Annotated in this window: 107 protein-coding genes and 1 riboswitch (1 of these 108 running past the window's edge); of the genes, 86 read left to right on the top strand and 21 right to left on the bottom strand. The window is 45.5% G+C overall.

Annotation, left to right across the window (positions count from 1 at the left end; genetic code table 11):
• Positions 1–340: 340 nt before the first annotated feature.
• The 4 genes from rsgA to DEF30_RS07450 all read left to right on the top strand — a co-directional run bounded on the left by rsgA (position 341) and on the right by DEF30_RS07450 (position 6,266).
• Positions 341–1,429, top strand: coding sequence for a ribosome small subunit-dependent GTPase A (rsgA, locus tag DEF30_RS07435; protein WP_294097771.1), 1,089 nt, complete (start codon positions 341–343; stop codon positions 1,427–1,429).
• A 171-nt stretch (positions 1,430–1,600) separates the two neighbouring features.
• Positions 1,601–1,702: riboswitch (purine riboswitch) on the top strand.
• A 138-nt stretch (positions 1,703–1,840) separates the two neighbouring features.
• The gene (locus tag DEF30_RS07440) at positions 1,841–2,410 is read left to right on the top strand and encodes a xanthine phosphoribosyltransferase (protein WP_294097773.1); all 570 of its coding nucleotides are present in this window, start codon (positions 1,841–1,843) and stop codon (positions 2,408–2,410) included.
• A gap of 50 nt (positions 2,411–2,460) precedes the next feature.
• Positions 2,461–4,008 (top strand): NCS2 family permease, encoded by a 1,548-nt coding sequence (locus DEF30_RS07445; protein ID WP_294097775.1) that lies wholly within the window; start codon positions 2,461–2,463, stop codon positions 4,006–4,008.
• 107 nt (positions 4,009–4,115) lie between these two features.
• Positions 4,116–6,266 (top strand): DNA topoisomerase III, encoded by a 2,151-nt coding sequence (locus tag DEF30_RS07450; RefSeq protein ID WP_294097777.1) that lies wholly within the window; start codon positions 4,116–4,118, stop codon positions 6,264–6,266.
• A 49-nt stretch (positions 6,267–6,315) separates the two neighbouring features.
• Here the strand turns inward: DEF30_RS07450 and DEF30_RS07455 are convergent, their stop codons facing one another.
• Both DEF30_RS07455 and DEF30_RS07460 read right to left on the bottom strand, forming a co-directional pair.
• Positions 6,316–7,056 (bottom strand): response regulator, encoded by a 741-nt coding sequence (locus DEF30_RS07455; RefSeq protein ID WP_294097779.1) that lies wholly within the window; start codon positions 7,054–7,056, stop codon positions 6,316–6,318.
• A complete protein-coding gene (locus DEF30_RS07460) occupies positions 7,049–8,755 on the bottom strand; it encodes a sensor histidine kinase (RefSeq protein ID WP_294097782.1) in 1,707 nt (568 codons plus the stop codon). The genes DEF30_RS07455 and DEF30_RS07460 overlap by 8 nt, the downstream gene beginning before the upstream one ends.
• A 115-nt stretch (positions 8,756–8,870) precedes the next feature.
• On the opposite strand from DEF30_RS07460, the gene DEF30_RS07465 reads away from it, so the two are divergent.
• Positions 8,871–10,628: a flavocytochrome c gene (locus DEF30_RS07465; protein ID WP_294097784.1), complete on the top strand. Its 1,758-nt coding sequence runs from the start codon at positions 8,871–8,873 to the stop codon at positions 10,626–10,628.
• Between the two features lie 96 nt (positions 10,629–10,724).
• Here DEF30_RS07465 and DEF30_RS07470 read toward each other — a convergent pair whose 3' ends face one another.
• Genes DEF30_RS07470 through DEF30_RS07480 form a run of 3 tightly spaced genes read right to left on the bottom strand, consistent with a single transcriptional unit; the run spans position 10,725 to position 12,797 of the window.
• Positions 10,725–11,240, bottom strand: a complete 516-nt coding sequence (locus DEF30_RS07470; protein WP_294097786.1) for a hypothetical protein — start codon at positions 11,238–11,240, stop codon at positions 10,725–10,727.
• A 10-nt stretch (positions 11,241–11,250) separates the two neighbouring features.
• Entirely contained in the window at positions 11,251–11,604 is a 354-nt protein-coding gene (locus tag DEF30_RS07475; RefSeq protein ID WP_294097788.1) for a DUF952 domain-containing protein, read from the bottom strand.
• Positions 11,601–12,797, bottom strand: coding sequence for an amidohydrolase (locus DEF30_RS07480; protein ID WP_294097790.1), 1,197 nt, complete (start codon positions 12,795–12,797; stop codon positions 11,601–11,603). Before DEF30_RS07480 ends, DEF30_RS07475 begins: the two co-directional genes overlap by 4 nt.
• A 217-nt stretch (positions 12,798–13,014) precedes the next feature.
• Between DEF30_RS07480 and DEF30_RS07485 the strand changes: the two genes are divergently transcribed.
• Entirely contained in the window at positions 13,015–13,401 is a 387-nt protein-coding gene (locus tag DEF30_RS07485) for a DUF302 domain-containing protein (protein ID WP_294097792.1), read from the top strand.
• A gap of 51 nt (positions 13,402–13,452) precedes the next feature.
• Here DEF30_RS07485 and DEF30_RS07490 read toward each other — a convergent pair whose 3' ends face one another.
• The 5 genes from DEF30_RS07490 to DEF30_RS07510 all read right to left on the bottom strand — a co-directional run bounded on the left by DEF30_RS07490 (position 13,453) and on the right by DEF30_RS07510 (position 16,902).
• Positions 13,453–14,091, bottom strand: coding sequence for a 4Fe-4S binding protein (locus tag DEF30_RS07490; protein ID WP_294097794.1), 639 nt, complete (start codon positions 14,089–14,091; stop codon positions 13,453–13,455).
• A 41-nt stretch (positions 14,092–14,132) separates the two neighbouring features.
• Positions 14,133–14,336: a DUF6132 family protein gene (locus DEF30_RS07495; protein ID WP_294097796.1), complete on the bottom strand. Its 204-nt coding sequence runs from the start codon at positions 14,334–14,336 to the stop codon at positions 14,133–14,135.
• 89 nt (positions 14,337–14,425) lie between these two features.
• Positions 14,426–15,070, bottom strand: coding sequence for a thioredoxin family protein (locus tag DEF30_RS07500; RefSeq protein WP_294097798.1), 645 nt, complete (start codon positions 15,068–15,070; stop codon positions 14,426–14,428).
• Positions 15,071–15,118: 48 nt separating this feature from the next.
• Positions 15,119–16,105 (bottom strand): FAD-dependent oxidoreductase, encoded by a 987-nt coding sequence (locus DEF30_RS07505; protein ID WP_294097800.1) that lies wholly within the window; start codon positions 16,103–16,105, stop codon positions 15,119–15,121.
• Between the two features lie 92 nt (positions 16,106–16,197).
• A complete protein-coding gene (locus tag DEF30_RS07510) occupies positions 16,198–16,902 on the bottom strand; it encodes a transposase (protein ID WP_294097802.1) in 705 nt (234 codons plus the stop codon).
• Positions 16,903–17,043: 141 nt separating this feature from the next.
• Here DEF30_RS07510 and DEF30_RS07515 point away from each other — a divergent pair, with 141 nt between their 5' ends.
• From DEF30_RS07515 to DEF30_RS07525, 3 genes are all read left to right on the top strand, one after another.
• A complete protein-coding gene (locus tag DEF30_RS07515; RefSeq protein WP_294097804.1) occupies positions 17,044–17,778 on the top strand; it encodes an N-acetylmuramoyl-L-alanine amidase in 735 nt (244 codons plus the stop codon).
• Positions 17,779–17,970: 192 nt separating this feature from the next.
• Positions 17,971–19,053, top strand: a complete 1,083-nt coding sequence (locus tag DEF30_RS07520) for a GGDEF domain-containing protein (protein WP_294097806.1) — start codon at positions 17,971–17,973, stop codon at positions 19,051–19,053.
• Positions 19,054–19,430: 377 nt separating this feature from the next.
• Positions 19,431–21,473, top strand: coding sequence for a thioredoxin domain-containing protein (locus DEF30_RS07525; protein WP_294097808.1), 2,043 nt, complete (start codon positions 19,431–19,433; stop codon positions 21,471–21,473).
• A gap of 96 nt (positions 21,474–21,569) precedes the next feature.
• On the opposite strand, the gene DEF30_RS07530 is transcribed toward DEF30_RS07525, so the two are convergent.
• From DEF30_RS07530 to DEF30_RS07555, 6 genes are all read right to left on the bottom strand, one after another.
• Complete coding sequence (locus tag DEF30_RS07530; RefSeq protein WP_294097812.1) at positions 21,570–22,919, bottom strand: DUF4179 domain-containing protein; 1,350 nt, start codon at positions 22,917–22,919, stop codon at positions 21,570–21,572.
• Complete coding sequence (locus tag DEF30_RS07535) at positions 22,906–23,421, bottom strand: RNA polymerase sigma factor (protein WP_294097814.1); 516 nt, start codon at positions 23,419–23,421, stop codon at positions 22,906–22,908. The genes DEF30_RS07530 and DEF30_RS07535 overlap by 14 nt, the downstream gene beginning before the upstream one ends.
• Positions 23,422–23,608: 187 nt before the next feature.
• Positions 23,609–24,160 (bottom strand): hypothetical protein, encoded by a 552-nt coding sequence (locus DEF30_RS07540; RefSeq protein ID WP_294097818.1) that lies wholly within the window; start codon positions 24,158–24,160, stop codon positions 23,609–23,611.
• Positions 24,161–24,198: 38 nt separating this feature from the next.
• Positions 24,199–24,441 carry a hypothetical protein gene (locus tag DEF30_RS07545; protein ID WP_294097819.1) on the bottom strand — a complete coding sequence of 81 codons (243 nt, stop codon included), beginning with the start codon at positions 24,439–24,441 and terminating at the stop codon, positions 24,199–24,201.
• Positions 24,442–25,842: a hypothetical protein gene (locus DEF30_RS07550; protein WP_294097821.1), complete on the bottom strand. Its 1,401-nt coding sequence runs from the start codon at positions 25,840–25,842 to the stop codon at positions 24,442–24,444. It abuts the gene before it with no gap.
• Positions 25,829–26,344: a sigma-70 family RNA polymerase sigma factor gene (locus DEF30_RS07555; RefSeq protein WP_294097823.1), complete on the bottom strand. Its 516-nt coding sequence runs from the start codon at positions 26,342–26,344 to the stop codon at positions 25,829–25,831. The genes DEF30_RS07550 and DEF30_RS07555 overlap by 14 nt, the downstream gene beginning before the upstream one ends.
• Positions 26,345–26,884: 540 nt before the next feature.
• Here DEF30_RS07555 and DEF30_RS07560 point away from each other — a divergent pair.
• Positions 26,885–28,696, top strand: a complete 1,812-nt coding sequence (locus DEF30_RS07560) for an LTA synthase family protein (RefSeq protein WP_294097825.1) — start codon at positions 26,885–26,887, stop codon at positions 28,694–28,696.
• Positions 28,697–28,803: 107 nt separating this feature from the next.
• On the opposite strand, the gene DEF30_RS07565 is transcribed toward DEF30_RS07560, so the two are convergent.
• Positions 28,804–29,757, bottom strand: coding sequence for a helix-turn-helix transcriptional regulator (locus DEF30_RS07565; protein WP_294097829.1), 954 nt, complete (start codon positions 29,755–29,757; stop codon positions 28,804–28,806).
• 350 nt (positions 29,758–30,107) lie between these two features.
• Between DEF30_RS07565 and DEF30_RS07570 the strand changes: the two genes are divergently transcribed.
• From DEF30_RS07570 to DEF30_RS07870, 61 genes are all read left to right on the top strand, one after another.
• Positions 30,108–30,239: a hypothetical protein gene (locus DEF30_RS07570; RefSeq protein WP_294097831.1), complete on the top strand. Its 132-nt coding sequence runs from the start codon at positions 30,108–30,110 to the stop codon at positions 30,237–30,239.
• Between the two features lie 69 nt (positions 30,240–30,308).
• Positions 30,309–30,668 carry a hypothetical protein gene (locus DEF30_RS07575; protein ID WP_294097833.1) on the top strand — a complete coding sequence of 120 codons (360 nt, stop codon included), beginning with the start codon at positions 30,309–30,311 and terminating at the stop codon, positions 30,666–30,668.
• Between the two features lie 220 nt (positions 30,669–30,888).
• Positions 30,889–31,644: a 2-dehydro-3-deoxy-D-gluconate 5-dehydrogenase KduD gene (kduD, locus tag DEF30_RS07580; RefSeq protein ID WP_294097835.1), complete on the top strand. Its 756-nt coding sequence runs from the start codon at positions 30,889–30,891 to the stop codon at positions 31,642–31,644.
• A 54-nt stretch (positions 31,645–31,698) separates the two neighbouring features.
• Positions 31,699–32,535, top strand: coding sequence for a 5-dehydro-4-deoxy-D-glucuronate isomerase (kduI, locus tag DEF30_RS07585; RefSeq protein WP_294097836.1), 837 nt, complete (start codon positions 31,699–31,701; stop codon positions 32,533–32,535).
• 27 nt (positions 32,536–32,562) lie between these two features.
• Positions 32,563–33,270, top strand: a complete 708-nt coding sequence (locus DEF30_RS07590) for a GntR family transcriptional regulator (RefSeq protein WP_294097838.1) — start codon at positions 32,563–32,565, stop codon at positions 33,268–33,270.
• 120 nt (positions 33,271–33,390) lie between these two features.
• Positions 33,391–34,581, top strand: coding sequence for an MFS transporter (locus tag DEF30_RS07595; RefSeq protein ID WP_294097840.1), 1,191 nt, complete (start codon positions 33,391–33,393; stop codon positions 34,579–34,581).
• Between the two features lie 405 nt (positions 34,582–34,986).
• Complete coding sequence (locus tag DEF30_RS07600; RefSeq protein ID WP_074912185.1) at positions 34,987–36,969, top strand: methyl-accepting chemotaxis protein; 1,983 nt, start codon at positions 34,987–34,989, stop codon at positions 36,967–36,969.
• 86 nt (positions 36,970–37,055) lie between these two features.
• Positions 37,056–37,448, top strand: a complete 393-nt coding sequence (locus DEF30_RS07605; protein WP_074912184.1) for a hemerythrin family protein — start codon at positions 37,056–37,058, stop codon at positions 37,446–37,448.
• 73 nt (positions 37,449–37,521) lie between these two features.
• Complete coding sequence (locus tag DEF30_RS07610; protein ID WP_294097844.1) at positions 37,522–39,354, top strand: FapA family protein; 1,833 nt, start codon at positions 37,522–37,524, stop codon at positions 39,352–39,354.
• Between the two features lie 15 nt (positions 39,355–39,369).
• Positions 39,370–41,250 carry a phosphate/phosphite/phosphonate ABC transporter substrate-binding protein gene (phnD, locus tag DEF30_RS07615; protein WP_294097845.1) on the top strand — a complete coding sequence of 627 codons (1,881 nt, stop codon included), beginning with the start codon at positions 39,370–39,372 and terminating at the stop codon, positions 41,248–41,250.
• 185 nt (positions 41,251–41,435) lie between these two features.
• Entirely contained in the window at positions 41,436–41,960 is a 525-nt protein-coding gene (locus DEF30_RS07620) for a chemotaxis protein CheW (RefSeq protein ID WP_294097847.1), read from the top strand.
• 47 nt (positions 41,961–42,007) lie between these two features.
• A complete protein-coding gene (locus DEF30_RS07625; RefSeq protein ID WP_074912273.1) occupies positions 42,008–42,481 on the top strand; it encodes a chemotaxis protein CheD in 474 nt (157 codons plus the stop codon).
• 14 nt (positions 42,482–42,495) lie between these two features.
• Positions 42,496–43,533 (top strand): chemotaxis response regulator protein-glutamate methylesterase, encoded by a 1,038-nt coding sequence (locus DEF30_RS07630; RefSeq protein ID WP_294097849.1) that lies wholly within the window; start codon positions 42,496–42,498, stop codon positions 43,531–43,533.
• A 4-nt stretch (positions 43,534–43,537) separates the two neighbouring features.
• On the top strand, positions 43,538–44,314 hold the full coding sequence (locus DEF30_RS07635; RefSeq protein ID WP_366409555.1) for a protein-glutamate O-methyltransferase CheR: 777 nt from the start codon (positions 43,538–43,540) through the stop codon (positions 44,312–44,314).
• A 17-nt stretch (positions 44,315–44,331) separates the two neighbouring features.
• Positions 44,332–46,494, top strand: coding sequence for a chemotaxis protein CheA (locus DEF30_RS07640; RefSeq protein ID WP_294097850.1), 2,163 nt, complete (start codon positions 44,332–44,334; stop codon positions 46,492–46,494).
• Positions 46,487–47,086: a chemotaxis protein CheC gene (locus DEF30_RS07645; RefSeq protein WP_207646188.1), complete on the top strand. Its 600-nt coding sequence runs from the start codon at positions 46,487–46,489 to the stop codon at positions 47,084–47,086. The genes DEF30_RS07640 and DEF30_RS07645 overlap by 8 nt, the downstream gene beginning before the upstream one ends.
• Before the next feature lie 16 nt (positions 47,087–47,102).
• Positions 47,103–47,465 carry a response regulator gene (locus DEF30_RS07650; protein ID WP_031574241.1) on the top strand — a complete coding sequence of 121 codons (363 nt, stop codon included), beginning with the start codon at positions 47,103–47,105 and terminating at the stop codon, positions 47,463–47,465.
• Positions 47,466–47,473: 8 nt separating this feature from the next.
• The gene (locus tag DEF30_RS07655) at positions 47,474–47,872 is read left to right on the top strand and encodes a chemotaxis protein CheW (protein ID WP_031574240.1); all 399 of its coding nucleotides are present in this window, start codon (positions 47,474–47,476) and stop codon (positions 47,870–47,872) included.
• A 13-nt stretch (positions 47,873–47,885) separates the two neighbouring features.
• Positions 47,886–48,884 (top strand): flagellar motor switch protein FliM, encoded by a 999-nt coding sequence (gene fliM, locus DEF30_RS07660; protein WP_074912177.1) that lies wholly within the window; start codon positions 47,886–47,888, stop codon positions 48,882–48,884.
• Positions 48,881–49,996: a flagellar motor switch phosphatase FliY gene (gene fliY / locus DEF30_RS07665; RefSeq protein WP_294097877.1), complete on the top strand. Its 1,116-nt coding sequence runs from the start codon at positions 48,881–48,883 to the stop codon at positions 49,994–49,996. The genes fliM and fliY overlap by 4 nt, the downstream gene beginning before the upstream one ends.
• A 121-nt stretch (positions 49,997–50,117) precedes the next feature.
• Entirely contained in the window at positions 50,118–50,405 is a 288-nt protein-coding gene (gene flgM / locus DEF30_RS07670) for a flagellar biosynthesis anti-sigma factor FlgM (RefSeq protein WP_074912175.1), read from the top strand.
• Positions 50,405–50,776, top strand: a complete 372-nt coding sequence (locus tag DEF30_RS07675; protein WP_294097880.1) for a hypothetical protein — start codon at positions 50,405–50,407, stop codon at positions 50,774–50,776. The genes flgM and DEF30_RS07675 overlap by 1 nt, the downstream gene beginning before the upstream one ends.
• A gap of 10 nt (positions 50,777–50,786) precedes the next feature.
• Positions 50,787–52,355, top strand: a complete 1,569-nt coding sequence (gene flgK, locus DEF30_RS07680) for a flagellar hook-associated protein FlgK (RefSeq protein ID WP_294097882.1) — start codon at positions 50,787–50,789, stop codon at positions 52,353–52,355.
• A 12-nt stretch (positions 52,356–52,367) separates the two neighbouring features.
• Positions 52,368–53,273 (top strand): flagellar hook-associated protein FlgL, encoded by a 906-nt coding sequence (flgL, locus tag DEF30_RS07685; RefSeq protein ID WP_074912172.1) that lies wholly within the window; start codon positions 52,368–52,370, stop codon positions 53,271–53,273.
• Between the two features lie 9 nt (positions 53,274–53,282).
• The gene (fliW, locus tag DEF30_RS07690; RefSeq protein WP_074912171.1) at positions 53,283–53,735 is read left to right on the top strand and encodes a flagellar assembly protein FliW; all 453 of its coding nucleotides are present in this window, start codon (positions 53,283–53,285) and stop codon (positions 53,733–53,735) included.
• Positions 53,722–53,946: a carbon storage regulator CsrA gene (gene csrA, locus DEF30_RS07695; RefSeq protein ID WP_031574225.1), complete on the top strand. Its 225-nt coding sequence runs from the start codon at positions 53,722–53,724 to the stop codon at positions 53,944–53,946. The genes fliW and csrA overlap by 14 nt, the downstream gene beginning before the upstream one ends.
• Before the next feature lie 95 nt (positions 53,947–54,041).
• A complete protein-coding gene (locus DEF30_RS07700) occupies positions 54,042–54,518 on the top strand; it encodes a hypothetical protein (RefSeq protein ID WP_294097888.1) in 477 nt (158 codons plus the stop codon).
• Positions 54,519–54,647: 129 nt separating this feature from the next.
• Positions 54,648–55,022 carry a flagellar protein FlaG gene (locus DEF30_RS07705; RefSeq protein ID WP_294097890.1) on the top strand — a complete coding sequence of 125 codons (375 nt, stop codon included), beginning with the start codon at positions 54,648–54,650 and terminating at the stop codon, positions 55,020–55,022.
• Between the two features lie 2 nt (positions 55,023–55,024).
• The gene (gene fliD / locus DEF30_RS07710; RefSeq protein ID WP_294097892.1) at positions 55,025–56,428 is read left to right on the top strand and encodes a flagellar filament capping protein FliD; all 1,404 of its coding nucleotides are present in this window, start codon (positions 55,025–55,027) and stop codon (positions 56,426–56,428) included.
• 18 nt (positions 56,429–56,446) lie between these two features.
• A complete protein-coding gene (gene fliS, locus DEF30_RS07715; protein ID WP_074912167.1) occupies positions 56,447–56,824 on the top strand; it encodes a flagellar export chaperone FliS in 378 nt (125 codons plus the stop codon).
• Positions 56,821–57,207 carry a hypothetical protein gene (locus DEF30_RS07720; RefSeq protein WP_294097896.1) on the top strand — a complete coding sequence of 129 codons (387 nt, stop codon included), beginning with the start codon at positions 56,821–56,823 and terminating at the stop codon, positions 57,205–57,207. Before fliS ends, DEF30_RS07720 begins: the two co-directional genes overlap by 4 nt.
• A gap of 94 nt (positions 57,208–57,301) precedes the next feature.
• Positions 57,302–59,620 carry a methyl-accepting chemotaxis protein gene (locus DEF30_RS07725; RefSeq protein ID WP_294097898.1) on the top strand — a complete coding sequence of 773 codons (2,319 nt, stop codon included), beginning with the start codon at positions 57,302–57,304 and terminating at the stop codon, positions 59,618–59,620.
• Between the two features lie 539 nt (positions 59,621–60,159).
• On the top strand, positions 60,160–60,543 hold the full coding sequence (gene flgB / locus DEF30_RS07730) for a flagellar basal body rod protein FlgB (protein ID WP_074912164.1): 384 nt from the start codon (positions 60,160–60,162) through the stop codon (positions 60,541–60,543).
• Positions 60,544–60,682: 139 nt separating this feature from the next.
• Positions 60,683–61,117: a flagellar basal body rod protein FlgC gene (gene flgC / locus DEF30_RS07735; protein WP_294097901.1), complete on the top strand. Its 435-nt coding sequence runs from the start codon at positions 60,683–60,685 to the stop codon at positions 61,115–61,117.
• Between the two features lie 7 nt (positions 61,118–61,124).
• Positions 61,125–61,460 carry a flagellar hook-basal body complex protein FliE gene (gene fliE / locus DEF30_RS07740; RefSeq protein WP_074912162.1) on the top strand — a complete coding sequence of 112 codons (336 nt, stop codon included), beginning with the start codon at positions 61,125–61,127 and terminating at the stop codon, positions 61,458–61,460.
• Between the two features lie 251 nt (positions 61,461–61,711).
• Positions 61,712–63,277 carry a flagellar basal-body MS-ring/collar protein FliF gene (fliF, locus tag DEF30_RS07745; RefSeq protein ID WP_294097905.1) on the top strand — a complete coding sequence of 522 codons (1,566 nt, stop codon included), beginning with the start codon at positions 61,712–61,714 and terminating at the stop codon, positions 63,275–63,277.
• Positions 63,278–63,291: 14 nt separating this feature from the next.
• Positions 63,292–64,302 (top strand): flagellar motor switch protein FliG, encoded by a 1,011-nt coding sequence (gene fliG, locus DEF30_RS07750; RefSeq protein WP_074912160.1) that lies wholly within the window; start codon positions 63,292–63,294, stop codon positions 64,300–64,302.
• A gap of 64 nt (positions 64,303–64,366) precedes the next feature.
• Positions 64,367–65,026, top strand: coding sequence for a FliH/SctL family protein (locus tag DEF30_RS07755; RefSeq protein ID WP_294097907.1), 660 nt, complete (start codon positions 64,367–64,369; stop codon positions 65,024–65,026).
• 13 nt (positions 65,027–65,039) lie between these two features.
• A complete protein-coding gene (gene fliI / locus DEF30_RS07760; protein WP_294097909.1) occupies positions 65,040–66,353 on the top strand; it encodes a flagellar protein export ATPase FliI in 1,314 nt (437 codons plus the stop codon).
• Positions 66,354–66,389: 36 nt separating this feature from the next.
• Positions 66,390–66,809, top strand: a complete 420-nt coding sequence (gene fliJ, locus DEF30_RS07765) for a flagellar export protein FliJ (RefSeq protein ID WP_294097911.1) — start codon at positions 66,390–66,392, stop codon at positions 66,807–66,809.
• Positions 66,810–66,897: 88 nt separating this feature from the next.
• Positions 66,898–68,148 (top strand): flagellar hook-length control protein FliK, encoded by a 1,251-nt coding sequence (locus tag DEF30_RS07770; RefSeq protein WP_294097913.1) that lies wholly within the window; start codon positions 66,898–66,900, stop codon positions 68,146–68,148.
• 17 nt (positions 68,149–68,165) lie between these two features.
• Positions 68,166–68,591 carry a flagellar hook capping FlgD N-terminal domain-containing protein gene (locus DEF30_RS07775; RefSeq protein WP_294098013.1) on the top strand — a complete coding sequence of 142 codons (426 nt, stop codon included), beginning with the start codon at positions 68,166–68,168 and terminating at the stop codon, positions 68,589–68,591.
• The gene (locus DEF30_RS07780) at positions 68,581–68,952 is read left to right on the top strand and encodes a TIGR02530 family flagellar biosynthesis protein (RefSeq protein ID WP_294097915.1); all 372 of its coding nucleotides are present in this window, start codon (positions 68,581–68,583) and stop codon (positions 68,950–68,952) included. The genes DEF30_RS07775 and DEF30_RS07780 overlap by 11 nt, the downstream gene beginning before the upstream one ends.
• A 95-nt stretch (positions 68,953–69,047) precedes the next feature.
• Positions 69,048–69,956: a flagellar hook-basal body complex protein gene (locus DEF30_RS07785; RefSeq protein WP_294097917.1), complete on the top strand. Its 909-nt coding sequence runs from the start codon at positions 69,048–69,050 to the stop codon at positions 69,954–69,956.
• A 93-nt stretch (positions 69,957–70,049) separates the two neighbouring features.
• Positions 70,050–70,256 (top strand): flagellar FlbD family protein, encoded by a 207-nt coding sequence (locus DEF30_RS07790; protein ID WP_294097918.1) that lies wholly within the window; start codon positions 70,050–70,052, stop codon positions 70,254–70,256.
• The gene (locus DEF30_RS07795; protein WP_294097920.1) at positions 70,253–71,059 is read left to right on the top strand and encodes a motility protein A; all 807 of its coding nucleotides are present in this window, start codon (positions 70,253–70,255) and stop codon (positions 71,057–71,059) included. The genes DEF30_RS07790 and DEF30_RS07795 overlap by 4 nt, the downstream gene beginning before the upstream one ends.
• Complete coding sequence (locus tag DEF30_RS07800; protein ID WP_294097921.1) at positions 71,052–71,807, top strand: flagellar motor protein MotB; 756 nt, start codon at positions 71,052–71,054, stop codon at positions 71,805–71,807. Before DEF30_RS07795 ends, DEF30_RS07800 begins: the two co-directional genes overlap by 8 nt.
• A 3-nt stretch (positions 71,808–71,810) precedes the next feature.
• Entirely contained in the window at positions 71,811–72,278 is a 468-nt protein-coding gene (locus tag DEF30_RS07805) for a flagellar basal body-associated FliL family protein (RefSeq protein WP_294097922.1), read from the top strand.
• A gap of 14 nt (positions 72,279–72,292) precedes the next feature.
• Complete coding sequence (locus DEF30_RS07810; RefSeq protein WP_294097924.1) at positions 72,293–72,634, top strand: flagellar biosynthetic protein FliO; 342 nt, start codon at positions 72,293–72,295, stop codon at positions 72,632–72,634.
• Positions 72,627–73,388 carry a flagellar type III secretion system pore protein FliP gene (gene fliP, locus DEF30_RS07815; RefSeq protein ID WP_294097926.1) on the top strand — a complete coding sequence of 254 codons (762 nt, stop codon included), beginning with the start codon at positions 72,627–72,629 and terminating at the stop codon, positions 73,386–73,388. Before DEF30_RS07810 ends, fliP begins: the two co-directional genes overlap by 8 nt.
• Positions 73,389–73,400: 12 nt before the next feature.
• A complete protein-coding gene (gene fliQ / locus DEF30_RS07820) occupies positions 73,401–73,664 on the top strand; it encodes a flagellar biosynthesis protein FliQ (RefSeq protein WP_074912147.1) in 264 nt (87 codons plus the stop codon).
• A gap of 8 nt (positions 73,665–73,672) precedes the next feature.
• Complete coding sequence (gene fliR, locus DEF30_RS07825; protein WP_294097929.1) at positions 73,673–74,431, top strand: flagellar biosynthetic protein FliR; 759 nt, start codon at positions 73,673–73,675, stop codon at positions 74,429–74,431.
• Positions 74,432–74,446: 15 nt separating this feature from the next.
• Complete coding sequence (gene flhB / locus DEF30_RS07830) at positions 74,447–75,517, top strand: flagellar biosynthesis protein FlhB (RefSeq protein WP_294097931.1); 1,071 nt, start codon at positions 74,447–74,449, stop codon at positions 75,515–75,517.
• A 13-nt stretch (positions 75,518–75,530) separates the two neighbouring features.
• Complete coding sequence (gene flhA / locus DEF30_RS07835) at positions 75,531–77,603, top strand: flagellar biosynthesis protein FlhA (RefSeq protein WP_294097933.1); 2,073 nt, start codon at positions 75,531–75,533, stop codon at positions 77,601–77,603.
• A complete protein-coding gene (gene flhF, locus DEF30_RS07840) occupies positions 77,600–78,712 on the top strand; it encodes a flagellar biosynthesis protein FlhF (RefSeq protein ID WP_294097935.1) in 1,113 nt (370 codons plus the stop codon). The genes flhA and flhF overlap by 4 nt, the downstream gene beginning before the upstream one ends.
• Positions 78,691–79,602, top strand: a complete 912-nt coding sequence (locus tag DEF30_RS07845) for a MinD/ParA family protein (RefSeq protein WP_294097937.1) — start codon at positions 78,691–78,693, stop codon at positions 79,600–79,602. The genes flhF and DEF30_RS07845 overlap by 22 nt, the downstream gene beginning before the upstream one ends.
• Positions 79,603–79,613: 11 nt before the next feature.
• Positions 79,614–80,285 (top strand): PilZ domain-containing protein, encoded by a 672-nt coding sequence (locus DEF30_RS07850; protein ID WP_294097941.1) that lies wholly within the window; start codon positions 79,614–79,616, stop codon positions 80,283–80,285.
• A gap of 15 nt (positions 80,286–80,300) precedes the next feature.
• Complete coding sequence (locus tag DEF30_RS07855) at positions 80,301–81,008, top strand: FliA/WhiG family RNA polymerase sigma factor (protein WP_074912140.1); 708 nt, start codon at positions 80,301–80,303, stop codon at positions 81,006–81,008.
• A 20-nt stretch (positions 81,009–81,028) separates the two neighbouring features.
• Positions 81,029–81,508, top strand: coding sequence for a hypothetical protein (locus DEF30_RS07860; protein ID WP_294097947.1), 480 nt, complete (start codon positions 81,029–81,031; stop codon positions 81,506–81,508).
• Between the two features lie 166 nt (positions 81,509–81,674).
• Complete coding sequence (locus tag DEF30_RS07865; protein WP_294097949.1) at positions 81,675–82,436, top strand: flagellar hook-basal body complex protein; 762 nt, start codon at positions 81,675–81,677, stop codon at positions 82,434–82,436.
• Between the two features lie 11 nt (positions 82,437–82,447).
• Positions 82,448–83,230, top strand: a complete 783-nt coding sequence (locus tag DEF30_RS07870; protein ID WP_294097950.1) for a flagellar hook-basal body protein — start codon at positions 82,448–82,450, stop codon at positions 83,228–83,230.
• Between the two features lie 55 nt (positions 83,231–83,285).
• On the opposite strand, the gene DEF30_RS07875 is transcribed toward DEF30_RS07870, so the two are convergent.
• On the bottom strand, positions 83,286–84,152 hold the full coding sequence (locus DEF30_RS07875; protein ID WP_294097952.1) for an ROK family protein: 867 nt from the start codon (positions 84,150–84,152) through the stop codon (positions 83,286–83,288).
• 112 nt (positions 84,153–84,264) lie between these two features.
• Between DEF30_RS07875 and DEF30_RS07880 the strand changes: the two genes are divergently transcribed.
• From DEF30_RS07880 to DEF30_RS07895, 4 genes are all read left to right on the top strand, one after another.
• Entirely contained in the window at positions 84,265–85,293 is a 1,029-nt protein-coding gene (locus DEF30_RS07880) for a LacI family DNA-binding transcriptional regulator (RefSeq protein WP_294097954.1), read from the top strand.
• 376 nt (positions 85,294–85,669) lie between these two features.
• Positions 85,670–87,049 carry a PTS transporter subunit EIIC gene (locus DEF30_RS07885; RefSeq protein WP_294097956.1) on the top strand — a complete coding sequence of 460 codons (1,380 nt, stop codon included), beginning with the start codon at positions 85,670–85,672 and terminating at the stop codon, positions 87,047–87,049.
• A 44-nt stretch (positions 87,050–87,093) separates the two neighbouring features.
• Entirely contained in the window at positions 87,094–88,452 is a 1,359-nt protein-coding gene (locus tag DEF30_RS07890) for a glycoside hydrolase family 32 protein (protein WP_294097958.1), read from the top strand.
• A gap of 240 nt (positions 88,453–88,692) precedes the next feature.
• Complete coding sequence (locus DEF30_RS07895; protein ID WP_294097960.1) at positions 88,693–89,022, top strand: hypothetical protein; 330 nt, start codon at positions 88,693–88,695, stop codon at positions 89,020–89,022.
• A gap of 54 nt (positions 89,023–89,076) precedes the next feature.
• Here DEF30_RS07895 and DEF30_RS07900 read toward each other — a convergent pair whose 3' ends face one another.
• Positions 89,077–90,660 carry a helix-turn-helix domain-containing protein gene (locus tag DEF30_RS07900; protein WP_294097962.1) on the bottom strand — a complete coding sequence of 528 codons (1,584 nt, stop codon included), beginning with the start codon at positions 90,658–90,660 and terminating at the stop codon, positions 89,077–89,079.
• Positions 90,661–90,920: 260 nt separating this feature from the next.
• On the opposite strand from DEF30_RS07900, the gene DEF30_RS07905 reads away from it, so the two are divergent.
• Positions 90,921–98,183, top strand: a complete 7,263-nt coding sequence (locus tag DEF30_RS07905; RefSeq protein WP_294097964.1) for a SpaA isopeptide-forming pilin-related protein — start codon at positions 90,921–90,923, stop codon at positions 98,181–98,183.
• 139 nt (positions 98,184–98,322) lie between these two features.
• Here DEF30_RS07905 and DEF30_RS07910 read toward each other — a convergent pair whose 3' ends face one another.
• Together DEF30_RS07910 and DEF30_RS07915 are read right to left on the bottom strand one after the other, a co-directional pair.
• The gene (locus tag DEF30_RS07910; RefSeq protein WP_294097966.1) at positions 98,323–99,975 is read right to left on the bottom strand and encodes a GGDEF domain-containing phosphodiesterase; all 1,653 of its coding nucleotides are present in this window, start codon (positions 99,973–99,975) and stop codon (positions 98,323–98,325) included.
• 246 nt (positions 99,976–100,221) lie between these two features.
• Positions 100,222–101,121, bottom strand: a complete 900-nt coding sequence (locus DEF30_RS07915) for an EamA family transporter (protein ID WP_294097968.1) — start codon at positions 101,119–101,121, stop codon at positions 100,222–100,224.
• Between the two features lie 492 nt (positions 101,122–101,613).
• On the opposite strand from DEF30_RS07915, the gene DEF30_RS07920 reads away from it, so the two are divergent.
• The 10 genes from DEF30_RS07920 to DEF30_RS07965 all read left to right on the top strand — a co-directional run.
• Complete coding sequence (locus tag DEF30_RS07920; protein WP_294097969.1) at positions 101,614–103,923, top strand: PEP/pyruvate-binding domain-containing protein; 2,310 nt, start codon at positions 101,614–101,616, stop codon at positions 103,921–103,923.
• Entirely contained in the window at positions 103,920–104,621 is a 702-nt protein-coding gene (locus tag DEF30_RS07925; protein ID WP_294097971.1) for a glycerol-3-phosphate acyltransferase, read from the top strand. Before DEF30_RS07920 ends, DEF30_RS07925 begins: the two co-directional genes overlap by 4 nt.
• Positions 104,622–104,623: 2 nt before the next feature.
• A complete protein-coding gene (locus DEF30_RS07930; RefSeq protein ID WP_294097973.1) occupies positions 104,624–105,364 on the top strand; it encodes an ABC transporter ATP-binding protein in 741 nt (246 codons plus the stop codon).
• A 2-nt stretch (positions 105,365–105,366) separates the two neighbouring features.
• Positions 105,367–107,955, top strand: a complete 2,589-nt coding sequence (locus DEF30_RS07935) for an ABC transporter permease (RefSeq protein WP_294097975.1) — start codon at positions 105,367–105,369, stop codon at positions 107,953–107,955.
• A 222-nt stretch (positions 107,956–108,177) separates the two neighbouring features.
• Complete coding sequence (locus DEF30_RS07940) at positions 108,178–108,807, top strand: TetR/AcrR family transcriptional regulator (RefSeq protein ID WP_294097977.1); 630 nt, start codon at positions 108,178–108,180, stop codon at positions 108,805–108,807.
• A gap of 1 nt (position 108,808) precedes the next feature.
• Positions 108,809–110,176 (top strand): MFS transporter, encoded by a 1,368-nt coding sequence (locus DEF30_RS07945; RefSeq protein ID WP_294097979.1) that lies wholly within the window; start codon positions 108,809–108,811, stop codon positions 110,174–110,176.
• A gap of 58 nt (positions 110,177–110,234) precedes the next feature.
• Positions 110,235–111,680 (top strand): hypothetical protein, encoded by a 1,446-nt coding sequence (locus tag DEF30_RS07950; RefSeq protein WP_294097981.1) that lies wholly within the window; start codon positions 110,235–110,237, stop codon positions 111,678–111,680.
• A 260-nt stretch (positions 111,681–111,940) separates the two neighbouring features.
• Entirely contained in the window at positions 111,941–113,002 is a 1,062-nt protein-coding gene (locus tag DEF30_RS07955; RefSeq protein WP_294097982.1) for an ABC transporter substrate-binding protein, read from the top strand.
• A gap of 108 nt (positions 113,003–113,110) precedes the next feature.
• Positions 113,111–114,226 carry an ABC transporter ATP-binding protein gene (locus DEF30_RS07960; RefSeq protein ID WP_294097984.1) on the top strand — a complete coding sequence of 372 codons (1,116 nt, stop codon included), beginning with the start codon at positions 113,111–113,113 and terminating at the stop codon, positions 114,224–114,226.
• A protein-coding gene (locus DEF30_RS07965) for an iron ABC transporter permease (RefSeq protein ID WP_294097986.1) crosses the window boundary here: on the top strand, positions 114,219–115,343 show its 5' portion. 528 nt of this gene lie beyond the right edge of the window; 1,125 of the gene's 1,653 nt are visible here — the first part of the coding sequence; its start codon is at positions 114,219–114,221; its stop codon lies off the right edge, out of view. Before DEF30_RS07960 ends, DEF30_RS07965 begins: the two co-directional genes overlap by 8 nt.

Raw genomic sequence — 115,343 nt, forward strand, 5'->3', positions numbered from 1 at the left:
GGAAGTTACTTTTTCAACTGACCCATAGTTTTATCAGTTGTTTTCACCTTAATTGCAAAAGTAACTTCCGGATGGAAGAAAGTAAATGGTTCTAGAGAGGAGAAGATAAGAGCCACAAGAGGAAACCTGCGTTGGGATCGAATAAAATACTTTATTTTTTCATCGGTTTGGTTTATGATGATTTTGAATACGAAAGTGCTATAGTCCGCATCGTATCTTATTTAGGCAAAGGAGGCGTTTTAAGATGATTGTAAGAAGAATGATTGCAAAGAACAGAACTGCTGGAGGATTTGCCGGATAAGAAGCAAAATTCCTCCAAACCAAAGTTGGAGGTAAAAAATTGAATCAAAGAAATGAAAGTTTAGGGTTTACTGAGAAAGTGCTGGCAGAAGCCAGTCCGTTTGAATCCTATTATGTTGGAAGAATCATCAGTCAGAAACAGAAACTCTATGAAATTGCGCTGCTTGAAGGAACCATTCATGGAGAAGTCACAGGAAAAATGCGTTATGAAGCTATGGATCCAGCTGATTTTCCAGTGGTTGGGGATTTTGTCATGGTGGACCGGAAGGATGAAACCCATGGATACGCGGTGATTCATGAGATTCTTACTAGAAAGAGTCTTTTTGTCAGAAAAGTGGCAGGAAAGCGTAGAGATGCCCAGGCGGTGGCAGCCAATGTGGACACAGTGTTTCTCTGCATGGCACTTAATGAGAACTTTAATCTTAGAAGACTGGAGAGGTATTTTGCGGTGGCGCTGGAGAGCGGTGCAGTCCCTGTGATTGTCCTGACCAAAGGAGATTTAGCGGAAAACCTACCCGAGAAATTATCTGAAGTGGAAAAAATCACGCTGGGATATGAGGTCATTGTCACGTCCTCTCTTACAGGAGAAGGTGTGGAGAAGCTTCGTCCCTATGCCGAAAAAGGCAAGACTGTGGCTTTTCTGGGCTCTTCAGGAGTAGGAAAGTCCAGCCTCATCAACAGCCTGCTCGGAAGCTCAGTCATGGAGACCAAGGCTACGGGGTATGAAGATAAAGGAAGGCATACCACAACGCACCGAGAGCTGCTGCTATTAGAAAACGGAGGGGCACTTATCGATACGCCGGGGATGCGTGAACTTGGCATACTGGAAGCAGACTTTTCAAAATCCTTTGAAGACATCTATGCCTTGGCAGAGTCCTGCAGATTCAGAGACTGCTCCCATGTGAGCGAGCCTCATTGCGCTGTGAAAAAGGCTGTGGAGGAAGGAGCACTTCCTGTGGAAAGATATGAGAATTTCCTGAAACTCAGGGAAGAGGTCCCTAATTATGAAGGACTGAACTCCAGAGAGATCGAAAAGAAAAAACTGGACCGAATGTTTGGTGGCAAGAAAGAGATGAAGAAAACAAAGGACCAGGTGAAAAAGAAAAATAAATATCAGTTCCGTGACTGATCATGGGACTGAAGTGAAGAGCCTTTCTTTCGAGAGGCTCTTTCTTATGTTTCGGAAGATACCCTGCGTGTTCTTTGCTTTTTTGCATTGATTCCTGCAAAAAACGGAAATATTTTCTGTGTAAAGGTTTATTAGTCCTTGTGCTTTTCCTTGTCCTAGGTTATTATTAGTTTTAATTAAAAATGAATCCCCTGTATAATCTTGGAGATATGGTCCATAAGTTTCTACCAGACCACCGCAAACGGTCTGACTACGGGAGTGCATCACTGATTCTTCTATGGAGAATGGACGTATTTCCGTCCATTATTTTTAGAAAATCAGGATGTATTCTAGCCGTGGTGAAACCACGGCTTTTTTAGTTTAGGGAAGTTGATCCTGATCTGCAGCGGGCATGAAAAGAGGAGCATCATCATGGAAGCATTGAAAGAAAAAATAAGGCAGGAAGGAAGAGTTCTGGGAGGATCTGTTTTGAAGGTGGACAGTTTTCTCAATCATCAGCTGGATCCAGAATTCTTAAATGAGATCGGAAAAGCCTTCAAAGAGATGTTTAAAGAGCTGAAGGTGACGAAAATACTGACGGCGGAAGTTTCTGGAATTGCCATCGCGGTGATGGCGGGACTACATTTTCAGGTACCTGTGGTTTTTGCCAAGAAAACCCAGTCGCTCAATCTGGATCCTGAGACCTATGAAGGCGAAGTCTATTCTTACACAAAACAGCAGCACTATAAAATCCGAGTTTCTAAAAGGTATCTCAGTAAAGAAGACCAGGTGCTGATTCTGGATGATTTTTTGGCCAATGGGGAAGCGCTCAAGGGGCTCTATCAGATTGTGGAAGCATCAGGAGCTACGCTTTTAGGTACGGGCGTCGTCATTGAAAAGGGATTCCAGGAAGGGGGCAAAAAGCTCCGGGCCGAAGGAAGAGATATCAGAGCCCTTGCCACCATTTTATCCATGGATCATGGAGACATCACTTTTTTATAGAAAAACCGTTGCCCGTCCCTCTGCTGCACTCATAAAGGAGAGATTTATTTTTGGAAAAGAACTTTTATCCGTGGTTCAAACGTGAAGACATCGATGGTTTCTTTGCCCTGTTTCAGAATAACCTGGCGAACTTTGTGCTCATAGCTGTTTCTATGACCGCCATGGGATTTCCAGCCAGCATCGTCTATGGGAAGGTCATTCCTGGCGTAGCCATGTCGGTGCTTTTTGGTAATCTTTATTATGCGAAGCTCGCTGAAAAGCTTGCTTTGAAAGAAAAGAGAAAAGATGTGACGGCTCTTGCCTATGGGGTATCCACACCTGTCATGTTCATCTATCTTTTTGGTGTTCTTCGTCCTGCTCTAGAGCTTACAGGGGACCCAGAACTTGCCTGGAAAATTGGATTAGGCGCCTGCTTTATTGGTGGTGTCATAGAAGTTCTAGGCAGCTTCATCGGAAAGTTCGTTCATAAGCATCTCCCAAGAGCTGCTATGCTTGGTGCCCTTGCTGGGGTGGCGTTTGCCTTCATCGGTGGAGAGATGTTCTTTATGACTTATGAGCTGCCCATCGCTGGCATGGCGGTTCTTGTGATCATGCTCATAGGATTTATCGCGAAGAAGCCTCTTCCCTTTAAGATCCCTGCGGCACTCTTTGCCATCGTCATCGGTACTTTCCTGGCTTATACCGTGGGTGGACAGGACATGAGTCAAGTACGGGAAGGTCTAGGAAGCTTCGGTTTCTATTTGCCTATGCCAACCCTGGGACTGTTTGAAGGCCTTGTGTTCATGGCTCGAGAAATGGCTGGACTTTTTGCCATACTTCTTCCCATCTCCATCTATAATTTTGTGGAAACCATGAACAATGTGGAAGCCATGGCTTCTGCAGGGGACAGATACGATGTGGCTGAGGCTCAGCTGGCAGACGGACTTGGTACCCTCTTTGGCACTTTCTTTGGAGGCGTTTTCCCCACCACCGTGTATATAGCATCCATCGGTTCCAAATGGATGAATGCAGGAAGAGGATATTCCATTCTCAACGGCTTTGTGTTTTTACTAGCTTCCACCTTTGGTGTGGTGGCTGTGATGGCAAAGATCATTCCCATGGCGGTCATCGCTCCAATCCTTGTATTTGTAGGCATCTCCATGGTAACCCAAGCCTTCGGCACAGTGGAGAAAAAACATTTTCCAGCCGTGGTGATTGCCATGTTCCCTTACTTTGCCAATTATCTCATGACCCGGTTTAATGGAGGAGCAGGCGAAGTTGTAGCAAAGCTTTCCAGCGGCATTGTGCCCCTTGGCCAGGGAGCTATGTTTACTGGTATAGTCTGGGGAGCCATCCTGGTATTTCTCATCGATGGGGAATACAGAAAAGCTTCTGTCACCTCCATTTGTGCAGCTCTTCTTACAGCCACCGGATTCATGCATGCACCGAAGCTTGCCTTGTTCTTTGACGCACGCTTTGTCACTGCATATGTGTTGGTAGCGCTTATTTTTGAAGGATACAGACGCTATGATGCCATGATTGTACATCAGAGTGAGCCAATCCGTAAAAAGGCAGATGAGGTCATGCCGGTGGATGTCCTGGCTGCATCAGAGCAGTAAAAACATAAGAAAATATCAGGGTTTTTGGAAGAGCTTTCTTAATAAAGAGAGCTCTTTCTTCCTATGGTATAATGGATGCATGATTAAAAAAGGAAACAGGTGAAGACATGAGTAAAGCACTGATACTTGCGGAAAAGCCATCCGTAGGAAAAGACATCGCCAAAGCGCTGGGACTAAGCAGTTCAAAAGATGGTTATATTGAAGGGAAAGACTATATTGTCACCTGGGCCATGGGCCATCTGGTGACTTTGGCTGCCCCTGAAGAATACAAGCCAGAATACAAAGAGTGGAAGATGGAGCTTCTGCCTATGATTCCGGAGAGGATGAAGCTGTCTGTCATAGGAAAGACCAGAAAACAGTATAATACGGTGAAGTTTCTTCTGGACAGAAAAGATGTGACCAGCATCATCATCGCTACCGATGCAGGCCGTGAAGGAGAGCTGGTTGCCCGGTGGATTCTCCAAAAGGCAGGGGCAAGAAAACCCATGAAAAGGCTCTGGATTTCCTCTGTAACAGAAAAAGCCATCCGGGATGGATTTAAAAATCTTAAAGATGCGAAGCTCTATGAGACTCTCTTTTACTCAGCAGAAGCAAGAAGCCAGGCTGACTGGATCGTGGGGATCAATGCCACCAGAGCGCTCACCGTGAAGCATAATGCACAGCTTTCTTTAGGCCGTGTACAGACACCGACCTTAGCCATGGTGAAGGCCAGAGAAGAGGAAATCAGGGCTTTTGTTCCAGTCCCTTTCCATACCTTGAAACTCAAAGTACAGGGACTGACCTTCCATCATGAGGGTGGCAGAATTTTCAAAGATGAGGAAGCAAAGAAAAAGTATGATCTTCTTCAGAATAAAAGTCTTCTGATTTCTGAGGTGACCACCAAAGAGAAAAGAAAAGATGCGCCGCTGCTTTATGATCTCACGGAGCTGCAAAGAGATGCCAGCAATTTCTACGGATTCAGTCCCAAGGAAACGCTGAACATCATGCAGATGCTCTATGAGCGGCATAAAGTGCTGACCTATCCTAGAACCGACTCCAGATACCTGACGAAGGATCTTCTGGGCACCCTGAAAGACCGGGTGAAGGCATCAGCCGTGGGAGATCTTAGTAAGATTGGTATGGATATCCTTAGAAAAGGCATCCAAGAAAAGAAGAATTTCATCAATGATGCAAAAGTATCTGACCATCATGCCATCATTCCCACAGAAGAATCTGTGGTGCTTTCAACTCTGACAGACAAAGAACGTAAAATCTATCTGCTGGTGGTGAAAAGATTCTTATCGGTTCTGATGGATTCTTATGTTTATGAGGAGATGCAGATTCTTGGAGAGTGTGCGGGAGAAAAGTTCAAAGCATCCACAAAAAGAACCATCCAGGAAGGATACCGGGCTCTCGTGAAGGACGAGGAAGAGGACCTGGAAGAAAGAAGCATTCCATTCAAAAAAGGAGACAAGGTTGCCATTGAAAGGGTGCTCCTTGAAAAAGGGCTCACACAGCCACCGGCCTATTTCACCGATGCCACACTTTTATCCGCCATGGAGAATCCTGGAAAGTATATGGAGACAAAAGACAAGTCTCTTGAAAATATCCTGAAGGAAACCAGCGGGCTGGGCACTGTGGCCACAAGAGCCGATATCATCGAAAAGCTCTTCTCTTCCTTTGTTCTTGAGAAACGGGGGAAAGAGATCCATATCACAGAAAAAGGAAGACAGCTGTTAAAGCTTGCACCGGAAGACCTGACGTCACCGGAGATGACCGCAAGGTGGGAGAAAAAGCTGGAGATGATCCGGGCTGGAAAGCTCAAAGAAGACGCCTTTATCCATGAAATGGAAGAGTACACAAGAAAAGTCATTGGAGAGATCAAAAGCTCCAAGGAAACCTTCAGACATGAGAATCTTTCGAGCCAAAAGTGCCCGGAGTGCGGCAAGAACCTTTTAGAAGTAAAGGGGAAGAAATCCAATATGCTGGTATGCCAGGACCGGGAGTGCGGCTTCAGAAAGACACTTTCTACCCAAAGTAACGCAAGATGTCCAGAATGCAAGAAGAAGATGGAGCTCCATGGAGAAGGCGATGGGAAGCATTTCCGTTGCGTCTGTGGTTACCGGGAAAAGCTCACGGCTTTCCAGGCAAGAAGAGAAAAAGAAGGCACTGCCATGAAAAAGGGCGATGTGAAAAAATATCTCAATCAGCTCAACAAGAGTAACGATGAGCCAGTGAATTCCGCTTTAAGCGATGCGCTGAAAGATCTGTTCAAATAGTACATAAAAGGAGCTGCTGTTCATTTACTTAGTGAACAGCAGCTCCTTTTTACATCATGGTGCTGTGACGATACTCTGATGGTGTTTTTCCAGTATACTGTCGGAAGACCTTACAGAAATAATGCTGATTCTTATACCCTGCTCTTTCCGAAATCTCAAGAACGGACAGCTCTTTCTGGTTTTTCAGAAGACACATGGAAGACTCCATCCGAATCTTTGTGAGATATTCGGAGAAACTTAGACCAGTCTCTTTTTTCAGCATTCTGCTGAGGGAAGAGGTGCTTATGTGGAGAAGATCCGCCAGGCTCTGCAGGGAAAAATCTGAGTTCCCGTAATTGCGGTAGAGAAGCTGAAGGGCTTTTTTCTCCAGGTTTTCATCTGCACTCAACGTCTCCTCCTTTTTTGCATGGTGTTCCTTTATCAGATCATGAAGGGCAGTCTCCAGTGATTGCAGAAGCTTTTCTCGGTCGATGGGCTTCAGAATATAATCCAGTGCCCGAAGCTTCACGGCCTTCTGGGCATACTGAAACTCGTCATATCCGGAGATGATGATGAACTTCGAATGGATTCCTTGAGTTTGAACATTCTCCATGATCTCGAGGCCTGTCATTCCAGGCATATTGATGTCCATGAGCACCAGATCCGGTTCTTCAAACAGGATCATTTCATGAGCTTCAAATCCATTGGAGGCAAGACCGATGATGTCAAAATCAGCGCTCGTTTTCTCAATGATGGATTTCAGTCCATTTCTAATGATGGCTTCATCGTCGCAGATGAGCAGTTTATACATCGTACATCTCCTCCTTTTTTTCCATGGGCAGTCTTATGGTGACGGCGGTCCCATCTTGAAGACAACTCTCCACATGAAGGCCGTAGGGGGTTCCATAGGTCAACCTTATCCTCTGATGGACATTATGAAGTCCATAGCTCACAGGTGCCCGTTTGCCTTCAAAAGCTTCTTCCAGCTGGTTCACCAGTTCTTCTGTCATGCCTACGCCGTTATCCTGGACCGTTAGAAGCAGATCCTCTCCCTCCAGTTGAGCGAGGATGGAGATCTTTCCTTGGGCCAGTTTTGGTTTTATCCCATGATAGATGGCATTTTCCACCAGGGGCTGCAATAGGATTTTAGGAAGGAAAACGTCATCGAGAGACTCTTCCACCTGGATCTCATAGGTGAGAATCTCTTCGTATCTAGCTTTTTGGATATCCAGGTAGCTTCTGACATGTTTAATTTCCTCTCTAAGCGGAATCATCTCTTTTCCTTTGCTGAGGGACACCCGGAAGAAGCTGGACAGGGATAAAATGAGCTCTGAAAGATCCGATGCGCCATATTCGAGTGCCTTCCACTGTAAGGTGTCTAAGGTGTTGTAGATGAAGTGAGGATTGATCTGAGCCTGGAGAATCTCAAGCTCTCTTTTACGCTTCTCTTTCTGGGTTTCCACCACTTCATTCATAAGTCTTCTAAGATCCTTCAACATGCTGTTGAAATGATGAGATAGTTCAGCAATCTCATCATTGCCTTGGACAGAAAGCCGAGTGTTGAAATTGCCTTCCTGGACATGATCCATGGCCACAGACAGATTCGTGATTCTTCTTGTGATCTGGCTGCTGATGAAAAAGGCACCTAAGATGCCAGCGCCAAACATGGTGACAAATACTTTGGAGAGGGAAAGACTCAGCGCCGAAGCTTCTTGGTAGAGCTTCTCATTTTCTACCAGAGTGCACAGATACCAGCCTGGGCTGGAAGGAATTTCAGCATAGAAGACATGATGATTTTCATCGATGGCCTTCTGAATTACAGGGAAAGGAGAATCGGAAGGAATGGATTCTCTGATCTTTAAAAGAATCTCCTTTGGATAGCTTTCAGCCCCCATGGTGTACATCATACCCCGGCGGTCCATGATCATGGTCTTTCCTTCGTAGATAGAAAGATTTCCTGTGATTTCTGTGAGTTTTTTAAGTGAAATAGAGGCCGCTACAAAGCCCTTTTTGCTGCCGTCTTCATCTGAAATGCCGTAGCAGAGTACTGTGATGGGGGTCCCATCTGTCTTGGAGGATACCGGTGCACTAAAAAGATACGGTTTGTCCGTGATAAGCATTTCTTTGAAGTAGCTGCGGTCTCTGACATCGATGGTCTGGTTTTCTGTAATGTATTCCAGTCCGCTGAAGTCATTGATGCCGAAGGTTCCATACTCATTTCCGTAGTAGGCATCCATATCACTGCTGAGTTTTGTAACATACTCCTTTAAAGCAGTCTCCTCCATGGCAGTGACGGTGGGGGTCCTGCTGATGGTATGAAGCTCCCGGATCCTTTGACTGAGCCATCCGGAGACCTCGCTGGCCTTGGAGGCCATGAGCTGGAGACTTAATTCATCGGTGGTTTTCCGGCTGCTCTCATAGCTTCTATAAGAGGTGAAAACCGCAGAAAGGACAAAGGTGCCTGTGAGAATAAGGGTAAAGAGCAGGGTGAATTTCCATTTGAGCTTCATTTTTCTCTCCATTTGCATAAAAGTATAAATTCCTGACGGGGAAGTGCAAAGACTGCACGAAAGAATTGTACTACACTGTTAAGGAAATAACAAATATTGATATTTGGAGGGTATTATGAAAAAAATTATGGCGATGCTCTTACTGCTTTCGTTGTCACTGACTTCTGCAGCCTGTGGGAATGGGTCAAAGAGCAGTATTCCAGATGGTACTTTCGAAGGAACAGGCAATGGAAGAGGGGGAGAAATCAAAGTCTCTCTTACCATGAAAGATCAGAAGGTTTCAGATATAGAGGTCCTGGAAAATCAGGAATCTGAAGGGCTTTCTGAAGCCATGAACATACTGAAAGAGGAAATCATAGCAACAAACAATCTGGATGTGGATATTGTCTCTGGAGCAACACTAACTTCTGTGGGTTTCCGACTGGCAGTTCAGGATGCCTTCAGTAAAACTGGAGCGGAGAAGTCTCTTCTGGTGAAGAAGGAAAAGCCAGCCCCAGAAAAAAGAGAAGAAAAGTATGATGCGGATGTCATCGTCATTGGTGCAGGGGGCGCAGGACTTACTGCTGCCATCACTGCGGCGGAGAATGGTATGAATGTCATCGTTCTGGAAAAAATGCCCATGGCGGGAGGCAATACCCTCATCTCCGGAGGAGAGTATGCAGCGCCAGAGAACTGGGTACAGGAAAAGGAAGCTTTAGAAGACAGTGCGGATCTTTTCTATGGGGATATCATGAAGGGCGGAGATGAGGAAAGCGATCCTGCTCTTGCCCGAATCCTTGCAGATAAAGCTTTGGATGGAGCCAAGTGGCTTCGGGATGAAGTGGGTATGATCTTTGAAGACTATATGCTGTTCTTCGGTGGCCATTCTGTGGAAAGAAGCTTGGTGCCAAAGAATGCCACAGGGTATGAGATGATTCACAAGCTTACAGAAAAGCTGAAAGAGACTGGATCCCCTCTGCATCTTGAAACAAAGGCTACAGAGCTCATCATGGATGAGAATGGCCGTGTGACAGGAGTGAAAGCGGAGTATCATGGACAGGTCATTGAATACACAGCAAAGAAAGGTGTCATCATGGCATCTGGCGGCTTTGGATACAACAAAGAAATGCGTGCCAAGTACAATGAAGAGATGGGAGAAGGATACCTCTCCACAAATTCTGTGGGCAGCATGGGAGATGGCCTGGTCATGGCAGAAAAGATAGGAGCATCCCTGGTGGATATGAGCTTCATCCAGGCCTATCCAACCTGCGATACACAGTCTGGTGCTCTACTATACGTGGGTGATGTGAGAATGGAAGGCCGTTCTATTCTGGTAAACAAGGAAGGAAAGCGTTTTGTGGAGGAGCTGGAAAGAAGAGATGTAATCTCTAAAGCAGTGCTTCAGCAGACCGGCGGTGTTTCCTACATGTTCTGGGATGCTTCTGCCATGGAGGACTCCGGAATGGATGTGAAGCATGCGGCGGAGTACAATGGTCTCATCGCAAGAAAACAGCTGGTGAAAGCAGATACCTTAGAAGAAGCGGCGGCTTTCTTCGAGATTGATGCAGAAGAGCTGAAGAAGACTGTGGAGAACTACAACCAGTATGCAAAGGATGGAAAGGACCTGGAGTTCAACAAAAGAGGGAAACTGGTGCCTTTCGGAGAAGGTCCTTACTACATCATGGTGTCCAAGCCAGCCATCCACCATACCATGGGCGGAATCAAGATCAATACAGAAGCTCAGGTGGTAAGCACGGAAGGGAAAGTGATTGAAGGTCTTTTTGCAGCGGGTGAAGTTGTGGGAGACATTCATGGCACCAACAGACTGGGCAGCAATGCCATTGCAGATATCACCGTATTTGGCAGAATTGCCGGTGAGTCTGTCTCAAAATAAATAAAGCCCCTATCCCTCAAGAAGCAGTGCTTCCTGAGATTTAAAAAGCAGCACGTCCATTATGTTTGGCGTACTGCTTCTTTTTTAAAGAAATCCTCAGGATTCTATTAAGGCGGGGTGGGTATTTTTAACATGAAGACATCTGGGGCCCTGATATCCCTCTGAAAGATCTAGAAATGAGAGGTGGGAAAGGTTCAGGCAATCCAGTGTCACTTCAATGCGCTGGGGCGGATCTACTTCGTCCAGCCAGAGACTGAAGATTTCCAAGTTCTCTGCTGATGTCAGATGCTTTTTGATGTAGCCAAGAAGTGTTTCGGCCCTTTCTTTACTGTAGCGCCACTGTAGCTCCACCACATAGGAGTTCTCAGTAAGTCTGGCAGAGACTTCTGGAAAGCTTATCTCCTCAGGATGCAGTTCCAGGTCTTCCAGATGTTCTTCTGTATCACAAAGAAGAAAGATTTTTTCCTCCGGGTCCATATCCGGGTTTTCCAGCATGAAGGCTGGAATGTCCATGTTTCTTTCCAAAGCCTCCCGGATGGAGAGGCGTTCCAGGAAAGGGTTTTCAAGTTTTTCAAAGGGGTGGTCACTGGCTAAAAACTGGTAACTGCTCATTGTTTATCTCCTACTTATTCTCATAGTCTATCAGTTCGGGATTTTTGATGAAGTTTCCTTTCTCATCCTTCAAAAATGGAAGTACAGCGGTCACAGAGGAGAGGTTCAATGGGCCATAGATGTGGGGATAGGCTCTGCCTAGTTTTTCAGGGTCTTCCCAGCGGACCTCTGCGTCAATCTTCTCCTCCTCCAACAGAAGGAGAAGAAGTTCTTCTTTGATCTCTTTAAAGTTTGGGGCCACCCGGTGGAAGTACTCTATGGGGGAGCAGTGGATGAACCCTTCTGCAGACAAGCTTTCCGAAGAATAGTAAGCGCTGTTTTTCACTCTTTCCCAGGTCTCTTTTTTCAGGCAATGAAGAATCATAAAGAATTTTCCCCCTTCTTTGCTTCCTTCTTCAGGAAGCTTACTGCATATTCCGCATAGAGGGCGCTGCCATGGAGAAGAACGTCTTCGTCCAGATCGAAATGGTCATTATGATGGGCGAAATCTGTTCCTTTTTCATGGTTTCCGGAGCCAATGAAGACAAAACAGCCGGGTTTATGATCCAGATAGAAGGCGAAGTCTTCCCCACCAGTGGTTTTTTCCTGAAGAACAATATTCTCTTCTCCCAGAATCCTTGAAGCGGCTTCATAAGCCAGGGCGGAGGAGGCTTCATCATTCACCACAGGTGGAAGATTATAGGTATATATCATTTCGGCAGTGGCGCCATAGAGCGCTGCGGTGCTTTCCATGACACGTCTCATGCTGGACTCAATGGTCTTTCCGATGTCTTTACTGAAATAACGTATGGTTCCTTCAAGTACAGCTTCGCCAGAGATGATGTTAAAGGCTGTGCCACTGTGGATGGAGCCTACAGAAACCACCAGGGGTTCCATGGGACTGTATTCACGGCTCACGATGGTCTGGAAATTCATCACCATGGCAGAAGCCACCACCACTGCATCTACAGTCTGGTGGGGCATGGAACCATGACCAGAAAGCCCTTTGATTCTAATTAGGAAGCGGTCTGTGGCCGCCATGCGCTGCCCGGGCTCCAGGGAGATCTTTCCTGTGGGGAGGTAGGACCAAAGATGTGCGCCAAAGATGTTGTCTGTTTCCTCATACCAGGTGCCTGTGTTTATGAGGATTTTTGCGCCATGGCCCGTTTCTTCGGCAGGCTGGAACACAAGGTGCACCGTTCCAGGGAGCTCTTCCATCTGATCTTTTAGAATCCTGGCAGCTCCGAGAAGAATAGCCGTATGACCATCATGTCCGCAGGCATGCATTTTTCCATCCACCTGTGATTTATAGGAAACCTCATTTTTTTCCAGGATGTTCAAGGCATCCATATCACTTCGCAAGGCCACTGTTTTTCCGGGTTTCTTTCCTTTGATGGTTGCCACAAGTCCAGTAGGTTCTCCCTTGATATAAGGGATGCCCATGGCATCCAGTTCGCTCATCAGATAAGCAGTGGTTAGAACTTCCTCCAGGGATGTTTCCGGATGGGCATGCAGGTGGCGCCTGGCGCTGATGACATAGTCCCGGTGTTTTTCAATGGATGGGGATAGCTTTCTCATATATTCCTCCTTGGCGTCTGTTTTCTGATAATTCTATCTGAAAGAAGCGGCCTCTGTCAATGAATTGAGGTTCAGATTCTAGTGCGGTGCGTACACATTTGTGAACAAGGAAAGGAAAGGTTGAAATTATGGTGAACAATAAGATAGGAAGGTTGAAATATATACCCCCCAGTGGTATATTGGTCATAATAGAATCGAATCATATGGAGGTAATAAAATGAGCATGACTTTTGAGAAGAGAACAGATAAGACATTTGAATATGCCCATGAGGAGCTGAAGAAGAATCTCATGGAGCGGGGCTTTGGTGTCCTGTGGGAGATGAACTTCAAAGATAAGCTGACAGAAAAAGGATTGGAGTTTCATAAGAATTTCCAGGTGATGGAAGTATGTAACCCTCCCAAAGCTAAAATTGTGCTGGATGCCCATCTGGAAGCAGGCTATATGCTCCCCTGCAAGATGGTGGTATTTGAGAAGGAAGATGGGGTGCACATCGGTATGATGAAACCTACAAAACTTGCAGACATCATGGAGGGTATTGATCTTGGCAATGTGGCTCTGGAAGTGGAGAATATCCTGAAAGATGCCATCGAGAAAACTGTGTAAAAAGAAAGAAGAAGCCGTTTCCTTTCCAGTTGCTGGAGGAAGCGGCTTCTTCTATGATACCAGTTGAGAATCGGGAGTCTCTTTCATGGTTTCTTTAAGCAGTTCTTTTTGCTGGGGAGATTTTTTCCCCTTCTGATCCATGATGTACAAATCCGAGATGGTATGGATGGGACAGATGGTACACCAAGTTCTGGGTTTGTAGGTGTAGGACAGAATCAGTCCGATGACGGTTGTAGTGGTCATCATGGAAAAGATTCTGAAGGAAAAATGGGTAAACCAAACGGGAAATCCACTCAGTGTGAAGAGCTGAGGCAGAGATACCGGGATGGGAATGATCAGAAGGAATCTTGGAATCAGCATGGGAGACATATGCCCTCTGGCCACCTGAATGGTGGACAGGGCAGCGATGCTGAGGCTCACAAAGAAATAAGCAAGGACATAATACTTCAGCTTCCCTTTGATAAAGGAAAGGGGAATGTTCTTGCCCTTCTTTGCCCGCTTTTTTCCAAGGGTCATATAGAGACTGGCTCTGGGGCAGTAGCTCTGGCACCAGGTTTTCTTCTTGTCCTTTAGAAGCAGATAGACGGGGAGAGCCATGCAAATAAGGCCCAGCACCGCCAGATGAATATTCATGAAGGACAGTGCAAAAAAACTTAGGGTTCCAAGATAAAGATATTTGTGATTCTTCAAGATGAGTTCCTCTTTCTTTTCTTCTTTTGTGTATTTTTCTGCTAAAATGCGGATCCTAGGAGGGTACCCACCACGGATCCATAAAGTATGGAACGGATGGGATTTGAGGAGATGGGACAGGTTCCGTCACATCCGATGAAGTAGTAGTAAAGATAGCCTGCAAGGCCTCCTAGAACAATACCTAAGGCAATTTTCATGGCTCTTTTTTTCCTCCGATCCTTTGGGGTCATCTGTTTCTTTTCCATAAGGTTCTCCTTTTTTAGAAAGAAGAAAAGGATGGCGGTACTGTCATCCTTTCATTCTCTATAGGGGAATGTGGGTTACAACAATCAAACTAAGATACTTTCTCCATGGTGTTCAGGAATTCCTGAATAGGCTGGTTTCCGAGAAGATCATACTGGTCATTGATGACGATCTTCGGTACACCGGACACATTGTGCTTCATGGACAGTTCACCAAAGGTTTCTGCTTCGATCATTTCTGCCTGAATCATGGGATTCATAAGAGCCATCTTATGAGCCTTCTGCACTGCACCTGGGCAATGTGGGCAGGAGAGGGTGATGAAGACTTTGATGTTGATGGGCTTGTCAATCTTCATGATTCTCTCTTCCAGTTCTTTTGGTAGCTCACTTTCATTTCCAGAGACTTCCAGGAGTGCTGGAATAAAGGAGTTGATTTCGTGTCCTGCTGGGATTCCGTTGAACTTGATGCCTCTGTAGTTCTTGTTGCTGTCTAATAGGACGATGGATGGGACCATTTCTACACCATATTTCTCTGCAAGTTCTGTGTCTTTGTCCAGATCGTATCGCTCCAGATGGATTTTATCGCTGAGCTCTTCCACTTCCTGCATATAGGATAGGGTCTCTTCACAGGTGGCGCATTCTCCTTCTTTGGTGAAGAGAGCGATGGTCACATCTCCTTTAAGGTCTCCAAAAATTTCTCTCAGCTGGTCCTGGATTTCTTCATTGAACATTTTCATTAGTATTTTCCTCCATTATATCTTACTTATTTGGTTGCTTTCGTATTTTCATCCGTGGCTGTTCAGGTATTCATTGACACCAAGAGCGGCTTTGGCCCCATCACTGGCGGCAATGACAATCTGTTTGTAGGGGACGGTGGTGACATCTCCTGCAGCAAAGACTCCGGGAAGACTGGTTCTGTTTTTCTCATCCACCAGGATTTCACCTCGGTCGTTTAGTTCCAGGAGACTTTTAAAGATGCCTGTATTGGGCAGATGACCGATTTCAATGAAAAGGCCGTCTGCGTAAAGCTCTTCTTTTTTACCGGTATCCTTATGAAGGACTTGGATGCCCTTCATGGCTGTTTCCCCAAAAATCTCTTCAATCTGGGTCTCCAGATGTACTTTGATTTTCGGATCTTCCTTCAGTTTCTCTATTAAGATCGCATCGGCTCTCAACTGACTTCTGTGTACTAAGGTCACGGATGTGGCAACCTTTGCCAGATCCAGCGCCGCTTCAACAGCAGAGTTTCCGCCGCCTGCGATGAAGACCTCTTTGTTTTTGAAAAGGGGTGCGTCACAGATGGCGCAGTAGGCAACGCCTTTCCCTGCGAAGGTGTCTTCTCCGGGAACACCCAGATGCCTTGGATTGGATCCTGTGGCAACGAGGATGGTTTTTGCTTTAAACATCTCTCCGGAGTATAACGTCAGGAGATGTTCTTCTCCGTCTTTTGTATATCCCACCACTTCGCTGTCATCTTTGATGGGCACTTCCAGAGCCTCCACATGGCGAAGGAACTCATCGGCAATGGATTCCCCGCTCATTTCTTTGATGCCCAGGTAGTTATCTACCACTGAGGTATCTAGAAGGAGCCCTCCTTTCCGCTTGGTGATGATACCGACCTCCAGGCCTTTTCTCTTGGCGTAGAGAGCTGCGTTGAGACCCGCAGGACCTCCGCCGATGACGAGAAGGTCATAGAGGATATCTGGATTCAGTTTTTTGGTGTCTTTTGAGACGGTGCCTTTTTTCAGGTCAATCTGAAAAGAAAATGACATGTGCTTGCCTCCTAGTGGTTACTTCCTGTCGCCATAAGGGGACAGAACTTGAATGATAATGGTATAAAATAGGCATGATATCATGCCTGTCTTTACTTTTCGCATGCAGCGCTTAGAATTTTACAGATACTGGATTCTGAAAGACCCCCAAACAGTGCGCCCAGTTCCTTCAGGGACAGGGTGGAGTTTTTACGGAATCTTAATATGAGATCATTTCGGATCTCTTTTTCTTTCAGAAGTTCTTCCAGGGATAGTCCTCTTTCCAAAGAGACTTCCTTGAGCTTCTCTTCTGCTTCCTCCAGGGTTTCCATACAGTTTCTGCAAGGAGCCCCCTCTTTTTGATCCGCTCGTTTTTCTATGGGAGAGATCCAGTCGAGTTTTAAGGGTGCTTCTTTGTCATAGGTGCAGTAGCTGTTCCATAGGGATCCTGTGATGCCATTTTTGTGGAGACGTTTCACCACATCCTCCGCATCTTCCGGATCTTTTAGCAGCTCACTTTTATAACGGTCTTTGAAAAGCGGTTCCTTCTGGTCTTTATACATGGCATAGCCGATGTTGATGCTTTTCATCACTTTGGACATATCCGCACCATTCAGATCCATGACAAGGTGGTACTGGTTGTCTGACAAGAGACAGTAGGCATAAAGCTTGAACTGGAACTGCGTCTGAGCTTTCTTCAGAATCTCCAGAAATTCTGTCCTGTCTTCCTCTTTTTCAAAAAGCAGTTTTTGACCACCGCCGGACTGGGTGATGTGGAATGTGCCGTAAGGGTCCTTGATTCGTGCTTTTCTCGCCACTTCATTCACCTGCCTTCTGGTACTATCCTATCACAGTAAAAAATAAAATTCAAGTACCGTCCCCTTATTTTTTTGCTTTTTTATGATATTGGGCATAGATAGAAGTGTAGTAGTGGATTTATTAGGTGAGGAGGAATGCATATGAGACATCCGAAAGTATATCTTTCACCCAGCAAGCAGCCCCATAACATTTACGCCACGGGAAACACCAACGAGGAAAAGGAAATGGTGGAGGTGTCGAAATTATTGAAGAGAGTCTTAGAAGAGGAGTATGGCATTGAGACGGTGCTTTCAGATCTTTCGCTGGACATTGGCAGAAATGGAAGACCCAAGGAGGCTAGAGACAAGGGCTGCAGTATTTATCTGGCCATCCATTCCAATGCGGGGGGATCTGGGAAAGCAAAAGGGGCCGTCGCGCTTTTTCATCCAGCTTCAAAAGACTCTAAAGCACTGGGGAGAATATTGGTGGAGGAGCTCAATGGCATCTGCCCCTATGGAAGCAACCGGTCTGAGCCTCTTGTGGATGGTATGAGAGCTTTTCAGGGGAAAGGGTTTGGTGAAATTAGAACCCCCTATGAGTATGGGATCACGCCGGTACTCATGGAGACGAACTTTCATGATCATATGGACATTGCCAAGTGGATGACTGGAAACAAAGAAGTCATAGCGAGAAGCTACGGAAGAGCTTTGGCGAAATTTCTTCAGGTGGGGAAAAAGACGAGTCATGATCCTATCAAAGATCCTGTAAGCAAAGCTGCAGATGAGAGCGCACTCTACAGAGTTCAGGTGGGGGCTTTCCGAAAGATTGAGAATGCGGAGGAGCTAAAGGCAAGGCTTTGGAGTTTAGGTTTTGAAGGATTCATCAGCAACAGATAAGAATTTCTGTGCGATTTCAAGACAATAGCGAGGACTTTCTAAAGAAACACCAAAAAGGCTTAACTTTTCATGAAAGTACTTCGATAATTGGATAGGGTGTACTAAGAGCAGAAGTGTGATGCTTTTTCAAAGGTGATAAGAACCCTAAAAATAGCATAAAGTAAATATAATGAATAGAAATCGGAGAGAATAATGGAAGATATAACAAATATTGAGCGGCTGAAAGCAAGACAAAAGAGAGTAAAGCTCCTGGTATTCATGGGAGTGTCACTGATACTTACCATGTTCCTTTTCAGCATGATGATGATCACCATTCATAAAATTCAGGGAACAGGCAGAGTCATCAATTATACCGGACTGGTTCGAGGGGCAAGCCAGAGACTTATCAAGAAAGAGTTCACAGGCATTCGGGGTGATGCCGATATCGCTCGTCTGGATGAGATTATGGGGGGGCTGACCCATGGAGAAAGCACTTATAATATTACGCCCATCACGAATGAATATTATCGGAAAAAACTGGAAGTCTTAGTAACAGGATGGGAGGCATTGAAAAGAAACATCCTCATATACCGGGAGAATCCGATGACGGAGCCTCTTCTATATGAAAAAAGCGAGCTGTTCTTCACCCATGCGGATCAAGCTGTTGATGCAGCCGAAAGCTATTCAGAAAACCTTGCCTCCAGACTTTTGACCTACGAAATTCTTCTAATCCTCATGCTCAGCATAATATTAGCAGTCCTTTGTCTGCAGATCATTGGAGAAATCAAACTGAATAAGAAGCTCAATATCATTGCGTATATAGACCTGAATACCGGGCTGCCAAACAGGAGAAGCTGCGAACATGAGCTTTCCAAAGGGGAGATCCTTGGTGAAAAAGAAGCGGTCTGCTGTTTTATGTTTGATCTCAACAATCTTAAAGAAGTGAATGACACGTTAGGACACAGTTATGGAGATCTTCTCATTTCAAGCTTTGCAACCATCCTTCGGCGTGCTGCGCCAAAGGGGATGTTTGTGGGAAGAATTGCTGGTGATGAGTTTATGGGGATTCTACGCAATACAACGGAGGAAGAAATCAATGCTTTCGCAGAGGCTTTAAAAGCCGAACAGATTGCACTGAAGAATAATCCAACAAATTATGCCATTAGTGTCAGTTATGCCATGGGGTATGCTTATTCCAAGGAATATCAGAACAGCAGTCTAAGAAAACTGCTGGATGTTGCGGATATGGAAATGTACAAGGACAAAAAACGCTGTAAAGAGACAAAAAAAGCTTAGATTCAGTAGAATAACTAAAAAAACGCATAAAAAAAACTCTTCTGGTGTAGGGAAGAGTTTTTTTTCATGTATGCGTTAGGGAGATACATATGAAAATAGGTTTGTTGGCGACCTATTTGTTAATACTTTAACATTATTTTATACAAATGTAAAGAGCTAACCAAGAAAAAAACCTGAAATACTGAGGGTTATTCTGTATCATTGTATTCCATTGAGATCAGAACATAAAATACACTGGATGAAAACGTTATTTTATTAACAAAATATTTTTCGATCTCGGAACAGAACTCGAACTTCACAAAACAGTAATATTTTTTGAGTATGATGTAAAGAAACAGTTCCAGATTGTACTTGAATCAATAAAGGAGAGTTATCAGATGGCTCATATAGATCAAAAAATGAATAGACTGGCTTTGGAGAAATCGCCCTATCTCAGACATCATGCGATGAATCCCGTGGACTGGTATCCCTGGGGAGAAGAAGCTTTTGAGAAAGCAAGGAAAGAAGACAAACCGATTTTTCTTTCCATAGGATATGCTTCCTGTCACTGGTGTCATGTGATGGAAAGGGAGTCCTTTGAAGATCTGGAAGTGGCTGAGGTGCTGAACCGCTATTTTGTCTCTGTGAAGGTAGATAAGGAAGAACGGCCGGATGTGGATCACGTCCATATGAGTTTCTGCCAGGCCATGACGGGGGATGGGGGCTGGCCCATGACACTTATTCTGACACCGGAGAGAAAGCCCTTCTTTGCAGCCACCTATCTGCCGAAAGAAACCAAAGGTCAGCATATGGGTCTTCTGGAAGTCCTTGCGAGGATTTCAGCCCTGTGGCTGCAAGAAAAAGAAAGAGTGCTTTCTTCCGCAGACTTTGCTGTGGAAGCAGTGCTTTCAGTGCAGAAAGAGAGGAAAGAAGGAGATCTGGATGATGAAATCCAGAAGAAGGCCTTTGCCTCTCTGGTTTCTATTTATGATGAGCATCAGGGTGGATTTTTTCAAGCTCCAAAGTTCCCGCTGACCCATCACCTTTATTATCTGCTGTGGTTCTACAAAACAACAGGTGAGGAGAAGGCTCTGGAGATGCTGGAAAGAAGTCTCATCAGTATGTATAAGGGCGGACTTTTTGATCATGTGGGCGGCGGGTTTTACCGGTATGCAGTGGATGCAAGATGGCTCATCCCGCATTTTGAAAAGATGCTCTATGACAATGCTCTTCTTTCGAGGGTATATCTTTCTGCTTATGTGATTACAGGAAGAGAGCTGTATAAGAAGGTTTCTGTTAGAACACTGGATTTTCTTCTGGAGCATATGAAAGATAGAGAAGGAGGCTTTTACTCCTCCATGGATGCGGACAGTGAAGGAGAAGAAGGCAAGTTCTATCTGTTTGAAAAGGAGGAACTGCTGTCTCTCCTTGGAGAAGAAAAAGGAAAGGAGTTTGCAAGGTTCTATGGTGTGGAGGAGAAAGGCATGTTCGAAGGAAAGAATATCTTAAACCTCTATGAGAAACCACTGGGTGATCTTCTGGAGGAGGAGCCAGAGACCATCATGGAGTCCAGAAAGAAGGTCTTGATGTACAGAGAAAAACGGGTGCATCCTGCAATGGATGATAAGATCCTCTCGTCCTGGAATGGAATGGTACTGGAGACATTGTCTATGGCAGGAAGGCTTTTGGAGGAGAAGCGCTATACAAATGCTGCTAGAGATCTTTTTGGTTTCATCGAAGAGAAAATGACCGATGAGAAAGGAATCCTTCACGGTGTATATCGGGAAGGCTTAGGGGAGACAGAAGCATTTCTTGATGGCTATGTCCACGTTCTTCATGGTCTTCTGGCGCTTTATGAGAATACTCTGGAGAACCGGTATCTTTCCGTGGGAAAAGATCTGGGAGATCAGATTATTGATAGGTTTTTCAATGGAAAGGTGTTTCAGCTGAGCGGTAAATATCATGAAACCCTGAGTATCCCAGCAGAAGAGATTTTTGACTCCGCTACACCGTCAGGAAATTCGGAGGCAGTCCGTACCATGGCAAGGCTATACAGCTTCACTGGAGAAGAGCGTTATCTTCAAGTGATGGAGAAAATATTTATGGAGCTTTCTGGTGAAATCACAGAAAACCCCAAAGGGTTTTCAGGAATACTTCCCTCCTATGATGTATGGATACATGGACCCAGGGAGATTGTCCTCTCCGGGAAGAGAGAGGACCCGGTTTTTCAGGAGATGCTGAGAATCCTTCAGAAGAGAGAGCTCACTGGCATCACGTTGGCGGTTCATGATCCTCGGGAGAAAGAGGAATCAGAAAAGATCTTCTCCTTTATTCGAGAAACAGAAAATGGAACTGCATCCGTGTTCTTTTGCAAGGATCACAGCTGCAGTCTTCCCGTGGAGACGGTGGAGGAGCTTCTAGAATCGCTCATGAAGTTCTAATCCTCTTTTCCTATAGCAGAATCAATACCAAGGCGATATAGAAGGCTCTGTTTTCTCCCGCTACAAATGGGAAAACAGAGCCTTTCATTTTATTATTCAGCGGTTTTCTTTCATGGGGATTGGAACCAGTATAGGTTCACGAAGTGTTTTTAAGGGACCATCTGCCACGTCAAAATACAGAGCATCCCCAATCACGTCCTGGAAAGAGTAGCTGTATGTCTTGATGTTCAGATCCTCCGTATAACTGGTATAGAGTGCTTGCTTAATACTGTCTTTTTCATCCCTTGCTGATCTGAATGGCAGGGAGTGATAGTTTTCAGAGGTATGGAAAGAAATGGTGGTTGTCCTGTCTTCTATGGTAATGTCTTTCAGTAAAATTCCATATGAGTTTTCTTCCAATGTCTTCTCTTCCAGATTCACTTTCAGTGGTGCCCTGTCTTTTGGCACCATGGTATAGGAATGGATCTTTAAAAGTCTCTCTTCTGGCACTTTAAAGTAATTGTCCTGAATCCGCATGGTGATGGTTGTTTTTCCATCTGGACTGTCCTCATGCTGTGTCAGATAGCCTGTGGTATTAAGTGGAGTCAGTACACCATCATTGTAGAAATCCATCGACATTGAGATATCCATGGTGTTGCTGTTTTTGATGCTGTAAGTGAAAAGAGACATGGTGGGGTATTGGGTAAGCTCTTCCAGAAGGATCTCCTGATCTTCAATCCATACAGATTGATTCAGTTCATAAATCTTGGGATCCTTAGGAGGTTCCAGAGACAGATCGTAAGAAAAATGATACTCAGCCAGTGTTTTGCTGCTGCTGCCCTCATGAGAGGATTTTGTCAGAGTCACTTCCACTGTCAGGTTTCTTGGCATGGCCACTTCTGCAAAATCAATATTCAGCTGACTCAGATGACTGCTTTCCTCAGATTCCCCAAGATATCCAAGGGACCTGGAATATGAGAGGTATCCTTTGTCAATGACGTTTCCAGTGTCCCGATCGGTGATTTTTTCTCTGGTAATCATCACATCTTCATGGTCATTCTTTAAAAAATCTGATGGCACGTCAAAGAATAGAATGAGATTTCTCTCGTCCGAAATGACATAGGGAAGGGATAAAGTCAGGTCCTCGTCGGTGTCTTTCAGGTTCACATACTGGATGTGATCATTTTCCACTGCGCTTTTCAGCGAAGCGTTGTACATGACATATTCGGTGAGTTTATTGAGGATTGGAATATCTTTTAGAGACCTGGCAAAAGCGATGTTGTTATTGACCAAAATAACAAACAGCATGGCTGCAGTGAAGCTGGGCAATGTGGTGAAAAGAATTCGCTTTTGTCTTCTCTCTTTTTTTAGTCTTTTATCCAAACGGTTTGTGCTTTGATAGAGTGCATCCGGATACTCTTTGGATGAGGCTATGGCTTTTTCCAGCTGTTCTTTATTTTTTCTCATAGGATAAATCTCCTTTCTCATCGGAAAGTTCAATTCTAAGAAGTTCCAGAGCTTTTCGTGTGTGAGAGGACACGGTGCCTTCTGGGAGGCTCAGGATCTCACCGGTTTCTTTGATGGTAAAACCTGCAAAATAACGAAGAATGATGACTTGCTGCTGCACTTCCTGAAGGGAAGAGATGGCAGCCTTTGTAGGCAGTGAGATGACATTGTCTTCCATACCCCGTTCCGGAAGGGTATCGGTATAGTAGACCTTCTTGTCTTTTTTTAAGATCCTCAGACATTCATGGATGAGAATCCGGGTAAGGTAAGTTTTTGTGAAGTCCGGTTCAATGATGGATTCTCTGTTTTTATACCCTAGATAGATGGCTTCATCCACTGCATCCAAGGCCATGGACTCACTGCCAAGGTATCCGTAGGCCATACGATAGAGGACTTCCCGGTATTCTTCTGTGAGTTTTACATAGGTATCCGGATCCAGTTTCTTTTTTGTAAATATACCCATACTTCGCCTCCTTTACCCATTAGAGTGTTTAGCACTGGTTTTCCATGAGAAAAAATAAAAAATAGTGATCTTCAAACTATTTCAATCTAATTTTACTATACCGAAGATCAAGAAAAATCACAAAACGTGTTATAAAATAACAAAAGATGCTGCCAAAAGGAAAGCAGCATCATAATTTCATTGTAGTCTAGGGCTCCAGGGGCATATAGACCGTGATTTTATTCTGAATGAGGTAGACATTGATGGCCCCATAATCCTCATCCCGGTAGGCCTGTTTATTGTCCTCCAGTATCTTCCGAAGGCTGTTTCCAGGGAAAAGTCTTCTCTTTCCCTGGTAAAGAGCTTTCATTTCTTTTTCCAAGGTTGTTACTCGGTAATTATTTCTATCTACAATCTGATAGGCATTTTCTTTGATCTTCATGACCAGTGCCTGCATTTCAGAAAAGTTCTCAGGCTCATCCATTGTCAGTTCTTCTGTAAGATCTTTTCCGTTATGGTCAACAATGATATAGTCCTTATCAAAGTTAAAGGTGGCATTCTCCTTGTTGAAAATGGCAAAAAGCTTTGCTCTCAACTCTTCCGGAGGCTCTGAATTATACGTAAAGCTGCTTTCATAAACAGGAAGAGAATGGCTTCCTTCCAGCACAATATTTCTTGTGTAGGGGGTATCTTCTTTCTTGCATCCTGAGATCAGAAGCATAAGAAAAAGCAGTAAGGTCAGTATCTGTATTCTCTTCATAATAAGGCCTCCTTTACAGTGATTCCATGGTATCTCCATTATAAAGCATTTATGAGAAACCAGTACACAAAATAAAGTACGAAGAGGATGGCTGCAATCCCTATGAGTTTATCTGTCCTTCTTTTTCTTTTTTGAGCAGCATAGGAGAAGTCTTCATGGTCTCTTTTGGATTCATCAGGAAGATCCATCCGATTTTTTTCTCTTCGGCTGAAGTCTTGAATTTCTGCTTGAGCTTTCGCTCTGTCGTTGAGGTTCCGGTTGAAGTCATGATTAAAGCTCATTTAGGGATTCTCCTTTCTCATTTCAGGAAGCGATGGTTTCTCGGGTAGATCCACATAGAAAACAAGTGGTTTTTCAAGATAGGTTTCGTACCCTTGCAGCCCCAATTGTTTGATGGTGATTTGGCCGGAGAGTTTTTTATCTGCGATAAGCCCCTCGATGAAAAATAAATCAGCGTTGCCACTATAAGACGTACGGTCAAACCTATGCAGATCACCTGATTCATCGATATATTCGTTCCAGAACACGCCGAAGGAAACTCCATTGGGTTTGATCTTTGGTGTGAACTTGAAGAGAAGCTCTGTGCGGTTTTCTCTTCGGTTGACCCGTAACAGTTCGACTTCTTTCACTTCATTTACGAGGGTCTGGTTTTCCAAATCTATGGTGATGTTCTCGGACGCTCTTGGCATGAGGTTTGCACCAAGAACAGTAATTTTGAGCCTTTTTGTTCCTTCTTTGTCCACATTGCCATAGCCGGTAGTAAATTGCCCGGTCTTCTCGTTATAAAAACCAGTCATCAAAGATTCTGAAAGAAGAACCCCAGTATCTGCATCTTCAACTTTGCCTAAGAGCTGCTTGATTCTATATTGAGACAGGTCCTTCTGTTTCCAGAGAAGGGACTGGCCCAAGAGGCTGTTTTCAATGGACTCCAGTTCCATAGGGACATCAAAAAGGGAGAAAGACTCTTTCACAGGCAGTTTATTTACACTTCTGGTCTTTGTCAGCGGGATTTCAAAGTGAAACTCACCCAGATCAAGGACCTCTGTAATTTCCATTTTCTGATCAAATGTCCTTCTCTGTACTTCAATGTGAATCCTCATACCAAGATTTTCGGGTAACGTTTCTTCAGAATTTGGAGGAAGAGCACCATTCAGCCATAGATATCTGTTGTCTTCCTCAAAACTGCCCGCAAACTGATAACTGGAAGGATGGAAAAACTCACTGATGTTTTCGTTGGTATCAGCGTCATAAGCCTGCAGTACTTTTAGTTCAATCAGGTCTTGATCATTGAGAGTGATTCCTTCCGGAAACTGAAAATATAGAATGAGGCGTTTCGTGTCGGAAAGAACATACTGAAGATGCACCTCGGATTTTTCATTGGAGAGAATCATACCAATTTCCTGCACAGCATCCTTACTTTCATCTTCAAATCTGAATACTTCCAGAAGCTCTGATAATAAAGGGACGGACTTCAGGTTTTGAGCAAAAGAAAGTGTGCTGTTGGCACTGTAGCAGAGAAAGAGCAGTATCCCTATGAAGGATAAGGAGAAACTCTTTGCTCTTTTGATTCTAAGATAAGTCTTGTATCTTTCTAGTGTTTTTTCTTCAATCTGGCTTAGAGATAGTGGAATTTCAATGCTGTGCTCTGCGGAACTTTTCAGCATATGCTCAACAGTTCTCATGAAGTTTTCCTCCTTCCTCTTTTGTGAGATCTTCTTTAAGGAGTGATAGTGCTTTTTTGGTCCTGGTAGCCACGGTGCCTTGGGGGATGGATAAGAGTTCAGCTGTATCTTTCACGGTTAAGTCTCCGTAGTAGCGTAGAAGAATGATTTCTTTCAGCTCCTCTGGTAAAGCTTCCACACTCATCTGCAGTGCTATGTCTGACTCTTGATAGGGAGATGCAGTATCAGGAATCCCTTCGCTGACCACAAGTCTCTTCCGATCTCTCAGAATTCTTTTGCATTCATTGATGAGGATTCTTATGAGCCAAGTTTTCATATACTCTTCTTTTTTCAGCTTTCTAAGATGTATAAGCCCAAGGAAAATGGCTTCATCCAAAGCGTCCAGAGCATCATCCTCATGTCTGAGATATGCAAAGGCGATTCTGTACAGTTGAGTTTTTTCACTGGTTACCAATGCGAGGAAGAGGTCTTTTTTTCTGTTCTTATTCTGGAAAATCCCCAAATGATCATCCCCCTTTGTCTATTAGAGTCGTAACTGTATGTTTTTTATTTCGAATCAGAATATTTTCTTGAATCATCATAAATCTTTTCACAGAGATCATAAAGAAAAGATGAAAAGTGTATAGATGTAAGATGTAAGTAACAAACATCGGAGCTCTATTTGTCGATGGATGTATTCGGATATTATGTACTATTATGTATCAAAATAACAAATATATGCAGTTGTGTTCAAAACATCAAGAAAAATTCAGAAAAAATGAATTGTATTTCCATGTTGAAGTTGTATAATTAGTAATCGCTGAAAAGAAATGTAAAACATTGAAATATTCTAATTGAGCAATAGAACAAAGGTTTCTAGCGATGATATTCATTCAGGATCAAGGTTTTTCTGGATATTTTACTAATTCCATGAACATTGTTTCTGAATACTTAAAGAACCTTGAATCTATTCTTAAACTGCCTTTGAAAACGACCACAGGCAGATGTATTTTGGTATAGTAAAGTTGAGAATGTAAGGAATGACTTACGTGGGGTGAAAAGTATGGACAATATGATTAAAAAACTTACACAGAACAAATGGACACTGCCGCTTCTTCTTGGAGCGATTCTATATGGAAAGTCGCTGTTTCTGCTGGTGACCCTTTATGATGCCAGTGCAAGGGTATTCATGATGAGTCTTCTTAGTATTGCACCGATTTTAGTGATTGTGTCTTTTTCTTTCCTCTTCGAGGGCAGGAAAAAATTATGGTACTTCTTCTTTGTTAATGTAGGGTATTCCATTCTATTCTACGCAGATATGACTTATTTTGATGGACTGAACAGGCTGTTCAGTTTTTATGTGCTATATCTGAAGAACATCAGCCCCGAGTTTGCAGCAAGCACCAGTGAGTACTTCATGAACCTGAATTTCCTGGTTTTTGTGGATCTGCCCTTTGTGCTCTATATGCTGCTGAAATCAAAAAAGGTCATTGGAAAGTCTGTTCGTCAGAAAAACAGAGAACTCCGGATGAAGAGATGGGGACTCTTTGGCACTGCCTTCGCCTTGAGCTTTATGCTCATGGTGACACAGTTCATGACCGTTAGAAAGACAGCTGGAATTGAAAACTACGAAAATCATGCGCTTCTGCTATCTCCGGTGGGAAACCATATGGTCAACTTGGCTACTTTTATCAGAGACAGTGTGAAAAAGCTCAACGAAGAGGAAATTGCTTCCATTGAAGACTGGTATGAGGAAAATGCATCCCACTTCAATGTAGCGGATGAGTATAAGGATCTGAAAGGTCTTCTTGCTGGAAAGAATCTCATTGTAGTTCATTTTGAATCCCTGGAGAGCTTTGCGCTGGATTACACCTGGCAGGGTCAGGAGATTACACCAAACCTTAATAAACTGATAAAAAACAGCATCAATTTCACCAATGTGAGAGAACAGATTCAGGAAGGTGTCAGTTCCGATGCGGAGCTGATGTTCAACACAGGTCTGTATCCTACCCAGAAGGGCAGCGCATTTATGAGCTATGGAGAAAATGAGTATTTCGGTCTTCCCAAGCTTTTAAAGAATGAAGGATATGAAACATCAGCCATTCATGGTGATATGGCGGCCTTCTGGAACAGAGATATTGTTTATCCGAATATCGGCATTGAGCGGTATGTGGACGAGGAGCTTTTTGAAGACAAACGATACAGTGGACTTGGTATTTTGGATGAGTCTCTCTTTAAACAGTCTGTAAAGGAAATAGAGAGATCGACTAAGCCATACTACTCCTATGTTATGACAGTAACCTCCCATACTCCTTTTACCATAGAGGAAGAACATAGATATCTAGGTATCCCATGGGACAACCATGACGCAGGATACCTAGAAAGCATCCACTATACCGACCACTACCTGGGTGAGTTCTACAAAGAGCTGGAAGCAAAGGGAGAATTGGAGAATACAGCCCTCATCGTTTTTGGAGACCATGAAGGCGTGCACAAATATCATGACTCCAACTTACCTGACAATGAGAAGAAGCTGCCATTCTTTATCCATATTCCTGGTATGGAAGAAATGGAAATCGATACATTAGGTGGACAAGTGGACATGCTGCCAACCATTCTGTATCTTCTGGGTGTCGATGAAGATCTGTACACCGATAAAGTGATGGGCAGCAACCTCTTCAGAGAGGGAGAGGGATCTGTGGTCATGGCCACTGGAGAAGTCCTTGGTGATCCGAAAGATTACGACCATCTTTTCAATGCTCCATATGTATCGAACCTTATCATCACGGGAGATTACTTCAGAGCAGCTGAAAAAGATGTGGACATTACCCCGAACACACAAATGGTGGAAGAAGAGAAAAACAAATCCCATTAACCGCAACGTCCTTACGGACCTTGACCTGATGGAAGACAATGTAATAAAGAGAGCGTATGCCGGCAGACTTTTTGGTGCCGCAGCATACGCTCTTTTTCAGTCATATATTAATACTCCATGGGAATCTCAATGCCATACTGCTCTTTGGTCACTTTCTGATAGATAGCCAGAAGATCCTCTTTTCCAGTGAGCTTTAGAATAAAGAAGGAACGGAAGAGAGAAGACATATAGTTTTTGTTTTTCAGATGGTACTCGGCAATGCCTTTTCTGTAATAGAGCGAATTGAGTCCATGGGTGGTTTCCTTTTCCAGGCAAAAAGCCAGCGCTTCATCTGCCACAAGAAGCACTTTTTTATGGGCATCCTCCAGGTGATAGTTGTAGCAGATGTTGGTGTAGATTTTCACAAGCAGAAACATCTGATAGGGCGTTGGTGCACCTTTTTTCAGTCTCTCCAGGATGAAATAAAGAATTTTGGTGCTGAGAGATAGTTCTTTCTCTTCCGCCAGTAAAATGGCATATAGAAGAAGTATACGCAGCTCAATAAAGCTGTATTTGTAGGTCATAAACTGTGTAATATTGAAGGAAGGTTGCGTAAGACGCAGAGCATCTAGAAGAATGTTCTTGGCATCGGTCTTATCGCTCTCGAAGCGGGAATGATAAAGCGCTGCGCCTCTAATGAGAAGCAGAAGCTGGATGACTTCATTGGGATTGATGAAAACAAGATCTTTATTCTCTTTAAAGCTGTCACGTATTTCTTTCTCCAAAGCCCTCATTTTTTCATCATTATAGGTGGTGATGATATCATCCAGCGCATCATAGTATTCCGTGAGCATTTTATGAGAACGGCTTTCTTTCAAAAGTTCGAGAAGATCTTCTTTGTAAAGACTGGAGAGAAGTTCTAGGGTTTCATACCTTGGGATGACCTCCCCTTTTTCAATTCTACGCAAGGTATCAGAACTGATGCCGCTTTGTTTTTCCAGTTCCCGCTGACTGTATCCCAAATCTCTCCGGAGTTCTTTCAGTTTTTCACCAAAAGCTTCCAGGTTGTAGCTGATAAACATAATGCACCTCCAAATCCGTATCACTACTTTTATTTTAATGATGTGCATTGTCTTTGTATATCTTGTAGAGTGAATTTCTGTGTTTTTTCAGAAATTCTTTTCTGAGTCCTGGGAAAAAATTGAACAGTGCTGTTCAATTTAATTTGCAGTCAAATTTCGGAATTGCTTACTTAAAGAACACAATAAGAACGGTATCAGACTATGTTTAATAAGCATTAAACATGAGGGGTCTTTATTCTTGGAAAACACTGCCAAAACCCTTGAAATCCAGAAGAAGTGCGTGTTTTTCCCTTCCGTTTTTCTCCTATAGTGTAGGTAACAAAGAATACCAATTAAAGGAGTGTTACGGAATGAAAAAGACAATCGCTAAAATCCTCATGGGAGTAATGCTGGCATCGCTGCTCTTTTCGGTGAATACTTACGCTGGCGAAAATGACATTCCTAGAATGTTCAACATTATGCGAGTTGAGGCAAGAAAGTAGGTATGGCTCAGTTCTTGAGCTTTCAACCTATGAGGCAGCAGGAACTTTAGTGTAAGAAGCTGCTGACTTATGGAAGAAGCTGCAGCAAAAAACTGGGTGCGTACGTGTATCAATGTCAGAAAGGAGTCGTATTTTTTGGATGGTGTGTATCTAGAACGAATTCTCATGAATCAGGAACTGAATCAAGCACTTTATAGAAAGGGATCTTTGCTTCTATGCTATTTTCTGGAAGGTGAAATGATTCTTGAGGAAGTAATTCTATCCAGTCGTGAAATGATGATTGTAAGGCGCAGGGAGAGTTCATCCCAACGTCTGATGAGACAGTATGAGCATTTATTTTATGTGTCCAGGACCACCATCAGAGAAGAGAATTTTATGGAATTTCTGGAACGCAGCCACACCCCTTATGAAAATTCCCTCGTCATCTAAGTCATAGAAGATCCTCTCTTCTTTTGATTGTTGCCCATAGGAAAGTCACTGGCAAGCAGGTCTCTGCCAGTGATTTTCTTTTTTTGTGGGATCATGCATGGTGAGCTTTCATTGTGACGATTTTGAAAATTCTGCAGTGAGGGATTTGACCTGCTCCATGATTTCGGTTATACTGATTGTATACATTGTATACCATGAATACAATTTGAGGGGGTTTATCATGAATTTATTTTCTTTAGAAGGAAAAGTTGCCATTGTGACTGGAGCACGAACAGGTCTTGGGCAAGGAATTGCAGTGGCCCTGGCTAAGGCTGGAGCAGATATTGTAGGCGTTGGTTCTACTTCCTTAACGGAAACAGAGGAACTCGTAAAGATGGAAGGCAGAAAGTTTTTAGGGATCCAGGCTGATCTTACAAAGACAGAGCCGATTCCGGACATTCTCCTCAGAGCAGTGGAAGAGTTTGGTAAGGTGGATATTCTGGTGAACAATGCAGGTATTATCCGAAGAGAAGATGCCATCAGTTTCACAGAGAAAGATTGGGATGATGTGATGAACATCAACCTGAAGACTGTATTCTTCCTTTCCCAAGCCTGTGCAAAAGAGTTCATAAAACAAGGGACAGGTGGTAAGATCATCAATATTGCCTCTATGCTTTCTTTCCAGGGAGGAATCCGTGTGCCGTCCTACACTTCCAGTAAATCTGGTATCAAGGGACTGACCATGGCCATGGCCAATGAGTGGGCAAAATATGGCATCCATGTCAACGCCATAGCACCGGGTTACATGGCAACAGACAACACCGACGCCCTCAGGAAAGATGAGAAGAGAAACGAAGAGATTCTGGGAAGAATCCCACAAGGCCGTTGGGGAACACCTGAAGATATGGCAGGTCCATGCATCTTCCTGGCTTCAGAAGCTTCCTCCTACATGAATGGATTTACCATGGCAGTGGACGGCGGCTGGCTGGCCAGATAGAAAGAAAACGATAAGAAATCAGAATGAAAATAAAGATTTTGGAGGAACAAGATTATGAAACTTGAAACAAGATACGCAACACATCCAATGGACTCCATGCTGTACACCACAGAGGAGCTGAGAAGCCATTACCTCATCGAAGAAGTGTTTGTAAAAGACGAGGCAAATTTTGTGTATTCTCATAATGACCGCATCATCGCCGGGGGTATTTTGCCTGTGGAGAATAAAGTGGAGCTTGGAAGCACTAAGGAGCTGGGGACGAAGTTTTTCTTCGAAAGAAGAGAAGCTGGAGTTATCAATGTAGGGGGGCCTGGAAAGGTTCTTCTTGACGGAAAAGTCTTCACCATGGAGAATAGTGATGGACTCTACATTGGCATGGGTACGGAAGAAGTGGTCTTTGAAAGTCTGGATAGAAATAATCCTGCAAAGTTTTATTTCAACAGCGCTCCAGCCCATCATGCTTACAGCACAAGACTCATTACCCTGGCGGATGCGAAGAAAGTGCATCTTGGCAGCGATGAGAACCTCAATAAGAGAACCATCAATCAGTACGTACATCCAGATGTCTGTGAAAGCTGTCAGCTGGTCATGGGTATGACCAGTTTTGAAGCGGGCAGTGTATGGAACACTATGCCATGTCACACCCATGAAAGAAGAATGGAAGTGTACTTCTACTTTAACCTGAAGGAAGAAGACAGAGTGTTCCATATGATGGGTGAACCACAGGAAACGAGACACATCATCATGAAAAATGAGCAGGCTGTGATTTCTCCCAGCTGGTCCATCCACAGTGGTGTGGCCACTGGAAAGTACACCTTCATCTGGGGCATGTGTGGAGAAAATATTGAGTTTACCGATATGGACCATGTGGCCATGGCGGATCTAAGATAAGGGAATTTGCTTCCCTTTTCAGAAGGGATGAGTTATATGAAAGACAAAAACAGTATGTTCAAACTGAATACCATGGGGGACGATGTCTACGAGGAAATGAAAAAAGACATCCTGAACCTCCATATGAAGCCTGGCACACCAGTGACGGAGCAGGGAATCTGCGAAAAATACGGGATTTCTAGAACGCCCAGCAGGCATGTGCTTCAAAGACTGAGAGATGATGGACTCATCCACTCCATACCCTACAAAGCAAGTTTTGTATCTCTTCTTGATTTTAAGAAAATCGAGCAGATTATTTTCATGCGCTGCGCCATTGAGGAAAAAGTGATGAAAGAAGCTTTGAACAAGAAGAATGAAAGGTTTCTCAAAGAGCTGAAAAGAAGTCTGAGAGACCAGGAGGATCTTCTTTCAGAGGAGTTCACACCGGAAGAGTTCTATGCCATGGATGCAGAGTTTCATGCCATCTGGTTCCGCTTCACGGGAAAAGAGTTTGTCTGGGAAGAAATTGAGAGAATGCTCGTACACTATAAAAGGTTCCGTATGCTGGATATCGTGGTAGTAAAGGATTTTCAAACCATCTACGAGGAACATGTGGAACTTGTTCAGATTATAGAAGAGGGAAAAGAAGAACTGGTAGAGAAAAAGATAGCAAAGCATCTTTATGGCGGAATCAACCGGCTGGGAGATAAAATTCATGGAGAGTACAAAGAGTACTTCATAGAAGACAATGCATAGTATCAAAATATTAAATGAGATGATGCCGAAGGTGGACCTTTCAGACGAAGGTCTGCCTTTGTCACAGAGAGAGAAATCTCTCGGATAGAAAGAAAAGAAAGAACGGGGATAATAGAGTTCATGGAAAAACAGAATTTTTATACGAGACTGGATAAGAAAGACCGCTCTGTATTGAATGCGGTGTTTTATGTGTTTTTTGTCAATGGCATCTTTGCCATGATCATGGGGTCGCTTTTGCCCATGATCAGTTTAGAGTACAATCTTTCAGATACACTAAGTGGATCTCTCATTTCAGCTCATTCAGTGGGCAATCTCATCTCAGGCTTTGTTGCAGGTGTGCTGCCCTTGTATCTTGGCCGAAAAAGATCCATTGTGTTTTTATCTTCCTTTGTGACCTTAGGGTTCACCCTGATGATTTTCACAGGAAGTCCGCTGCTGCTTCTTTTGGCTTTTCTTTTCACAGGAATCAGCCGTGGAAGTGTCAGCAACTTCAACAACACCATGGTCAATGAGGTGTCCAACAGCAGTCCGGCTGCGCTGAGCTTTCTTCACAGCGTATTTGCTGTGGGAGCGATTCTTGCGCCAATCCTTGCCATGGTTTCCACAAGGATTCTGGGCAAGGACGGCTGGAGAATGAGTGCCGTCATCATTATTCTTCTTACAAGCCTGTCTCTCTTCTTTTTCTCCAGAATGGAGATGCAGGAAAAAGTCCAGGTGAAGGGAAAAGGAGGAGGGTATGATTTTCTGAAGTCCCGAGTATTTTGGGTCCATGCAGGGATCCTGTTTTTCTATCTTGCTGGAGAAGCCACCATCAACGGATGGATTGTGAAGTACTTTGTGGATTCGAAAATCATGACCATCGGCTATGCCCAGTTTCTTGCATCCATGCTGTGGCTGGCAGTTCTCATCGGAAGAATCACTGTCAGTTATTTCGGTGACCGGATCAGGAAGGAAACCATCCTTCTTGTGACCACCACAAGCACAGTGCTGTTTTATTTTCTCCTTCTTGCCACCAGAAATGTCACGGTGATTACCATAGCCATCTTTGGCATTGGACTTTCCATGGCGGGCATCTATCCCACTACGGTTTCGAAGGTGGGCAAAACCATTAAAGAATATCCCATGGCCATGGGGGTTCTCCTGGTGCTGGGAGGCATTGGGGCCATTGTGATGCCAATCCTTACTGGAGCGCTTTCGGATGCCTTTGGTATTTTTGCGGGGATGAGTGCCATTGTGGTGGTGCTGATTCTCATGATGGTCCTGGTGATGTTCTCTCTAACGGAAGGGAAAAAAAGAGCAAAAGCAGCATAATATTTATAAGTTCATTGCAATAGAAATGGAAGAACCAGAATGAAGCATAAGATATGCATCATCTGGTTCTTTTTTATGGAATTTTTCAATCTGCTTAACTTTTCTCGATAATTTTACTGTGCATCTCTATCCTATATGCTTCTCACGAAAAAGAAGTTCACATTTTGCACTGTTTTATGCTGTTTAGATATTAACATTCATAAGAAGTCTCCGATATGTTGAGTGTATGAGTGTTTTTACATCCAGATGAAGCAAGATATGACAGGAGGGAAGGAGAGAGCAGATCTTTTGTTTTCTAAGAATCGGGGGTTTTTAGAAAACAAAAGACAGTAGATCTGAAGTGAGATTTTTTACATTCAGAGTTCAAGAAGAACTGGCAAATTATTAACTGTAAAGAGGGATAGTATGAAAATTAGAGGAAAACTGATCATTAGTTTTACGGCTTTGGTGGCAATTTTAGCCATCAGTTTAGGGCTGGTTTCCATCATGTCAGCAACTCGTGTTCTCAATAGACAAGCTGAACTGAACTTATCTTATCAAGCTATTGAAGGATCCAATCTTGTTGTGAGTGAAATGCAATCACAAGGTTTAGCGCTTCAAATTCTTGCAGAAATGGATGAAATGAAGAATATGGGTCTATCTGAGATGTTTACGCTGATCAGCCGCCAGATTGTGAAAATGGAGTTTGCTGACATTTGTGTAATTATGCCAGATGGCACACTGAACTATAAAGATAAAAAAGTAATCAAACTGGAGAAGGATGATCCTGCGCTAAAGGTCTTTGATGGAGAAGTCGTCTCTTATTTCGGCATGAGCCCAGCAACTGGAGAGCCAGTTCTTATTTATGCAGTGCCAATCTATCAGAACAGCCGAGTGGTCGGGGGGCTTCTTGGAAGATACCCTGGCGTAGCTCTCAGTGAGCTGAGCGACCAGATTACATACGGAAAAGATGGATATGCATACATTATTAATGAAGAAGGCACCGTCATCGCACATAGAGATAGGGATAAAGTCAGAGAACAATCTAATCCCATCAAGGATGGAGAGACAGATCCTTCATTGGCGTCTACGAAGGTTTTGTTTGAAAAGATTTTGAAAAATAAAGCTGGTTTAGAGCATTATGAGATTAATGGTATCAAAAGATACGCAGCATTTTCACCAATAGAAAATACAACCTGGACACTTGTTGTTACGGCTACGGAAGAATATGTGCTCTCAGGAAGAGACGAAATCCGTGATAATATTTTCTATGTAGCAATCGTTGCACTGCTAATAGGTGCAATCTGCACCTATTTTATCGGTTCCAACATTGTAAAACCTATTAAACCTGTAGTAGAGAAAGCAAAGCTGCTTGCTGCCCTTGATTTGCGTGAAAACCTGTCTGAGAAGTCTCTCAAAGCGAAGGATGAAATGGGGGATATCAGTAGAGCCTTGCAGCAAATCATTGACAGTTTCCGGGATGTGTTACGTAAAGTAGACCACTCTTCCCAGGATGTGGCGGCTTCTTCCAAGCAGCTGCAGGCCAGCGCGGATCAGTCTGCGGTAACTGCAGAAGAAGTATCTAAAACTGTAGAGGAAATCGCAAGAGGAGCTCAGGAACAGGCAGCCAATACAGAAGATGGCTCTCAGAAAGCACTGTCTCTTGGTGAAAGTATTGAAGTCAACAACAAGTTCCTCATTCAGCTCAGTGAATCCAATGAGCAGGTGGCGGAGATTGTAAATATTGGTATGAATGAAATGGAGAAGCTATCAGGGATTACCAAGGAAAGCACGGAGTCAGTAAAAGAAATCGCATCCATCATCGATCTGACCCATAAGAGTGCAGCAAATATCGGACAAGCCAGCTCCATGATCTCAAGCATCGCAGACCAGACAAATCTTCTGGCTCTCAATGCCGCCATTGAAGCAGCAAGAGCAGGAGATGCAGGCAGAGGGTTTGCTGTGGTTGCTGAAGAGATCAGAAAACTTGCGGAGCAATCTGCCCGATCCACAAAGGCTATTGACATGACGGTTTCAGAACTTCAGAAAAATGCGGAGAATGCGGTGAGAACCATGGAAAGAGTGGTAAGCATCACCAGTGAGCAGTCCGGGTCTGTATCCTCCAGTATGGATATGTTTGGAGCTATTGAATCTGCTACCAAATTCTCCATGGAATATACAGAGCATCTTAATGAGTCCGGCAGAGTCATGATGGAAATGAAAGAAGCCATCATGGATGCCCTACAGAATCTTACAGCGATTTCGGAGGAGAACTCTGCGGCCACTGAGGAAGCTTCCGCTTCCATGGAGGAGCAGTCCGCTTCCATCCAGGAGATAGCCAGCGCTTCTGAGAACCTGGCAAAGCTTTCTGAAGAACTGAGAAGAATCATCAGCCAGTTCCAGATGTAGAACGGATCCACCCAAAGCGAAGTGAACTGACTTCTTCTCTTTGGGTGTTTTTCATACAATAAAACAGACAGAAAGGGGATTAAAATATGATTGCGTGGAAAGAGGACTATGAAGTTGGGATTGATGTGGTAGACAGTCAGCATAAGGAGCTTTTTGTCATTGCAGGAAAAGCCTTTGACCTTCTCAAAAATGAGTTTGTCACAGATAAATATGATGCCATGGTGGAGATTCTGGAAGAGCTCAAGGATTATGCAGCGTTTCACTTTGAAACCGAAGAAAAATACCTGGAAGAGACAGGTTTCAAGAAACTTTTCTCCCACAAGATGGAACATGCGGCATTTCTTCAAGAAATTGAGGCCATAGACCTGGAAGAACTTGATGAGAATCAGGAAGAGCATATGATGAGAATTCTGCAGTTCATCGTGAACTGGATCGATCGTCACATTCTGGAGAAAGATCAGCAGTTTGCAGTGAAATAGACCAGTAAAACCCATAAGAGAAAAGGAAAGGATGAGATAGGTCTTCTTTAGAAGAGAAAGAGGGGGGAAACAGATGAGATTTGAAGCCATATCAAGGGAGGAAGCGATTGAAAAAGCAGTGGAGGAACTGAAACTTTCGAAGGATGGCCTTACTGTTAAAGAGATTTCCAAACCTGAGAAGAGAATCATGGGATTGAAGAAGATCCCTGGCATATATGAGATCCTTCCAAAGGAGAAGGAAGAACGCAAAAAAACAGATGATGTGAATGGAACCGTTGAAGTGAGAAATGGCCAGGTGCTGGTGACAGGTCCCAAAGGAAAAGGAGTGGAAGCCACACTGTTTATTCATGAGGATCAGCTGATTTTCAATGTCAATGGAGAGCCTGTCACAGGAAACCGCACCTTGAGCGCTCAGGATGTCATTGAAGTGAGTTTTGAGCATCTGCCTCCAGAAGTGCATTTTCAAGTGGAGCTCAGTGAATCTATGTTGGAAGCCTATGTGGAGATCCGAAGAAAGAGCGGGAAAAAATATAGACTGAAAGATTTGGAGAAAACCTCAAGAGGAGCCCTTCAGATAGAGTTTGATCCACTTCCACCCGAAGCGATTCATCCGGAAGAAGTGTTTACAGCACTAGCGAACTGTGGTGTCCTGCCGGAGTTTATTCTGGAGGATGCAGTAAAGAAAGCCTGCGAAAGCAAGGAAAGCGGGAAAATCCTGGTGGCCAGAGGGAAGGCCCCGGTGGAAAGCAGGAGAACGGACATCGACTACTGCAGCGAGATCTTTGTCAAAGAGATTACGAGAGGTTTAGAGCCTGTGGTGATGAAAGGGACAAAACTGGCCGAAAAAAATGGAGAGGCAGTGGAAGGGATTCCAGGAGTGGATGTCAAAGGAGCAGAAATCAAAGTTCAAAAGGTAAAGGATGAGGAACTGAAAGCAGCCGAAGGAGCGTTCCTTGATGGAAATGCTGTTTATGCTGAAAGAGATGGCAGACCATATCTCAAGAAAGGCGAGATTGGGGTGGTGCCACTGCTCACTGTAGTGGGAGATCTTGATAAAGATACAGAGGACATTGATTTTGATGGAGATGTGGTGGTGAAGGGGAATGTTCAGGACCACATGGTGATCCGTGCCACAGGGAATATTTCCATCATCGGCTCTGTGTACCATTCTGAACTTTATGCGGAGCAGAACATAGAAGTCCAGGGAAAGGTCATTGGGGGGATTTTAAGAGCTGGGGATGAGAATGCAGTGTTCCAGACACTTCTGCCCATCGTGGAGAAAGTGATTCTTGTCATCGAAGCCATGTTCACTGGTCTGCAGCTGACAGAAGGAAGAACGGTTCAGGACATCATGGACAGTATCAGCAAAGGTAAGGAAGAGACTGAAGCTCTTTTCCAGGAGATCGAGCAGATAGAAGAGATTTTCACACCACATCAGCTGCAGGTGGTGGAAGAGATTGAGAAAAAATTCGCCTATGTCTTCAAGGAAATCAGACTTCTTCACAAAGAAGGATTCATCGAGCTCAATACGGTTTATGAAAGGCTTCTTTCTATGGTGGAGATGATGAAAGAAGAACTTCTCGATGCAAGACTGATTAAGCTGTACTACGCTCAGAATGCAACACTGAAATCCAGTGGAGATGTAGAGATTACAGGAGATGGGAGTTATCAGTCCAGTATTGTGGCAGGGAACGAAATCAGATTCACAAAGTTTGCCAGTGTGGTCAAGGGCGGAACTTTACTTGCAGGAAGATTCATCAAGGCTGGGATCGTTGGCACGCCCAGTGAAATTCAGACGTTTCTCAAGGTTTTGGATCGAGAGGGAGATATTACAGGCAGATTCTATAAGGGGACGACGCTGATGAGAAAAGATGAACTGAAGGACTATGCGGCGATTTTAAAGTAACTAGGGGGAATTAAGGTGAAACAAGGCAGTTGGATCAAGGGGCTACTGATATTTGTCATCGTGCTGGGTGCACAAGTGGGGGCTTATTATATAGAGCAGGGTCTTTTGGGGGCACTGGTTTTGGGGGCTCTATCGGGCATTTTTCTTCTTCTTCTCTTTTTCTATGGAAACAGAAGGGAGAATAAAGAAGAAAACAAAGAGAAATCCTTGGAGGGAAGTCAGCTCAGCGAGAAGCTTTTTCTCCTTTCAGAGGATTTGGGCTTTGATTCTCAGGAGCTCTTGTGGCTGACGAAAGAAAATATGAAGACCTTTCGGTCTTTGGCGGAGATTTCCTATGAGATTGACCGCTACAGTGAGCAGAATGCTGCAAGCAGCGAGGAGATCAATGCCAGTGTCAATGAACTGGTGGCAACATCTACAGAGCTCAATGAAAAGGTCCTTCTCATCGACAGAGACAGTGAGAGATCCATGGATCTTCTTACAAAGAACCAGAAGACCATGGAAGAAATCCGGGTGTTCATTGAGCATCTGGGCACTTTAGTTGCAGCCGCAGAAGGGAACAATGGGGAGCTTCAAAGGTCCTCAGAGAAAATACATGAGATTGTGGATTATATCCGTAAGATTTCCAGCCAGACCAATCTTCTTGCGCTGAACGCCGCCATTGAAGCTGCCAGGGCAGGAGAAGCGGGAAGAGGCTTTGCCGTGGTAGCCAGTGAAATCAGAAAACTTGCGGAGCAGACCGATGAAGCCATCACGGTGATTGAAGAGGTCATTAGGACAATACTTCTGAAGATTGAAGCTACAAGAAGCGCTATGGATGAAATCGGGGGAAAAATGGCAGATGCGGACAAGGTGGTACTGGAGTCGGGAAAAGCCATCACAGAGATCGGTAGTGCTTTGAAGGAAGTCCGAAGCAATATGGAGGTACTGACCAAGGTATCTGATGGGCAGAAGAACACTACCATGGAAATTGAGAAGGCTGTGGAGGATGTGACCAAGGCTGTGGAAGAAACCCATATGATTACCACGAAATCCATAGCTCTTGTGGAGACTCAAACAAAGAAGAATGAGGAGATGCTGTCCTACAGCCAGCAAATCAGTGAAGTGGCAGGTACACTCCAGGAGGAAGCCGCTTCACTGAAGGGAGAAAAGGAGATCATCTTCGGAGTGAATCCTTTTATTTCACCAAAGGAAATCAGGAAAATGTATGTGCCGATTCTGGAAAGGGTTGCCGCTTCCATGGGGTATAAAGCAAGAACCATCATTGTGAAGAATTATGATGCTCTAGCCGAAGCAGCGCAGAAAGGCATCATGGACATCGGCTGGTTTTCTCCTTTTGCCTATGTGGCAGCCAGGGAGAAAGCGGGAGTTTTACCAGTGGTGACACCGAAAGTCAGTGGAAAAGCTTCCTACAATGGATATGTCATTGCAAGAAAAGATGGGGAAGTGAAGTCCATGAAGGACCTCAAAGGCAGGACCTTCGGCTATGTGGATGAGAAGAGCGCTTCAGGATATCTGTACGCAAGAGACAGCATCCGGAAAGAAAAGATGGATCCGGACAGAATATTTGCCAAAGTGCTGTTTCTTGGAAATCATGACAATGTCATCGATGCGGTGCTGCGTGGAGAGATTGATGCTGGAGCCACCTATAATGAGGCCTTTGACGCAGCTGTGAAAAAAGGGCTTGATGTGAGTAAGCTATCCATCATCAGTAAGACGGAGGATATTCCAAAGGATGTGTTGGCAGCAAGAAAGGATTTTCCGCTAGATCTTCTAGAGGAACTGAAAAGATACTTTGTGGCCTTTTCAAATTATGAAGGCATTGAAACGAAGGTTCAGGGATTCATTGAATCTTCCGATACGATGTATGATGTCATAAGAAATCTGGATCAGTGAAAAAATGATAAAGGTGCCCTGAAACATGGCTTTCAGGGCTGTCTTTTTTCATCAGAGGGTGCCACTTCCTAAAAGTGATATCCCTTTCAACACATTTATGAGAAGAAAATTCCACCTATGCATTAAATGAAAAACAAAAATGTCGATATAGACAATATCAAATATTTTATGGGAGAACGGATTCTATGAAACAAGTGATCATATTCAACAACTGTGAACAGAATTTTGCGCTGGAACTGGAGAGAATTGAGCGCATCATCGAGTACTCAAAACCTAAAAAACTTCCGGAGACAGCAGAGTATATTCTGGGAGTGATACAGTACAATGAGAAGGTTCTGCCCATCATTGACCTGAACAGAAGACTATACAGCGTTCCTGGAGAAACCGGAAATCACAGCAAAATCATTGTGATTTTATGGAAGGGGGCACACCTTGGACTTGTGGTGGATGAAATCCTTGGCATCAAGACCGTGGAAGACAGTGCTTATGAAGAAGCAGCCATGGGCGAGGAGAGCATATCCTCAGAATACATCAAGGGTTTCCTGAAGATCGGGGAAGACATCATCATTGTCATGGATACAGACAAACTCTTCAGTTTTGTGCAGTCCAGAGAGCTTCTGGAGCTGGAGGAAGACGAGGATGATGAGGAGTACGAGGAAGAGGACAGCGAGGATGAAGAGCTGGAGGAAGACGAAGACGAAGACGAATAGCTGAAAACGAAGGGTTTGGTAAGGTGAACAGTATTTTGGAAGAGCAAATGAAGGTTGGCATTGCTGACTATAAAATCGGGACATCCCCCCAAAAACTCATCACACTGGGGTTGGGATCCTGCGTGGGCATTGCCCTCTATGATAAAGTGAAAAAAGTCGGCGGACTCAGCCATATCATGCTTCCAGACAGCACAGCCTTTCATCGGGATGTGAAGGAAGAGAAGTTTGCAGATACGGCTATTCCGAAGATGATCCGGGAACTTTGCGGCGGCAGCCTGAATACTAGAAATCTTGTGGCAAAGATTGCAGGCGGTGCCAGTATGTTCAAGTTCCCTGATAAGAAGATGACCAGTGACATTGGCAGAAGAAATGTGGAGGCTGTGGAAAAGGTGCTGAATGAACTTGGCATTCCCATCCTTGGCAGCCATACGGGAGGGTCTGTGGGAAGAACCATGGTGGTGGACCTGGAGACGTTCGTAGTGGATATCAGAACTGCCAGCAAAAGCATTACGGTGCTGTAAACGGAGGAAGAAAGATGCAAGTGAGACTCATGGTGGTAGACGATTCGGCTTTCATGAGAAAGATCGTTTCAGATGCTGCATCCAAGGTAACAGGGGTCACTGTTGTGGGGACCGCAAGAAATGGCGTAGATGCCATTGAGAATATCGAAAGGTACCGCCCGAACATCATCACCATGGATGTGGAAATGCCAAAGATGAATGGCATTGAGGCGCTGAAAATCATAAAAAGAGATCATCCCGAGATTGAGGTGATCATGCTTTCCTCCCATTCCAAAGAAGGAAGTCTTGTGACCATGGAGGCTCTGGAACTGGGAGCTCTTGATTTTATTGAAAAATCATCCGATCGGGGAGACCTGAGTTTTCTGACCAGTCAGCTGGAGTCGAAGCTACTTATGGCGGAGGTTCTCACAAAACCAAAGGAACTCAGGGAAAAGGTCAAGGAAGCAGTCCCTCAGAGGAGAGAGTCTTTATCTGCAGGCGGTTTTGACTATAGAAAAGTGAAAGCGGTGGTTCTTGGAGCGTCTACGGGCGGTCCAAAGGTCCTCTTTCAGATTGTGAGACAGATTCCAAAAGAACTGAATCTTCCAGTGTTTATCGTCCAGCATATGCCAAAGGGATTCACCAAGTCTTTTGCAGAGCGTATGGATGGAGATTCTGCCTTGAAAGTGGTGGAAGCAGAGGACGGGATGTCTGTGGAGAATAATACGGTCTATGTGGCTCCTGGAGATTTTCACATGGTGGTGGAGTCCGGAAAAATCAGGCTCAATCAGAAACCGAAGCTTCATGGCGTAAGACCTGCGGCAGATTTTCTGATGGAGTCTGTGGCCAGAAGTTATGGAGGCCATGTTCTCGCAGTGATTCTGACCGGTATGGGTAAAGATGGTGCTGCAGGGCTGATGTCCATCAAAGAAGCGGGGGGGCATGTCCTTGCCCAGAACAGGGAGACCTGCGTGGTTTATGGTATGCCTGGATATGCCGTCTCTTCAGGAGTGGTGGATGAGATCCTCTCTCCAGAGGACATTTCAGAAAGAATTTTAAGGATTGTGAGGTGAAATCATGGAGATGGAACTGGACTATGATTTTTTTAAAGAATGGGTGAAGAAGAAGCTGAAGATTGATCTTCATGCGTATAAGGAAAAGCAGCTCCACAGGCGTATTGCCACGGTGATGACCAGTGCAGGTGTTTCTGATCTTCGGAGCTACGCTGCACTCATTGAGAAAGACCAGCAGGTCCGGCAGGTGTTTCTCGACTACATCACGATTAATGTGACGGAGTTCTACAGAAACAAAGAGATTTTTGAAGAGTTCGAAACGGCATTAAGAGAGATCCTGGTGCCCCGTTTCAAAAATCTCAAAATCTGGAGCGCTGCTTGCTCCATCGGGGCAGAGCCCTATAGCGTCTCCATGATTATGGAACGGAACCAGATCAGAAACAGCAGCATCCTTGCGACAGACATTGATGACACCATTTTGAGAAAAGCAAAGGAAGCAAAGTACCGGGAAACAGAACTGAAGAATGTGGCTCCATCAGAACTCATGGATTTTTTCGAGAAGAAAGGAAATGAATTTGTGCTTTCTGATACCATCAAAAAAAGAGTGCAGTTCAAAAAACATGATCTTCTTCTGGATCCATACGAGAAGAATTTTCATGCAGTCATCTGCAGAAATGTCACCATCTATTTTAAAAATGAAGCCAAAAATGAAGTCTACAAAAAGATCAATGAATCTCTTGAAAAAGGCGGCATCTTTTTTACAGGGGCCACTGAAGCCATCTACAATCCGGCCAGTTTTGGATTTAGAAAGCTCTCCACCTTTTTGTATGAGAAAGTATAAGGGGGAACGACAAGTTCATGGATGATACACAAAAGTACAGGGATCTGTTTTTTGAGGAAACAGATGAGTACCTTCAAAGTCTTAATGAAAATCTTCTGATATTGGAAAAGGATACGGAAAGCCCGGGCATCATCGATGAGATCTTCCGTTCTGCCCATACATTGAAGGGCATGGCGGCGACCATGGGGTATACCACCATGACGGAGCTCACCCACAACATGGAGAATGTGCTGGATCTTTTCAAAACAGGAAAACTGAAGGTGTCCAGTGAAGCGGTCAGCGTGATTTTCGCTTGCCTTGATAAGCTTCAGGAAATCGTAGAGGACCTTCGGGCAGATCATTATCCAGATTATGATATATCAGAACTGCTGTATGATCTTTCAAGCCTTGCAAATCCGGATACACCAGAAAACACCGAGGTGGAGGAAATGCCAGAAGCTGTGATGGAACCAAAAGAAGGCATGGCCCACGATGCTGTGTCTGAAGTGGATGCCTCTGTTCTTCGACAGGCATATGAAAAAGGCTTCAGGGGCTACAGCATCCTGGTGAAGGTTATGGAGAGCTGTATGCTGAAAGGTGCCAGAGCATATCTTGTGGTGAACAAATTGGAGCAGAGGGGAGAAATCATTGCGACGAACCCTGGCGTAGAGGAAATGGAAGAAGGAAACTTCGACCGGATCTTTAAACTTCTTTATGTCTCCATGAGCGAAAGGGAAGAAGTGCTGGAAGCGGTAGAGAATGTGGCAGAAATCGAAGAAGTGCTGGTGAAGGAACTAAGAGAAGAGGATCTTCCGGATGTGTTTTCTGTACCACAACTAGTTGCGGAAGAAAAGTCCCAGGAGGAGACCGAAGAGTCTCAAAAACCTGTGAAGAAAACAAGAGTGACAAAGAAGGCCAAGGAACCCAAGGCAATCAAAGAACCCAAGGCAATCAAAGAACCCAAGGAAGCAAAACCCAAAAAGGTGAAGGAGCCTGTGAAGGCCAAAGAACCTGTGAAGGCAAAGGCGGAAGAGAAGCATACAGCACCTCATGCCAACCAGTCTATTCGAGTGGATCTTTCAAGGCTTGATAATTTCATGAACCTGGTGTCTGAGCTTGTCATCTACAGAACTAGACTGGAAGAGCTCAGCACACAGTATAAAGCCACAGAAATCAATGAGCCTTTGGAGCAGGTGGCAAGGATCACCTCGGATCTTCAGGATCTGGTGCTGAAAATCCGAATGCAGCCTGTGAATGTGGTCTTCAACCGCTTCCCAAGAATGATCCGGGATCTCACCAAAGAGCTGGACAAAGAAATGGATCTCATCATTGAAGGGGAAGAAACTGAGCTTGACAGAACAGTAGTGTCCGAACTGGGAGAGCCTCTGGTGCATCTCATCAGAAACGCAGCGGATCATGGCATCGAGTCTGCAGAGGAAAGAATTGAAAAAGGAAAGGATCCAAAGGGAACCATTCATCTGTCCGCTTATCAGGAAGGCAATAAGGTGGTCATCAAAGTCAGTGATGACGGTAAAGGCATTGATCCGGAGAAGATCAGAGAGAGTGCTATGAGAAAGGGCATTCCAACAGACGGGCTCTCCAAGGCAGAGCTCATCAACCTCATTTTCAATCCGGGCTTTTCCACCAACACGGAGGTGACGAGCATTTCCGGACGAGGCGTGGGCATGGATGTGGTGCGTTCCAAGATCACCTCTTTGGGAGGCAGCATCGATGTATTGTCTGAAGTGGATCAGGGAACGAATTTTGTCATAAAGCTTCCTCTGACTCTTTCCATCATACAAGCGCTTATGGTCCATGTGGGCAGCGAAACTTTTGCCCTTCCACTGGGGCTCATTGAGAAAGTTGTGAAGGTCCTGGAAGGAGATATCAAGGACTCCCATAATGGAGAAGTGTATATCTATCGAGAAAAAGTCATTCCGGTTCTTCGGGTGAATGAAGCCCTTTCACTCAGCTCTGAAGCAACAAACCAGCATATCATCCTGGTGAACATCGGTGGCAGACAGTATGGACTGGTGGTGGATGAACTCATTGGCCAGCAGGAGATCGTCATAAAGAAGCTTAGTGGCTCTTTAAGCAAAATGAAGGAGTATCTAGGCGCGGCCATCTTAGGAAATGGAGACATCACCCTTATTCTGGATGTGGGAAACCTGGTTTCCGGAAAGGAGGAGACTTTTGAATAAAAGCTTGTACTCCTCTCTTCAGCTGGATGTGCTGAAGGAATTGGCCAATATCGGTGGGGGAAATGCGGCCACAGCCATCTCCCAGCTGGTGGGAAAATTTGTCAATATGAATGTTCCAACCATAGATATTTTAGATTATAATGAAATTTATGAGAAGATCATGGCAGAAGATACAGAAGTGGTCGCCGTGTCCATGAGAGTTATGGGCATGGAAAGCGGGAATTTCCTCTTTGTGACTACCCCGAAGAATGCCGAAATTCTGGTAAGGATGATGATGCCGGAAGGAGTTCAGCTCAGCGATGAACTGGAATACTCGGCCATCAGCGAGCTGGTGAATATTGTTGTCACCTCTTATTTAAATGCCTTGTCGAGAATGCTCGACCTGTCCTTAATCTCATCGGTGCCCGCCCTTACGGTGGACATGTTCGGAGCCATTTTAAGCTATGCTTATATGGAAAGTGAACAGTACGATGACCAGGTGATGATCATTAAAAATGAGTTTACCTATGATGGAGCCAAGGTGGAATCCTCCTTGTACTTCATCCCGAAGCCAGGGGTTCTGGATTCTTTATTCAAACAAATTGGAGTGTAACGAAGGGAGATATACCATGTCAAAGAGAATTATGATTGTAGACGATGCCATTTTTATGAGGATGAAACTGAAAGATATCCTGGAGAAGAATGGATATGAAGTGGTTGCAGAAGCACAGAATGGTGCGGATGCCATTGAAAAATACAGAGCTGAACGGCCGGATATCGTGACCATGGACATCACAATGCCGGAGATGGATGGTATTGAGGCACTAAAAGGCATCAAGAGAATAGATCCATCAGCAAAAGTCATCATGTGCAGCGCCATGGGGCAGCAGGCCATGGTGATGGAAGCGATTCAGTCAGGAGCACTGGACTTCATTGTGAAGCCTTTTGAGACGGACCGAGTCATCGATTCCATCCAGAAAGCCAGCAAGTAGGGCGCATTATGGAGAAGCAGATTATTGTATTTACATTAGGTGAAAAGCATTATGCCGTTAATTCAGACCAGGTGGAGGAGATCAGCAAAATGATGGATTCCACTGTGGTACCCAATGCGCCGAAGCACATCCGGGGTCTGATCAATCTACGGGGAAATGTGGTGGCACTTGTGAATCTTTCAGAGCTGCTGCGTCTGAAAGAAAAAGAATGCTATAATAATATCGTGATTATGAACAAGGAAGATGAAAAAATAGGGATTCTGGTTACAGAAGTGAAGGAAGTCCTGAAAATACAAGACGAAGATATTGAGAAGGTATCCGGAGATGGCAAGAATGGTGTTGTAGGCATCATTCAGCTGGGTGGAAATCTTGTGAATTACATCGATCTGGAACGCATTATTTCGTAAATGAGGGATGAACTTGAAACAGGTACTATCACAACAGGAAATAGATTCTTTGCTGAATGCGCTCAATACGGGAGAAATCAATCCGGAGGAGATGAAGCAGGAGGAGGAGAAAAATAAAGTCAGAGCCTATGACTTCAGAAGGCCCATTAAGCTTTCCAAAGAGTATGTCAATACGCTCTACATGATTTTTGAAACCTTCGCCAAAAGCGCATCAAACGTGCTGTCCACCATGGTGAGAACCAACATCAATATGACTCTTGGTGCGGTGGAACAGGTAAGTTTTGATGAGTTTGTACACTCCATTCCAAACCCCACCATCATGGGGGTATTCCATACTCTCCCTTTGAATGGAAACCAGATTATGGAAATCAATCCGCAGTTTGGCATCCAGATCATTGAGCTTCTTTGTGGTGGCGCCAAAACCAAGGAAAAGAAGGGACAGAAAAAAGAGAAGTTCACAGACATTGAGCTGGGGATTGTGGAGGATATGATCCAGAATCTCTTAAAAGTGTTTAAAAGCTCCTGGGCTGAAATTCTCGATCTAGAACCGGAACTTGACAATCTGGAAACCAATGCACAGCTGGTTCAGACCATGTCGCCCAATGAGCCTGTGGTCCTTATCAGCTTTGTGGTGGAGATTTTCGATACGAAGAGTTTCATCAACATCTGTATTCCTTATGTTTCCTTTGAGAACATTACAGACAAGCTGAGTATCAGAAGCTGGTTTGATATGGGGAAAACCTATGATGATAACCGCTTCAGAGACCAGATTGCCGAGAGGCTTGTACAGACCGATGTGAATATCACTGTGGAGATGGGAAGAACAGTGCTTACTGTGGATGATTTCCTCCACCTGGAAGCAGGAGATATTGTACAGCTGGACATGAAGACAAACCAGCCCATGAAACTATATGTGGAAGATAAGGTGCACTACCTGGTGCAGCCGGGGCTTTATAAAGAAAAGATGGCCGTACAGGTACTACAATATGTGGAAGAGGATGTTGAATTATGAAAGATAACTTTTTATCCCAAGCAGAAGTGGATGCACTCTTAAGCAAAAAAGCCGCCGCGGAAGAGACAGGTCTCAAGGAGACGGACAAGGATGTCATAGGTGAGGTGGGAAACATCACCATGTCTACGGCTGCGACGACCCTTTCTTCCATCATCAGCAAAAGAGTATCCATCACGACACCTAGAGTCAGCTATATTCCGTTCCAGTCCATCATCGATGAATGTGACATTCCGAAGATTGTTTCAAGAATCGGCTTTAAAGAAGGACTTTCCGGAAACAATCTCCTCATGATGAACATTGAGGATTCTGCAATTATTGCAGATCTTATGATGGGTGGGGACGGCACCAATGCGAATCAGCAGCTGACAGAACTTGAACTTAGTGCGGTATCAGAGGCGATGAATCAGATGATTGGCTCCGCCTCCACTTCCATGGCACAAATGCTTGGAAAAGCCATTGATATCAATCCCCCTGTGGTGGAAGTCTGGGACAAGAAAGAAGACATTGACTACAAGAAGTTCATCAAAGAAGATTATATCTGCAAGATTTCGTTCCATCTTTCGGTAGAAGGGCTCATTGAGAGTGATATTATGCAGCTGTATACGCTGGACACCGTGAAGGAGATTGTTGCGGTGATGATGGGAGAAGCGGTGCCTGCAAAGAAGGAAGCGCCTAAAGCTCCAGCAAGAGAGCTTGAGAGAAGAGAACCCGAGAGACGTGAACCAGAAAGAGCCCAAAGAGAAGAGTATTATGAGGAAGCGCCTAGAAGGCGTGAACCACAGTATGCGGAACGGGTGGATGTTCAGAAACCTGTTTTTGCTAACCTGGAAGACCGCTCTGAGCATGCGCCATCAAGAAACCTGGACCTCATCATGGATGTGCCGCTGGAATTTTCTGTGGTGCTTGGGAAGACCAAAAAGACCATCGAAGAAGTGTTGGCTCTTGGTGCGGGAAGCGTTGTGGAGCTGAATAAGCTGGCAGATGAGCCTCTTGAAGTATATGTCAATGGCAAGCTCATTGCCCATGGTGAAGTGGTGGTCATCAACGAGAACTTTGGTATCCGTATTACTCAGATTCTTAGCAAAGAACAGAGAGTAAAGGGGCTTAAATAGTATTATTAAGAGTAAGGATGAAAAAAGAGGAAAAGTCATTCCTCTTTTTTTCTCTTTCCTCTTAACAATTGTCGTTTTTCTACGATAAGATAGAATAAGAGTAATAAGGCAGGTGAATTCCATGAAAATAGAACAGTTTCACAGTAATTTCGTGCAGAATGTCTATAAAAACAGTGAAGAGAGAAAGCATGGTTATGTGGAAGGGAAGACCGTAGGCAAGAGCAGTGTGGAAATCTCCACGGAAGCCAAAGCGCTGGTGAAAAGAATCCGTGAATCGGAGGACAGCCATTTCTCCGAGAAAGTGGAGAATATCCGCCGTTCTATACAGGAAGGCAGCTACAGCGTGGATCCCGAAAAGATTGCAGAGAAGATTCTAGAAAAGATTGATGAGGAAAAGGGCAGAGGCTGATGAGTGATACAAAAAGACTTCAGGGGGCGTTGAAAGACCTTCTGAAGATCCTGAAAGAAGAAAAAGAAGTGCTTGTGAAAAATGATGCGCTTTCACTGGAAAAGATTGTCGCAAGAAAAAATGAGATTGTGACCATCATCCGGGAAGAGCAGGAAAAGGGTGTTTTGCCCGATGAGGCAGTGCGCTCTTATGCGATGGAGATCGAAAAGCTCCAGGAAGTGAACCAGTTTCTTACAAGGCAGGCATTAAGCTTCCAGGAGGAAATCTTTAAAGCGCTTTCAAAAAATACTGCGGTGAAGCACAATACCTATTCCAAAGAGGGCAGCATGAACCGCACAAAAGAAGTCAGTATCATCGACCAGTCCGTATAGAGGGGTAATTATGTCAGGATTATTTGGTAGTTTCAATGTGGCAGTGAAGGGCTTAAATGCCAATCAGACCGCACTTCATACAACAGGACACAATATTTCTAATGCTAATACTGAAGGCTTCAACCGCCAGAGGGTGGAAATGAAGGCAGATACGCCATACACCTTTGCAGGTGTGGGACAGCTGGGCACTGGTGTCAGAATCCAGTCTGTGGTGCGTATGGTGGATGAGTTTGTGGATCTTCAGATCCGCAATGAAAACAGCATCCTGGCCCAGTATGAAGCTCAGTATGACACCATAGGCCAGATTGAGATGGTCTTTAATGAGCCTTCCAATACCGGACTTAATTTTGCCATGGGTGAAATGTTCAATGCCTGGCAGGAGCTTTCTAAGAATCCAGAGAGCTTGAATGCCAAAAGTATTGTAGTGGAAAAATCCAAAGCTTTCGCAGACAGCCTGAACCATATGGCATCCCGTGCCAATCAGCTGAAGGGGGACGTGGTAGGAAGCATCGGAAAGAACGTGTTTGATGTGAATTCTCTGGTTACCCAGCTGAATACAGTAAATGAGCAGATTGCAAACATCCAGATCAAAGGACAGAGTCCCAATGATCTTATGGACACCAGAGACCAGATTTTAAAAGGACTGTCCAATCTGACAGAAATCAGCACCACTTTTGATAAATGGGGGAGAGCCTCCGTATCCATTGGGGATCAGCAGATTTCCAAAATATTTGGAAGCAATCTTGAAAGCACAGAAAACACGACCATACTGAGCAATGTATCCTCAGTGAAGCAAGTAGGAGACGACTTTGAAGTTCAGATTCAGATTGGCGGGGATACTTCCAATGTGAAGACAGTCACCATGAGCAGTGAGGAAGTGAAGAAGTTCCAGGAAGGAACACCGGTCTTCGTAAAGATGCCTGAGAATGGATCTGATCCAGTGGTTTCAGATCTCACTCCTGCAGAAATAAAATCTGGAGCCATTGGTGGACACAGGAATGCCATTAAGGAAATTGATGCCAGAGTTGAGGATCTTACGAAGTTTTCGGAAGGTGTGAAATTCCTCTTCAATTCAGTACATAATCCGGATGGAACGGGAACTGATTTCTTCACAAGCAGCAACGCTCTCGACTTTTCTGTGAATCAGGATATTATAAGCAATGAAAACCTGGTTGTCACAGGAAAAGACAGCGGTTCACCAGCAGGTGATGGAAGCCGTGCCCTTGCGATTGCAAATTTACGAAATGCGAAGATTGACTTTACTGATTTAACGAAGAATACCTTTAATACTGTCACCAATACCTTTACAACCACAGGAGCCCCAACCACCATGGAAGGTGCCTATGGAGACATTGTCATTAAAGTAGGGGTAAAGACAGAACAGGCTTCCAATATGGTGGACAACCAGACTGCGGTACTTTCTCAGCTATACAACAGGCGGGAATCTGTATCGGGCGTTTCCATCGATGAGGAAGTGACAAATCTTCTGAAGTTCCAGAGAAGCTATGAAGCAAATTCCAGGGTGATCAGCACCATCAATGAGATGCTGGATACCCTCATCAACAGAACCGGGGTATAGGAGGAGTAGTAAATGAGAATCACCAATAATACCCTGACAGGGAACTATTTGAGAAATCTAAACAGAAATCTCAAAGCCATGCAGAAATATCAGAACCAGCTGTCTTCCGGAAAGGAAGTCTCAAGACCATCGGACAATCCGATGCTGGTGGCAAGAATCATGCAGCTGGACAGCAACGTCCGGATGAATGAGCAGTATGAGAAAAATATCAGTGATGCCCTTGGGTGGACGGACACTGCCGATGGCGCTCTCAATGTTGTGACCAGTACACTGCAAAGAGCAAGAGAGCTCATCATCTATGGAGCCAACGGCACCTTGTCTGATACAGACAGATCGGCGCTGAAGGATGAAGTGGATACACTTCAGGGGCAGCTCATGCAGGTGCTGAACACCAATTATGATGGACGTTATATTTTTGGTGGGCAAAAAACTACAGAACCACCATTTAGTATTGTGGATGGAAAACTTTCGTACAGTGGAGACAGCAGCAACATTGAAAGAGAAATCTCCAAAGGGGTAAACATCGCAATTCCCACCAATGGAAGCGGGATTACCTTCACGGAAGGAGCATCATTGGGCAATGAGGAGATCGGATCTCTGTTCAAGAACATCTCAGAGGCGCTGGATTCTGGAAATACAGAAGATCTATCCGGTAAACTTCTGGGGGACATTGACAAGCATCTGGACAACACCATCCGGTTCCGATCCAAAATGGGAGCAGTGTATAACAGACTGGAGTCCGCCAAAGAAAGAAATGCAGCGGAGAATCTCAGTATGACAGAACTTTTAAGCAAAAGTGAAGACATTGATCTTGCGGAAAAAATGATGGAGTTCTCCACCATGAGAACGGTGTATCAGGCTTCTCTTCAGACCGGTGCTCAAATTCTTCAGCCTAGTCTTCTGGACTATATAAGGTAGGGATAAAAGATGCTGATAAAAACAAAATTCCTTGGTGAAGTAGAGATGGATGAGAAGAACATTCTGGTGTTTCCGGAAGGTATCTTAGGTTTTGAGGACAGCAGGAAGTTTATCCTTCTGCCTATACCGGGCAATGATATTTTTCAGGTGCTGCAGGATGTGGAACATGACTATGTGTCCTTCATCGTAACGGATCCATGGAAGTTTAAAGAAGACTATGATGTGGAGGTTCCGGATGAGGAACTTCTGAAAATTAATATCGTTAAAAAAGAACAGATTGGTGTCATGGGCATTGTGACTCTTTCGGATGTATTTGAAAAGAGCACACTGAATCTTCTGGCCCCGGTGATACTGAACACAGAACATCTCATGGGCAGACAGTATGTGCTGAATCAGGCAGGATACAGCACAAAGTATCCTCTCTTTGAGAAAAAGGAGGAGACGAGCCATGCTGATTCTTAACAGAAAACAGGGGGAGAGCCTGATCATTGATGACAAGATTGAGATCAAGATCCTGGAAGTATCCGAAGGGAAAATCAAGATTGGGATTGAAGCACCAAAGAGCGTGAAGGTTTTCCGCAAGGAAGTCTATGAGGAAATCAGGGAAGAGAACAAAAAGGCATCCACCATATCGCTGGATAGCTTCAGTAAACTTCAGGGACCGCTAAAATAGCGGTTCTTTTTTTCTTCAGGACGTTCAGTGTGAACGCACCTTTAACTTCTATTTTTTCATCCGATAAAGAAAGAAGAAGCTGGAGGTGAACGGAAATGAGGATTGAAGGTCATGACCCGCTAGTGAGGCTATTGGAGCAGTTAAACAGCAATAGCGTGGGCAACAATGAAAACGGGGAGCATCTGAAGCCTGAAGAGATACTGAAAGAAGTGGAGAGGGTTCTCACTGAAAGAGATCAGGTGCTACTAACAGGAGAAAAAAGCTCCCAGGAAGTAGCGTACTCAAGGAAACAAGGAGAGGCACCTGAAACATATCTGCGGAGAATCTCATGGGAAATCTCCAGACAAAAAGAGAGTGAAAAAGGATCTGGAGGATCAGATCAGGTGCAAAAGAGGATAGAAGACGCCATGGAGCAGGCGGCTCTTTACCATGAACTGGCGAAGAATACCATGAACAGTAATAAATCTCGCTCTCCATCTTCCGGTGATTCTTTGGATATAGAGAAGATTCTCTATATCTTTACAATGGTCATGGTGATTTCCATAATTCTATATATATTATTCAACGTGTGATAAAAAGTGACAGAGATAGGCTTAACTATCTCTTTTTTTGTCCGATAAAATAAGAAACAGCACTGCTATGCAGAAATGATATTGAGATAGAAAAAGTAGATAGAAAACATTTTGAAGGATGTGAACAGCTTGATTCAAGTTTCTGGAATTTCCAATGAACATGTAGGCGCAGTGACAAAAGTGGAACCACCAAAACTGGCGAGGATTGAATCTTTGATTCGTGATGAAAAAGTCATGGAATTCAAAAGATATCCGGATCCGGAAGAGAAGGCGTTCACCAAAGATGAAGTTGAGAAGGCGGTGGATTCCACCAATAAGATTCTCAAAGAGGAACATAATGCGAAATATCAGTTTGAAATCCATGAAGGCACTGGACGGGTGATGGTGAATCTTGTGGATATGCAGACAAAAGAAGTTCTGAAAGAAATCCCACCAGAGAAGATTCTGGATTTGGTTGCGAATATCTGGGAAAGATTAGGGCTTCTTGTGGATGAAAGGGGATAAAGATGTCAATTAATTTTATGGGTTCCTATTCAGGAATCGACCAGACCATGATCGATCAGCTTATGGCTATTGAAAAGAGACCTCTGGTTCAGATGTCCGAAAGAAAGACCACCATGGAATCGCAAAAAAATGCGTGGAATGATGTAAGAACCAGGCTGAACAATCTTTTTGAGAAAATCAAGGTGCTTCAGAACAGTGATACGTTCAGTTCCATGAAAGCCACTGGCGGCGAGTCTGCAACCATTACTACGAGTAAGAATTCACCTGAAGGTGTGTATGAGATCTCTGTGCAGCAGCTTGCTACAAAAACCTCTGTCATCGGGGGGAAGATTGTTGAAGCATCCGGTGACAGCACCAAGGCCCTCGGGCTCACGGGAAAATTTTCCGTTAATGGCACAACAGAGAAGCCCAATGAGATTGAAATCACAGAAGCTGATACTGTAAGGACTGTGGCGGATAAGATCAACAGTATTTCCAAAGAGTCTGGTGTCCGGGCTTCCATCATCGACAACAGGCTGGTTTTGAACAATGTGGACACAGGAAATAAGGCCATCACACTGAAAAATGAGGTGGGTACTGTTCTTGACAATCTGGGACTTGGCACAGATGCAGGGCTTTCCAATAAAGCGGAGGTCATTCTAGGACAGAATGCCAAGTTTAAAGTCAATGGTGTGGAAGTGGAGCGTCAAAGCAACACAGTGAAGGATGTGGTGGAGTTCACCACCATCAACCTGAACAAAGCTCATGCAGCGGGCGGGTTTGACACCATCACCATCTCTAAGGATACCTCAAAGGTGGAGGAGGCGGTGAAAGGTTTTGTGGATCAGTATAACTCCACCATGACCTTCATCTCCGACCAGCTGAAGGCAGGAAGCCCCGATGATGGAGGAGAAAAAAGAGGGACCCTAGCCAGTGACGGATCTCTTATGAGGCTTCAGTCCTCGTTGAGAACCATGGTGACCTCATCCCTTTCCAATGAGAATACAGCAATTAAAGACTTATCCCAGCTTGGGGTCTCGACAGTGGACCGGTTTGGCCAGCTGACCTTTGATGCCAGCAAGCTGAAAGAAAAGCTGGAGGAAAATCCAGTAGAGGTACAGAACTTTTTCTTGAGCAAGAACAGTGAAGGGAAGGATATCGGTTTTGTGCCGAAGATCAACAGCTATATCGACACCTTCTCTTCCTCTACAGGAATCATCAAAGGAAAAACAGACAGTTTTGAGAGAAGCATCAAGGAAGTCAACAAGCAGGTGGACGCTTTTACACTTCGAATGGAGCGTAAAGAGCAGTATTATATCTCCATGTTTTCGAAGCTTGATACCGCTATGATGGAAGCCGAGTCCCAGATGGGATGGCTCACCAGTCAGATCAGTGCCCTTTCCGCTTCTTCAGGAAGCAAGAAATAGTTTAGGAGGATCGTTTAGATGTACGCAGGAACCAATGCCTATGCCAGTGCAGGAAATGCCTACAAAAGTAATGAAGTGCTGACAGCACCGAAGAAGAAGCTTGTGGTGATGCTCTATGATGGAGCCATCAAAAATCTGAAGCTTGCAAAGCTTGCCATAGCAGACAAGAACATCGAAAAGACAAACAATGCCATCATCAAAGCCCAGAATATCCTAGCGGAGTTCATGAGCACGTTGAATTTTGAGGATGGAGGAGAAATTGCAAAGGGTCTTATGAATCTCTATCAGTACATGTATGACCGCACCATCCGGGCCAATATCGACAAAGATCCTGAAATTCTTGACGAAGTTATTGGAATGCTGGAAGAACTTCGAGACACCTGGAGCAGAATATGAAAAGCAGAATAGAGCTTCTGAAGGAGAAGAGGAATCTTCTCCTTGAAGCCTTTGAAGAGACTCAAGTGGATTTTAAAAATCCGGAGGAATGCATTCTGGCCATCGCTAAAAACTCTGGGAAAATTGAAGAGATGAAAAGTCTTGATGAGATGCTGCGTGAAATGACTTCACTTTCTGAAGAAGGAGAAAGAAGTCTGGAGGAAGAGATCCATAAGCTTCTTCTTGGGACAAAAGGCAATCTTGAAGTCATCATCAAAGGGCTCCAGAAAGAGAAGAGAGTGACAACGGAGTCCATGACTGATTTTGCACGGATCAGAAGCATTGCAAACAGCTATGTGAAGACCGCTCAAGGTCCTGTCTTTGTGGATCGGGACTTCGAATAATGAGGAAAACTGCGCGTTATTTGAACCGTAATATCAAAAGAACGCCTGATAGAGAAGCTTCAGAATGAAACATTGTGAAAAGGGGAGTACTGCGTTGAAAGAACAGTTGGGGAAAGTGAAAGTAAAATTGCCGAAGATACCAAAGGTGAAGCTGCCAAAGGTGAAACTGCCGAAGAGGGATGCGAAAGAACCTGTGGATGTCTCAGAACCGTTAAAAGTGAAGGCAGACAAGAAGAAGAGCAAAAAGAAGAGCGTGAAACTCTCCGGAATCAAGTGGCCTAAAAAAGGGAAAAAACAGGACCAGGAAATGAGTGCCTTAAAAAGCAAGAAAAAGATTGGAACAAAACTTGTGGTCATGACGCTGCTTATGGTGATCACTCCGCTTCTTGTTTCCAATGCCGCAAGTCTTCTCTATATGAACAAGAACTATACGGAAGAGATGGAAGCGAACAATGCCATGCTGGCGGATGCCATATCCAACCAGGTTGGCGCTTTCGTAGAAAGAGCTTTTATGATTACAGAGCAGCTTTCTGTGAATAATGATGTGAGAGATTATAACGGTATGGCACAGTCAGCTGTACTGGCGAACACCCAAAGAAGCTATGATTTTTTTGATCTCATTTACGTTACTGACACCTCAGGAATGCAGACCGCCCGAAGTTCAGGTAAACTTGCCAACCGCTCTGACCGCTGGTGGTTCAAACAGGTGACAGAAGACAAGAAGCCTTTTGTCAGCCATTCCTATTTCTCTCTTACAGGAAATACAGCGGTAACGACCATTGCCATGCCGGTGTACAACCATAATATGTTTTTTCTAGGGGTGCTGGGAGCGGACATCAAGCTTTCATCCTTCCAGAAGGTCATCGAAGAATACAGTGAAGGAAGCAGATATGCGTTTATTGTAGATGGGGATGGTAAAGTTCTGGCGCACCAGAACTACAATATGGTATCCGAGATGTTCAACTATGTGACGTTAACAAAGACGGTCACAAGAAGAGATGCGTCCGGGAAAGTACTCACAGATCCTAAGGGGAATCAGATGATTGATGAGGTGCCTGTGAGAGCTCCTCAGGCTCTGTCGGATATCGTGAAAAAAGCTGTCGCAGGGGAAGAGGGTGTGGAAGAGTACCTGGATCTGGATGGAACAGAACTCATCAGCGCTTTCCATCCGATTACGCTGCCTGGAGAGTCGAAATCCTGGGCGGTGATCACCGTAGAAAACAAATCAGATGCCATGGCTTTTATCACCGACACCATCTACTTCAGTTTAGGTATTGCGGTGGTTTCCTTGATTCTTGCAGCGGTGCTTGTATCGGTTTTCTCTAAGAGCATTTCAGGGCCAATCAAGGCGTCGTCTCAGTATCTGGCAAAGATTGCCAAGGGAGACTTCACCCTGCAGGTGGATGAAAAGCTTCTGAAAAGAGAAGATGAGATCGGCATCATCTCCCATGGCATCAATGAGATGAAAGATTCTTTGCGCGCTCTGGTTCTTCGAATCACAGCATCATCAGAGGACATCAACCATCAGGTGGAAAACTCTGTGCGGTCCATCGAAGCGCTGAACAGCAATCTGGAAAGTGTATCAGCCACCACAGAGGAACTGGCAGCGAGTATGGAAGAGACTGCAGCATCCACGGAGGAAATGGCAGCGGCGTCCAATGAGATTGAACGTGCGGCTCATTCCATAGCGGAGAAATCCCAGCAGGGTGCACTGGCGGCAAGAGAAACAGCCGAAAGAGCCGATGCAACTCAAGACAAGGTTCGGGAAGCTCAGAAAAAATCCAAAGAAATTTTCGCTTCTGCTAAAGAAGATCTGGAAAAAGCCATTGAGGATTCTAAAGTAGTGGAGCAGATTCGTGTGCTCTCTGACGCGATTTTGCAGATTACAGCCCAAACCAACCTTCTGGCACTGAATGCTGCCATTGAAGCTGCGCGTGCTGGAGAGGCAGGAAGAGGCTTCTCTGTGGTTGCAGATGAAATCAGGAAGCTTGCTGAGCAGAGTAAGAATGCTGCAACCCAGATTCAGTCTGTAACCGGTAAAGTGACAGACAGTGTGGAGAATCTCTCCAAGAGCTCCAATACACTTCTGACCTTTGTGGAGACTGATGTCCAGAATGACTACGAAAGTATGCTGGATGTGGCCGATAAGTACAACAAGGATGCAAGATATTTTGATGATCTTGTCACAGAGTTCAGTGCAACATCGGAAGAGCTTCTGGCGTCCATTGAAAATGTGGTCCATGCCATTGAAGCAGTGTCTACTGCTGCGGGAGAAAGTGCGGAAGGCACCACGGACATTGCCGAAAAGGTTTCTGAGTCCACCATGAAGTCCAGTGCAGTGATGGAGGAAATGGAGAAAACCAAGCTTCAAGCAGTGAACCTCCAGAAAGAAACCGAGAAGTTCAAACTGTAAGAAAAAACAGAAGAAAAATTATGAAATAAATATGAAAAATGTATGAAAGTCATAAAACCAATTCATAATAAGGATGGTTTTATGGCTTTTTATGCATTCGTGCATATGGTTTGATAAGTATATATCATATTTGAACATAGTGATTCCATTAGTACACAAAAGTAGTGTTGGTATAAATCATTATCTCATTATTTTCCGACAATTTTATACAAAAATTTTAAAGATTACCGAAAAATCGTTAAAAATACTATGGAACATACTGTTTGATTCTGAGTTCATACGCGGATGCTTGATAAAAAAGTGAACATCTCATGATTGGTACCTGCGTTTATTTCAATTAAAATTGAATCAGATGCTAAAACCCTTGCAAATGGTGCTTTAGCGTGCGGTTAGTTTTTTGCAAAACCATACAGATTTCATTGCAATTTAGAATATGAACGGATAAAATTGGTAGTGATTGAAAAATAAGAAAGTATGAACACAATTATATTTATTCATATCAAGGAGTTTTTACTGAATATACCTGGGAGGGGTGTTTAATGAAAGATCTGACCTATCAGATTGTGAAAAATGGACTGGATGCATCTGCAAAAAGGCAGAGAGTCATTTCATCGAATATTGCCAACGTGAATACACCAGGTTATAAAGCATCAACGGTGAAATTTGAAACAGAGCTCCAAAAAGCCATTGAGAAGAAGGGGACCCTTGTCACCACACATGAAAAGCACCTGGGTGCTGCTGAAGCGTTTAAAGTTACAGGACAGGTGGAAAAAGTCGAAGGTAGTTCCATGAATGAGAATGGCAATAATGTAGATATTGACAGAGAAATGGTGGATTTAGCGGCCAATGAGATCTACTACAACGCTCTCATCGAACAGGTGAACCGTAAACTGAGCGGGATGAGCTATGTCATCAACCGCTAGCGGATGGGTTTTCATACTGAAAACGGAAGTATGCATAGAAAAAAGAAAGTTCATCTAGCTCATCTGTAGCATGCTACAGATATTTCGTGAATACTAAGTATAGCAATACATATTATGAATCATCAATCAGGAGGGAACTATGTCTGTATTTAATTCTATGAGAATCAATGCCTCAGGACTTACACTCGAGCGGATGAAGCTGGATGTCATCTCCTCGAACATTGCCAATGTAAACACCACAAGAACAGAAGAAGGCGGTCCCTACCGAAGAAAAGAAGTGGTTTTCCAGGAAATGGTGGAGAAAGCCCAGAATACAGTCAGCGGGCTGGGACAAAGAATCACTTCTGGTGTGAAAGTCACCGGAATCAGGGAAGACCAGGAAGGTCTGCGCAGTGTCTATGATCCTACCCACGTGGACGCGGACGAAAATGGATATGTGCTTATGCCCAATGTGAATCTTCTGGATGAGATGGTAAAGCTCATTGAAGCCCAGAGAACTTATGAAGCCAACGCTACAGCGCTGAAGGCCAGCAAATCCATGCTGAACAAAGCCATAGAAATCACAAAGGGGTAAGAGCTAAATGACAAACATCAGCGGCAATTATAAAAATATTTTGGACAGATACAGTCTGCTTTTGAATCAGACAGGAAAGGCGGAGAGAAAAGAGGAGGCGGATTTTTCCAGCTTAGGGCTTGGAGAAAGTTTTGGGGATCTTCTCACCTCTCAAGTGGAAAAGCTGAATATGACACAGCTCAGCGCAGACCAGATGGTCAGCGACTTTGCTGCAGGAAAAACCGATGATCTCCATAATGTGATGATTGGCGTGGAAGAGGCTAGACTCAGTATGGAGCTGGCGGTTCAAGTCAGGAATAAGATTATTGAGGCATATAAAGAGCTCACACAGATGCAGCTTTAGAGATGGAAGACAATGATGTTTTAACATAGGTGCGGATGGTTTTTTCGTGGCAGCTGACAGAATAGAAGGACAACAATAAGAATGAAAAAATATCAAACTGCTTTGTGAAAGCATACTGACGAAAGAAAAAGAATTCTGCAGAACTACTGAGCTGATTTTCTTCCCTTAGGAGTGCAATTTAGAGCAGTTTTAGTTTTCGCAAAAAGTCTGATGAATGGAAGTAACCTTACTAGGCAAGGAGCAACTGATTAATGGATAGCATCAAGAATACCTCAGAGAAAATAAAAGGCGGATGGAGCAAAATGGATCCGGGCAAAAGAAAGGCGCTGATACTCATCGTTTCAGCGGTGCTTCTTTTCGTCGTTCTATTTTCCGTCTATTCCAGACAGGTGACCTATGCCACCCTGTTCCAGGGACTGGAACTGGAGGATGCTGCAGCCATAACGGCAGATCTTGATACACGTGGAAATATCAGATACAAGATTGAAAACGGTGGACGGGATATTCTCATTGATGAGAAGCATGTGGACAAGTACAGGCTGGAGCTTGCCATGAACGGTATGATGCCGGACAAGTCCACAGGATTTGAGATTTTTGACAATATGGGCATGATGGTCACAGATGAGGACCGGAAAATCATGTATCAAAGAGGCCTTGAAGGAGAACTTCAGAGGTCTATTATGTCATTGACAGAGATTGAAAGTGCCCGTGTGCATCTGGTGCTCAGCGAAGAGAGTATTTTCGACACCGAGAGAAGAGAAGCTTCTGCGTCGGTGATCCTCAGTTTGAAAACCGGAGCGAAGATCTCTGCTGATTCCGTTCGGGGCATCATCGCCCTTGTCACAGGAGCGGTGAACAACCTTCCAGAAGAAAAGGTGCAGGTCATTGATACCAGAGGCAACCTTTTAAGTCTTGGCCTTACGGGGGAGACCTCTTCGGGAGTGGGTCTTCTGGATAAGCAGTCAGAGGTGAAGAGAAGCTTTGAGAAAGAGATAGAAAATAACATCCTGAACCTTTTGGGACCAGCATTTGGACCGGATAAACTGAAAGTGGCGGTTTATGCGGATCTTGATTTTGATGCGGAAGAGCAGACAGTCATTGCCTATCGTGATCCTGTCATAAGAAGCGAGCAGAACAGCGCTGAGGGGCCGAATCTCAATGTGGGGGAAATCACAGACAATCCCATTGACGACAACACCCAGAATGTTCTGGACGGGGAAGAGGACGGTATGGGTTCCTATGAAGGAACAAAGAACTATGAACTGACGGAAACAACCACACGTACCGTAAGAGCACCTGGAAAGGTCCAGAAAATTTCCACCTCGGTTCTCTTTGATGGGAATCTTACGGAAGCGCAGCTCCTTGCCATCCGGAATCTTGTTTCTACGGCCACAGGCTATGATCTCAACCGAGGGGATCTCATCAGCGTGGAAAGCATGGAGTTTGACAAGAGTTACCAGGAAGCCCTGGAGGAAGAACTGGAAGAGCAGAAACGTCTGGAGGAGGCCAACAGGACCTTTATGGAACGATATGGTGATTATATCTATCTAGGTGTGTTCAGTGTTTTGGGACTGGTCATTGTTCTTTCTGTGATAAAACTTATTTTTGGAAAGAAGAAGAGAAGAAAAGAAGAAGACCTTCCAGTGATGCTTCCACAGGCTCAGGCTGAACCACTGGGACAGACCGTGGACATCATTGAGGAAGTGTATCAGAAATTTGAGGTGAAAGAGAATCAGAAGGAAAAGCAGTTGAAGGAATATGCCGAAGAGCATCCTGAGATTGCTGCAGATCTCATCAAAGCCTGGATGAAAGAATGAGGGTGATATGACCTATGCAAAATAAAGATAACAGCGGTATAAAGAAAGCGGCCATCCTGCTGATTTCCTTGGGACCGGACATTTCAGCACAGATCCTTCGGATGCTGCCAGATACCATGATTCAGAAGGTCACCTATGAGATTGCCAATACAGAGTATGTGGAGCCTAAGGAACGGGAGCGGGTCATTGAGGATTTCATGGATATGGCCTCAGCACGGGAATACATCATCGATGGCGGTATAGACTATGCAAGAAATCTTCTTACCAAGGCTCTTGGGACTGTCCGGGCAAAAGAGGTTATGGATGTGCTGACCCAGATTCAGCAAAGAGAGATGCCCTTTGCCATTCTAAGGAAAGCGGATACCCATCAGCTGGCCAATATGCTGTCCAATGAGCATCCCCAGACCATAGCGCTCATCATGTGCTATATCCAGCCGGACAAGGCTGCGGATGTGCTTTCGCTATTCCCGCATGAGCTTCAGACAGAAGTGGCGGAAAGAATTGGTGTCATCAACAGAACTTCTCCAGCGGTGATCAAAAAAATTGAGTCTATTCTGCAGAACAAGTTCTCCAACATCATTGAAAGCGATGCGGAGAACATCGGCGGCGTGAAGACCCTTGTGGAAATTCTGAACTCTGTGGACAGAACCACCGAGAAGAACATCCTGAACGATCTGGAGAAGACTCAGCCGGAGCTGGCAGAAGTCATCAAAGCGAATCTTTTTGTGTTCGAAGATATTGTCACCCTGGACAAGAGCTCCATTCAAAGAGTTCTTCGGGAAGTGGACAACGAGCAGCTGGTTCTGGCCCTCAAAGGCGCATCAGAAGAGGTGGCCACGGTGGTTTATGCAAATCTCTCCAAGAGAGCGGCGGACACTGTGCGGGAAGACATCGAGTTCATGGGACCAGTACGTCTTTCCACCGTGGAGGAAGCGCAGCATAAGATTGTGGGCATCATAAGAAGGCTTGAGGAAGCTGGTGAAATCGTCATTGGAAGAGGTGATTCCGATAGCATTATCGTATAGAATAATCAAAAATACAGAGCCTCTAGAAGAAAGGAAACTCACTTCTCTTGATCTTTCCCAGTACATGGAAAAGTCAGAAGCCCTGAAACAGGATGAGATCCGGAAGATCATCAAAAGAGAAGATCCCATGGATGTGGTGAAACGGGAGATCCGTAAGAATCTGGAGGAAGAGATTGAAATCAAAAAAACGGCCATGCTGGAAAAAGCCCGTCAAGATCTTCAGAAGGAACGGGAAAGAGTGTTGGAAGAAGCAAGATCAGAAGGGTTCCAGGAAGGTGTGAGACTCGGCAGAGAGTCGGCGTACCAGGAGGCGGAAGCCATAAGACAGAAGGCGCTTTCCTACCTGGAAGAAGCAGAAAAAGCCGCGAAAGAGTACCTTTTTGAAAATGAGGAAAGGATTCTGAAGCTTTCTACAAAAATTGCGGAAAAAATCCTCGAGAAAGTCATCAAAGAGAGTGAAGAGGATGTGATGCTTCTGGCAAGGCCTATTCTTCAGGAGTACGGTAAGGTCCAGAATGTCATCATCAGCTGCAACCCTTGTAAGGTGGAGCATATGAAGCGATATGTGCCGGAAATAGAAAAAACATGCCCCAATGCGCATATTCTGATTCTTCCGGACAAGACCCTCGGTGATCAGGACATCCGGGTGGAGAACGAGTATCAGATCACAGACCTGTCTATCAGAAAACAGCTGGACAGGTTCATAGAACTGGCCCTTAGCTAGGAGGAGGAGAAAGATGACAGAGGTTCGCTTTGACAGACTGGAAGAGCTTTTGGATGAAAGCACCTTATCCCTGAAAATGGGGAAAGTGAAGAAAGTCATCGGTCTCATCATCCATGCCGTTGGACTCAAGGTGTTTGTGGGAGAAGTGTGTGAAATTCTTCTGGATGACCACAACAAGATCTTTGCTGAAGTGGTGGGGTTTGAGGATGACGGAGTTCTTCTTATGCCCCTGGGAGATGTGCAGGGAATAGGTCCAGGCTGCCTGGTGCTGCCCACAGGCAGCGCACTGAAGGTGAGAGTCGGAGATGAGCTTCTTGGCACCACAGTGGACGGGCTAGGAAATCCCATGGATGAGATCAAGAGAAAACTGACGGGATTTGGCGACATCAACAATATGCCTCCCAATCCTTTCCAAAGAAGGAAGATTGAGGAGGTCATGAGTACAGGGGTCAAAGCCATAGACGGTATTCTTACCTGTGGGGAAGGTCAGCGTATCGGTATTTTTGCCGGAAGCGGAGTAGGGAAAAGTACCCTTCTTGGAATGATTGCCAGATATTCCGATGCGGATGTCAATGTCATAGGGCTCATCGGAGAGCGAGGCCGTGAAGTGCTAGAGTTTATTGAAAGAGATCTGGGGCCCGATGGCTATAAAAAATCTGTTGTGATCTGCGCCACCTCGGACCAGCCTCCTCTTGTTAGACTCAAGGGGGCTTATGTGGCCACAGCCATTGCGGAGTATTTCAGAGACCAGGGCAAAAAAGTCATGTTCATGATGGATTCTGTCACAAGATTTGCCATGGCGCAAAGAGAGATTGGCCTAGCCATTGGAGAGCCTCCTACCACCAGAGGATATACCCCATCGGTGTTTGCGGCTTTACCAAAGCTTCTGGAGAGAAGCGGTATGTCCAAAGATGGTTCCATCACTGCCTTCTATACGGTGCTGGTGGAAGGGGATGATATGAATGAACCGATAGCAGATGCGGTCCGGGGTATCCTCGACGGGCATATCGTACTCACAAGAAAGCTCGCTGGAAAGAACCATTTTCCATCCATTGATGTGCAGCAGAGTGTGTCAAGAGTCATGAAGGAGATCGTCTCCAAGGAGCATTATGACTTTGCTGGAAGGCTCAAAGAGAATATGGCCAGGTATCAGGAGTCAGAAGATCTCATCAATGTGGGAGCCTATGCAAAGGGAAGAAATCCGGATCTTGATAAAGCAGTGGAACTGAAGCCTCTCATAGACCGATTCCTGAAACAGGATGTGGAGGATGCGAGAAGCTTTGAGGAAACGGTGGAGGAGCTCCATAGGATCTTTGGCAGAAGGTAAGACCCATAAGGAATCATTTCAGGAAGGAGTAAAGACATGAAGAGCTATAAGTTCAAAATGGATAAAGTTCTGGAATACCGGGAGAATGTGGAAAAAGTCAAAGTGGAAGACTTTGCCAAAATCACCCATAAGCTTCGTACAGAAGAGGAGCACCTGAAGGATCTGCAGGAAACCCTGGAAGAAAAGAAAAAAGTGAAGCAAGAGGATCTTTATGGCATGAAAATGGGCTTTTTATACAGGGAAAAACTGAAAGCGGAAGTGGACAGGCAAGTGAGCAAAGTAAAGGAAATCTCTGTGAAAGCGGAGGCTGCGCAGCATGTGCTTATTGAAGCCAGGAAAGACCGGAAAATCATGGAGATGCTGAAAGAAAAGGACCGGGAGAAATATCGCCTGGACCTTCTAAATACGGAACAGAAGGAACTGGATGATCTCAGTGTCATGAGATTCATCAAGTGACTTTTATTCATAGAGGCATACGGAAGGTGAAGGGTTTCCCTTTGAGAGCCTTCAAAAAGCTGAATACTGAAAGGAGGTGAGAAATGAGATGAAAACAAACATCATGAATCTCATGATGGGCACAACAGGAACGCAAAATACGGCAGGGACCGCAGTGGAAGTGGATGGAGCGCTTTTTTCCTCTTTGCTTCAGAAGGTGACAGGACAGAGCGGTATAGAAGCCGGAGCTGTTAGTAGTCAAGGTGGTACAGAATCTGTCGGGAAAGAGGAGGATCTCTCTCTAGAAGAAGCTGCAGCAGCGCTTGTGGGGATGATATTCTCGAAACTGCCAGAAGAGAACATTCAGGCAGTGACTCCGGAGAACCTTCTGGATGAAGGCATCGATCTTCTGAAGGAAGCTCAGAAAAACCCAAAGAATGCTCTGGAACTACAGAGTGTCAAAGGTCTTCTTGGATCCTTGGAAAATGGAGACAAAAAGATCTATACTGCAGTGCTGGACATGCTGAAAATGAAGCAGGAGGAACGGATCTCTTCGTTGGAAGGGAACGCGGTATCTGGAATGAAAAATCAGGATGTGGCGCAGCAGGGACAAAAGAATGGGCAGGATACAATCCATGAGGTGGCTTTTCGGAGCATCTTAGGAAATGAGACCCATAAGACTGTGAGTGCAGCTGTGGAGGAAAGCTCAGATGCTGTGGAAAGAACGGAGAATAAAGCATCCCTTCAGATGGATGGTGACGCTGACAAGGCATCAGGGAAATCTGCTGCTTCTTTACGGAAAGAGCAAGAAAAGCCGGGGGATTCTGTAAAGACAGATCTTCTGCAAGTCGGAGCTGAGTCTATTCCTGCAAGGGAAGTGAGGCTTTCTGATGGAAAAGCTGTCAAAGTGACAGAACAGGAGATGAGCCAAAACCTCAAAATCACAGAAGATGCCATGGTAAAATCCATGGAGACGCTGAAAAATGGGGATACAACCACCATGAAACTGAGACTTCATCCGGAAGAGCTGGGGGAGATGGAACTGACTCTTTCCATGGAGCATGGAAAGATCACTGGAAAACTAATGACAGAAAGTCAGGAGATCCGCCAGATTTTCCAGGGAAAACTTCTGGAACTGCAGGAGAACCTGAAAGCCCAGAACATTCAGGTGGTGAAGCTGGAAGTATCCACAAATCTCTCTGACCATAATCAGAGCTTCCAAGGACAGAACCCTCAGGATGAGATGAAAAAGAGATCTCAGGAGATGACGTTAAGAGGGTATGGAAAAATAACTGAAAAAAAGAGCTCGTACAGTCCTGTGGCCCTGAAGAGCCAGGAGGGCATCAGTATTCTTGCATAGGAAAGCAGGTGAAGAAAATGAGAATCAACGGAATCGGTGTACAAAGCACCAATGTGTATGGTCAGGAAGAGGTGAAATCCAATGATACATTGGACGTCAACGACTTTCTGAAAATCCTGACAGCACAGCTGCAGCATATGGACCCTTTGGGCGGAAACAGTTCAGACCCTACAGAGTACATCAATCAGATGACCCAGTTCACCATGCTGGAGCAGATGAACAATCTGGTTTCAAGCATCGGCACCATGACCATGCTGTCTCAGCAGCAGATGTCTTTTTCTCTGGTGGGCAAGGAAGTCAGCATTTTTGACGGAGAGGAAAGATTCACGGGTATCGTGGAAAAGGTCAGATACCGGGAAGGGGTTGCCTATCCTGTGGTGAACGGTAAGGAGTATCCCATGGGCTTCATAGAAGAGATCGGAGGGAAGGAAGATGTCCTTTAAAATTCAAAATGGTCAGATCATCCCATCCACTCATCCGGGACAGGTCCAGGGGAAAAAGCCCTCAGGTGATTTTGAGCGTCTTTATCTGGAATCCATTCAAAAAACCAAAGAGACCGTAAAACTGTCCGCCCATGCCAAAGACCGCATGGATAAGAGGGACATTTCGCTCTCAGAGGAAGATATGAGAAAGATCAATGATGCTGTGGATACCTTAGATCAGAAAGGTGCCAGAGAAGGGCTTCTTCTATACAAAGATGCCGCATTCATCGCCAGCATCAGAAACCGTACCATCATCACTGCCATGAAGGATGCGGAGATTGAGACCATCACCAATATCGACAGTTTTGTAAAAATCAGGTAATGGCTGGACCTCTTGAGGAAGCCATATAGACTTTGCTGAATGACGGATGCAAAGTACAGAAAAAGGAAAAATAAACATCCTAGGAGGAATTTATTATGTTAAGATCCCTTTATTCCGGAGTTAGCGGAATGAGAACCAATCAGGTAAAAATGGACGTAATCGGTAATAATATCGCCAATGTGAATACCACCGGATTCAAATCCGGCAGAGCAAGATTCCAGGATATGCTGAGTCAGACCCTTGCCTATGCACAGGCCAGCACAGAAGAGGCCATCGGAGGCGTAAACGCACAGCAGGTGGGCCTTGGAGTAAAGGTTGGTGCCATCGACACCATCATGACCAACGGAGGTCTGCAGCCAACCAATAGAGATCTGGATTTTGCGGTGGAAGGTACTGGATTTTTCATCGTGACCCAGGAAAATGTGCCGGAAGGCCAGCCCATCAATCAGAGGCTTTACACAAGAGATGGCGCGTTCTACAGAGACAGCCTTGGAAACCTTGTGAATGCTTCGGGTTACCGAGTGGTGGGACAGATGTATGATTTTGAAAATGAAACCTGGCCTGCTGACTTTGCACCTTCCAATCTCCAGACGCTGAAGATCACCAATGAGCTTTCGTACACAGACGCCGATGGCAATGCTGTGAATGTGAATCTGGAAACCTTCTCCATCGACTCCAGCGGTACCATTATCGGTGTTTACGATGATGGTGTGGCCAGAGAGATTGGCAGAATGGTTCTGGCAAAGTTTGAAAACCCTGAAGGTCTTGAGAAAATGGGAAACAACAACTACAGAGCTTCCAGAAACTCCGGAGACGATGTGAAGAGCACAGCAAACTCCGAAGGATATGGCCTTGTGCGCTCTGGTGTGCTGGAAATGTCCAATGTGGATCTGGCCAATGAGTTCACAGACCTCATCATCACCTCCAGATCCTACCAGGCAAACTCAAGAACCATCACCACTTCAGACGAAATGCTTCAGGAGCTTTTGAGCCTGAAGAGATAGGGAAAATTTCACGCAATTTGGAGGATCGGCTAAAGATTCTCCTTAAATAGCCGATTGGTTAAGTAGAACAGTGATATGGAGGAGGCGAAACCTATGATCAAACTCACTGCGTTAAATGGCAGCGATTTCTATCTGAATATCGATTTAATCTATAAAGTGGAGCCTCTTGCAGATTCACTGATCACTTTGACCGACGGCAAAACCCTTCGTGTCAAAGAAACAGCGGACGAAATTGTTCAAAAAATAGTGGCCTACAAAAGACAGATTTTTGCAGGCATTCTGGAGGGTGACGCGAAATGAAAAAAAGTTACAGTGCACTGATTGGATTGGCATCGGGACTTGTCCTTGTTGTCTGGTCCATCACATCCAGTGGGGATATATCAAGCTTTCTGCATGTACCTTCACTGGTCATCACATTGGGAGGCTCTTTAGCCGCTCTTGTGATCAGTTTTCCCATGAAAGACATTATGAAGCTTCCCAAAATCATGAAGCTTCTCATCAATAAGCCGGAACAGGACCGGGTGAAACTCATCGGTATGTTCTCTGAAATGGCAAGAAAAGCAAGAAGAGATGGTCTTCTGGCCCTGGAGGACGATCTTCAGACCATGGAGGATGAATTTTTAACCTCAGGGCTCCAAATGGTGGTGGATGGCATTGACCCGGATGTGATCCGGGAGATCATGACCCTTAAAATGGAGACCACAGAAAGAAGACACCGCATGGGGCAAAGCATCTTCAGTAAATGGGGAGAACTGGCTCCAGCCTTTGGTATGATTGGTACCCTCATCGGGCTCATCATCATGCTGGCGGATCTTCAAGATTCCTCCTCCATCGGATCAGGTATGGCTGTAGCCCTCATCACAACCTTTTATGGATCCTTCTTCTCCAATCTGGTGTTTATTCCCATCGCTTCCAACCTTTCTGCCCAGACCAATGAAGAGATGGTCTCCAAGGAAATGGCCATCGAAGGGATTCTGGAAATCCAGGCGGGTACAAACCCCAGGATCCTGGAAGAGAAGCTCATGACCTATCTGTCTCCTGAAGAAGTGAAAATCCTTCAGTCAGAGAGAACCGTAACCCAAGAGGCGCTTTCTTATGAGTAAGGAAAGAAGACCCAGAAAATCATCAGAGTCCTCCAGTCCGGGTGCACCAGCCTGGATGGCGACTTTTTCGGATATGATGACGCTGCTCCTTACGTTTTTCATTCTTCTGTACTCCATGTCCAGCATTGATGCCCAGAAATTCAAGGAAATCACCCAGAGTCTCCAGTCGGTTCTTTCCGGCGAAGCTTCCAGTTCCATCATAGAGATGGAAGGACCCAACGAGGAGCTTCCTCTGGACAATCCCACCTATGAAGAGGAGGAGGATGAACTGGATCCTCAGATTTCTGAAAGCACCCTGGAAATGTACAGCCAAGTGAAGGACTATGTGGAAACAGAAGGTCTCCAGGCAGAGGTGACGGTAAGCCTCAATAAAAGCGGAGTCTTTGTGAATATCCGTGAAGCCATTTTATTTGAATCCGGGGAAGCGGTGATCAAGGACTCAGGAAGAAGCCTCCTCTCGGATCTCGAAGGACTCTTTCTCTCTTTTGAAAATGAGATCGTTGTGGAGGGACATACAGACAATGTGCCTCATAACTCCAATGAGTATGACACCAACTGGGAACTTTCCGCAGGTAGAGCTCTGGCGGTGGTGAGATATCTTTCCGAAGAGAAGAGCATTCCAGGGGGAAGGCTTTCCGCCATAGGATATGGCGAATACAGACCCATTGTGTCCAATGACACTGAAGCAAACCGGGCACTGAACCGCCGGGTGAATTTACTGATTATCATGGATGAAGGCGAGGAATAGGAAATGGCTCAGGAAGAAAAGCAGAAAAAAGAAAAAAAGAAACCCAACGTGCTGGTGATCATCATCGTGATCATGAGTTTCATCATCATGGTGGGATCTGTAGCTATGGTGTTCATCGCAACAGACATCAAGATCTCGGATATCATGGCTAAATTCCAGAAGCATGAGGAATTTGTGATGCCCATGGACTCTTATGTGGTGAATCTGAGAACGGAAGGGAAGAAAACCACCTATCTGAAAGCGAATGTCTCTCTTCTTTATACCAATGAGGACCACGCGGCAGTATTGACCAATAAGACCAGTCAGCTGAGAGATGTTATTATTCATGATCTCATGGAATATACCCCAGAAGATCTTCTGAAAGAAGGAGGCCTTGCGGGAGCCAAAGTTAAAATCAAAGCCAGCATCAATGCCGCCCTCGGAGAAGATGTGGTGGCAGAAGTCTACTTCACTGAGTTTCTGGTGCAGTAGGAAAAGGAGCGTCCATGGAAACTGTTGAACTGATCCTGTCCTTTCTGAAAATGATCTTTGGCCTTGCGGCAGTGCTGGCCCTTTTATATGTGGTGCTTCGCTTTGGGAAGAAGATGAACTATGGAGGAAACCAGTACATCCAGATGGTGGAGAAGGTGCCTCTGACCAACCAGGCGTTCCTTGCGGTGGTACGGGTGGGGAAAAGTTATCATCTGGCCAGTGTCAGTTCAGGAAAAGTGGATCTTCTGAAAGAGCTTCCACCGGAAGAGGTGGAGGAAATGATGGAAAGGCGCAGAAGACAGCTGGAAGAGAATCCGGTGATGCATATGTGGAGAAAGAGGAATGACCGTGAATAGGAAAAAAATGGTGCTGTTTCTGGCACTCTTTGTGGGACTGGGTCTCGCGTTCAATGTAAAAGAGACCTTTGCCCTGGATCTCAGTCAGTGGGGCATCAATTTCAACAATCCGGACCGGGGACCCCAGGCGACGGTAGATACCGTAAGGGTCTTCGTGCTTCTGACCATCCTGACTTTAGTACCGGCTTTTGTGATTCTCACTACAGCCTTCACTAGAGTAGTGGTGGTACTGTCTTTTCTACGAAATGCCATGGGTTCCCAGCAGACACCGCCCAATCAGGTGCTCATGGGCCTTGCACTTTTCATTACCATGTTTGTGATGACGCCGGTCTATAACGAGATCATGGACACAGCCGTGACGCCTTTTGTGGCAGAAGAGATCACCCAGGCAGAGGCGCTGGAGATTGGAGCTTTGCCTCTCAAAGAGTTCATGCTGAAGCAGACCAGAGAGAAAGATCTGGCTCTTTTTATGAGGTCGGGGAACTTAGAGAATGTGGAAGATCCCATGGAGCTTCCGCTGACAGTCGTCATTCCCGCGTTCACCATCAGTGAGCTTCGGACTGCTTTTTCCATTGGATTTATACTCTTTCTTCCGTTCCTTGTGCTGGACATCGTGGTATCAAGCATCCTCATGTCCATGGGTATGTTCATGCTGCCTCCGGCCATGATCGCTTTGCCCTTTAAGCTTCTTCTCTTCATACTTGTGGATGGCTGGTATCTTGTGGTGGAATCTCTTCTCAAGGGATTCAGTTAGGAGGTTTTTAAGATGAATCAGGTAATGGCACTGGATCTTATGAGAAGTGCTTTCATGACAACAATCAAGGCCTCTGCGCCCATTCTTATCATAGCCATGGTGGTGGGGCTCATCATTTCCATCCTGCAGGCCACAACTCAGGTTCAGGAACAGACGTTGACCTTTGTGCCAAAGATGATTGCGGTGCTGCTCAGCCTCATTCTGCTTGGGGCTTTTATGATGAATACACTGATTGCATTTATGAACCAGTCCTTTGATGTCATCAACAGGCTCTAGGGGGACACATGATGCAGCTTGAAATTCAAGGATTCCTGTATATTCTTGCAAGAATCACCGCATTTATTACCGTGGTCCCGGGATTTTCCCATAAAGCGCTGCCAAATACTTCAAAGGTGTTCTTTTCCCTCATCTTAAGTCTTCTTGTGTATTTCAGAGCACCCGAGGTCCTTGTGTATGAGGAAACGGTCCTATTTGTTCTGGCGGTTTCGCGGGAAGTGGTCATCGGTCTCACCATGGGGTACATGGCAAAGCTTATTTTCACTGCTGTGGAGATGGCGGGACAGCTCATCGATTTTCAGGTGGGGTATTCCATGGGGGCTGTGTATGATCCTATGTCAGGTTCCACTTCCTCCTATTACGGCAGCCTCTTTTACTGGATGAGCATCATGGTTTTCTTTATGATGAACCTTCACCACACGCTGCTGACGGCGGTGATGGATTCTTTCCAGGTGGCTCTTCCGGGACAGCTGGGGCTTTCAGGAATCAACCTTGAAGGGATCCTCTTTCTCTTCTCCCACAGCTTCAAGATTGCCTTCAGCATAGCAGCACCCATGCTCATTGTGCTTCTTGTGGTAGATATCGTCATGGGGCTGATTTCCAGGTCTGTGCCTCAGATCAATGTCTTCATGCTGGGGATGCCGCTGAAGTCTCTCTTAGGTATGGTGCTGTTTCTGTTTCTGGCCTCTTCTTTTATGAACCATGGAGGAAAGACGCTCGCTCTTCTGACGGAGTATATGGGGAAAGCAGTGGAGATGTTCAGATAGAAGGATGTGAGGTAAATGGCAGAAGACAAACACTCAAAAACCGAACAGGCGACCCCCAAAAGGCTCCGGGACAGCCGGAAAAAGGGACAGGTATCCAAAAGTGGAGATCTAAATTCTGCTCTTTCCTTTCTTCTTTTTGCCCTGATTCTTGGAGCGCTGGGAGACTATCTCTATAAAAATGCCCGAACTTTCATGCAGTTCACCTTATCTTCCACCCTAGGACAGGAACTGGGTCCGGCCAATGCCGGCACATATCTGTCAGAACTTCTCTTACAGGTGCTCGTTATTTTTCTTCCTTTTGGCCTGGTGGCTGTGTTTATTGGGATTCTCAGCAATGTGATGCAAGTGGGATTCCTCTTCACCGTGGAACCTCTGAAGCCTGATTTTAAGCGCCTGAATCCACTGCAGGGTGCAAAGAACATCTTTTCAAAAAAAGCCCTGTTTACGCTGTTCAAGAGTCTCATGAAGCTCTTTATTGTGGTGTATCTCACCTACACGGGACTGCAGGAGTTCATGAAGCCGCTGCTGAATCTCGGTGGTGTGGGACTGGAGAAAATGTTCAGTTTCTTTATCGAGGTAACCAGGACCCTCAGCATCAATATTGCAGCCTTTATGCTTGTGCTGGCTCTCATTGACTTTGTCTTTGAGAGAAAAGAGTATAAGAAGAATCTCATGATGACAAAACATGAGATCAAAGAAGAATACAAACAGATGGAGGGAGATCCCAAAATCAAGCAGAAAAGGCAGCAGATCCAGCGTCAGATGTCCATGGCAAGAACCATGCAGAGCGTGGAGGCTTCTACGGTGCTCATCACGAATCCAACCCATATTGCCATTGCGCTGCGCTATGAGCAAGGGAAAGATGATGCGCCTGTGGTCATGGCCAAGGGACTGGATTATAAAGCCATGAAGATGAAAGAGCTGGCCAAAGAGAAAAAGATTCCCATCATTGAGAACAAGCCGCTGGCCAGAAGTATGTATTATAAGGTGGAACCTGGCTCCTCTGTGCCTGTGGAGATGTATCAGGCCGTGGCAGAGATCCTGGCCCTGGTTTTCACCATGAACAACAAGAAAAAAGCAAGATAGATAGGAGTATGTTATGCCGCAGAGTCTAAGAGCAAGTCTTTACAATTTAAGAAAATATGCTGAAGTTCTCATAGCCTTTGCTGTGGTGGGTGTCATTGCCATCATCATTCTTCCTATGCCCTCTTTTCTTCTGGATCTTCTGCTTACGGTGAATTTGGCCATCTCCATGATGATCCTTATTCTGACGCTTTTCACAAAAAGTGTTCTGGAATTCTCCATTTTCCCCAGTCTTCTCCTTGTGATGACCATGTTCCGTCTTGGCCTCAACATCTCCTCCACAAGGCTCATTTTGAGTAAAGGAGATGCGGGAGAAGTCATCAATGCCTTTGCCACCTTTGTCACTGGGAACAACTATGTGGTGGGGGCTGTAATTTTCATCATCATCACCATCGTGCAGATGGTGGTCGTAACCAATGGTGCAGGCAGAGTATCTGAAGTTGGAGCGAGATTTACCTTGGATGCCATGCCTGGAAAACAGATGGCCATTGATGCGGATCTTAATTCAGGTCTCATCAATGAGGAAGCGGCCAAGAAAAGAAGACTGGATCTTCAGCGGGAAGCGGACTTTTATGGCTCCATGGATGGTGCCTCCAAGTTTGTCAAAGGAGATGCCGTTGCGGGCATCATCATTACGCTCATCAATCTTGCCGGTGGCATCATCATTTTCTCCGTGCAAGGGGATATGACCATCATGGAGTCCATCGGTCATTTCGGAAAACTCACCATCGGTGATGGCCTTGTGAGCCAGATTCCATCGCTTCTCATTTCTGTAGCTTCCGGTCTTATTGTGACTCGGTCCGGCGGGGATGAGAGTTTTGGAAAAACCTTCACCAAGGAGCTGTTCAGCACCTGGAAGGTCATGATGATTGGTGCGGTGGTGATCTCAGCCATCGGATTCATTCCTGCCTTTCCCACGATTCCTTTTGTGGCCATTGGCGCTTTCATCGGTCTTGGCGGATATCTCATCTATGAGAATGACAAAGATGAGATCGTGAGAAAGGTGGAAGAGAGAGAAAAGGAAAAGATCAGCAAGATCAAAGATGTGGATGAGACGGTGCGCTCTTACCATGTGGAGCCCATCTCCATTGAGATCGGATATGGCCTCATTCCTCTGGTGGATGAAGGATCGGACTCCAGCCTGGTTTCCCATATCACTTCGATCAGAAAGCAGTGTGCTACAGAAATGGGTATTCTCATAAATCCCATCAGGATCCGGGACAATCTCCAGCTGGAGCCCAACAGCTATGTGATGAAGATCAAAGGAAATGAGATCGCCCGAGGGGAGATCTATGTCCATAAATTCCTGGTCATCGATCCTGGAACCCAGGATTTTGATCTTCAGGGCATACCCACCAAAGAACCCGCCTTCGGGCTGGCAGCTTTGTGGATTGAGGAGAAGGACAAGGAGAGAGCAGATCTTTCAGGCTATACCATTGTGGAGCCTGTGACTGTTCTTGTGACTCATCTGAAGGAGCTCATCAGAAAACATGCCTTTGAGCTTTTAGGCAGACAGGAGACCAAAGCCCTCATTGACGAGCTGTCAGAGAAATACAGCGTCATTGTGGAGGAGCTGATCCCTGGCATCATGACCCTGGGAGAGGTGCAGAAAGTACTTCAGAACCTTCTCAAAGAGAATGTACCCATTACGGATCTTGTGACCATCCTGGAAACATTGGCAGACAATGCCGTTTCCATCAAAGACACTGAAATTCTCACAGAGCATGTACGTCATGCGCTGCAAAGAACCATAGTGAAGGACTACCTGGATCAGACCGGGGAGCTGAAGGTGCTTACCATAGATGGTCAGCTGGAGGATCTCATCGGAGGGAACATCCATAAATCCATGGGGGGCTCCATTCCAGTCCTTGAGCCGGAAATGATCACAAGAATCTTCAGCAGTATCCAGAGCGCCTTTGATGAAGCCATGATGAAGGGATATCAGACCGTAATTCTGGCTTCTCCAAAGATCAGAACGGCCTTGAAGAATCTCATCTCCATGACCTTTCCTCAGATGGTGGTGTTGTCCCTGAACGAAGTGCCTAACGATGTACCCATTGAAGTAGTAGGGATGGTGGAATTCCGTTGATTATAAAAAAGTATGTAGTACATGATATGAAAGAAGCGCTGATCCGCGCAAAATACGAGCTGGGCAAGGAAGCCATCATCGTGAGCCAGAAACCGGTACGTCCGGGCAGATGGTATCAGCTGTTCCGAAAGAAAATGCTGGAAGTCACCGTGGCGGTGGAAGAAAAGGTCCATGAGAAAAACCGGAAGGAAAAGGAGGAGTTTCAAAAAATCCTCTTTTCCAAAGAACCTCAGATGAAAAGCGAGGATTCCTCGGATATGATCCAGATGGCCAAAGAAACCCTCAAAAGCACGCTGGAGAGAAGCATCCGGAATGAACTTCAGAAAGCGCAGGAAATGGAGATGATGGAAGAGGAGCTGCACCGGAAGGTCTTTTCAGAAAGTCCCCTGGCCAAAGAGAAGTTTGATGCTTACAAACTGAAGAATGGCCTGGAAGAGAAGATCACAAAGGAAAATCTTCTTCAGTTTGTTCAGGAGGTGTATCAGGAGAATCCGTTTCTCAAGGAGAAACCCTTTGGCAGACTCAATGTGCTGGTGGGACCTACGGGAGTAGGAAAGACCACCACCATTGCGAAAATCGCGTCCACAGCTCTCCTTGAAGAAAACAAGACCGTGGGTCTTCTCACCATCGACACCTACCGTATTGCTGCTGTGGAGCAGCTGAAAAAATATGCAGAGATCCTCGGTATTCCCTTTGTCACGGTGGAGGATCCTAAAGACATCGGGAAAAAACTGGAAGAACTCAGTGGTGTGGATATCATCCTTGTGGACACCATCGGGGCCAGTCCAAAGGACGAAGAGCGTCTGGAAGACATCAAAGGCTATCTTTCGGAGCTTCCGGAGGAAAGGAACACTTACCTTTCCATTTCCATGTCTCAGGATACAGACACGGTAAAACGGATTCTGAAAACCTATAAAGAACTTCGTTATGACGCACTGATTCTCACCAAACTGGATGAAGTGGAGAATTTTAGAAACTTCTGGAGCATTATGGAAAACACAGTGCTTCCGGTGCAGTATTTCTGCCATGGGCAGGAAGTGCCGGAAGATCTGGAGGAAGCAGAGCTTTCCCGAGTGCTCACCTATTTGTGGGAGGAGCTGAAATCATGATGGACCAGGCGGAATCTTTACGGCGGAAAATCTTTGAGAAGTTCGGCAAAGAGCCCGAGAAAGAAATGGAGCCCGTGAAAAGCGGACTTGTGAAAATCTATGCAGTGGTCAGTGGTAAGGGAGGTGTTGGGAAAACAAACATCTCTGTGAATCTTTCCATTGCCATGGCAAAAAAAGGAAAGAAAGTCCTGCTTCTGGATGCGGACATCGGTATGACCAATGCAGACATCATCATGGGGCTTCATTATGAGTATGATCTGTTTGATTACCTGGAAGGAAGAGCAGAGCTCAAGGACATCATCTATGAAGGACCCATGGGCATCAAGGCCATTTCGGGAGGCTCTGGTCTTCTGGAGATGGAGTCCCTATCAGAGGAGAACCAGGAGAAGCTCATTGAAGAGCTCATTAATCTTGGGGGCTTTGACGTGATGATCATTGACAATGGCGCGGGCATCAGTAAGGAAACTTTGAGTTTCATGACCTTTGCCCATGAAGTGATTCTTGTGACAACACCAGAACCCACCGCCCTCACCGATGCCTATCGGGTGCTGAAAACTCTCAGTCATTATGGACTGAAGTCTTCCGTGAAGCTCATCGTAAACAAGGTATCGTCCAAAGAGGCAGGGGATGAGGCCTATGAGAAGCTTTTTGCCACCTGCAGCAATTTTCTTCATATAGAACTGGAGAACTGTGGATATATTTTTGATGACATCAGGCTTGAAAAAGCCATCATGAATCAGGAACCAGTACTGATGTCCTATCCACAAGCGCTATCTAGTAGAAATATAGAGCAAATAGCTGGTATAATATTGGAGGAGACTGTGTTTACCAAGAATATATCGACGCTGAAGCAGCTGGGGAACAGATTCCGAAAAATATTTGGCACATAGCAGGTGATGAGATGGATTTTATAACAATTGGGGGAAAAATACAGCTGACTGCAGAGGATGGAAGTATTCTGGAGGCGATGGTTTCAGATAAGACTGAGTATAGTGTGGATTTTTCCATCCCGGCAGATGACAAGAAGTTCCGGTTTTTTCATGAGGGAGAGAAGGTGGAGGCTGTGGTCTATCACAGCGCCAAGGGAATGTACTTCACTGGAGTCATTGCCAGGAGGGTGAAAGCAGAAGCGCCTACGTATACCATTGCAAGACTTGAGAATTTCAAGACCATACAAAGAAGGAATTTTGTGAGGGTGTCCTGTACAGAAGAAATTCTTTATACGGCCAATGAGTACATCACAAACAGTGTTTCCTTCTCCAAGGACCTGAAAGCTGTGGGAGATGAGATCGCAAAGTACATGAAGCCTGGATTTATGGTAGATCTCAGTGCCGGGGGAATGAAAATCACCTGTGACGAAGACATCAAGGAAGGGAAGAGAATCATTCTTGAATTTGTCATGAATCAGCGGAGAATACAGCTCTGGGGCACTGTGATGCACCGGGAGCTCATGGTGAAGCCTTCAGGAATCAAATACGATTATGGGGTAAGGTTTGACCATATCACAGAAAAAATGCAGGAACTCATTGTGAATCATGTATTTCTGCTCATGAGAAAATCCACAAAAAGGTAGTAAAGGAGGTCATCCATGGGGTACGAGAAAAAAGAAGCGGACAGCGAACTCATACTGAAGTACATTCCTCTTGTGAAGAGGATTGTGGGCCGTATGGATGCTGGGGATGGAGATCTTGATAAAGACGATCTCTTTTCCATCGGTGTCATAGGGCTCATGGATGCCCTGAAGAAATTTGACCCAAAGAAGGGCGTGCCCTTTGAGGCCTATGCCACAGTCCGTATCAAAGGGAACATCATCGATGAGATGAGAAAAAGCGGCAGGGTTTCCAGAGACCGTATTGCCAAGCTTCATGAGTATTATGAGGCCAAGGAGCGTCTGGAGCAGGAGCATCACAGAACGCCGGATGAACAGGAAATCTGTGACATACTAGGGATTGGAGAGAAGGAGCTCTCCAAGCTCCATGAGACAGTCCACTATTTATCCAAGGTTTCCTTTGAAACCACCCTGTTCCATAAAGACGGCAACGAGGTCCAGCTTTCAGATATGATTCCGGATGATGAAACAGATACACCGGAGGAAGAGCTCCTGAAGAAAGAAAGAAAATATCTTCTGAAGGAAGCGGTAACGAAGCTCTCAGAGAGAGAGCAGATCATTCTGGATCTTTATTATGTCCAGGAACTGACCTTGAAGGAAATCGCCTATGCCATGGATATTTCAATTCCAAGAGTGTCCCAGCTTCACGGTAAAATTCTCATGAAGCTTCGGCAGCTCATGGCATAAATAAAAAGGATGGAATCATTATGTTTATTTTTCTTCTGATCCTGGGGGCATCCCTCATGGTCTATGGTTTTAAGAAACGAGCGGATGAGACAAAAGAGCAGCTGCTTTTTTCCGATAATAAGGAATGGATACGAGAGTTTCCTTTAGAAGATTCAAAGGTGTCTTTGTCATTGGAGGCAGAGGAGGAAGTGAAGGATCTTCGTCATCGAATGGAGATACTGGAGAAGACCCTCTTTGAGGAGCTTCTTAAATGGCAGATGGAGCGTGAAAGTCTGAAATCAGATCTCCTTCCTGAGGAGGAGGCGGAACTGTCTTTAAGAGGCAGTGAAGTTTTTGAGGAAGAAGAGGTTTCGGAAAAGAAGCCCATGCCCGAGCATGTGAAGAAGGTCTGGGACCTTTTAAAAGAGGGACGGAGCACGGCAGAGGCTGCCAGGGAACTGGGCATCAGCAAAGGGGAGGTTTTACTATTAAAAAACTTATCGAAACACTACAAAGAGTAAAGTCTGATATTTATATCGCCCTGGGTGCTGGGATCCTTGTGGGTGCCATCCTCATGAATCTTTCCCTGTCCTTTTCTATGAACCTTTCTGTGGAGGAGAAGGCCAGAGACTTAGGTATGGTCTATCCGGAAGAAGTCCGAGTCAATCTGGGAGGAGAAAACGAAGAATGATCATTAGAAGCTTATACAATGTCACAAGACAGATGAATGTCCTGCAGAAAAAGCAGGAGAACAACTCCGCCAATGCAGCCAATGTGAACACTCCTGGATTCAAGTATCAGGACCTCATTCAAAGAGCCATGGAGGAGTTTGATGTCTACAACCGTGCAGGGGGAAGAAACAACAACAGAGTGCAGGAACTGGGCACCATTAATTTTGGTACAGAGATTGACGGAGCGGTAACGAATTTTACGCCAGGTGTGCTGAAAGAAACGGGGATTGCTACGGATTTTGCGCTGGATGGCAACGGATTCTTTACGCTATCCTTGGAAAATGGAGAAACAGGTTACACCAGAAATGGTAATTTTAAAATCAGCGGAGATGGTCGTCTTGTGACTCAAGAGGGATATCCCGTCCTTGGAGTCAATGGCCAGGGTGGCGTAGAAGAGATTTTTGTGTCCGGAGAATATTTTGAAGTAAGGGAAGATGGAACCATATCTGGTTCAGATCAGCGTCTTCTTATCTCCAATTTCAATGATACACAGAATTTTGAGCTCCGGGGAGAAACCGTCTATGTGACGGGGGAAGCCAGCATTGGTATGGGCGATGCATCTGTGAGACAAGGATACATTGAAAGCGCCAATGTGGATATGGGTGCTGAGATTGTGAAGATGATGGAGATTTCAAGAGAGTTCCAGGCAAATCAGAGAGCGCTGACGGTGCTTAATGACACACTTCAGAAGACGGTCAATGAGATTGGCCGTAATTAAGGGAGAACGCGATGTTTAACGGATTGAGAATTGGAGTTACCGGGATGCAGACATCCCAGAAAGTCATGGATAACGTGGCAGACCAGATTGCCAACAGCACCACAGGTGGGTACAAGAAGAAAGAGGTCCGCTTTGGAGACCTTTTGAGAAATGAGATCTCAAGAAGTCATGCAGCGGTTTCAGAGAACGCAGAGGGTGCTTCTATCGGCATAGGGTCCAGAGCCCTGGTCTCGAAAACAAACTTCACCCAGGGGGTTCTGAAGCCTTCAGAGAGCCCTTTCCACATGGCGATAGAAGGAAATGGATTCTTCGGGGTCATGACCGCGGCTGGTGATCTTCTTCTTACAAGAAATGGAGCTTTCTCTATGAGTGCAGATGGTGCTTTGACAGATGGAGAAGGAAATGGTCTTGTTTATGAATCCTATGTTCCTGCGGGAAGCATCGGAAGCTACGATGGGGTGAGCATTTCGGAAAATGGTGTCATCTCCGGGCGGAATGATAGAGGAGAAGTTATTGAGCTGGGCCGAGTCGCTTTATTTCAGCCAGGTGCTGAAGATGGCCTCATATCTTTAGGTGAAAACAAGTATTTTCTCCCAGAAGGCATGGAAATGGCAAACAGCATTGATGATGCCCAAGGATTTGGGGTCATCCGTCACAAACATCTGGAAGAGTCCAATGTGGATATTGCGGAAAGCATGACGGAGATGATTCTTACTCAAAGAGCGTATCAGCTCAATGCCAAGAGCATCACCACTGCAGATGAGATGCTGGAAGTGATCAACACCATTATTTAAATAAATAGATGAAAGAAGGAGAAGCAGTGATGCTTCTCCTTTAAGCTGCTTTCATTTACTTTGCCATGAGCGCCAGTGCCAAGGCTCCTTTTATACCGGATTCCACGCCAAGAGAAGGGGTAACGATATACTTATCCAGGTTCTCCATCTGGTCTGTCTTCACATAGCCATTGAGTTTTTCCTTGAGGACTTCTCTGATTTTAGGGATCATATAGGTTCTACCCATGACGCCACCACCCAGAACAATCTTAGTGGGAGAAAGAATCAGGATATAGGACATGAGCGCTTCCGCCATATATTCTGCGATGAAATCAAAGGACTCATGGTCCTCTGGGATGTCAATCCCTTTCATACCGGTTCTTCCTTCATTGGCAGGGCCTGCAGCAAGGCCTTCCAAACAGGTTTTGTGGTAAGGACAGAATCCTTCATAGGTGTCCTTGGGGTTTTTATGAATCATGATATGACCCATCTCCGGATGAAGCATCCCGTTATGGATTTTACCATCAATGACATAGCCTCCACCGATGCCTGTGCCTACGGTGATGTAGAGAAGCGTATGCTCCTTTTCGTAATCGCCGAAGGTGATTTCCCCAAGTGCAGCTCCGCTGACATCTGTGGCAATCTCCACGGGGATATTCAGACCTTTTTTCAGACTGCCCAGAATATCAAAATCTCCCCAGTGAGGTTTTGGGGTGGATGTGATATATCCGTATTTTTCCTTGTCTTTGTTCAGCTCCAGTGGACCAAAGCATCCGATGCCAAGGGCATCAAGGTTTTTATCTTTGAAAAAATTCAAAGCGTCCTTCATGGTTTCCTCTGGAGTTCTGGTAGGGATGGAAATCTTCTCAAAGATTTCTCCTTTCTCATTTCCGACGGCCAGAACAAATTTTGTGCCTCCTGCTTCAATTGCGCCAAGTCTCATGAATATACCTCCTAAATGTTTTATTCTTTCGCTTTCTTTTAGTTTGGGTGAAGTTTACTACTCTGTCAATGTTTTCAGTGATTTTCCAAAGCTCATTTTGTGACCGGTTCCTTTGTGGTATGATGAAGATAAGAAAAGGGTAAAGGGCAGGGAAGAAGACATGGTGACCATCAATGATATAGCAAAACTTGCAGGTGTAGCAAAGAGCACCGTCTCCAGATATCTCAATGGAGGATCCGTCAGCAAAAAGACAAAAGAGACGCTGGACCGAATCATCAAAGAAACGGAATATGTGCCAAACACCTTCGCCCAGAGCCTGAAAGTGAAGCAGTCCAATCTCATCGGCATCATCATTCCCAGGCTGAACTCTTACGCGACAAATGAAATCCTTCAGAGTGTGGACCGATGTCTAAGAGAAAAGAGTTATCAGCTTCTCATCGTTAATACAGATCAGGATGTAGAGAGGGAAGTGGAGAACCTCTATGCGCTCTCCAGGCAAAAGGTGGCGGGGATCATTCTTCTTGCCACAGACGTGACGAGAGCCCATAAAGAAGCCATGGAAAAAATCGGGATCCCGGTGCTTCTTCTAGGACAGAGAAGTGATGCCACCTATGCCATTGTCCATGAGGAGGAAGAAGCGGGAGCTGCCATGGGAAGACATGCCTTGAGGCTCGGCCATAAGAAGATCCTCTATCTTGGGGTCACAGAGAAAGACGAGTCTGTAGGAATTCTCCGAAAAAAGGGCGTCATGGATGTCCTTAAAAACGAAGAAGGCATCGATGTGCAGGAAGAAGAGGTTGATTTTAATTTTGACATCACCTTCCAGTTTCTCAAAGAATACCTGAAAGGAAGAGAAGAAACCTATATCCTCTGTGCCACAGACAACATTGCTCTGGCCGCTTATAAAGCCAGCATCACCCTGGGGAGAAAAGTACCGGAGGATGTCTCAATTTCCGGCTTTGGCGGGTACTCCATCACGGATCTTGTGACACCGTCCATTACGACAGTGCGCTATGCCTACAAAGAAATGGGCAGAATCGCAGCTGAAAATCTTCTGAGGCTCCTGCAGGGAGAGGAAATTCCAAAGAAGATTGCTCTGAGTGGAGAGTTTCTCCCAAAGGAATCCACGAAAGCGCTCTAATTAGAGGAGTACAGCATTTCACCTAAAACTCAAAGGTTTTAGGTGATTTTTATTTTTGAAAGTTTTTTGTTAAATTTGCCTGATACCCTTTACAAATGAAAAAAGATGCACTACAATAAAACTAAATTAGAACCGGTTCCAATTATCAGATAAAATTATATCACGAACTTATTTTAAATAAAATAGCACAAAAGAAGAATAAAGCCCTTGATTATGAAGGATATTTTTGTGATGAACACAGAAGTAAAATGAGAAACAGATTCAGGATTACTCTAAAAATCGAAACAATCATCAGAGATTGGTGGAATTTTTAGAACCGGTTCAATATTTATGCTGCACGTACTTTATGCTACCCTAAGATGGAGGAGGAAATCTTATGAAACATGAAAAATCGATTCAAGACATCCTGCAGGCCGTAGGCGGAAAAGAAAACATCAAAAACTTTGAACATTGTGCCACAAGACTCAGAATCATCCTGCACGACAACAGTAAAGTGGACAAAGCTCTCGCTGAAAATGTGGAAGGCAGCAAGGGATATTTCTTCAACACCGGACAGCACCAGTTCATCTTTGGAACAGGTAAGGTCAATGAAGTATATCAGGAGTTCCAATCCACCCAGGGCAGTGGAGAAGCAGCAAGCTTCAAGGAAGATGTTTACTCCAATATGAACACTGGACAGAAGATTGTGAGAACCCTTGCGGATATTCTGATTCCTCTTATTCCGGCACTTGTGACCACAGGTCTTCTCATGGGACTGAGAGGCCTACTTCTGGAACTTGGCGTAGAAATGAGTGATACCGTGCTCATGCTGTTCCAGATGCTGACAGATACAGCGTTTGCGTTCCTTCCTGTACTCATTGCCTATAGCGCCACCAAGAAGTTTGGCGGAAATCCTATCATCGGTATCGTTGTAGGTCTTATGATGGTAGCACCTCAGCTGCCCAATGCTTGGGCTGTGGCAGGTGGAGATGCAACGCCTCTTTATGTGAGCCTTCTTGGCATCAGCATTCCTCTTGTGGGATATCAGGGTTCCATCATTCCTGCGATCGTTGCAGGACTTCTGGTGGCAAAGATTGAGAAGAATCTCAGAAAAGTGGTTCCACAGCTCATTGACCTGGTGGTTACACCGTTTCTGACACTCACTGTCACCATCTTCCTGATGCTGTTCATCTTAGGACCCATTACCCATCAGATGGAAGTGTATGTGACTGATTTTATTCTGATGCTTATTGAAGCGCCTCTTGGCATCGGCTATATGATTTATGCAGGTCTTCAGCAGGTGCTGGTCATCACAGGTCTTCATCATTCTCTCTCCATCCTGGAGCTGCAGCTTCTGGCGGACACAGGCACCAACGTGCTGAACCCTCTTGGCACTGCCAGTATGGCGGGGCAGTTTGGAGCAGCCATTAGTGCAGCGCTTCTTATGAAGAACAAGCTGAAGAAGACCAATGCCATCTCTTCCACCACCTCCACGCTCTTTGGCATCACAGAGCCGCTTCTCTTTGGAGTGAACCTGAGAAGCATGAAGATATTCATCTCTGGTATTCTGGGTGGAGCCATCGGCGGACTTGTCACCTATATCTTTGGACTGACTGCTACAGGTATGGGAATCACCTTTATTCCGGGTCTTCTTCTGTACACCAGCTCTGTGGGTGCTTTAGTGCAGTACCTTATTGTCATCGCTGCAGCTTTTGCCAGTGCGTTCTTCTTTGTAAGACTGCAGGCGAAGAAGATTTCTGAAGAAATCAATGCCTGATAAGAACTGATGCATAGAGGATCATGGATGTAAGGAGGATAAGGATGAAAAACAAAATACAGAAAAATGGAGCCATGGATTTCCATGTGCTCCCTCCCCATGGTCTTCTCAATGACCCCAATGGTCTGGTGCATTTTAATGGGCTGACCCATGTGTTTTTCCAGTGGAATACAGAAGGGACAGACCACAGCTACAAAGCCTGGGGACATGCGGTGACAGAAGACTTTGTCCATTATACTTATTATGAGCCTGCACTTCTTCCAGATGAATCCTACGACAAGAATGGCTGCTACTCTGGAAGCGCTTTGGTTCATGAAGGAAAACTGTATCTCTTCTATACAGGAAATGTGAAGAATGAAGAAGGAGAGCGGGAAAGCTATCAGTGTGCCGCTGTTTCAGAGGACGGGTTCAGCTTCAGAAAACTTGGACCGGTAATTGGAGAAGTTCCAGGTTATACAGCCCATGTGCGGGATCCTAAGGTCTTTAGAGGGGAGCAGGGAGAGTTTTATATGGTCCTTGGGGCTCAGAGGGAGGATCTCACGGGTGATACCATCCTGTACCGGTCCATGGATCTTAAGAACTGGGAGTTTCTGGGTTCTCTTCTCACGAAGAGAGAGGACCTAGGGTATATGTGGGAATGTCCGGATCTTGTGAGGCTGGGAGAAAAAGATGTGTTTCTTTTTTCTCCTCAAGGTCTTTCGGAGGATGGACACCGCTTTAAAAATATTTTTCAGACGGGCTACTATACCGGAAAATTTGACTCTGGAAGGTTTCATAAGGAGGAAGCTCCTTTTGATGAACTGGACCGGGGGTTCGAGTTTTATGCACCCCAGACCTTTGACATGCCCGATGGAAGAGTTCTACTTCTAGGATGGATGGGCACCATGGAGAAAGAGAAGGAAGAAGCTTTACCTACACTCAAAGAAGGCTGGGTACACCACTTGAGTATACCAAGAGAGCTTCGGATAAGTGCAGAGGGGAAAGTCATGCAGTCCCCCGTTAAAGAGCTTCTGCGTTTCTTCAAAGAAGAAAATGCAGTAAGCGGAAAGGATCTGAAGATTGGAAGAGAAGGATCGTTTCTTCTGGAGGTTCTCAATGAGCATGAGGCTCAGAGAATCCATCTCCGGGTATCATCTGATGTGGAACTGAAACTGGAGGATCACTGGTTTACAGTGGAAAGAGTCTCCTGGCTGGATGGAATGAAGGAGATCAGGCAAGTGCCACTGCGGCTGGGGCTGAAGGATCTGAAAATCATAGGAGATCATACCTCCTTGGAGATTTTTATCAACGGGGGAGAAGAAGTGTTCTCCTTGCGGTGTTTTGAAGATTCCTCAGATAGTATGGTTTCTCTAATCAGCTCAGAAGCAGTGACCATGAAGATGTCAGGATTTCAGAAGGGCTAAGAATAAAGGATATAGTAAAAGGGAGCAGATGCGTGGCATCTGCTTCTTGTTATTTTAGGATGTTATGTGCTTGTTAGAACCTATTTCAGAAAGGAATAATATTCAAGGATAAGTGATAACAGCTTATAATAATGTATACTGTAAACAGATAGAGGTTGATAAGTTCTAAATCTCCTGATATAATTTCGATAAATTTAGCATAAACGTATTTTTTCAGTAGAATTGGAGAAGTGAGTAAACATGGACTATAATACCGCAACAATGATCTACGGATTTTCTGGATTTCACCGACGAGAGAGTGGACTTACGCCGAACCTGAAACTGATGCATCTCATGATGGAGTCCTATGAGATGGAAGAGCGGGATTTCCGGCTTACGCTGGATGATTTCTATGTCTATGTGGATGTTGTTACGAAGAAGATTCATTATAGCAGCGATCAAAGCTTCCGGGAGGACCTCAATTATACCTTTGAAGATCCAAAAGCGAAGTTCGTACTGTCTGAAATCAGAAAGCAGGTGACAGAACGTTCTTTCATCCGTTTTTTTCTCCCGCTCATCGATAGAATCTAATTGATATGAATATATAAAAGGCAGGCGTTATTTTGACGCCTGCCTTTTTCTATTCTATTTCCAATACTGGGTAGTAAATGTGGCTTCGGTCAGAGGATGTTCTTTCAAGGTCTCTTTTTTGTCCATATAGTTTTTGATCCGTTTCATCTGATCCGCTTTCTTCTTGTCCACCACAGTGCTGATGGCTTTGTAGATGGAACTGATCTGATAGCCTTTTTCGTGGAAATGGAGATAGAGAACGTCGCTTTTGGTGTCCATCTCCACGGATGAGGTGGAAACCAGAAGATCATACTGATAGCGTTCCAGTTCTTCCGTTGTCAGCACTGATTCATTATAAATCTCCACATCAATCATACTGTTGAAGTTTGCGATGAGAACATCCCGGACCGCTTGTGCGTGGTTCTGACTGAGATGGCTGTATAGAAGGACGCTGCAGGATTTGAAATTTCTGAAAAGATGACTGGTCAGGTCTTCGCTGTAGCATAAAAGAGTATAGTAGAACTCCTCCAGAAGCCCTTCGGAAACGGTCACGCCACGGCTGATTAGGATTTCTTTGAAATAGCTGGTTACATAAGTGTAGAAGAAGGGGTACTCCAACTGATGATGCGTGACGATGATGAAGTCACGGCTTCTGAAAAGCAGATAGTCCGGAAGAATAGTATGCCCTTTCCCTTTCACGTGGAGCTGCAGAAGTTTATACAGTTCGATGAGAAAAGGCCAGTACTTCGAGGGCGGCAGCTGGAAAAGGTCAGTGGTTTCTTCAATCAGCCTAAAGAGCTCCCGGGTGCTTTCCTGAAAGCCCGGGTCTTTTTCAAGTCGCTCTTTATAGTACTCTGTAGTGTATTGAAGCTTCATGAAAGAGAGTTCATCCAAGACGGTGTCCAAAGAAAGTGCTCCGAGTGGGAAGCCGGTAAGACTTTGACGAAGCTCTTGGCGGATCTCAGGAAGCTTCTTCTCGGTGAAGAAGGACACAGGATACACGGGATGAAAGTGTCCTTTCTGGGCTCTCGTAAGTGAAACTGCAAACTGAAAAAGGATCTCCTGGGATTTGATGAATTTACTGTACTCATGGCAGTAAGGGGGATGAGTTTTTAGGAGACGATGAACATTCTCTTTGTCCAAATTTCTGAAGGGCCATTCGTCCTGACTGTAGGCTTCAAAAAAGTACCGTGTATAGAACCGTCGGATGAAAAACTCTTGGCCCCTTACCGCTAGAGGGCTTCCAGATACTTTGAGGTGATAGGGTTCCAGGGATTTTCTGATTTTCTTCAGAATCCTTTCTAAAGAGGAGGAGCTGAGAAAGAAATGTTCCTGAAGCTCACTGCAGGATGCTTCACCCTGGAAGAAAAGGTATTCAAGCAGCTGGAATCCGATGCTCTCCCGAAGAAGCTTTCTCTGGAAGTAATCCATACCGATGGAATCAGGCAGCAGCAGCTTCATTCCCTCGTTGGAGGAATAGATCTCTCCAGAAAGAGGGAAAAGATCCACTTTCAGCTCATCCAAATAATTCAGAACGCTGCGCTGAGACAGGTGAGAAACCTCTGAGAGGCTCTGGATTGTGATCGGATCGTATTTTCTGTACAGTGCATTCAGAAGGGCATATTTCTTTTTATCTTTTTCTGACAGGATTTGCCACATGATGATCTCCTTCAAAATTCCATAATTATCCCAGTTTAACATAGCTGCAGTATAGCAAAGAAATCGGGGTTATATTCGTCAAATTTTGCATATGGATACGCAAAAACTGAAGAACCCCAAGTGAATAAGTTTGATAAAATATAAATAGCTATGGATAGTTATTATTATAAAATACAAAATATAAATAAAGCAAATGGGATTCGACATTCACTTGTTTTATTTTGTTTGTATAGAAATGAGAGAGTATAGGAGGATGAACCATGCGAATGACCCTGCGTAGAGGAAGCGCGCTGCTTCTTGCTATGATTCTACTTCTGCAGAGCGTGTTTGCCATTCCGGTGGAAGTACACGGAGATGCTGTAGGAGAAGAGTTCTTAATGAAAGCAGCCCATGTGACGGACAGTGAAAAGAATCTTACAAAGTCCATGAAAGCTGGTGGAGAATATCTTCTGGCATTGGACATGACAATGACCCTTCAGGAGGGAGAAGAAAAGAGAAATCTTATTTTAGCCTTACCTGATTTTTTTGCGCCAGAGAACCTTACGGATCTGGAAGAGGCGCTTCAGATAGCATTTGAAAATGGAAAGCTCAGCCTGTCCTTATCAGGAGATGAAAGCTTTGATGGAACCCTTTACATTCCGTTTAAGATGACGGGAGAAGACAAGGAAGGATCCACAGTGCTCCATGAGACAGACGAAGGATATATCCTTACCTTTGTTCCTGAAGCGATGGAGGAAGAGAAGGACAGTCAGGAAGCTTTGTCACTTCTTGAAGAAAGTACATCCATGAGTACGGTGGAAGAAGATTTCCGGTTTATTGAGATTCAATTTACAGATGAAGCTGGAAATATCTTCAGTGCGGATAATCCCTACAGCATCGACGGGAAAGAAACAGGGAAGATCCATTTCTCTTTCCACCTGATAGAAGGACATCAGGTGAAAGCAGGAGATACGTTAAGTTTTCCGCTGCCAAAAGAGCTGAAACCTGTTACTGCTACCAGTGGACTTCTTGGGGATATCGGAACTTGGACCGTTTCTATAGATGGCCTGGTGAACTTCCTCTTCAACGAGAATGTGGATGGAGATGATGTTCTTGGAAGCTTTTTCTTCCGGGTATTTCTGGATGAAGAAGAGATGGATGAGACCGTGGAGCAGGTCATCGAGTTTGAAGGATATCCTGATTTTACACTGACCTTCCCTGTAAGCCCCAAGGGAGGCACTGCCATTGACAAAAAAGGGACCATCAACCGGGAAGGGTGGAACGCAACGGAAGCTTACTGGAGTGTGGACATCAACACGGCTCTTTTGAAGATGGTGGACCCGGTGATCACCGATGTGATGCCAAGCCATATGATATTCAAGGAAGACAGCCTTGTGGTAAGAGCGCTGGAAATGAATGCCAAAGGGGAAAGAACCCCTGGGGAAATATTGGCTCCAGCCTTATACACCCTGGAGATGGTTTCGGGTAATCCTAAGATCACGCTTCATGGAGTAGTAGAAGAAGACCTTCAGAGGGCATACCGTCTGGAGTACACCACAACCATCCTGGAGCCTGCAGAGGGCTTTTCAGGAGTTCAAGTTTTTAAGAATAAAGCTAATCTCACAAGCGATGGCAAGATGAATGCAGCAGAGGCCACCGTTTCCAGTGGCTATGGAGATGCGCTGAAAAAGAAAGCACCTGTCTATGACAGTGTAAAGCAGCAGCTGAGCTGGGAGATTGAATACAACTACAATGAAAAAATCATTCCGATGGATGTGGCATATCTGACGGATACCTGGACTCCGGCGGGGGTTATGAATCTTGTAAATGACAGTCTTCATGTTTATCCAGTGGTCATTGATGAAGAGGGAAATGCTTCTCCTTCAGAGATACCCCTCAGTACTGAGCTCTATGAACTGACCTATACCCCGGGGGCAGGATTCAGACTTCACTTCCTGCAGGATGTTGAGGGACAGGCCTATGTCATCCGCTACAAAACTCAGATGGTGAATACATCAGGAGATCCAATCATCACAGGTTCAGGCACAGTAAACAATAAAGTGGAAACGGGACAGGGCAAAACATCCTCTGGAAGTGGCGGGTATGGCCAGCAGGGACTTACCAAGAGAAGAGTGGGCACCGATGTCGGAAAGAAAGAAATTCGATTTGAAGTGGTCATCAACAGAAATGGCTATGTCATGGAGAATCTGGTGCTTACGGATCAGTTCACAGGAGACGGTCTATCACTTCTAAAAGATACAGTGCTGATCAAGGACAGCAGCAATGTGGCATTGGTGGAGGGGACAGACTACCTGCTGAGCTATACAGCGCCGTCTGGAACCACACCTGGAAGTTTTGAGATAAAGTTTCTGAAAACCGTGGATGAACGGCTGACACTCACCTATACCACGCATTTTGAAAGAAACAGTGACGGCACTGCGGCATATAGAAACACTGCAGGCATCAGCTGGAAGTATGATGGAAAAGACTATACCATCGGCGGAGTTTTTGTGGACACTGTTCCAGGTGGGTATACAGCGAAAAATGGTGTCAAGAACGGAAGTTATAACGCGGTGGAGAAAAAAATCACCTGGTCCATCTATACAAACTACGCAAGGCTTCCCATTGGTAGTCCTTATGCCATTTCGGATGTGCTGGACGCCAGTCAGGAATATGTGACGGATTCTCTTACTGTGTTCACCTATGAAGTGAACGGAGCAGGGGGTATCATCAATGAGAAAATAATGGCACCTGAACTGTATCAGGTGGTATATCCTACTGAAGGAAATGGAAACAGGATCACCGTGTCCCTTGTGGGACAGGAAGGCGAGAGAACCGCTGTGGGGATCCGCTTTAAGACGCAGTTCAAAAATGAACTGATCAGTGAACCTTCTGTCCGAAACAATGCAACCTTCCAAAGCGGAGAGACCAGCTTTGGGTTAAATGCCACAGTGAACATTCCTTACGGAGGAAAACTGGCAGATAAAAAGGGGGTACAGGCAGGTGCGTTCAATGAGCGTGCCGACTGGACAGTCTATCTGAACCCTAATCGGTCCAAATTGTCTCAATTTGTTCTTACGGACAGTCCGGATCTTAATTCGGTTTTACTGAAAGAAACCTTTGAAGTTGTCCTGGGAGTTGTAGATATAAATGGGAATATCACCAAATCAACCACAGTGCTGGAAAAAGACAAGGATTACACCCTGGAGTTCTACTCCGATCCTGTCACGGGCAATGAGCGGTTTGAGCTGAACTTCCCGAATGAAATCACTGAAGCTTATGTGCTGAGCTACAGCTCCTATATTGATCCACTTGCGCCTCAGGGCGAAGCGATAAAGAATGCTTATACTGCCACAGGAAAGAATGTGCAGGAAAGTGTTACCGGTGGAGCCACCTCAGAAATTGTGAAGAAAAATGATGGTGGTGGAACCGGAGAAAGTGTCCGTGGTGGACTTGCTCTTACAAAGGTGAATGAGAAAAGTGAACTTCTTTCCGGAGCGCATTTCGGCCTCTTCACTTCTGATGGGAAGCAGCTCTTAAGAGAAGCTGTGACCAATGAGGAAGGCGTACTGACCTTTGGCGGCCTGAGAAGAGGAAAGTACCTTCTGAAAGAACTGGCAGCACCTGAAGGTTATGTCATCCGCGATGAACTGGCGAATGGAATGGAAATTATATTGGATCACACCGTGGATGGGGAGATGAAGATTTTAAGCTTCATCAACGAAAAGACCAAAGCAACCATCCGTAAGATTACTTCGGCAGGAGTACTCATTACTTCGGCAGCGGTATTTGATCTCTACAAAGCAGATGGCACTCTGTATGCACAGAACCTGAAAACGGTGGACGGTGTCATTCATCTGGAGGACCTTCCTGAAGGAAGATACTATGTGGTGGAAACCCAAGCACCAGAAGGATACATCAAAAATACAGCGAAGCATTATTTCGACATCCGTATCGAAGAAAACGGCACCCAGATGAAACCTGTGGTGAATGTCAGAAACTATAAAGCGTCTGTAGAACTGAAGAAAACAGATAAGAATGGTAACGGGCTCTCAGGAGCTGTATTTAGCCTGCTGAACAGTGAGGGCAGTGTCCTTCGCGCAAATCTTTCGGTGAATGCACAAGGAGTCCTGAAGGTGAGCAATCTTTCCCCAGGAACGTATGAGCTCCTGGAGACCAAAGCGCCAACGGGATATCTTCTCAATAGGGTGGGACTGGTTTTCACCATTCCAGAGATGGTGGAAGGTGCACCAAAAGACTTTAATCTGGGCAATTACATGAACTACAAAGGAGCGGCAAGACTTTATAAAACAGATGCTGCCAAGAATCCGCTGCAGGGAGCTGTCTTTAAGGTGGTGGATGAGAACGGAACTACGGTTCAGGAAAGCCTTGTATCCGGAGCGGATGGAAGAGTTCATGCACTGAATCTTTCACCGGGAAGGTACAGCTTTGTGGAAACGAAAGCGCCGGCTGGGTATGTTCTGGACAGAACACCAAAGACCTTTGTGATTCCTGACAGTGAAATCGGAGAACCTGCCATGGTTATTGCGGGAGACCGCATCAACTATAAAGGTTCTGTGCGTATGATGAAAGTGACGGAAAATGGAAATCCGTTAAGCGGCGCAGTGTTTGCGCTCTATGAAATACTGGGTGATGTGAGCGTGAAGGTGGGTGAATACACCAGCACCTCCATGGGGCTTGTCACTGCTGGAAATCTGGCGCCTGGTTCTTATGAGTTCATCGAAGTGAAAGCGCCGGAAGGCTATATGATCAATGAAGAACCTGTGGCTTTTGCAATTTCAGACGAAGCCGAAGGAGAACCGCTTCAGGTGAATGCGGGAGAGGCTGTAAACTACAAGGGTTCTGTCCTTCTCACAAAACTCGGGGAAGAAGAAGCGCGTCTTGAAGGGGCTGAATTCAGTCTCTATCAGGAAGGTGTGGAAGAGGCTCTTATGGAGGGTCTTGTGACAGATGAAGAAGGGGAGCTGATCCTCTTGGATCTATCTCCTGGAAACTATTACTTCATGGAAACCAAGGCGCCAGCTGGATATATCAGGAACCTTGAACCGCTGGCTTTCAGTATTCAAGAGACTGATGCTGGAGCTCCTGAAAGAGTTTTGGTATCTATGGAAAACCATAAGGGATCGGTCCTTCTTCAAAAGGAAAATAATGAAGGAGAGCCACTTAGAGGGGCGGTCTTTGCCTTATACAAAGAGTCCGGTGACGTGGTCCAGGAAAATATCACATCTGATGAAGATGGCGTGGTAAGGATAGGATCACTTGAACCAGGGAAGTATATTCTGAAAGAAACCAGAGCACCGGAAGGATACCTTCTCAATACCAAGACAGTAGCCTTCTCCATTGCTGAAAGTGCGGAAGGGGTACCTGAAGTGCTTCATCTAGGAAGCTTTATCAACTACTTAGGCAGTGCAGAACTTGTAAAAACAAATGAGGATGGAGAGCCTTTAGCTGGTGCTGTCTTTGAGCTTCGAGACGAAGAGGGACAGGAAGTGCTGCGGGAAGGTCTCACCACAGATGAAGAAGGAAAAGTGAAACTTACGGCTCTAACACCGGGTACCTATGGGTTGTACGAAGTGGAAGCACCAAAGGGATACCTGAGAAACCTTGAACCTGTGATGTTCACCATACCCGAGAAGGCGGAAGGCGAACCTGAAACCGCTCTGGTGGGGCCTTTTGTGAACCACAAGGGCACTGCAGTGCTCAAAAAGGTGGATGAAGAAGGAAATGGACTGTCGGGGGCAGAGTTTGCTCTTTACGATGAGGAAGGACTTCTTCTTCAGGAAGGTCTTGTATCGGATGAAGAAGGGAAGGTGCTCATGGAGGAGCTGTCTCCAGGAGGCTATGTGCTGAAAGAAGTGCAGTCTCCAGAAGGCTACCTACTAAATCTGACAGAAGTTGCATTCACCATAGAAGACACTTATGAAGGAACTGTGGACGTGCTTTACCTGAACGACTATACCAATTACCTTGGCAGCGCCTATCTGATCAAGACAGATCATGAAGGAAATGCTTTAGCAGGGGCTACTTTTGATGTGGTATCAGAAGACGGAGAGCGGGTCATAGAAGACCTGAGAAGTGATGAAAATGGAATGGTTCTGGCAACGGGCCTGGCACCTGGGAAGTACTATTTTGAAGAGACCGCGGCACCGGAAGGATATCTCCTAAATACAGAGAAGGTCTTCTTTACCATAGCTTCTTCGGAAGAAGGAGCTCCAGAAGCGGTAGATGCTGGCTTACTGCAAAATTACAAAGGTTCAGCTGTCCTTAGAAAAACAGCAGAGGATGGAACAGGACTGAAGGATGCAGAATTTGCGCTTTACAGCGAAGAAGGACTTAAGCTTCGGGAAAATCTGATGACAGACGAGGAAGGTTTCCTACGTCTAAAAGATCTCTCCCCAGGAAGCTACTGGCTGGAAGAGACAAAAGCGCAGGAAGGCTACATCAGAAATACCGACAGAGTATCCTTTGAGATCCCGATGGAAGCAGAAGGAGAACCGATGGTACTTGCCTTGGATGACTTTATCAACTGGCAGGGCAGTGTTCTGCTTCAAAAGTCCGATGAGCGTGGAAATCCACTGGAAGGCGCTGTCTTTGCCCTTAGAAAAGACAATGAGACGATAAAAGAACTTACAACCGACGCGCTGGGGCAGATCCTTGTGGAAGGTCTAACTCCAGGTGGATATGAATTTATAGAAATCAGCGCTCCGACAGGTTTTATTCTGGATCCGACCCTTCATGAATTCAGAATTTCTGAGGATGCAGCTGGAGAACCAGAGAGAATTCTTGTGGGTACTTTGAAGAATCATCAAGGAAAGATGGAATTCGAAAAGACCGATGAGAAGGGAGCACCTTTAGCGGGGGCTGTCTTTGAACTGAGGGACCAGGAAGGAAATCTCATCCGGAAAGAATTGGTTTCAGATGAGGATGGAAAAGTGAAAGCGGAAGGCCTCTTCCCAGGCAGCTATGTGCTGAAGGAAACCCATGCGCCAGCGGGCTATATCCGAAATGAACAGACACTGGAGTTCACTGTGACAGAAGAGCATTATGGTGCTCCAGATGTCCTGGATCTTGGACAGTTTGTGAACTATCGGGGAAGTCTTCTCCTGAAAAAGGTGGACGAAGAAGGTCAGCCTTTACAGGGTGCCCAGTTTGAACTGAAACATCTTCATGATGAAGGCGAAAGCATCATTCTTGTGAGTGACGAGAATGGATTCATCAAGGTGGAGGATCTCGCGCCTGGTAGATATACCATAGAAGAAATCAAAGCACCGGAAGGGTATACCAGAAATGAGGAGGTCTTTGCCTTTACGATTCTGGAGAGCAGCCCTGTAAAACCGGATACTGTGGAAATGACAGTGGTGAACACCTTGGAGTTTGACGATACAGAAGGTCAGTCTCCTGGGGAGGAGCTGCCCGCCACAGGGGAATCTGAAAATGAGATATTTATTCCTCTTTTAGGAACAATGCTTGTTCTGGCTGGAGTTTTCCATCTCTTAAGACGTAAAAAAGAAAAAATAAGCTAAAGTAAAAGACATTCCTTTCAGGACTGAAAAACCTGATGGGAATGTCTATTTTTTGTGCTCTGATTCGTGCCGAAGCACTGCGATCTTTATACGGCGGCTTCTCCGGAGGAGGGGTTTTTCAGTAAATCTACGGCATCATTTAGGGAAAGCCCTTTGTGGAAAAAGTATCCCTGCAGATAGTCGCAGCCTTCAGCCTGGAGAAGCTCCTCTGAGATTCATTCTCCACACCTTCTGCAAGAACCTTGGCGCCTAGATTTCTGGACAGCTGGATGATGGAACGTATGATGGCCAGATCTTTCTGGTTTCCTTCATCAATACGCCGGATGAAATCCATGTCGATCTTCAGGATATCCACGGGCAGGTAGGTGATGCGGCCAAGGGAGGAGTAGTCTTTTCCAAAATCATCCAAGGCCACGAGAAATCCCAGTCGTTTTAGAAGCATCAGATTGTCAATGACGCGGCTGTCTTGATGGAAGGCGACGCTTTCGGTGACCTCCAGTACAATACGGCTGGCATCGGCGGATTCTTCGAAGAGGATGCTTTTGACTTTTTCACAAAAAGTTGGATCCAGAAGCTGCTGCAAAGACAGATTAATGGAAAGAAAAAGAGGATAGGGATGATGCTTCTGCATCGTTCTCAGATCTTTGCAGGCCTTTCGGAAGACCCACAGGCCAAGCTCGTGGATAAGACCTGACTTTTCAGCAAGGGGAATGAATTCCCCAGGTGATACGGGTCCGGTTTCGCTGCTGGTCCACCGAAGCAGCGCTTCAAAGGCGATGATGTGGTGATTTCTCCCAGAGAGCTGGGGCTGATAGACCAGGTGAAACTCTTCACGCTCCAATGCACCCTGAAGATGAAAGAGAAGTGTTGTGCTTCTCTTCACTTTTTCTTTGATGGAGGCATCGCAGAGGGTGACGGTGTTTTTCCCCAGGTATTTGGATTCATACATGGCCATATCTGCATTTTTCAGAAGTTCGAGTCCGGTGATGCCATCCACCGGGTACACGGCCACACCGATGCTGGCGGCAATCTGAAAGCTTCTTCCTTCGACGGTCATGGGTTTTTGGAAAACCCCTTGGATCTCTTTCAGGTACTCTTTCATTTCCTGTTCTGTGTTGGTGTCGGACACCATGAAGAGAAATTCATCTCCCCCTGCCCGGGCGATGATGGTCTGTTCCCTGCGGATCGAGGAAAGACGTCTGCCGGTTTCTTTCAGAATCTTATCCCCAGCCTCGTGTCCCAGACTGTCGTTGACATTCTTAAAGGTGTCCAGATCCAGGATGGCCACCCAGAAGGAAGACAGGATCTCTGAGGAACTGGCCAGTTTTTTCTCCAGCTTCTCCTGGAAATAATCACGGTTCGGAAGTGATGTCAGGGAATCTGTATAGGCCAGTCTCAGAAGGTGTTCCTCTTTCTTTTCCAGAAGTTTTCGATGTTCTTCAATTTCTCTCAGATAGGTGCGAACCTGACATTGATACCGGTCAATGAGCAGCAGGATGGAACCCAGTGAAGTATAGATGAACAGTCCTGGAAGAGCTTCGATGGTTCTGGTGGTGATGGTAAAAAATGCTGCGCTGAGGATGCTTAAGAAGTTCAGAAACAGAGCGGTTTTTAGACCGATCTTTTTCAGCTGCAGCACAAGATATACGGAGATCAGCATCTGAAGGGCTGTGATGACCCCGGGAAGATTGAAAAGCTCCAGATGATCCAGTGGATGCCGGGTGGAAATGATTAAGAGGATACCTAGAAATGAATATAAAAAGATGGAGGTGATGAGAACAATGTGACTCATCTTTGTTGTGATTTCTTCTCGTACAGATTGACGTAGCATAGCCATCTCCTTCTCTGATGCGTATGGAGATTCTTATTTTGCTGCTCTATACCCAGTTGATTTTCTCATAGAATCTTTACTCTCTTTATCGGAGAATCTGGCCTGAAGTTAATTGCATAAAAAAGATTGAGAGATTTTTTATGATAAAAACCGCCGCAGCTCTGACACTTTATGAAACAGTTGAGCTGCGGCGTTGTGTGATTCATTTCAGAGCACTTCAGAAAGGGCTAAAACGAGAATTCCTGAAAGCACCGTGATGATGCTGGCATACTGAGGCTTACTTAGTCTCTCTTTCAGAAAGATTCTGGAAAGAAGCACAGAAAACACACTGTATGAGGCGATGAGAGGGGCGGTGATGATGGCGTTTCTCGCCATGGCAAAGACGTAGAAAAACTGTCCCAGGGTTTCAAAGGCTGCGGCCAGTCCTCTGTCCTTTTGTTCCAGAAGAGAGAAGGGTTCTTTCTTTATTCTGAGATAGAGAAGAAGCAGGAGTGCGCAGAGGAAAAAGGTGAACTCATAAGCGAGAAGCGCCTGATCCTCTCCGATGAGCTGAAGCTCATCCAGATAAATAGCATCAAAAAATGTCCCAAGTCCATCAATGATGCTGTACAGGATGGGGAACAGGATGGCGAAGAGCCCTGTGCGGTACTTCTTTTTTTCCTGGGGGGAGAGAGGGAGAAGATCCGCTTCTTTTTTCTCTTCCAAAGCCAGGGCAAGAATCCCCAGGGTGATGGTTGCGATGGCTAAGATTTCCATCCAGCTTAAGGTGTGGTCAAAGAAAAAGAAAATGAGAAGCGCAGTGACCACACCGGAGGAGTTTTGTATCGGAGAAGAGATGGAAAGCTCAATATAGCGCAGTCCCAGATATCCGATGGTCATGGACAGGATGTACATGAAGGACACAGGGAAATAGGTGACAAGATAGAGGGGGGAGAACTCCACGTCCTTTATCACCATATAGAAGAACCCATGGAGACCCATGACAAGACCCACCATGATGGCGGTCTTCAAGTGACTGGTTTTATCAGAAGGGGCAGCGCCCTTTTTGTAGAACAGATCAGAGAATGCCCAGGATAGGGTGGTGATGATGGCAAACAGTAACCACATAATGAATTGTCGCTCCTTTGTTGTGTATTTTTGGTAATGATAAATTATATTAAGTTTACTTTGGAATACTCAGTACCCTTTCGGATGTGGAGAAACCTATATCATCATACCTTACAGCAAGGTTTTTTGCATAGCGCTTTTTTGAAGAAAGTACTGAAGTTTTTGCAAAGGAGCAGGAAGGAAACTCTTTCTAAGTAAGGTGTTTTCAATGGTTTTTAAGAAGTGTAAAAATAATATTGATCTGAGAGAAGCAGTTCACAGCTGAACTGGAATAATCCTATGTTTGTGGCGTGTTTTATTTTGGCAATCCATGGACAATATGGAAAGGCTATGAATATTTTGTCAAAAATTCAAGGGTGTATGGCATACGTTTCTAGTGAAGATTATAATAATATTATACTTATTTGTTTTAGAATTAACGAAAAACTGAATGATCAGCATAAATGCTCCAAAGAGGATTCTGAGAAAAGTACGAGTAAATGAGGGGTTTCTATGAAATCAAGGTATCTTTATCCGCTGAGTGATTCTTCCGTTGAAGAAAGGGGAGGGAACAAGGCGAAAAATCTGAGGTATCTGATGAAGCGCAAGTATCCGGTGCCTAAAGGATTTGTGCTTGCTTATGATGCACTGGAGGAGTATGAGCATGGCGGAACTGCAGTTCTTAGTCACATACGGAAAGAACTGCTTGAACATCTCCATCCGGAGATTTCCTATGCGGTCCGTTCTTCCGCTTCTCTGGAGGATCAGGGTGATTTTTCCTGTGCTGGAGCCTTTGAAAGTTATCTTCATGTACGGGGAGCGGATGAGGTTCTACGGAAGATCCTTGAGGTCTGGGCTTCTCTTCAGTCCGAAAAGCTCATGGCTTATCTGGCGCAAAGCGGACTGACAAGAAGCAGCATCCGTATGGCAGTGATTATTCAGGAGATGGTCCATGCGGAAGTCTCTGGCGTAGCGTTTTCTAAAAATCCAATGACCGGTTTTTCAGAGATCATTCTGGAAGCCGCAGTGGGAGATGGGGAATCTCAGATCCTGGAGAAAAAAGCACCGGAGAGATGGGTGGAGAAGTGGGGAGTCTGGAAAGAAAAACCTTCGGCTGCACTTTTACCGGAAGAAGTGTCAAGAAAGCTCTGTGATGAGGTGGACTCCATTGCAAAAGGGTATGGACGTCCAGTGGACGTGGAGTGGGCATACGATGGAAAGAACATCTACTATCTTCAAGTGAGACCCATCACAAAACTGGACATACCGGTGTATTCCAACAAAATCACAAAAGAGATGCTGCCTGGTGTCATCAAGCCTTTGGTGTGGTCGGTGAACACTTCCTTCATCAATAAGATCTGGCGGGAGATTCTGGTGAGTCTTACGGGGGATCAAAGCATCGATCAAGATCACCTCACGGGCTATTTTTACGGAAGAGCCTATTTCAATATGGCCCTATTTGGCCAGGTGTTTGAAAGCATGGGCATTCCCTATGAAGGCCTTGAACTGCTTCTTGGGCTGGAGGAGGATGGACCAAGAAAGCCCCATCTGAAACCTGGAATGAGAGCCCTGAAGCGGGCGCCCAGTCTTCTTAAACTGACCGCTTCCTTTCTGACCGCCGAGAAAAAATATTGGAAGATGGAAGAGAGGAAACGCTCCCGCTACGAGGAGCTTGCTGTAGCCATTGAGGATGCCAATAGTCCGGATGAGTGTCTTGTTCTTGCAAAAGAAGTGCTGAAAGAAACAGAACCTGTGACCTACTATAATATCATGCTGCCTATGCTTCTTATGATGATGCATAGGATCCTCAAAAGCACCCTGGAAAAAGAAGGGGTGGATGTAAGGCATCTTACATTGTCCGGTGTGGAGGAAGCGGCAAGAAAGTACAGTCCCCATGTGCATCTGGCGGAGATCCGAAAAAAATACCATTTGCCGAAAGAGATGCTGACAGTGGACGAGAAGAGGGCTTTGGAAAAAGAAATCGAGGAGTTTTTAAAGAAGTTTGGCCACTTTTCAGACAGTGGCAATGACTGCTCCAAAAAACCATGGCGGGAGACCCCTTTACTGATTTATGAGATGCTTCAGGCGGGTGGAATGGATGTGAAGGAAGAGAAGATCACCTTTTCGGATCTGCCCCGTCCTGTGAAAAGAAAGCTGAAAAATCGGGTGCTGTACAGAAGAACCAGCAGTCTGGCGGTGACAAGAGAATCGGTGAGCTCTCTTTATACCTTCGGATATGGCCAGTTCCGACGCATCTTCATAAAGCTGGGCAACCTCATGAAAGAAGAGGGGCTCCTCGAAAATGAGGAGGATGTGTACTACCTCTATTTCAGAGAGCTGGAAGACCTGGTTCTGGAGCATAAGAAAGAGGATCTCAGAGCTTTGGTGGTGAAGAGAAGGAAGGATCTTCTCCGATATCAGGATGTGGCGGTGCCGGAACTCATCATTGGACAAGATGAGCCGCCTCTTCAGGAGGAGAAGGCAGGAGATTATGAAGGAATCCCCACTTCTCTGGGGGTTTATACAGGACCTGCCCGGGTGCTGCGTGGACTATCTGACTATCATCTCATGACCCAGGGGGATGTGCTGATCATCCCTTACTCCGATGTGGGATGGGCACCGCTTTTTGCCAGAGCCGGCGCTGTGATTTCAGAATCCGGTGGGATTCTTTCCCACAGCTCCATTGTGGCAAGAGAATACAGGATTCCCGCTGTGGTGTCGGTGAGAGGCGCCCTTAGGATCAAGGATGGCACCATGGTCACCGTGGATGGATACAGTGGTAAGATCAGTCTCATGAACCCCTGGGAGGAGGAAAACAGATGAAGGAATGGCAATTATTCATACTGCTTGCGCTGCTGGGATATCTCATTGGCTCCATTTCTTTTGCCCGTATTCTGTTTCATATCAAAAGACCGGGAGTAGAACCGGTGAAAATCCGGACCGTCTCCACAGACGGTTCCATTGTTATGGAAACCCATGCGGTGGGTGCCACCAGTGCCCTTCTTGCCTTTGGGAAAAAATGGGGACTTCTCATTATGGTGCTGGATCTTCTGAAAGCTTTTGTGCCCATGGCTCTATACATGGTACTGGGAGAAGAGCCCCATGGGCATCTGGTTCTTGGAAACTTTATTCTCATCGGCCATCTGTGGCCGGTGTATCACCTGCGAAAAGGAGGTGGAGGGAACTCTACAGCCATGGGCATGATGCTGGCCGCAAGTCCTCTGGGATTTCTTGTGACCCAGATTCTTGGCATGGCCATTGGCATGAAAGTGAAAGGCGTGATGTTCATGGCAGGCATCCTTCTTGCCATCCCCTGGTTCATGATCACAAAAGGAATCTTCAGTGCGGAAACACTGTTTGCCCTCGTCATGTCCGTCACCTATCTGGCGGCACAAATGCCTGAAACACTGAGATTTCTCCAGTGGAAAAAGAAGGGCTATACTTTTGAGTCAGATCAGGTGCTTCATATGATGCGCCATGGCAAGGGAAAGACGGATAGAGATGAACAGAGGGAGGGGTAGATATGCTGAATGCAGTAAAACTGAGTAAAATTTATGATGGAGGGAAGCACCCGGTACATGCCTTGGTGGAGGTGGACCTTACTGTGGAGGAAGGGGAGTTTGTGGCCGTGATGGGACCTTCCGGAAGCGGAAAATCCACCCTGCTCCATCTGCTTGGAGGTCTCGATTCTCCAACTTCCGGTGCGATTCTTCTGGATGGGAAAGTGGTGTCCAGCCTGTCTGATAAGGAAGCCACGCTTCTACGAAGAAGAAACATCGGATTTGTGTTCCAGTTTTATAACCTACTGCCTACCCTCAGTGCAGAGGAGAACATTCTTCTGCCTCTTCTCATCGACGGGAAGAGGCCGAAGGGCCATGAGAAAGAGATGGAAGCCCTCATGGAGAAGGTGGGGATTCTTGAAAGAAGATCCCATAGACCCAGTGAACTCTCTGGAGGAGAGCAGCAGAGAGTATCCCTTGCAAGAGCGCTGATCACAAAGCCCAAGATTCTCCTAGCGGATGAGCCCACGGGAAATTTGGATTCCAAGACGGGAAGTCAGGTCATGGAGCTTCTTGCTCTTTTGTCAGAAGAAATGAAGCAGACCATCATCATGGTGACCCATGATCCGAAAGCTGCTTCCTATGCGGACCGGCTGGTGTATCTGGTGGATGGGAAAATCAGGACGGAGCTCCACTTTGAGAAGGATCTCCCGGTTCCGGAAAAAATGAAGAGAATTCTGCGTAACCTTGAAGGGGAGGAGTGATCATGAGACTTGCAAGGCTTCTGACCATCCGGTCCATGAAAAAGAGAACCTCCAGGACGATTCTGACGCTTTTTGGGATTCTCCTGGGGGTCAGCGCTCTTTTTGCCATCAATCATGTGAATGAAAAAGCGTTTTCCTCTCTGACTTCTTTTTTTGAAGGCACCTCTGGAAAAGTACATCTGGAAATAAAAAATGAGGCTTTAGGAGAAACTGTCCCTGTGGAGGTCCTTGAAAAAGCAAAGGAGGTGGAAGGTGTTGAAACTTTGGTGCCTGTGGTGGAAGCTGCTGCTCTTCTAAAAGAGGAGAAAGAGGAAGAAGAGAATCCTCTTTCCATGGGGGTTCTTGGACAAGGGCAAAACGGAATCACGCTCTATGGTGTAGACCTTCAGCTGGAGAAAACTGTCAGAGACTACACTCTGGCGGAAGGGTCTTATTTCAGGGAAGACAGTGATCTTTCAGAGATTCTTCTGGTTCAGGACTATGCCAAAGAGAAAGGGCTGAACCTGGGAGAAAAGATCAAGGTGCAGACATCTTCTGGTGTGCTGGAAGTGAAGATTGTTGGCCTTCTCAAGAAGGAAGGGGCAGGTTTTCTTCAGCTTGGCAAGGCGGGATTTTTGCCTCTGGAGGGTTTGCAGAAGCATCTCGAAATGGAGGAAAGCGTCACAAGGCTTGATGTGAGGGTAAAAGGAGAGTCTGAGGATCCAAAGCGGGTAGAGGATGTGGAGTATGCACTTCAAGAGGTTCTGGGGGAAGGCTATCAGGTGAGTCCGCCCTCTGCACAGTCCGGGGATACCAGCGGAATGCTTTCTGGATATCAGATCAGCCTCAACTTCATGGCGGGCATTGCACTTTTTGTGGGCGCATTTCTCATCTATAATGCCTTTTCCATGACCGTGACGGAGAGAAAACGGGAGCTTGGGATTCTTCGCTGTGTGGGCCTCACCCGCGGACAGACGGCCCTTCGGATCCTGGAGGAAGGAATCCTTTTAGGATTCTTTGGTGCTTTTCTGGGGATTCTTCTGGGCATTCTTCTTTCCGATGGTCTTTCCTATTTCATGGAGCGTTTCTTAGGTCAGCCTGTGGAGCGTGGCGGATATTCTATAGCACTCATCCTAAGAAGTATGGGCATCGGTGTTTTTGTGACCCTTCTTTCAGCGGTCCTTCCGGCGCTTCAGGCTGGGAAAGTTTCGCCTTTGGAGGCGCTTCGGGTCCATACCCAAAGAAAGGAAGGGCGTCTTGAACGGTATCTGTGGGTTCCGGGGCTTCTTCTGCTTTTGGTGTCGGCAGGGATTCTACTGGCCAATCCTTTTTCCTATGATGTGCAGTTCAGACTGGGCAGCCTCACGGTTTTTTCCCTCTTTGTGGGGGCAACCCTTCTCATCCCAGGCACCATAAAGTTCTGGCAGCGTCTTCTAAAAGGGTTCTTTCGCATGCTTTTTGGGGATATGGGAGAGCTTGGCAGCCGGAACATCATGCGGGCAAAAAACAGAACCATGCTTACGGTGGCGGCTCTGATGGTGGGGGTCTCCATGATTGTATCCACGGAAGGCATCACGGGTTCCTTCAGAAAGGATCTCAGTGTATGGATGGATTCCTATCTGGGTGGGGATGTGTTCATCAGTGCAGCCCTTCCAGTGGAACTGAGTCTTCGGGAAGAGATTGAGGATCAGGAAGAGACCCTTTATGTATCACCCAGTGTGATGGAGACAGCTTACTGGGAAAAGGGAGAAGAGACAGACGAGTCTGTGACGCTTCTTGGCATTGATCCCAAAACCTATGGAGAAGTCACAAGCTATGTCTTCAGTGAGGAAAATGTGGAGGAAGAGGCGGTCCTACAGCGGTTTGCCATGGGCAGGAAGATCTTCATTTCGGAAGCTTCAGCGGCAAAACTGAATCTTACGGTGGGGGATGAAATGGTATTGAAGACGCTGGAGGGGCCTGTTTCCTTCGAGATCATCGGGGTGCTTCTTGATTATTCCAGCCAAGGAACCTTACTGACAGCCACCCTGGACGATCTTCAGCAGTACTTCGGCGCAGACAAGGCCAGCGGATTCTCCATCCGGCTGAAGGAGGGAGAAGATGCGACGGCCTATGTGGAGAAGCTTAGAGATCTTTTTGAGGAAGACTATGAACTTCTCATCGAATCCAACAAAGAGCTTCGGATACAGGCGGAAAATCTCATGGCTCAAGCGTTCAGCATGTTTGATGTGCTGGGGCTTCTGTCCGTTGTGGTGGCAGCTTTAGGCGTTCTAAACACACTCACTATGAGTGTTCTGGAAAGAACCAGAGAGATTGGCATGCTGAGAAGCATGGGGATGACTCGGGCTCAGGTGGTGAAGATGGTCCTTTCAGAAGCAGGGCTTCTTGGGATCATCGGAGGAATCCTTGGTCTTTTCCTGGGACTTCTTCTCAGTTATATCCTCATTTCCGCCATGGGCATCATGTCCGGGTATCAGCTGGAGTTTTTGCTGCCAAGAAGTGCCATCTACACCAGCATTCTGGTGGCTTTTGTCACCTCTCTTCTGGCGGCGGTGTTTCCTGCGAGAAAAGCAGCGAGGATTCCGGTGCTTTCTGCCATACAATATGAATGAGAAAAGACGCTGTTTGCGGCTTTTTGCAGGAGTTATATGAAATAAGAAAGGGTGGATTGAGGTTTGAAACCATGATCTATCGCAGTTCTTCTGACAGGTCAGATCCCCTGGGGTTTGACCTTTTTTCTTTTTCAGATTATCCTTGACAACGTTTTCTTCCGGTGTAAAATGATAGATAACCTATCATTTTAATAGAATGACTATCAATGTCGGAGGTGCGCTATGTCCCTATTAAAAAATGCAAAACGAAAAGCCGTGGTGGAAGAGGCGAAAAAGCTCTTTCTATCAGAGGGCATCCAGCAGGTGACCATACAAGATCTGGCGAAGCATCTTTCCATGGGAGAGGCAACGCTTTACCGGTACTTCGGAAAAAAGCAGACTCTGGTCATGGAAGCAGGGATTTTCATATGGGAAGACATTCTGGAGCAGATGGAAGGCATCGGGAAGAAGGCCACAGGCTATGAGAATATCGAAGCATTCTACAGTTTTTTTCTCACAACCTTTCAGGAGCATAAGGAGTTTTTCCTTTTTGCAGAGGAGTTTGACCAGCTGCTCTTTCAGGAATCCATGGAAGAAGAGCTTCTTCTCGCCTATGAATCCGTGATCCTCAAGCTGAAAGGTCTTTTTGATGGGCACTTTCAAATGGGGCTTCAGGATGGAAGCATCAGAAGAGGGGTGGACCAGGATCTTTTCTATTTCAGCACCAATCATGCAGTGCTTGGGCTCTGCCGAAAACTCGCCAGAGAAAAGAGTCTTATGAAGTATGAGGACCGCATCGGAAAAATCAGTCAGATCCAGTGTCTTCTGGACATCTGCCTGAATTATATCAAAGTGGAGAGAGGGGAAAACTAAGATGAAAAAAGTGACAAATCGGGTCATGTGGATTTTTGCCATGGGTCAGCTGGGCTGGTCCATTCTTTCTGGCATCGTTGTGAACTGGCTGGTGTATTTTTATCAGCCTGTGGAGGAGCTTATAGAGTCCGGCCATCGGGTGTATATCTCACAAGGCGTTGCTGTGTTAGGCGTTTTCACGCTCATTGGGGCCATCTCTGCCCTGGGAAGAATCATCGATGCGGTGACGGATCCTATCATTGCGTCCTTATCAGACCGGAGTGCCCATAAACTGGGGCGGAGGATTCCTTTTCTAAGGGGATCTGCACTTCCATTTGCCTTGGTGACAGTTCTGATCTTCATGCCGCCCGTGGCAAAAACAGGGGGCCTTAATAATCTCTGGCTCATGACCATGATTTTTCTTTTCTATGTGTTCATGACCCTCTACTGCACACCTTATACTGCACTGATTCCAGAACTTGGAAGAAGTCAGAAGGACAAGATCAATATCTCCACGTACATCTCCATCACCTTTATCCTGGGTACTGCTCTTTCCTACGGAGCTCCGTTCATCTGGGACATGTTCATTGCAGGGGGAATGGAAAGAACAGCGGCCATGCAAAGGACCTTTATGATCCTGGCTGTCATCGCTCTGATTTTCATGTGGATACCTGCGCTTCTCATTGACGAGCGTTCATATGTCCATTCCGTGCCTTCAAAGAGCAAGGCCTTTGAGTCGCTGCTGAAGACCTTTCATAACAAGTATTTCAGGATTTTTGTCCTTTCTGATGCCTTGTACTGGATCGCTCTGACCATCTTCCAGACGGGACTGCCCTTCTTTGTGGTACGGCTTCTAGGGCTAGAGGAAGGGATGATCACAGTGCTGTTTTTGCTCATGACCTTCACCTCTTTCCTTTTTTATATGCCCGTGAATCTTCTGGCAAAGCGCCTGGGGAAAAAGAAGCTGGTCATCACTGCATTTTTTCTCTTTGCTCTGGCCTTTCTCTTCACAGGGCTGGGTGGTCTTCTGCCCCTGTCTGGAAAAGTCCATGGATACCTTATAGCCATCCTGGCTGCGGTGCCCATGGCCATCCTGGGGATTCTCCCCCAGGCCATGGTGGCGGACATTGCCCAATATGACAGGGAAAAGACCAGCGAAAGCCGTGAAGGGATGTTTTTTGCGGCAAGGACCTTTGTGTTCAAACTGGGTCAGTCCGTAGCCATGGTGCTGTTCACCTCTCTTGCAACCATTGGACAGGACACAGGTCTTGGCTATCGTCTAGGACTTCTGGGGGCTTTGGTTTTATCACTTCTTGGCGCTGTGGTCCTCTTCTTCTATAAAGAAGAAGACATCCTTTTAGGGATCCAGGCTCTGGAGAAAGAAGCATGAAGAGCGAAAAAGCATCTCTTTTAAATTTAGTCAAACAGCATTCTGGAGGGAGTAAGTTATGGAAAGAGAAAAGATCATCTTTGGCCATGTCATGGATGAAAAGACCATAAAAAAGGCAGAAGCCAGCAAAAGAAAGTTCATGAAAGAGTTTGGAGACGAGGAAGGAAAGACATACTATCTGAAGGCAGAAGAGAACGCTGTTCTCGGAAAAAGAATGCAGGTGGAGAATCTTCTCCTGTCTGAGGAGCCCATGGTTTTTCCGGAAAATGCCTTTATTGTAGGCAATATCCGTATGGGTTTTGGCCATTACCGCATCGCCATGGCCATAGCCAGCTGTGCCCATGCGCTGGGATACAAACCCTATTGGTTTGATCTCAGCAGTTTTCATGGCACCACGGGCAGTGAAATGATCAAAAAACAAAATGCGCTTTACTCTTTTGGATCAAAGCTTTCCCAAAGAAGCAGACTTTTCAACCGATTGTACTGGGAGCCTCTCAACAGTGAAGGTTTCCGGAAGCTTTCTTATAATGCGGTGGATCAGAAAAACGCGGAGCTTCTGGTGCCCCTTTACGCCAATTTTCCGAAGGACATCCCCTTTGCAGGAACCCATGTGTGGCCTGCCCAAGGTGCAGTCCATGGGGGACTGAAGAATGTGGCCAATGTGATTCCGGACAACTGGCCCATGGGGCTTCATCTGTCTGAAGGAGCCCTTCATACGGTGCAGACGCCCTTTGCCTACGCGGGCTACAAGATGCTGAAAGGAATGACAAAAAAGAAAACCTTGGGTATGCCTTCCGGCAGCCTTCTGTATACAGGTCATTATGTGGACCATGAACTGGTGTCAAATCTATACGAAGACACGGAAAAAAGAAGGAAAAGGATCGAAGAGGGAAGACCTTTAAGGCTTCTCATTCCGGTGGGCGGGGCAGGCGCTGGAAAAGAGATGATTAAAGAGCTTCTCAGGTACCTGGCACCAAGGATCGAAAAGAAAGACGTGCAGGTTCTCTTAAACTTTGGAGACCATCTGAACATGTACGAGGCCCTTTGCAAAGAGCTGCCTGAACTTATGAAGGGAGCGGCGGTGCACTTTGTCACCTATGAGGAAGTGGAGAAGATGGCACTTCATATGGACCAGTATCCGGAAGGGGTCCATGTCTTTTATCATCAGGATATCTTTGAAGCGGTCTATGCCACCAATCTTCTCATGAGAGAGTCGGATCTTCTCGTCACAAAGCCCAGTGAGCTTTCTTTTTACCCCATCCCGAAGCTCTTTCTGAAACGTGTGGGAGGTCACGAAGCCTATGGTGCCATTTATGCTGCCCAGCAGGGAGATGGCACGTCAGAATGTGAAACGAAGGAAGAAATGATCGGCATGATGGAGGCGCTGCTTTCTCAGAAAGAGCTTCTTCTTGCCATGAACCAGCGTATCCTTCAACTTCATAAGCAGCAGGTGTATCATGGTGGATATGAAGTGGTGAAGCTTCTGACGGAGAGAGAATCATAAAGTAAAATAGAGTCCTGTGCTTCTAGAAGAATCAGAGAATACTAAAAAAGTTCAGCTCTATCCAATGACAGAAAAATATGCAAGAATATCACCATGAACCTTTGATAATAGAGGGATTCATGGTGATTTTTATCGCTCTTTTTTTTTGAAAACGATTTTCCGCCTGTTCATTTTTTAGGATATTTTAGGAGAATTATCGGTTTTTAGAACGTTTACATCAGTCTACAATGAAACTATCAAAACAAACGGGGGTAACATACATGAAAAAAGTCGCATCTTTACTACTGTCTGCCGTGATGATTCTTTCACTGGCAGCATGCGGAACAAAAGAAGAGGCACCAAAGGATCCAGTCAGCGAAAATCCTGTGGAAACGCCTAATGAAGAAGATAAAGAAACCAAGAACCTTGTGATTTACTGTCCGCATCCACTGGAATTCATCAACCCTCTGGTCAGCGAGTTTGAAACCCAGAGCGGCATCAAAGTGGAAGTCATCGCAGCAGGGACAGGAGAACTGTTAAAGAGAGTAGAATCTGAAGCAGCAAATCCACTGGGGGATATTTTCTGGGGTGGATCTCTTTCCACAGTAAAGCCACTGATGAATCTTTTTGAAGACTATACCAGTGCCAATGAAGATGCAGTGCAGGATGACTTTAAAAATACAGAAGGACCACTGACAAGATTTACAGACATTCCAAGTGTTCTTATGATCAACACCAACCTCATCGGAGATGTGGAAGTGAAGGGCTATGAAGACCTTCTGAAGCCTGAACTGAAGGGTAAAATCGCCATGGCAGATCCTTCCAAGTCCTCTTCTTCCTATGAGCACCTCATCAATATGCTCTATGCCATGGGCGAAGGAGATCCTGAAAAGGGATGGGACTATGTGGACAAGTTCATCCAGAACCTGGATGGAAAGCTTCTTTCCGGTTCTTCAGCAGTTTATAAGGGTGTAGCAGACGGAGAATATGTGGTAGGCCTGACCTTCGAAGAAGGTGGCGCAAAGTACGTGGCTGATGGCGCACCTGTAGAACTGGTTTACATGGAAGAAGGCGTAATCTCCAAGCCAGACGGTATCTATATCATCAACGGAGCCAAGAACATGGCAAACGCCAAGGCGTTCATCGATTTCATCACTTCCAAGGAAGCACAGACCATCATCGTGGAAAAGCTCAACAGAAGATCCGTTCGTAAGGACGTTCCTGCGCCAAGCTACATGATGCCAAAAGAAGATATGAACATCATCTATGACGAAGAAGACTACGTGGTCGCCAATAAGAATGCATGGCTTGAAAAGTTCAACGACATATTCACAGACTACTAGAATCCATAGAAAAAAGAGTCAAGCGGAGAAAAAGGAGCCCACAACTTCGTTGTGGGTTTTCTTACGCAAAAAATACCGAAAATCGGAGTAAAACAAAGGAGAAAAAATATGAGCAATTCTATTGGAGTCAAAAATGCGGTGAAACGCTTTGGGGATGTCACAGTCATTCCAGATCTGTCCATTGAAATCAAAAATGGAGAATTCTTCACGCTCCTCGGTCCCTCGGGCTGCGGAAAAACAACCCTTCTAAGAATGATTGCAGGCTTCAACAGCATCGAGGGAGGAGAGTTCAAGTTTGATGATAAAGTCATCAATGAAATCCCTGCCCACAAAAGAAACATCGGTATGGTGTTCCAGAACTATGCGATTTTCCCGCACCTTACGGTCAGGCAGAATGTGGAGTATGGTCTGAAGATCCGTAAAATGGAGAAGAAAGCCATGGAAAAAAGAGTGGATGATATTCTGGATGTGGTGAAGATCAAGGAGTATCAGGACAGACTTCCAGAACATCTTTCCGGAGGACAGCAGCAAAGAGTGGCGTTAGCTAGAGCCATCGTCATTCACCCCAACGTCCTTCTCATGGATGAGCCTCTTTCCAATCTGGATGCCAAGCTCCGAATTGAAATGAGAAGCGCCATCCGGGATGTTCAGAAGCAAGTGGGCATCACCACGGTCTATGTCACCCATGACCAGGAGGAAGCTCTGGCCATTTCTGACAGAATCGCTGTCATGAAGGGCGGGATCATCCAGCAGGTGGATGCGCCGGAAAAAATCTATACAAGGCCTTATAACGTGTTTGTGTCCACCTTCATCGGTCACTCCAATCTGTTCCACGGCATCGTGGTCCAAGAGGAGAAAGGCATCGGCGTGGAGTTCATGGATGGCACAAAGACTTACCTCAATACTTTAGCGGATGTGACACCAGGGACGAAGGTCACCGTGGGGATCCGTCCAGAAGAGTTTGGGCTATCTGAAACAGGGATTCTTGCCAGAGTGAAGAACAAGACCTTCCTTGGCAGATACATTGTCTATGAACTGGACCTTCCAGAAAATATGATTCTTCCTGGACAGAGCTCCATTGAGTTTTCCCAGGATCTTGGGCAAGCGGAGAAGCTTTATGAAGTGGGCGAAACATTCTTCCTGAGACCCAACCCTTCCAAGATCAATGTCTTTACTGAAGACGGGGAGAAGAGCCTGATAAAGGATGTGAGATGGGATGGCTAAAAAACGTTCCTTTACCTTCTGGTCCGGTGTGACCCTGGTCATCGTCCTCATTTTTACACTCTTTATTGTATATCCGCTCCTGTCGTTATTTGTCAGTGCTTTTAGAGATCCTGAGACCCAAGCCTTCACCCTGGAGAACTTCATGAAATTCTTCTCGAAAAAGTACTATATGAGAGCCCTTGGAAACAGCTTCAAGGTCACCACCCTGACCACGCTTCTGGCCGTGTTCATTGGTGCGCCTCTGGCGTATCTCACCACGGCTTTCAAAATCAAAGGGAAGGGACTTCTGGATATTCTTATCATCATTTCCATGCTGTCTCCACCTTTCATCGGGGCTTATTCCTGGGTGCTCCTTGCAGGAAGAAGCGGCGTGATCACTACTTTTGTCAGAAATACCTTTGGGATTGAACTGGGGTCCATCTATGGATTCGGCGGTATCCTGCTGGTGCTGACCTTAAAGCTTTATCCCTACATCTATATGTACACCAAGGGCACTCTGAAGAAAGTGGATGCCTCCCTCATCGAAGCCAGTGAAAGCCTGGGCTGCTCCGGCATCAAGAAAATCTTTACCGTCATCATGCCGCTGATTACCCCCACCATCCTTGCCGGAGGCCTCATCGTGTTTATGAATGCTCTGGCGGATTTCGGTACACCGATGCTCATCGGAGAAGGGTTCGTGGTCATGCCGGTTCTTATCTACAATGAGTTCATCAGTGAGATGGGCGGTTCTGCAAGCTTTGCAGCGGCCATCGCGGTGATCCTTGTTATGGTGACCTCTGTGATGTTTGTGCTGCAGAAGTATGTGGTGAACAAAAAATCCTTCACCATGAGCTCCTTAAGACCCATCCAGGCAAAGGAGCTGAAAGGATGGAAAAATATAGCAGCCCATGTGCTGATTTATTTCATTGTCCTTATTTCCATCATCCCTCAGGCCACAGTCATCTACACTTCTTTCAAAGCCACCTCAGGAGCCATCTTTGTCAAAGGCTTCTCCCTGGAAAGCTACAGAAAGATCTTCACAAGCCTGGGCGGACCCATTGTGAACACCTATAAATTCGGCATCATTGCCATCGTCATCATTGTGCTCCTTTCCATGTTCATCTCCTACCTCACCACC

Source organism: Proteiniclasticum sp. (assembly GCF_003514505.1).
Taxonomy (GTDB): domain Bacteria; phylum Bacillota; class Clostridia; order Clostridiales; family Clostridiaceae; genus Proteiniclasticum.

Coding starts and splice junctions, on each gene's coding strand:
- DEF30_RS07440 (WP_294097773.1), top strand. CDS start 1,841: ATGGAAGCATTGAAAGAAAAAATAAGGCAGGAAGGAAGAGTTCTGGGA.
- DEF30_RS07450 (WP_294097777.1), top strand. CDS start 4,116: ATGAGTAAAGCACTGATACTTGCGGAAAAGCCATCCGTAGGAAAAGAC.
- DEF30_RS07455 (WP_294097779.1), bottom strand. CDS start 7,056: ATGTATAAACTGCTCATCTGCGACGATGAAGCCATCATTAGAAATGGA.
- DEF30_RS07460 (WP_294097782.1), bottom strand. CDS start 8,755: ATGAAGCTCAAATGGAAATTCACCCTGCTCTTTACCCTTATTCTCACA.
- DEF30_RS07465 (WP_294097784.1), top strand. CDS start 8,871: ATGAAAAAAATTATGGCGATGCTCTTACTGCTTTCGTTGTCACTGACT.
- DEF30_RS07470 (WP_294097786.1), bottom strand. CDS start 11,240: ATGAGCAGTTACCAGTTTTTAGCCAGTGACCACCCCTTTGAAAAACTT.
- DEF30_RS07475 (WP_294097788.1), bottom strand. CDS start 11,604: ATGATTCTTCATTGCCTGAAAAAAGAGACCTGGGAAAGAGTGAAAAAC.
- DEF30_RS07480 (WP_294097790.1), bottom strand. CDS start 12,797: ATGAGAAAGCTATCCCCATCCATTGAAAAACACCGGGACTATGTCATC.
- DEF30_RS07485 (WP_294097792.1), top strand. CDS start 13,015: ATGAGCATGACTTTTGAGAAGAGAACAGATAAGACATTTGAATATGCC.
- DEF30_RS07495 (WP_294097796.1), bottom strand. CDS start 14,336: ATGGAAAAGAAACAGATGACCCCAAAGGATCGGAGGAAAAAAAGAGCC.
- DEF30_RS07500 (WP_294097798.1), bottom strand. CDS start 15,070: ATGAAAATGTTCAATGAAGAAATCCAGGACCAGCTGAGAGAAATTTTT.
- DEF30_RS07505 (WP_294097800.1), bottom strand. CDS start 16,105: ATGTCATTTTCTTTTCAGATTGACCTGAAAAAAGGCACCGTCTCAAAA.
- DEF30_RS07515 (WP_294097804.1), top strand. CDS start 17,044: ATGAGACATCCGAAAGTATATCTTTCACCCAGCAAGCAGCCCCATAAC.
- DEF30_RS07520 (WP_294097806.1), top strand. CDS start 17,971: ATGGAAGATATAACAAATATTGAGCGGCTGAAAGCAAGACAAAAGAGA.
- DEF30_RS07525 (WP_294097808.1), top strand. CDS start 19,431: ATGGCTCATATAGATCAAAAAATGAATAGACTGGCTTTGGAGAAATCG.
- DEF30_RS07530 (WP_294097812.1), bottom strand. CDS start 22,919: ATGAGAAAAAATAAAGAACAGCTGGAAAAAGCCATAGCCTCATCCAAA.
- DEF30_RS07535 (WP_294097814.1), bottom strand. CDS start 23,421: ATGGGTATATTTACAAAAAAGAAACTGGATCCGGATACCTATGTAAAA.
- DEF30_RS07540 (WP_294097818.1), bottom strand. CDS start 24,160: ATGAAGAGAATACAGATACTGACCTTACTGCTTTTTCTTATGCTTCTG.
- DEF30_RS07545 (WP_294097819.1), bottom strand. CDS start 24,441: ATGAGCTTTAATCATGACTTCAACCGGAACCTCAACGACAGAGCGAAA.
- DEF30_RS07550 (WP_294097821.1), bottom strand. CDS start 25,842: ATGAGAACTGTTGAGCATATGCTGAAAAGTTCCGCAGAGCACAGCATT.
- DEF30_RS07560 (WP_294097825.1), top strand. CDS start 26,885: ATGGACAATATGATTAAAAAACTTACACAGAACAAATGGACACTGCCG.
- DEF30_RS07565 (WP_294097829.1), bottom strand. CDS start 29,757: ATGTTTATCAGCTACAACCTGGAAGCTTTTGGTGAAAAACTGAAAGAA.
- DEF30_RS07570 (WP_294097831.1), top strand. CDS start 30,108: ATGAAAAAGACAATCGCTAAAATCCTCATGGGAGTAATGCTGGCATCG.
- DEF30_RS07575 (WP_294097833.1), top strand. CDS start 30,309: ATGGAAGAAGCTGCAGCAAAAAACTGGGTGCGTACGTGTATCAATGTC.
- kduD (WP_294097835.1), top strand. CDS start 30,889: ATGAATTTATTTTCTTTAGAAGGAAAAGTTGCCATTGTGACTGGAGCA.
- kduI (WP_294097836.1), top strand. CDS start 31,699: ATGAAACTTGAAACAAGATACGCAACACATCCAATGGACTCCATGCTG.
- DEF30_RS07590 (WP_294097838.1), top strand. CDS start 32,563: ATGAGTTATATGAAAGACAAAAACAGTATGTTCAAACTGAATACCATG.
- DEF30_RS07595 (WP_294097840.1), top strand. CDS start 33,391: ATGGAAAAACAGAATTTTTATACGAGACTGGATAAGAAAGACCGCTCT.
- DEF30_RS07600 (WP_074912185.1), top strand. CDS start 34,987: ATGAAAATTAGAGGAAAACTGATCATTAGTTTTACGGCTTTGGTGGCA.
- DEF30_RS07605 (WP_074912184.1), top strand. CDS start 37,056: ATGATTGCGTGGAAAGAGGACTATGAAGTTGGGATTGATGTGGTAGAC.
- DEF30_RS07610 (WP_294097844.1), top strand. CDS start 37,522: ATGAGATTTGAAGCCATATCAAGGGAGGAAGCGATTGAAAAAGCAGTG.
- DEF30_RS07620 (WP_294097847.1), top strand. CDS start 41,436: ATGAAACAAGTGATCATATTCAACAACTGTGAACAGAATTTTGCGCTG.
- DEF30_RS07625 (WP_074912273.1), top strand. CDS start 42,008: ATGAAGGTTGGCATTGCTGACTATAAAATCGGGACATCCCCCCAAAAA.
- DEF30_RS07630 (WP_294097849.1), top strand. CDS start 42,496: ATGCAAGTGAGACTCATGGTGGTAGACGATTCGGCTTTCATGAGAAAG.
- DEF30_RS07635 (WP_366409555.1), top strand. CDS start 43,538: ATGGAGATGGAACTGGACTATGATTTTTTTAAAGAATGGGTGAAGAAG.
- DEF30_RS07640 (WP_294097850.1), top strand. CDS start 44,332: ATGGATGATACACAAAAGTACAGGGATCTGTTTTTTGAGGAAACAGAT.
- DEF30_RS07650 (WP_031574241.1), top strand. CDS start 47,103: ATGTCAAAGAGAATTATGATTGTAGACGATGCCATTTTTATGAGGATG.
- DEF30_RS07655 (WP_031574240.1), top strand. CDS start 47,474: ATGGAGAAGCAGATTATTGTATTTACATTAGGTGAAAAGCATTATGCC.
- fliY (WP_294097877.1), top strand. CDS start 48,881: ATGAAAGATAACTTTTTATCCCAAGCAGAAGTGGATGCACTCTTAAGC.
- flgM (WP_074912175.1), top strand. CDS start 50,118: ATGAAAATAGAACAGTTTCACAGTAATTTCGTGCAGAATGTCTATAAA.
- DEF30_RS07675 (WP_294097880.1), top strand. CDS start 50,405: ATGAGTGATACAAAAAGACTTCAGGGGGCGTTGAAAGACCTTCTGAAG.
- flgK (WP_294097882.1), top strand. CDS start 50,787: ATGTCAGGATTATTTGGTAGTTTCAATGTGGCAGTGAAGGGCTTAAAT.
- flgL (WP_074912172.1), top strand. CDS start 52,368: ATGAGAATCACCAATAATACCCTGACAGGGAACTATTTGAGAAATCTA.
- fliW (WP_074912171.1), top strand. CDS start 53,283: ATGCTGATAAAAACAAAATTCCTTGGTGAAGTAGAGATGGATGAGAAG.
- csrA (WP_031574225.1), top strand. CDS start 53,722: ATGCTGATTCTTAACAGAAAACAGGGGGAGAGCCTGATCATTGATGAC.
- DEF30_RS07700 (WP_294097888.1), top strand. CDS start 54,042: ATGAGGATTGAAGGTCATGACCCGCTAGTGAGGCTATTGGAGCAGTTA.
- fliD (WP_294097892.1), top strand. CDS start 55,025: ATGTCAATTAATTTTATGGGTTCCTATTCAGGAATCGACCAGACCATG.
- fliS (WP_074912167.1), top strand. CDS start 56,447: ATGTACGCAGGAACCAATGCCTATGCCAGTGCAGGAAATGCCTACAAA.
- DEF30_RS07720 (WP_294097896.1), top strand. CDS start 56,821: ATGAAAAGCAGAATAGAGCTTCTGAAGGAGAAGAGGAATCTTCTCCTT.
- flgB (WP_074912164.1), top strand. CDS start 60,160: ATGAAAGATCTGACCTATCAGATTGTGAAAAATGGACTGGATGCATCT.
- flgC (WP_294097901.1), top strand. CDS start 60,683: ATGTCTGTATTTAATTCTATGAGAATCAATGCCTCAGGACTTACACTC.
- fliE (WP_074912162.1), top strand. CDS start 61,125: ATGACAAACATCAGCGGCAATTATAAAAATATTTTGGACAGATACAGT.
- fliF (WP_294097905.1), top strand. CDS start 61,712: ATGGATAGCATCAAGAATACCTCAGAGAAAATAAAAGGCGGATGGAGC.
- fliG (WP_074912160.1), top strand. CDS start 63,292: ATGCAAAATAAAGATAACAGCGGTATAAAGAAAGCGGCCATCCTGCTG.
- DEF30_RS07755 (WP_294097907.1), top strand. CDS start 64,367: ATGGAAAAGTCAGAAGCCCTGAAACAGGATGAGATCCGGAAGATCATC.
- fliI (WP_294097909.1), top strand. CDS start 65,040: ATGACAGAGGTTCGCTTTGACAGACTGGAAGAGCTTTTGGATGAAAGC.
- fliJ (WP_294097911.1), top strand. CDS start 66,390: ATGAAGAGCTATAAGTTCAAAATGGATAAAGTTCTGGAATACCGGGAG.
- DEF30_RS07770 (WP_294097913.1), top strand. CDS start 66,898: ATGAAAACAAACATCATGAATCTCATGATGGGCACAACAGGAACGCAA.
- DEF30_RS07775 (WP_294098013.1), top strand. CDS start 68,166: ATGAGAATCAACGGAATCGGTGTACAAAGCACCAATGTGTATGGTCAG.
- DEF30_RS07780 (WP_294097915.1), top strand. CDS start 68,581: ATGTCCTTTAAAATTCAAAATGGTCAGATCATCCCATCCACTCATCCG.
- DEF30_RS07785 (WP_294097917.1), top strand. CDS start 69,048: ATGTTAAGATCCCTTTATTCCGGAGTTAGCGGAATGAGAACCAATCAG.
- DEF30_RS07790 (WP_294097918.1), top strand. CDS start 70,050: ATGATCAAACTCACTGCGTTAAATGGCAGCGATTTCTATCTGAATATC.
- DEF30_RS07795 (WP_294097920.1), top strand. CDS start 70,253: ATGAAAAAAAGTTACAGTGCACTGATTGGATTGGCATCGGGACTTGTC.
- DEF30_RS07800 (WP_294097921.1), top strand. CDS start 71,052: ATGAGTAAGGAAAGAAGACCCAGAAAATCATCAGAGTCCTCCAGTCCG.
- DEF30_RS07805 (WP_294097922.1), top strand. CDS start 71,811: ATGGCTCAGGAAGAAAAGCAGAAAAAAGAAAAAAAGAAACCCAACGTG.
- DEF30_RS07810 (WP_294097924.1), top strand. CDS start 72,293: ATGGAAACTGTTGAACTGATCCTGTCCTTTCTGAAAATGATCTTTGGC.
- fliQ (WP_074912147.1), top strand. CDS start 73,401: ATGAATCAGGTAATGGCACTGGATCTTATGAGAAGTGCTTTCATGACA.
- fliR (WP_294097929.1), top strand. CDS start 73,673: ATGATGCAGCTTGAAATTCAAGGATTCCTGTATATTCTTGCAAGAATC.
- flhB (WP_294097931.1), top strand. CDS start 74,447: ATGGCAGAAGACAAACACTCAAAAACCGAACAGGCGACCCCCAAAAGG.
- flhA (WP_294097933.1), top strand. CDS start 75,531: ATGCCGCAGAGTCTAAGAGCAAGTCTTTACAATTTAAGAAAATATGCT.
- DEF30_RS07850 (WP_294097941.1), top strand. CDS start 79,614: ATGGATTTTATAACAATTGGGGGAAAAATACAGCTGACTGCAGAGGAT.
- DEF30_RS07855 (WP_074912140.1), top strand. CDS start 80,301: ATGGGGTACGAGAAAAAAGAAGCGGACAGCGAACTCATACTGAAGTAC.
- DEF30_RS07860 (WP_294097947.1), top strand. CDS start 81,029: ATGTTTATTTTTCTTCTGATCCTGGGGGCATCCCTCATGGTCTATGGT.
- DEF30_RS07865 (WP_294097949.1), top strand. CDS start 81,675: ATGATCATTAGAAGCTTATACAATGTCACAAGACAGATGAATGTCCTG.
- DEF30_RS07870 (WP_294097950.1), top strand. CDS start 82,448: ATGTTTAACGGATTGAGAATTGGAGTTACCGGGATGCAGACATCCCAG.
- DEF30_RS07875 (WP_294097952.1), bottom strand. CDS start 84,152: ATGAGACTTGGCGCAATTGAAGCAGGAGGCACAAAATTTGTTCTGGCC.
- DEF30_RS07885 (WP_294097956.1), top strand. CDS start 85,670: ATGAAACATGAAAAATCGATTCAAGACATCCTGCAGGCCGTAGGCGGA.
- DEF30_RS07890 (WP_294097958.1), top strand. CDS start 87,094: ATGAAAAACAAAATACAGAAAAATGGAGCCATGGATTTCCATGTGCTC.
- DEF30_RS07895 (WP_294097960.1), top strand. CDS start 88,693: ATGGACTATAATACCGCAACAATGATCTACGGATTTTCTGGATTTCAC.
- DEF30_RS07900 (WP_294097962.1), bottom strand. CDS start 90,660: ATGTGGCAAATCCTGTCAGAAAAAGATAAAAAGAAATATGCCCTTCTG.
- DEF30_RS07905 (WP_294097964.1), top strand. CDS start 90,921: ATGCGAATGACCCTGCGTAGAGGAAGCGCGCTGCTTCTTGCTATGATT.
- DEF30_RS07910 (WP_294097966.1), bottom strand. CDS start 99,975: ATGAGTCACATTGTTCTCATCACCTCCATCTTTTTATATTCATTTCTA.
- DEF30_RS07915 (WP_294097968.1), bottom strand. CDS start 101,121: ATGTGGTTACTGTTTGCCATCATCACCACCCTATCCTGGGCATTCTCT.
- DEF30_RS07920 (WP_294097969.1), top strand. CDS start 101,614: ATGAAATCAAGGTATCTTTATCCGCTGAGTGATTCTTCCGTTGAAGAA.
- DEF30_RS07925 (WP_294097971.1), top strand. CDS start 103,920: ATGAAGGAATGGCAATTATTCATACTGCTTGCGCTGCTGGGATATCTC.
- DEF30_RS07930 (WP_294097973.1), top strand. CDS start 104,624: ATGCTGAATGCAGTAAAACTGAGTAAAATTTATGATGGAGGGAAGCAC.
- DEF30_RS07935 (WP_294097975.1), top strand. CDS start 105,367: ATGAGACTTGCAAGGCTTCTGACCATCCGGTCCATGAAAAAGAGAACC.
- DEF30_RS07940 (WP_294097977.1), top strand. CDS start 108,178: ATGTCCCTATTAAAAAATGCAAAACGAAAAGCCGTGGTGGAAGAGGCG.
- DEF30_RS07945 (WP_294097979.1), top strand. CDS start 108,809: ATGAAAAAAGTGACAAATCGGGTCATGTGGATTTTTGCCATGGGTCAG.
- DEF30_RS07950 (WP_294097981.1), top strand. CDS start 110,235: ATGGAAAGAGAAAAGATCATCTTTGGCCATGTCATGGATGAAAAGACC.
- DEF30_RS07955 (WP_294097982.1), top strand. CDS start 111,941: ATGAAAAAAGTCGCATCTTTACTACTGTCTGCCGTGATGATTCTTTCA.
- DEF30_RS07960 (WP_294097984.1), top strand. CDS start 113,111: ATGAGCAATTCTATTGGAGTCAAAAATGCGGTGAAACGCTTTGGGGAT.